Here is a 115,343-nt window from a genome sequence, read left to right as displayed (position 1 = left end):
GAGCCCCCGCAAAGGGCGTCGGCCACCGCCCGCAGGCGTCGGCCGATCAACTCGTCACGCCCCACGGCCGCGGCGAAGACGTGGACCGCCTCGCGGCGGTCCCGCGAAACGCACCCTTTCTGCTCCAGCCGCTCCAGGAGCTTCTGCACCGTGGCGTACGTCGAGGATCCCCCCTCGCCGTACACCCGCTCCGCCAGCCGCCGGATCGGCGCGGGACCGTGGTCCCAGAGCGCCGTCAGCAAGGCCAGCTCGGCCTCCGTCACGTCCACCTCGCTCCGTTTCATCTCACCGGCCTCCTCCCCTCAGACGTTTTGTCTGAAGGGGATGGTAAGACAACACGTCTGAGCCGTCAAGCTATTCTTCGACGGCGTTCTCGGAATATTCTGGTGGCTGCGATATTTTGCGACCGAGGAGGAGTGACGCGTGCCGAAGCCTCGATTGATCCTGGCGAGCGCCTCGCCCAGACGGCGGCAGCTTCTGGAGGAGGCCGGGTATGAGTTCGAGGTCGATCCCTCGGACGTGGAGGAGCCGGGGCCCGAGGCGGGCGTGAGCCCGTCCGAATACGCGGCGGGGTTGGCCTGGCGGAAGGCTCGCGCGGTGGCCTCGCGGCGAGGGAGTGGCCTGATCCTGGCGGCCGACACCGTCTGCGCCGTCGAGGGCGAGATCCTCAACAAGCCCGTCGACCGCGCCGACGCCGAGCGGATGATCCGGCTTCAGGAGGGGGGCGACGCCGACGTCATCACCGGGCTCTGCCTGCATCGGGGTGATCGCGAGGAGTGGATCGGCGCGGTCGAGATCAGCGTGGTTCGATTCCGCGCGCTCACCGACGCCGAACGCCTCGCCTATCTCGACTCTGAGCGGTGGGAAGGGAAGTCAGGCGCTTACGGCGTGCAGGACGAGGACCCGTTCGTCTCGGTGGCGCGGGGGAGTTTCTCCAACGTCGTCGGCCTCCCCATGGAGCGGCTGGCGGCCTTGCTGGCGGCGCATCCGTCGCTCCTCGACTGATGGAAGGGACCGCACCATTATGGTCCGACGACGGATGTCGGGCTAAAATGGAAGGACCCTCGAAGCCTTGCCTCTCCTCGCCTTGCATCGAAGGACGTTCGCGCCATGAAATGTCGTGGTATCCGATTCGCCGGGGCCGTCGCGCTGGGCTTTGGGCTCGCGTCGATCGCGCTCGCCGCCGAGCCCTCCCTGAAGCCCGCCGCGTTGGAGCCTCTGCCCGTGGGGGCGATCAAGCCCTCGGGATGGCTGAAGGTCCAGTTAGAGACCCAGGCGAAGGGGCTCGGCGGCAGCCTCGACGAATACTGGCCCGACATCAAGGACTCCGCCTGGATCGGCGGCAAGGCCGAAGGCTGGGAGCGCGTGCCGTACTGGCTCGACGGCATCATTCCGTTGGCCTACCTGCTGGACGACTTGGCGCTCAAGGCCAAGGCGAAGCGGTACGTCGACTACATCCTCGACCACCAGCAGCCCGACGGCTGGCTCGGCCCCATCGGCGACTCGCAGAAGCACGCCGCCTATGACGTCTGGCCTCTCTTCCCGCTCTACAAGGCGTTCCTCCAGTACGAGCAGGCGACCGGCGATCCCCGGATCATCCCCGCACTGGTGCGATGCTCGAAGAAGATCGACCAGGTGATTGACCGAACGCCCCTCTACGAGTGGGCGAAGGTCCGCGCCGCTGACTACGCACTGGCGCTCTACGCTCTGTATGACCGGACCCATGACCCTGAGTTGGTCGTCGCCGCTCGGAAGGTCTTCACGCAGGCCCATGATTGGCGGGCGCAGTTCGAGGACTACAAGCTGACCGATCGAGCCACGAACGGCTTTGGGATGCTCAGCCACGGGGTCAACACGGCGATGGGCTGGAAGTTCGGCCCCGTCCGGGCGAGGCTCTCGGGCGAGGCCGGCGACCGCGACGCGCTGGCCTCGATGCTCGGCGTGCTCGACCGCTGCCACGGCCAGGCGACGGGCATGTTCACCTGCGACGAGCACGTCGCCGGCCGGAGCCCCTCGCAGGGGACCGAGCTTTGCACGGTCGTCGAGGCGATGTACTCGCTCGAGGCCGCGATCGAGATCCTCGGCGACGCCCGCCTGGGCGACCGCCTGGAACGGATCTCTTACAACGCGCTGCCGGCCACGTTCAAGAAGGACATGACAGCGCACCAGTACGACCAGCAGGCCAACCAGGTCGTCTGCGTCCGCGAGGGGGAGCACCCTTACGCGACCAACGGACCGGACTCGAACCTCTTTGGACTGGAGCCGAACTTCGGCTGTTGCACGGCGAACTTCCACCAGGGCTGGCCCAAGCTGGCGACGAACCTCTGGATGAAGACCCCGAAGGGTGGACTGGCCGTCGCCGCCTACGCGCCCTGCGTCGTCGAGACCCAGCTTCAGGGCAAACCCGTGCGGCTGGAGGTGAAGACCGAGTACCCGTTCCGCGACGCCGTCGAGATCGTGGTCACGGTCCCCGAGCCGATGCGGTTCCCACTGGAGCTGCGGGTGCCGGAGTGGTCGCGGACGCCGTCGATCACGGCGTCGGACGTGCCGTTCTCGCTGGGCGAGCGTCGGCTGCGAGTCGGCGACGCGGCGGGGGTGGCCCGCGACGAGCGGACGGCCGCTTATCGGACCCTTGACGCCGAGTGGAGCGGGACGAAGTCGATCCGACTGGAACTGCCGGCCCTGGTTCAGGCGTACCGCGGATACAACGATTCGACGGCGATCGTCCGCGGCCCGCTGGTGTTCGCGCTGCCGATTGCCGCAAAATGGAAGAAACTTAATGATGGCCCAAGGTTCGCTGATTGGGAAGTCCGGCCGACGGCCCCTTGGAACTACGCGTTGGAGCTGTCGCCGGAGAGGATCGAGGACTTCGTGAACTTCCGAGAGGTGCAGCCGACGGCCGGGGCTCCGGCGTTTTCTGCGGAGGGAGTTAGGATCGCCGCCGAGGTCCGAGGGCGTCGCGTGGAAAGCTGGGAGATGGAACGGGGAGCCGCTGCCCCGCCGCCGCCGAGCCCAGCGAAGAGCGCCGCGCCGCTGGAGACCCTTAGGCTCGTTCCGTACGGCTGCACCGACCTGCGAGTGACCGAGTTCCCGACCTTGCTCGACTAACCGTCGAGACGGGCGGCGGGGAGGAGTTCCGGATGACCGCCATGACGATCGACGCCCCTCCGGGTCGAGACGACTCGCCGCAGCCGGCTGTGGCGGAGTCGGCTGCGTCCGCAGGCCCGAAACGATCGATCGTGGCGAAGCAGGCGTTGTTCGTCGGGTTCCTCTTGGCCTTGACCTCGACGGCCCTGACGACGGCCGGCTACCTGTACGTCGGCGACATGATCACGGAGCAGATCGACGCGCGGCTGTCGGCGATCGCCGACGACCGTCAGTCGCTCTTGCTGGCGGGCTTGCGTCGGGAAGGCGACCGGGTGGTTCAGGCGGCCAATCGGACTCGGTTGCGGATCCTGCTCGACTCGCGGTCGCGGGCCTCAGCGTACGGCGACGGCCCGGCGATCGACCTTCAAGGAGCGCTCGACGACGTCCGCGAGAGTTCGAGGGAATTCCAGGCCCTCCGTCTGGAGGCGCTCGACGGCGAGACCCTGGCGGTCAGCGGAGAGGAGCAGGACGTCGCCGCGATCCCCCAGGGCTTGCGCGAGCCGCGGACCGGCGGCACTCCTCGGACGGCGGTCCCGGTCGAGAACGGAGATTCACGCGCGGCCGTGTTTGCGGCCGACGTTCTCAGCCGGTCGGGGACGCTGATGGGTCGGCTCTTCGCGCTGGTCGACCTGAGTCGGATCGACGCCCAACTCGCCGATCCTCGTTGGTTGGGACAGACGGGGGAAGTGCTGATCGGCCGACGCGAAGGGGACGTCGTTCAGCTTCTCTTCCCGCCGCGTCAGAACCCCGAACTCAGGCAGTTCCCCGTCGAGAAAACGGCTGGAATTCGAGAAGCCGTCGCGGGTCACACCGGTCTGGTGCGGGCGCTCGACCGTTTCGGTCGCGAGGTTCTGGCCGCGTATCGGCCGTTGGGGTACGCCGACTGGGGCGTGGTGGTGAAGATCGACGCCGGCGAGGCCTACGCCCCGGTGCGTCGGCTGCGACGGCTGCTGACGGCCATCGGGAGCACGATCCTGCTGGCGGGTCTGGCCGCCGCCTACTTCCTGGCCCGCCAGCAGGCTCGACCCATCAAGCGGCTGGCGGAGGCGGCCGAGGCCGTCGCCGACGGTCGACTCAATACGCCGATCGCCGTGACTTCCAACGACGAGATCGGCGTCCTGGAGTCGAGCTTCGCCCGGATGACCGGCCAACTCGCGCGGTCGCACGCTGACCTCGAGGGGCGGATCCACGAGCGCACACGCGACCTGGAAGAGGTTCGCGACCTGCTCGACGCCTTCTTCCGGATCTCGACCTCGCAGGCCGATTCGCAGACGCTTGACCGTACGTTCGACTCGGTGCTGGCCTTCTGCTCGCGGTTGGGATATGAACTGGCGATGATCTCGCTGGTGGACCGCGAAGCCGGCGTGGTCCGGGGCGTCCGCGGCGGCGGAGCGATGGGCGAGATCGTCGCCGAGACCATCCGTCCTCTCAACGGCGACGACATCCTCGCCCGGGTCGTGCGAGATGGGAACGTCGAGATCGTTCCCGATTCCACCGTCGACCCAGCCTGCGATCACGAGGCGGTCGCCCGCGCCGAACTGCGAGGGCAGATCGTCCTGCCGCTGGCCAGCGGCGACGAGGTGCTGGGGACGCTTCAAGTCGCCGTTCGCGAGCCCCTCGACCCGGCTCAGGTCGACCTTCGGCCCCTGGAGACGCTGGCCAGCCACGCCGGCAGGACGCTCGGCCGGTTTCAGCAGATCGCCGAGGTCCGTCGGCTCAACGAATCGCTCGACCACCGCGCCGAGGAGCTGGCGCGATCGGAGGCGGCCTTCCGCGAACAGGCTCAGATCCTGCGGTCGGTCCTCGACTGCATGGGCGAAGGGGTCATCGTCTCCGACGGTGACTTTGAGCTCATGGTCATGAACCCGGCGGCGCGGCGGATCCTCGATCTGCCGGCGGACGCCGGCACAGAGGTGGTCTGGGCCACGGCTTCCCGCGTCTACCCGATCGGCGCCCGAGAGCCCTATCGCGTGGACGACCTGCCGTTGCGGCGAGCGATCCGAGGCGAGCCGGTCGACCAGGTCGAGATGATGCTCGGCCGACCGAGCATCCAGGAGGGCCGTTGCCTGAGCGTCGACGCCCGGCCACTGGTGGACGAACTGGGCGTGACCCGCGGCGGCCTGGTCGTCTTCCAGGAGATCACCGCCCGCAAGCGCGGCGAGTTGCGGCTGACCGTCGAGTACACCGCCGCTCGCGTCCTGGCGGAGTCCGAATCGGTCGCCGAGGCCGCTCCCCGAATCCTCCGCGCGATGGCCGAGCAACTGGAGTGGGAGCTGGCCGTCCTCTGGCGGATCGACTCGGCTTCCGGTCAGGCCCGCTGTCTGACCTTCTGGCGCGACCCCAAGGCGGTCGGCGACGGTCTTAACGACGCGATCCGCGACCGCACGTTCCGCTCCGGCGAGTCGATCGCCGGTCGAGTCTGGGCCGATCGCAAGGCCGCCTGGATCGCCGACCTCGCCTCGACCGACCAGGGCGAAGGCGGCTGCGAGCTCTGCCGCATGCTGGTCGACGGCGGGTTCCGTTCGGCCTTCGGCGCACCAGTGATGCTCCGAGGCGACTGTATCGGCGTCCTCGGCTTCTTCAGCGCAGCGGCGAGGGTCGAGGATCCCGACCTGCTCGACATGACGGGCATCCTCGGCGCCCAGATCGGCCAGTTCCAGGACCGCTGCCAGATGCATTCGCGCGTCGTTCAGTCGGAGAAGCTGGCCTCGCTGGGGATGCTCTCGGCCAGCGTCGCGCACGAGATCAACAATCCGCTGGCGTACGTTGCCAGCAACCTCGCCGTGCTTGACCGAGACGCCCGCGCCCTGCTCGAGGTCCTGGCCGATTTCGAGTCCTGTTCCGACGTGATTGAAGCCGAGCGGCCGGAGCTTGCCGCCGAGATCCGCCGACTCGACGAGGAGTATGACCTGACCTACGTCAAGGAGAACCTCGGCAAGGTCCTCGACAGCACCCGTCAAGGGGTCCGCCGGGTCGCCGACATCGTCCACAACCTCCGCGGTTTCGCCCGGGGCGATCGAGGCTCAGCGGGGCCCGGTTCCGTGGATCTCCACGAGTCCATCGCCGCCGCGCTTGAGATGATCCGGGGCCGACTTGATCGCCGGGGGATCAGGGTCGAGGACCACTCGGCATGCCTGCCGCCGGTCGCCGCCTCGGCCGCGCAGCTCAATCAGGTCTTCCTCAACCTGTTGGTCAACGCCATGCAGGCCATCGATGCCGCCCAGCGAGCCGACGGCGTCATCGCCATCGACGGAGTGGTCAAGGGAGACGACGTCCGGCTCGAGATCCGCGACAACGGTTGTGGGATGTCCCCGGACGTCCTCGCCCAGATCTTCGACCCCTTCTTCACCACGAAGTCCGCCGGCGAGGGGACCGGCCTGGGGCTCTCGATCAGCCACGGCATCGTCCTCGACCATGGCGGTCGCATCGAGGTCGAATCCACCCCCGGCGAGGGGACCTGCTTCCGCATCGTCCTCCCCATCAGCCGCAAGATCGAATCCTGAGGGGCTGTCCGCCATGGATCGTCGAAAACGCCGCCTGATCCTGGTCGCGACGATCGTGGCCATCGCGCCGGGGATCTTCCTCCTCCTGCGTCCCAGGCGGCCGAGCCTCGGCGAGACGCTCCCGCAGGCCGAACGGCTCGTTATCTACGAGGGGCTCCCGCACCAGATGTACGAGGAAGACGCTTATCGGGCCGAGGTCTCCTCCGCGAAGACGATCCAGTTGGCCGGATACCCGTTCTATCAGACGCCTCTCACCCTGAGCGGCGACGACCTCAAGTCGCTGCGTACCATGCTGGAGGACGGCGGCCTCTTCGACGAGTTCACGGGCGAGAAGAAGTGCGGCGGCTTCCATCCCGACTACGCCGTCGAGTGGTCGTCCGGCGGCGAGACCTTTCGCGTCCTCCTATGCTTCGGCTGCGGCGAAGCCCTTGTCGAAGGGCCTCGGGGCAAGGTCGAGCGATACGACCTGGTCCGGGGGAAGCGCGACGGGTTGATCGAACTCCTGAAGAAGCAGCGCAAGAATCGGCCGCCGCACGAGCGGTTCGGCCCGCTCGCCGCTCAGCCGACCCGCGCGATGAGGCACTTCAGGTAGTCGGTCTCGGGGCAGGGGGCCGAGACGGGGTGGTCGGGCCCCTGGCCGCGCTGTTCGAGGATCTGAACCGGCCGGCGCGAGTGCTCGGCGACGTTCGCCAGGACGTCGCGGAAGGTCGCCCGATCGACCAGGCCCGAGCATGAGCAGGTCGCCAGGATTCCGCCGGGGGACAGCACGTCGACGGCGGCGTGGTTGAGTCGGGCGTAGGCGCCCAGCGCGGGGGCGAGGTCGCGGGCGTGGCCGGCGTACTTGGGCGGGTCGCAGATCACCACGTCGAACCGCTCGCCGGCCGCCTTCAGCCGTTCGAGGATCTTGGGGACGTCCCCCTGCTCGAATTCAACGTTCGCGACTTCGTTGATGCGAGCGTTCTCCCGGGCCGTCGCCAGCGCGGGGGCCGAGGAGTCGACGGCCCGCACGGACGCCGCGCCGGCCTTCGCCGCGTTGAGTGCGAACCCTCCGGTGAAGCAGAAGAGGTCGAGCACCCGCTTGCCGAGACAGTAACGGGCGACGGCCTCGCGGTTCTCACGCTGGTCGCAGTAGAATCCCGTCTTCTGGCCCTGGAGAACGTCGACCTTGTAGGACAGCCCATTCTCGAAGACCGTCAGGTCCTCCGGGATCGTCCCGACGATCCGTACGTCGCCGACGTCGAGCCCTTCCTCCTTGGCCACCGCGCGGTCGGGCCGGGCGATGATCCCCTCGGCGCCGGTCAGTTCGCGGAGGGCGTCCAGGATCGCGTCCCGACGTCTGTGCAGGGCGAGGCTTGAGAAGAGGGCGACAAGGCAAGAACCGTAGCGGTCGACGGTCAGCCCGGAGAGGCCGTCGCCCTCGCTGAAGACGAGCCGGTAGGCCGAGTTCCGGGCGTCGAGCCCGAGGACGTCGCGGCGGAGCTGGACGGCGGTTTCAAGCCGGGCCTTCCAGAAGGCGTCGTCGAGCGGCCCGCCGTCCCAGCGATAGAGCCGGGCCCTGATGGCGCTCGACGGATTAAACAGGCCTCGGCCGACGGTCGCCCCTTCATGGCTGACGACCTCGACCTCGTCGCCGGGCTCCGGCGAGCCTTCGACGCGAGCGATGGACTGGGCGAAGACCCAGGGGTGGCCGGCGAACAGGGGGCGGGCGCGCTTCGGCTTCAGGACGACCCGAGCCGAGGGCGTGGTCATGACCCTTCGGTCGCCCGGCTGGCGGCCTCGAACTCGGAGAGATAGGCCAGCGTCCGTTCGAGCTGGTTCTCCAGATGGCGGACGCGCAGGAGGCTGCGGATCCGGCAGAGCAGCTCGACCTTGTTGACGGGCTTGGTCAGGAAGTCGTCGGTGCCGGCCTGCACCCCGCGCTCGAAGTCGGACGCCTCGTTGAGCGCCGTGACCATCAGGATGAGGATGTCCTTGGTCTCGGGGTTGGAGCGGAGCTTGCGGGAGACCTCGAAGCCGGAGAGCCGGGGCATCATGACGTCGAGCAGCAGGAGATCGGGCTTGAACTCCTGGACGACCTGGATGGCCTCCTCGCCGTCGCGGGCCGTGCGGAGGTCGCAGTCGACGTCCGACAGATACGCTTCCAGCAGCTCCACGTTCTGGGCGTTGTCGTCGGCGATCACGATTTTGGGGCGGGCTTTCTGATCTTCCAAGGCCGAACCTCGCAGGGATTCCCCAGACCGTCGCCGTGACTTGGCCGCCGAGCCGTACCGACCGGACGAGAGGCGCGCGGCGTTCCGCCCCCCTCGCGATATCTATCGGCCGGAGTGCACCCATCGGGCCACCCCCGCCGACGCTCTTCCTCGGCGTCCAGGCTCGGATTCCGTCCAATCCGGGAATTCTACCAGATCCCCCGCCATACTCGAAGGCCGATCGAACTCGGTGTCCTTGCATGCTTGATAAATCTCGAGTCCTTGAGTTTCTGGAACCGATCGACGGGCTCGCGCCATTATCTTGTGAGGAATCTGGCGAGTCGGCCGGGCGAAGGGTGGGGGAGGGGGCGTCATGGCAGTGGGAAGACGCAACGAAGGGCGAGCCCAGCCGTTTCAGACGCTTCACCTGTTGGGCGTTGTGGGCGACCTGACCGACGGCCAACTGCTGGAACGGTATTCGACCGGGTCGGACGAGGCGTCGGAGTTGGCTTTCGCGGTGCTGGTGGAGCGACACGGGGCGATGGTCCGCCGGGCTTGTTTCGCGGTCCTCCGGAACGAGCACGAGGCGGAGGACGCTTCGCAGGCGGCCTTCCTGGTCCTGGCCCGGAAGGCGGGGACGCTGCGGGTGAGGGGATCGATTGGGCCCTGGCTGCATCGCGTCGCCTGGCAAACCGCGTCCGGCCTCCGAGCGACAGCCATCCGACGCCGTCGTAACGAACTTCGGCTCGCTGGCCGCGATATGGAGCCGGCCGTCTCGGTGGACCTCGACCGCGACGCCGCGATTCACGAGGAACTGGCCCGACTGCCGGAGCGGTATCGCGCGGCGGTGGTCCTCTGCGACCTGGAGGGGCGCACCCACTCCGAGACGGCTCGGCTGCTGGGCTGGCCGGTGGGGACCGTCAAGAGCCGCCAGGCGCGTGGCCGGCGGATGGTCCGCGACCGCCTGACTCGCCGGGGCGTGGGGCTGGCCGTCGCCGCGGCGGCCGTCGACACGATGGGCCGGGCTGTCGCCTCGACCCTGCCAACCTCGGTCGGCCTGGCGACGGGGCTCGGGGTCTCGCCGCACGTTTTGTCGCTCGCTCAGGGAGTTCTTCGCACCATGTTCTGGATCAAGATTCGATCCCTCGCCGCCGCCGTGGTCCTCGTCGGTTTGGCCGCCGGAAGTGCCGGCTCGTACGTCCGGGGGAGCCAGGAAGCAGCCGGGGCTGGCGAGGGTCAGGTCAAGACGACCATCCGTCCCGAGCCTTCCCGTCAAACTCCGTCTTCCCGGAAAGACCTCGTCGCCCAACGTTTTGCCGTGCGCAAGGCCGAGGCCCGTTACGAGATCGCCCGGCAGAACCGGGTTCTCGCTGAGATCAGCCTGGAGGAATTCGGAGTCAGCACGGAGAACAAGCTCGATAGAGCCACCGTCGAAGGCGAGATCAAACTTGCCGAGGACGACCTCGCACGGACCGCTGATCGCGCCGAATGGGCCAAGAAGATGTTCGAGAAGAAGTACATCTCCCAGGACCAGAAGCTCTCCGCGGATCTGAACCTCCATAAAGCCCAGCTTGCGCGGGAGGTGGCCGAAAGTAAGCGAAAGATCCTGGAGATCTTCGTGATCGATGGGGGCGAATCGCTCAGGAGCAACCTCGCGAAGGCTCGCGATGAGGAGAACTCCAGGCGAGCCGAGTTGGACCGTGAGAAGGCCAAGCAGGACGAACTGGAGCGAGGTGTCCGCCAGCCCGAGTAGACAAGATGCACGCCCCCCCTTCCAATACTTGGCCCTTCCCGATCGAATACCCCGGGTGTTGATCGCGACGACCCCTCGGCTCACTTCGATCAGGATGGATGCCATGAACAGGCGGACGATTGCCCCGGTTCTCCTCGCTTTCGCGTTGGCTTCGGTCGTCTCGTCGGCGGGAGCCCAGACTCCTGCGCCATCCGTATCGGTCGTCGAGAGCGTCGACGCGTATATGCGCGAGGCGATGGCCAAGCGGCACGTGCCGGGGGCTTCGGTGGCGGTCGTGAAGGACGGCAAGGTGTTGCTGTCGAAGGGGTACGGGCTGGCGAACGTCGAGCTGGGCGTCCCGGCCACGGATCAGACGGTCTATCAGCTCGCCTCGGTGACCAAGACGTTCACGGCGACGGCCGTCATGCTGCTGGTCGGCGACGGCAAGCTGAAGCTCGACGACAAGATTTCGGACCGGCTTAAGGACCTTCCCGCAGCCTGGAAGGACGTCACCGTCCGTCAGCTTCTCACCCACACGTCGGGCATCAAGAGTTACACGTCCGTCAAGGATTTCGACAAGATGACGCGGAAGGATTTCGCCCCTCGCGAGATCCTCGACCTGGTGGCGAAGGAGCCTCTGGAGTTCCCCTCGGGCGAGAAGTGGCAATACAGCAACACGGGCTACTTCCTGCTGGGCATGATCGTGGAACAGGCGTCCGGCAAGCCATTCGGCGAATTCCTGGCCGAGCGGATCTTCCGGCCTCTGGGCATGACCAAAACTCGCGTCAACGACCTTCGCGCCGTGATTCCAGGCCGGGCGCAGGGGTACGAATGGGACGGTAAGGAGTTGAAGAACGGCGAGTACGTCAGCCCGACTCAGCCGTTCTCCGCCGGGGCGTTGGTTTCGACCGTCGCCGATCTCGTGAAATGGGACGCCGCCCTGGCCGGCGGCAAGATCCTCGACGGCCCGACCCTGGAGAAGATGTGGAAGCCGACCCCGCTCAAGGAGGGCGAAGCCTCCTACGGATTCGGCTGGGGGGTGACGAAGGTCGCCGGCCATCGCGAGGTCGCCCACGGCGGCGGCATCCCGGGCTTCTCCACCGAGATCGCCCGATTCCTCGACGACCGGCTGACCATCATCGTTCTGACCAACCTCGAAGGGGGCCACGCCGGCGAGATGGCCCGCAAGATCGCTGGCCTGGTCGTCCCGGCGCTCGTCGAGAAGCCGCTGGAACCGATCGCCGACGCCGATGAGGCCGCCACCAAGCGACTCCGCGGCGTCCTCGAGGCCGCCGTCAAAGGCGAGGCCGATCCCGATCTCTTCGCCGAAGCCGCCAAGACGGCTCTCGTCCCCCGCATCAAGGAGACCGCCGGCAAGCTCCCCGACTTCGGCGCCTTGAAGGCTTTCCAACTCGTCGAGCGCAAAGAGGTCGGCGAGACTCTCCGCCTGCGCTACCGAGCGGCCTTCGCGAACGAGACTGTCCGGGCGTCGTTCGTCCTCGACAAGGCGGGCAAGGTCGCCGGCCTGATGATTCAGCCGGGGGAGTGACCGATGCGGAGGCGTGTGTTCAATTGACACGATGAGAGGGAGAAGAGAGACGTGCGTCGGCCTCGCATCACAGACCCACGACAACCAGGGGGAGAACTTACGTCAGCGGAGCTTCGTTCGCTCTTCACCGGCCAATGCGAAATCGGGGCGGCTGCGGCCCAGCGGGATGAGAAAGGAATCTGAAAAACGCTTCCGATCGAACAGGGTTAGGGCCGGCTGGACGAGGGTTCGACGGCGCCGGCAAGTCGTTGATTCGCACGCCAGAGCCTGACCTCGCCGTTGTGGCTGCACGAGGCGAGGACGTTGCCGTTGGGCTCGAACGCCAGATCGTTGATCTGGGCGGCATGGCCTCGGAGAGTCAGAAGTTCCTGGCCGGTGAGGACGTCCCAGACGCGAATCGATCGGCCCATGCCCGCCGCGGCCAGGGTTTGTCCGTCGGGTGAATAGGCCAGGGTCATGAGCCGGGTCGACTCGCAGTGAATCACGCGTTGGCGGTCACCCGTGGCCACGTCCCAAACGGCGATGTCGCCCCCTTCGTCGGCCGCGGCGAGCGTCGAACCATCAGGGGCGAAGGCGACGGCCGCATACTTCTCGAGACCGTGGGACGTCCGCGTCTCCCGGGCTGAGGCGACGTTCCACAGACGCACGGTCCTGTCGTTGCAAGCCGAGGCGAGAGTTCGGCCGTCCGGGCTGAAGACCACCTTGCGAATGACGTTGGCGTGCCCTGAGAGCGAGGCCAGCGGACGACCGGTCGCGGCTTCCCAGAGCCGGATCGTACGGTCGGCCCCGGCCGACGCGAGGATGCGGCCGTCCGGTGAGAAGGCGACCGAGCGGACCTTATCGGTGTGGCCGATCAGGGCACGGCGCAGGAGGCCGTTCTCGACGTCCCAGAGGCGGAGGTTCTTCGAGGGGTCGAGGCTCGCAGAGGCGAGGACGCGGCCGTCTGGCGAGAAGGCGAGGGCCGAGACCGTGCCGGGATCGGCGCGCCAACTCTTGAGGAGCCGCCCTGTCGCCGGATCCCAGAGCTTGATCGTGTCGTCGTTCTCGGTATCGTCGCTGCCGGAAGCCAGGACGCGGCCCTGGGGCGAGAAAGCGAGCGCCCACGCTTCGTCCCGGTGACCGTCGAGCCGCTCCGGCGCGACGTACCGCGCCCGCCCGAACCACCATCGCCACACCACATCGTCGCACTTCAGGAACAGCGATTCTCCATCCGGGGAGAAAACTTCGGAGAGCACCCGCGCCTGGCCCGGGTACGTCGCCAAATGACGCCCCGTGGCCGATTCCCAGACCGTGACCGGCCCGGGCTCGTTTCTACCGTCGAGGGGCGTCACGGCGACCTTCGAGGCATCCGGCGAGAAAAAGGCCAGGGCTCTTTGATAGCGTTCGGGATTCTCCAGCGGGATCTCGCGCCGTGGTTGCGGCGGCTCGTCCTTCAGGTTGATCAAGGACAGGCTCAGGGGAGGCTCCGACCGGGCCAGGAGCATTCCTCCGTCGCGGCTGAGCGCGTAGATCTCGATGAGCCGCGACCCCTCGCCGCGCACCACTCGACTCTGCTCTTCACCCGTCGCGGTATCTCGGATCACGATATATTGGTCGTTCTCAAGGCCGATTCGCCGGCCGTCCTCCGAGAGTACGGGGCTGCCATGATCGCGGGCTTCAGCCGACAGGGTCCAGCGGCGTTGAAACGTCTCGGTGTCGAAGACTGTGAACGAGCTGTCGTAAGGCTGCGACCCGACTGTTGCGTGATCGAGGGCGATGCGACCTATGAACTGGAACCGAAGCTCGTTGAGAAGGACCGGCCGGGCAGGTCGCGACGCGAAGTCGAAAAGCGTTGCCGTAACCGGGCCCTCTTCGGTCGCTCGCGAGACCAGGGCCAGCCGACGGCCCGACGATGAGAACGCAGATGGCCACATCCACGTGACATCGTAAGGGCCGACGCTCCCGACGCGATTCCCGGTCGATATCTCCCAGATCACGGTCTCGACGCGATTCGGCGACTCGACGGTCTCGACGTCCGCGAGCAGATAGCGACTGTCAGGGGAGAACGACAGATCCCTCACGAAACCCGACTTGCCGTCGATCGTGTTGAGAACCCGTCCCGACGTCAGATCCGTCAAGCGGATCATCCCCCGCAGATCGCCCGATGCGAGAAGCCGTCCGTCGGGCGAGATCCTTATCGGGCCGATGTCGGCCGGATGTTTCACGAAAGTCTCGACCGCACGGGCGGCGAGCAGGTGGAGGTAACGCCACCCGAAGTCGCTCGTCTTTCGCTCGCCCAACTCGTCTCGCAAAGAAGCGAGTCTTTCCTGGGCCCTCTCGACCTCTCCCTGTTCAATGATCTCCTGGACCTGGCGCAGGTTGAACGCATAGAAGTGCCTCTCGGACCGCCGTTGGTGTTCCTGGGCGCTGCGCTCGGCTCTCGTCGCTCGGACCGCCTGCCAGGCGCTCCCGACGGTGCCGGCGACCAGCGCCAGTCCCACCAGAGCGGCTGTGATCAACGTCGGTCGGTTCCGGCGGGCGTACTTCGTGAACTGATACCACGCCGATGGCGGGCGCGCGTCGACAGGCTCGTCGTTCAGGAACTTCATGACGTCGCGGGCGAAGTCGTTGGCCGTCTGGTAGCGACGTCGGCGATCCTTCTCCAGCGCCTTCATCACCATCCAGTCGAGATCGCCGCGGATGGTCCGATCCAGGCGGCGGGCTTCGGTCCGGCGATCGGCTGAGACGGATGTGAGGGTCTCGCCCAGCGAGCCGAGGCGGGTGCTCGGCTTCGGCGGGTCGTCTTCGCGGATGAGGCGGCGGAGTTCGTCGAAGGCCGCTTCGCGGAAGGTCGTGGCGTCGAAGGGGGTCGTGCCGGTGAGCAGTTCGTACAGCACCACGCCCAGGGAATAGACGTCGCTCCGCGTATCGACGTCCACGCCCGAGAGCCCGGCCTGCTCGGGGCTCATGTACATCGGCGTGCCGACGAACTGCGCGGCGGTGGTGGTGTAGACCGTCCTGCCGGTGAGACTCGCCTCGACGGCCTTGGCGATCCCAAAGTCGATGACCTTGGGCGTCGCGACTCCGTCGTGCAGCTTCACCAAAATGTTGGAGGGTTTCAGGTCGCGGTGGATCACCCCCTTCTGGTGGGCATGCTGCACGGCCCGGCAGACCAGCACGAACAGCTCCAGCCGCTCTGGGATGGTGAGCCGCTCCCGGTCGCAGTATTCCGTGATCGGCGGGCCGGGGACCAACTCCATGACGAAGTAGGGCCGCCCCTGCGCCGTGGCGCCGGCGTCGAAGACTCGGGCGATGTTGGGGTGATCCATCATCGCCAGGGCCTGACGCTCGATCTCGAATCGGGCGATGACCTGGCGGGTGTCCATCCCCGGCTTGACCACCTTCAGGGCGACCAGGCGGCGGATCGGATCGGACTGCTCGGCCGAGTACACGACCCCCATCCCCCCCTCGCCGATCGGCTCGACCAGTCGATACGGGCCGATGAGGTCGCCGGGCCCCTCTCCCGCGGCCGAGCGTTCCAGGCGAGCTGCACAGACGGGTTCGGCCAGAAAGCTCCCGTCCTGCTCGTGGACCCGCAGCAACCTCCCGACCCGGCGTCGCAACGCCGCGTCGCCCGCGCAGGCGTCCGCGAGATATGCGGCCCGCGCCTCGGGGTCGCCGATCCCTCGGGCCGTATGAAAGATCCCCTCCTCGTCGGGATGGCTCGTGTTCATCGACCGGACTCCGACGGCAGCTTCGACACCCTCCGGGAAGACCATGCGAAATCGGCGGCGAAACGACCCAACCCGCTTCCAAAAAATCGCGAAGCTCAGTCCCCGAACTCCTCCCCCTCGTCGCCGAGCATCGTCATACCCTCCCCACAAGGCGACAATAATGAAACAAAATAATCCGAATGGCGATGCTAAGATATCCGCTCTGCAGGCATTTATGATTCTCAGTGATTCAGAAGCCGGTAAGGGTCTGTCGTCGCCGATTCGAAACGAAGAAACCGCCCGGGGGGGCGCGACTCGCCCCGGACGGTTCGCTCGTTCCGACGAATCAACATGTCCGATGTCAGCCGACGAGGCCGGCCCGCGGCTTCTTGCGAGTCGAGAGGACGTCCGCGACGGCGATCGTCTGCGGCTGGGCGTCGGCCCAGGTCCAGAAGGGCGTGGAGGAGCCGGCCAGGTCGTCCAGGACGGCATCGTGGATCGCTGCGGTCTTCGCGACGGGCGTGCCGCCGGCGGCCGGAGGCGGGTCGGCGATCCCCTGTGGGTTGGTGTTGCCGGCCGCCAGCACGAAGCTCGTCGAAGGCGCCTGCGACCCCGACGTCCGGCTCGCCGCGCCGTCGAACTGGTAGACGTGATCGGTGCCGGCGTCGACGATCCAGATGTTGCTCACGTTCGAGGGGTCGATGGTGATCCCGGTCGGACTGGAGCCCGCGCCGGCGATCGTCCAGCTTCCGAGGAGCGACCCGGCCACCGTGTATTTGAAAACCTTGTAGGTCGAGGAGTCGTCGACCACCCAGAGGTTCACGCCGTCGGTCGTGACGTCCTTGGCGTTCGAGTTGGCGCTGTTGAGGCTGAAGCTGCTCGCGGCGGTTTGGCTCCCCGAGAGGCGGCTCGCCGCTCCGGTGTAACGGAAGACCTTGTCCTGTTTGGCGTCGACGATCCAGACGTCGGTCCCGTTGGTGGCGATCCCCTCGACGGCCGCGTTCACTGCCAGCGTCCCCGCCGTCCAGGAGCCGAGCAATCCGCCGCTCGTGTTGTAGACGTAGACGATCTTGTTGGCGTCGACCACCCACACCTTGTCCCCGGCCGCCGTGCTCGCCGCGCCTCGGGGGGCCGTATTGCCGCTGTTGAGGGTGTAGTTCTCGATCGAGTTGCCGGGAACGCCGTACTCGTACGTCCGATTGGCGGAGCCGTCGTCGACGACGTAGAACTTGGTCGCGTCGTCGTCGAGAATGGTCCCGATCCCCAGCCCGTCGGCGATCGTCCCGCCGACGGCGTTCGACAGGTTCACCGTGAACGTCTCGGTCGACTCGGCGACGGCGTCGTTCACGATCGGGACGCGGACGATCTTCTTCGTCTCGCCGGGCGCGAAGGTCACCGAGCCGGAGGCGGCCGTGAAGTCGCCGCTGGCGCTGGCGGTCCCGCTGGCCGTGGCGTAGTTCACCGTCACGGGCGAGGCGCTGGCGTTGCTCAGGGTGATCGCGAACGTGGCCGGGAACGGGGCGCTGAAACGGAGGATCTCCTCGAAGCCCCCGACCAGCAGGCTCCCGCCTGAGTCGAGTAAGAGCCCGATCGGCAGATTGAGCCCGTCGGCGTCGGCCGAGACCGAGGCCTCGATGAACGCGCCGGTCCCGGCGTTGTAGCGCAAGACCTCGTGAGTGTTCTGACTCGCCACGTAGAGGCTGCCGTTGGCGAAGAGGAGATCGCCGGGCGCGTCCAGGCCGCCCGAGTTCGCGGCGATGAACGCGGCGACGAACGCCCCCGTCGTCCCGTTGTACTTCAGCACGGAATCGGTGTCGGCGGAGGCGACGTACAGACTTCCGTCGGGACCGAACGTGAGAGACCGGGGGTTCGTCAACCCACCGCTGCCGGCCGCGACGAACACGCCCATGAACGCCCCGGTCGTTCCGTTGTACCGAAGGACCTGGTTGGTCCCGCTGCTGATGTAGAGGCTTCCGTCTGGTCCGAAGGTCATTCCTTTCGGCACGGACAGGCCGCCGCTTTCTGTGGGGATGAAGGTGTCGAGAAACGCGCCGGTGGCGGCGTCGTACCGCTGGACGCTGCTGCCGTTGCGCGAGGCGACGTACAGCTTACCGTCGGGCCGGAAGATCAGGCCCTGGACGGCCGGGCCGTTCATCCCGCCGCTCCCGGCGGTCACGAACGCGCCCATGAAGGCCCCGGTGGCGGCGTTGTAGCGCAAGACCTCGTTCGTGTTCAGGCTCCCGACGTAGAGGTTGCCGTCCGGGCCGATGGCCATCCCCGTCGAGCGGTTGAGGCCGCCGTTGGCCGACGCCGGGACGAGCGCCCCCAGGCTGCCGAAGCGTGTGTCCCCCTCGACGACGGAGACGTCGGCGATGGTAATCGATGCGTCGTCGTTGAGGATCGTGGCGACGCCGCCGCCGGCCGAATAGCCGGGAGTGGATGTGGAAAGGACGAGCCAGAAGGTTTCATCGGCCTCGGTGGCAGTATCGCCGTTCACCGTCACCTGGACGGTCTTCTGCGACTCGCCGTCCGCGAACACGACCTGGCCGGACGCCGACGCGAAGTCCGTCCCAGCCGTCGCCGTGCCGTTGCCCGTCGTCCAGTCGACGACGGCCTGGCCCGCAAGGCTGCCGACGCGGCGGATCGTGAAGGTCACGGGCGACGTGGTCGCCGCCGGCCCTTCCACGACCGTCGGGTAATCGGCGGCGAAGTAGTTCGCCGCGCGGATCTTGCCATCGACCCCGGCGCTGGAGATCCCCAGGATCTCTCCGGGGGTGAGGGTCCGGTTGTAGACCGACAATTCATCGATCAGCCCGTCGAACGGAAAGTTGTGCGGCGTGCTGGGATAACCGCCGTGGTTGCCGATGCCGATGCTTGGATTGCTCGCCGGGTCGAGATCGCGGAACGGCCGGATCGTGGTCGTCATCTGCGCCGCCAGCGACCCGTTCATGTAGAGCTTCATCGAACCGGTCGCGTCGTCGAGCGTCGCGGCGACGTGGATGAACTGACCGAGGGCGATGGGAGACTTGAGGGTGACTCCGGCGTTCGAGGCGTTCGTCACGAGGAAGCACAAGGTGCCATCCGGCTCGACGCTGAGCGAATACGGGTCCAGCCCTCCCCGGTCGTCGCCGCGGAAGAAGATCTCGCCGTGGCCGCTCGTGGGGAACGTGTCGACCTTGATCCAGCCTTCGATCGACATCGAGCCCGTCAGTTTCAAACTGTCGGAGTCGGCGAGTTGGACGCGATCATTCACGCCGTCGAGGCTGAACGCCTTCCCGACCTTCCCCGCGGCGTAGGTGGCGCCGCTGATCAGGCTGGCGTTGTTTACTCCTTTCAGGTCGGCCGCCGTGCCGTCGCCCGTCCACCAGCTCACCAGCCCGTCGGGAACGCCGACGGCCGTGAGCAACTCACGCGCTTCAAGCCGTTCCAAGCTCGTGCGGCGAGAGCGGGCGGGTCGGGATCGCCGGTTCAGGGAGCGGGGCCTGCGGGAGTTCGGGCTGCGCATCGGTCGGCTCCTCGGTGAAATGAGGCGTGCGAACGCTTCGTCTCGGGAAGCGAGCGGAGCTTCGTTCGCTCTTCACCGGCCAATGCGCAATCGGCGCGGGACCGACCTAACGGGGTGACAAAGAAATAAAAAACTTCAGAATGTGCCTCTGATCGAACCAGACTTTGCGCATGCAAGGACCGTCGGCCGACGGTCCTTGGCGCCGGGACGAAGGAGAACCTGAGACGGATTCGGTTACTCGGTGCAGGCTGGGAGAAGCGACCTCAGCCTCGCCTCGTTCTCACGGATGAGGCGACTGAGATCCGGCTCGGCGGCACGCCAATCTCCCGGCGATCGATTGTTGAAGGCCCGACACGCCCATTCCTGAGCCTGCTGGCGGTCTCCTCGTTCCAGATGGATCAGTGCCAGGAGCAACCAGTCGTAGTTCGAAGCGTACCCCTTGCGCATCTGGAGAGACCTGGTTTCCGCCGTGAGAGCGGCGTCGAGGTCTCCGCAACGGTACTCGGCCAGGGCGAGCCCCATCCAGAAGCCGGCTGCACGCGAATCGACCTGGATGGCTTCGCGGGCCAGATCGCGGGCGCGGACGGCGTCGCCCGGTTCGCCCCCCTGGAATGTGGCGTAGTCGACCGCCGCCGTGTAACAGTTCGAGGCGAGGCAGCGTCGATAAAAAGCCGATTCCGGGTGATCCTTCACCAGGTTTCGCATGTTCTCGCACGACTGATCGAACGCCTCGCGGGCCTCGGCGTTCCGACCATGCTGAGCGAGCAGCCGCCCCAGTTTCGACGTACAGACCGCCAGATCGCTCCGGTACAGGGGGACGGTGGGAAACTCGGCGATGAGACTCTCGACGACTTCGACCGAGCGGCTCAGCAGCGGCTCCGCCTCGTCATACTGCTGGAGCCACATGAGCTGCTCCGCAAGGAAATGCAGCGTGCCGCCTAGACTTCGTCGGACGGCATGCAGATTCGGGTCGTCGGCCGCCAGACGCTCCCAGATCGGCAAGGCGAGACGCAGTTCCTCGACGGCCTCTCTGGGCCGATGCCTGAAGCGATAGGTGTTGGCGAGACATTGATAGGCGGATCCTAAATTCGCTTGATTCAACGGATCCGAAGGATCTTCATTCACCTGGCGTCGAAACAGATCGATCGCCCGCCGAGCTCTGACCTCCGCATCGGCCAACCGCTCCTCTCGGCGGCACATCTCCGAGGCCAGATCCATCTCCGCCAGGGCCAGGCCTCGAAGGTAGCTCGAGTCTTCAGGATGTTCGGCGACCAGGCGATTGAGCATGCTGATGCCTTGAAGGGCGACCTGCTCGCACTCGTCGTCCCTTCCCGTCAACCAGAGCAGTTGGCTCAACGAGCGCAGGCTCATCGCCAATTCCCAGTGGTCCTCGGGCAGGCCCGGCGCTTCGGCCAGGGGCCTTTGAAGTGCGACGGCTTCGCGAAAGGTTCGCTCGGCGTCGGCGATCTCATCGATGGCCATGTGCGCCGAACCCATCGAGCAAAGGCTGTGGGCGAGTCCTCGGCGATGCTCGGGTTGTTCCGGCTGTTCATCGACAAGGCGACGCCAGGTGTCCAACGTCTTGCGAATCGCTTCCTTGGCCGCCGCATGCAGGCCGAGCCGGTGTCGGATCTGGCCGACGCGCTCGGCGGCCTTCGCGGCCTCAACCCGCACCCGAGGGTCGCCGGACTGCTCACGAGCGAATTCCTCGTAGAACGCCAGGGCCTTTTCCAGAAACTCGCGCTGGATCGGAGACAGGCTGCCTTCGCGCGTGAGCCAGCGCTCGGCGACCTGCGTGTACATGTCGTCCACGACGCGGCGGGCCCGGTCGCGCTGGCGATCGACCTCGGCGAGGCTTTCACGCACGCGAGTCAGGGCGGCGGCGGTCTTCTGTTCGGCTTTGATCGCCCGGACCGTCGTCGCAACGCTGGCCGCGAGGCCCAGCACGAGGGCGGCGGCGACGAGGGATACGGTGGTCAGGGCGGCGCGGTTGCGGCGGGCGTACTTCGTGAACCGATACCATGTCGACGGCGGCGACGCGTCGACGGGCTGATCGTTCAGGAACCGCATGACGTCGGCGGCGAAGTCGTTGGCCGTCTGGTAGCGGCGCCCGCGGTCCTTCTCCATCGCCTTCATCACGATCCAGTCGAGATCGCCGCGGATGGTCCGATCCAGGCGACGCGGATCGACCTGGCGGTCGGCCGACACCACGGTGAGCATCTCGCCCAGCGAGCCGAGGCGGGTGCTCAGCTTCGGCGGTTCTTCCTCGCGGATGAGGCGGCGGAGGTCGTCGAAGGCCGCTTCGCGGAAGGTCGTGGAGTCGAAGGGGGTCGTGCCGGTGAGCAGTTCGTACAGCACCACGCCCAGGGAATAGACGTCGCTCCGCGTATCGACGTCCACGCCCGCGAGCCCGGCCTGCTCGGGGCTCATGTACATCGGCGTGCCGACGAATTGAGTCGCGGTGGTGAAGAGCGTTTTATCGGTGAGGCTTCCTGCAACGGCCTTGGCGATCCCAAAGTCGATGACCTTGGGCGTCGCGACTCCGTCCTGCAGCGTCACCAGGATGTTGGACGGCTTGATGTCGCGGTGGATCACCCCCTTCTGGTGGGCGTGCTGCACGGCCCGGCAGACGAGGACGAACAGCTCCAGCCGCTCGGGAACGGACAGCCGCTCGCGGTCGCAATATTCGGTGATCGGCAGGCCGTGCACCAGCTCCATGACGAAGTAGGGCCGCCCCTGCGCCGTGGCGCCGGCGTCGAAGACTCGGGCGATGTTGGGGTGATCCATCATCGCCAGGGCCTGACGCTCGATCTCGAATCGGGCGATGACCTGCTTCGTATCCATTCCCGGCTTGACGATTTTCAGGGCGACCTGGCGGCGGACCGGCGCGGACTGCTCGGCCATGTAGACGACGCCCATCCCCCCCTCGCCGATCACATTCACAAGGCGGTACGGGCCGATGACCTCGCCGGAAGCGACGCCCGCCGATTGGGCAGGAGTCAAGGCGCAGGGCGGCTCGGCCAGAAAGCTCTCGTCGCTCTCGTAGACCCGCAGCAACCGCACGATTCGCCGTCGAAGCGTCGCGTCGTCCGCACAGGCTTCCATCAGATACGCAACCCGCGCCTCGGGGTCGTCGATCCGCCGGGCTGCATGGAAGATCGCTTCCTCGTCGAGACGGCTCGGGTTCATCGGTTGGGCTCCGACGGCCTCTTTCTACACCCTCCGAAAGGATAATGCGAAATCGGCGGCGAAACGACCCAACTCGACCTTAAAAAAAGCGATGTTCAGCCCGAGTCGTTATCAATGTCGTCGGGGAGCATCCTCAGCCGGAGCCAACTGCGGGCGTAGGCCCAGTCGTTGTCGGCCGTCGAAGGTGAGACGCCCAGCGCTTCGGCGGCCTCGTCGAGCGTCATCCCGGCGAAGTAGCGGAGTTTGACGAGCTTCGCCTTGCGGGCGTCCTTGGCTTCCAGGGCCGTGAGAGCCTCGTCCAGGGCCAGCAGGTCGAGCGACGGCCCCTCGACGGCGGGCTCAACCGCGTCCAGGTCGACGCGGTGGAACTCGCCGCCGCGCTTGAGGCTGTCGTGCTTCCGCGCCTGCTCGACCATGATCCGACGCATGGCCTCGGCCGCGGCGGCGAAGAAGTGCCCACGCCCCTCCCAACCCGGATCGGCCGCGCCGATCAGCCGCAGATAGGCCTCATGCACCAGCGCCGTGGCCTGAAGCGTCTGTCCGGGCTTCTCGTGCGCGAACCTCTGCGCCGCGAGCCGGCGCAACTCGTCGTAAACCAGGGGCAGAAGGTCTCCGGCCGCTTGCGGATCACCCCGCTCAACGCCCGCGAGAATCTCCGTCACGTCGCCCATCTTCATCGGCCCCCGCCGTCGTCGGCTGTCGGCCTCTCCGGTCGCTTCGTCTCCATGGCGTCACGACTCCATGGCACGAGCGGCGATGTAGCAAAATACTCAAAAACAATCCGCGAAAGCACTGATTTCCTAAATATTTATAATTACTAATCTTATGACGGCCGATGAACATCGGAGAGATCGAAGTTCAGGGCCAAGCGTCAGGAGGAGACGGGTGCGACCACAACCTCTGATCTGCGTGAACGACGTGGAAGCGAGCAGCCTTTGGTACCAGCGGCTGCTCGGCTGCGAGAGCGCGCACGGCGGCCCGAACTACGAACGGCTCGTCACCGCCGACGGCCGGATGGTTCTGCAGCTTCACCGCTGGGACCGCGACGACCACCACGGCCCGATCGGCGACGTCGGAGTCGCCACTGGGAACGGCCTGCTGCTGTGGTTCGAGGTGGACGACTTCGACGAGGCCGTTGCGCGGGTGGAAGCGATGGGGGCCGAGGTGATTCTCTCACGCCACCGCAACCCGCCCGACGGCAACGGCGGCCCCAACCACTGGGAGATCTGGCTGCACGACCCCGATGGCTACAAGGTCGTTCTCGCCAGCCCCGACGGCACCGCCGACGGCGACTGGCGACCCTGACGTCATCGTCCGTGCGGCTTGAGTTGGGGAGAATTTGAGATGGAGCGGGCCGTCGAGTGGTTCCTGGCGATCACCTCGTTGGCCGTCGGCGTCTCGCACATCCTCCGAGCCGACGACTGGATCGAGGTTTACGCCCGACTCCATCGTGCGGGCCGACCGGGGGCGTTCGCCAACGCCGGTTTGAGCCTGGCGGCCGGGGCGGCGGTCGTGGCGGGGCATGGCGGCTGGGCGTGGCCCGGGGCGGTGCTCACGGCGTTGGGCTGGCTCATGATCCTGAAGGGCGCGATCGGCCTGCTGGCCCCGGATGCGGCCCTGCAATCCATGGCGCGCGGTCCGTCGCGGCCCGGATTCATCGTCGGAGGCTTGTTGCTGATGGCGATCGGGGCCTGGGCTGGATATTGCCTCTGGAGCGGGAGGACCGGCTGACTCGTATCTCTCAAATCCAGAGGCGACGGGACGGACGCGTCACAGGATGACGGCCCGTCGCACGTCGCATCGGCGCCTGCCGTGATTCGTCACTTCCCGCCGGAGAGCGGACGGACGGAGACTTCCTTGAAGAAAACCTTCGAGTTTTCGTCGTGGTTCTGGAGGCCGATGTAGCCCTTCTCGGCGCGGGGGCCGCGGCCCGGGTCGCCGGGGCCGGCCTTGGCCTTGGGTTCGGGCTTGAGGTCGCTGGAATCGAAGTCGGCGACGGGCGTGCCGTTGATCGCAGTGGAGACGCGGTTCCCCTTCAGCGTGATCTCCAGCGTGTTCCATTCCATGGGCTTGCCGGGCTGGGCGTGGGCCTCGGCGAAGGTGTAGACCGAGCCCGTGCCCCGGTTCGTCTTGCCGCCGTCGGCGATCTGGACCTCGAAGCCGTTGTGGACCGCGTACCAGGGCTCGGTTGGCTTCTCGGCGATCCGGACGTAGACGCCCGAGTTCGACTTCTCGGTCCCCGTTTTGTAGACGACGCGGATCACGCAGTCGCCCAGCTTCTCGCGCGAGTAGACCAGCAGGCCCATGCCGCCTTCGGTCTTCATCTCCCCGTTCTCGACCACGAACCGCCCCGGCCCGACGTGCTCCCAGCCGTCCAGATCCTTGCCGTCGAACAACGGCTTCCAGTCGGCCGACTGCGCGAAAGCCGTCGAACCCAGGGCCAGAGTCAGAGACACGATCGCGGCGACGTTCCATCCACGGCGAATCATTATGGGTGCTCCGCAAACATGAGGTCGGATTCAGATCGCTCCGAGCCTAACGCGCTCTCAGGAGACGATCAACGCACCGACTCTTCGCCGTTCGCTTCATCGGGCCCTCGAAGCGAATAACTCGTACTCCGGCCGCCGGCTGGGTCTTTCACCAGGACGCCTCCTCGGACGAGGTCGTTGATGTCGCGGTTGGCCGTGTCCTGCGAGCACTTGGCGAGGCTCGCCCATTTCGAGGAGGTGAGCTTGCCCTCGAAGCCGTCGAGGAGGCGATTCAGCACCTTGCGCTGGCGGTCGTTGAGTGACTCGCCGGCGAGAGCTTCCCAAAAGCGTGCCTTGGCCAGAACTTTCGCCAGGATCGTTTCGGAGGCCTCGATCGCCCTCCCCAGGCAGGCGAGGAACCAGGCGACCCAGGGGGTGACGTCGAGCCCTCCCTTCTGCGTCCGCTCCAGGATGCGGTAATACGCGTCGCGTTCCAGGCGGATCTGAGCAGACATGCTGTAGAAGCGCTGGGGACAGCCGTCTGATCGGGCGAGGGGCATGTCGGCCAGGGCGCGGGCGATCCGGCCGTTGCCGTCGTCGAAGGGATGGATCGTCACGAACCAGAGATGCGCCAGGGCCGCCTTCAGCACGAGATCCACGCCGGAGCGGCCGTTGAACCAATCGAGGAATCTCGACGTCTCCACCTCGAGTCGGTCCGCGGAGGGGGCCTCGTAATGGACGCGTTCCCGCCCGATCGGCCCCGACACCACCTGCATGGGCCCCGAAGCATCGTCTCGCCAGGCCCCGACCCGGATCGTATGCAAGCCGCTGCGTCCCGTGGGGAACATCGCTGCGTGCCAGCCGAAGAGTCGATCCCTGGTTAGCGGTCGGTCGGCGAACTGGACGGCGTCGAGCATCATCTCGACCACCCCTTCCACGTCCCGATCGGCGGGCGTCAGCGTCCCGACCTCGATCCCGAGACGGCGCGCCAGTGACGACCGGACCTGTTCGCGATCCAGGATCGCCCCCTCGATCTCGCTCGTCTTGACGACGTCCTCCGTCAACGTCGCGAGCGTCGCCTCCTCGCGCAGCCGAAAGCCGAGCGCCTCCATCCGGCCGATCAACCGCCCCTGACGATGCCGCACCTCGCCCAGGACGCCCGCTAGGGCCTCGCCGTCCCACCGAAAAGCAGGCCAGTCGGATTGTTCGTGAATATACACTTTAATCTCCGCACGACCTGCGGAGATTATACCTCCTATTCTCCGCAACGGCCAGGACGATCGTGGATCACATCGCCATCGACGGCCGTTGCGAGGCTCCGCCGCGGAGGTTTGGCGGGATGCGGAAGGGGTAGGAGCCGACGGGCGGGCGCGGCATCGGTTGCATGGTCGCGCCAGGGCGGTTGATCAGGGGGCCCCCCCCCATCCCAACCGGGGTCATGCCCGAGACTCCAAGAGGGCGTAACGAGCCGAGGCCGACGGGGGCGCCGAGGCTGGTCGCGCCGGGCATTGTGGACATGACAGGCGAGGACGGCGACATGGCTCTCGGTCCGGAAGGCATCACGCCGAGGCCGCCGCCGGGTCCGGATCGAAACGGGACGAACGCCCCCCCGCCCGAGGGGAGATAGCCCCCTTCGAGCCCCTGGCCTCGCGCGACAGTCGATCCGACGACGATCGCCATGACAAAAATGACGGATGCCACCCGATTCCACATTCCATCAGTTGCTTTCATGAAAACAACCTTGATCACTTAGGAGGCTCCTGGAACGGCCCCGGCGTCGACGGCGGCGGAGCCGGTGACAGAGCCTCTGGCGCGGGCGGCTCTTCGTTCAGGCGGCATCCCACGGCGCGTTCGAGACGGGCCAGGCTCTTGCCGAGTTCGGCCTCCACCTGGGCGACTTGCAACTCCACTTGCAGGCGTTCACGCCAGGCCGAAAGGAGGGTCAGATAGTCGACACCCGGCTTGTCGGCCTGGTATTCGGAGCGGGTCAGGTCGAAGACCTTCTGCGAGGCCGGCAAGTTCACCCGACGCAGTAGGCCCAGTACGTTCTGCTGGGCGCGGGCGGAGGCGAGGGCGTCCTTGACCTCGCGGTGGGCCTGGTCGCGCTCGGCCTCGTAGAGCATGGCGTCGGCCCCCGCGCGGGCGATCGCCTCGTTGACGCCGGCCTGGATCCGCTTGTGGTAGATCGGGATGTTGAAGCCCACGAACATGCCGATATTGGGCATCCCCATGGCGGTCGACACGGCCGCGTTGGTGCGCTCCATGTCCTGGTAGATCCCGCCCAGGGTGAAGTCCGGATAGAACTTCTTGCGGGCCAGTTCGACGGCTCTCTCGTCGCGGGCGACGGCGGCGAGTCGGCCGTGAAGCTCGGGGCGGCTGGCCGTGGCGATCTGCACCAGACGTTCCAACTCCGCCGGAACCGTCTGCGAAGGCGAGTCGGCGCCGGACTCCAAATTCGTCCCCGGATCGATGTGCAGCAGCCGAGCGACGTCGTTGCGGGCCTGCTGGAGCGTCGACGCGGTGATCGCGATCTCACGGTCGACGTCCGCCACGGCGACCTCGGCCCGCAGCACGTCGGCCTGGGCCGCGGAGGCCGTCTGGTAGCGGACCTTGGCCACTTCGAGGAAGTCTTCCGAGAGCTTGCGGTTCTCGCGCAAGAGCGTTAGCGCCCGCTCGTTGAACCGAACGTCGTGGTAGGCCGACTTCACCCCGGCGACGACATCCAGCTGAGCGGCGGCCAGCTCGAAGAGGGCGACCTTCACGTCCTCGGCCGCCGCCGCGCCGCGGAGCCGCAACGTGCCGAACCAGGGGAACTGCTGGGCCAGCAGTCCGGAGTACGGCATGTAGCCCATCAAGGTGTACTGAGGGGCGACCGACGGGATCGGGAAGATCGAGTTCGACGCCACCGGGTCGTCCAGCGACGTCACCTGCGGCAGCCGATGCTCCAGCGCCTGGACGTTGAACCGCGCCGCACGGACCGTCGGGTTGTTCTCCAGGGCGAGCACGATCCAGGCGTCGAGCACGGGGGTGGACGAGCCCGAAGGGATCGCCGTGGTCGCCTCGGCGGGGCTCGACGTGCGCTTGACGCTCGTATCCGCCAGCCTCCCCGCGCGGGCTCGCTCGCGATCGCGCTCCGGGGACGTCGCCACCGTCGCGCAGCCGCCGACGGCCATCATCGCCGCCGCAACCATCGCCCGCCTGGCCCGTCGCGCCATGCTTCCCGGCTCCCCGGTCGGGCCGCAGCCCTGGTCCCCAGCACCTCCCTGCGCCGGTCCTCCGGGTAGGGTTATCGACCGCGGACGGCCTGGTGCTTTGGGCGGAATGCGGGTGGCCGGTGAAACGGGCGTCAAGCCTTCCGAACAGCCGCGGCCCGGCGGGACCGCTCACGAATCCAGGCCGTCAGCGGCCACGGCAGGATCAAAAGGCCGGCGAGGAACTAAACGGATTAAGATGGCTTGCCGATTCCTCGTAGGCCATTCTCGCATGCAGCCCCAATGCTCAACTCCTCCCCCGCCAGTATCCCGGTCGTCGGCGCGTATGAGCCACGGCCACGAAGTAGATGCGATCGGGGAGAACCTGATAGACCAAGCTGAAAGGATATCGACGGACCATCGCGAGACGATGCAGGTCGTCGTAGAGGGGGAACAATGTGGGATTGGAGATGATGAGGTCGATCGTGCGATCAAACTCGACCTCAAAGCGATCCGCCGCCTGGCTGCTCCGCCCTTGATATCAAGCGAAGGCGGCTTCGTATTGGGCTTGGGCCTCCGGGTGGAACCAGACCTCACCCACCCGAAGACTCCCGAGCCCGCCGTTTGACTTCCGTCCATGAAACCGGCTTCACGGCACCTGTTGCCAATTCCGCCGATCGCCGCTGAATTTCCTCTCGCCAGGATTCGTCCAGGGATGGCTGGTCTGAAGAATCGACCGAATCAAGGAGAGCTTCGATTAGATCAGGGCGATCGACGTCCGACAGGGCGAGTGCGGCGGCCAGAATTTCCTCGACGGCCAGAGCCATGAAAGTTCCTCCATCGAGTCAATGGAGCAGCAGCCTACTCCCCACGGAAATAGCTCACCCCGCCCGGTTGGACTGGTTCGCCCGGCGCATCCGCTTGCGGGCCTTGGCGAGGATCGGGCCGACGGAGTTCTCGGAGATGCCGAGTTGCTTGCCGATCTGGCGGTAGTTCATGTACTTGAGGTGGTACAGGCGGACGACCTCGGCCTCCTTCTCGGGGAGGTCGTCGAGGATCCGCTCCACTTCCTCGGCGGTGGCGATGGCCTCGGCCTCGCCGGAGAGATCGCCGACGGTCTCGCGATGGGCATTGGCGTGACCGAGTTCCGCCTCGCGCTGGCGACGGATCATCTCGCGGACGCAAATCCGGCGGGCGATGACGGTCAGGTAGGTGGGGAGGGAGCTGAGCCCCTTGTAGCGGCGGAGGACGTCGTAATCGTCGTCGACGACCGCCAGCAGCACCTCGGCGGCGATGTCCTCGGTGTCGGCCTCGGTGAGCAGCCGGCTCCGCGAGTGCGCGACGTGGTGGATCACGTGGTAGATCAGGCCGAGGTAGCGATCGACGAAATCGTTCCAGGCGCCTGGCTCCTTCCCCAGGCACCGATCGATCAGCTTTCGGTCAAGGTCGCTCAGGGGCACGGGGAGACCTCCTCGGAAGGGAGAAGAAGGCCCTCGATGGGTGAGACCAGAGGCGCACGCCCAAAGTCAAAGCCGAGTTGGGAATTGGTACAATTGTACCACAACCGGCCCCGTCGGCAATCCGCCGACTGGCGGGTTTTGGCGACGACCTTGCCGGTCCCGACGGCTACGCCTCCAGTCGTTCCAACCATGCTTCCGTGGTGAGAACCTCGCTCAGGAACTGCTGTTGCGCGCAAAGGATGGAACGCTGCAACTCCTCGGCTGTGACGCGCCCCGCCGCGTTCTCCAGGTCGAGCGTCCCGGTGGCGTCGCTCAGGAACTCCGACTTGAACCCCAGGTGCGCGGCCTGTCTGGCTGTGGTGTCGCAACACATGTGGGTCATGTAGCCGGCGATCGTAACGGTGTCGACGCCCTTCCGTCTCAGCCATTCTTCCAACTCGGTGTTCGTGAAGCTTCCCGGGAGGGTCTTGGCGACCAGCAGGTCATGCGACCGGCCGGCGACTTCGGGATGCAGTTCCCATTCCGAAGTCCCCTTGCGGAAGATCGGCCCCGCCTCCATCTCATGCTGGATCACGACGACGGGCAGCTTTCCCTCGGCCGCGTCCATCACCTTCAGGATGCGTTCCAGATGCCCGACCGGGTGGGTAATGGGAAGCTTCCCGGTGAAATACTCGTTCTGGACGTCGATCACGAGGAGGGCGCGTGACATGGTCGTGACGGCTCCGGGACGGGAGAGAGTGCCAAACGTCGCGCCGGTCGCGACGACGACATTGTAACGCCCCTTCGGCCTTGGCCTCGTCCCCCGGACGAAACATCGTCGGTCGGGTCAAGCGAGACCGCGCGGCGAACGATGCTGACAGGAGACCGCCAGACGACGGCGAGACGAACCCGATTCCCGACGTCAGCGTTCGTAGGTGCGGGGGGTGATCAGGTCGGCCGCGCCGGCGGTTCGAGAGGTCGATCCCGGAGTGACGGCGCCGATTGGATCTTCCAGCACGGGGAGGAGCAGGGAGCCGCTCGACGTCGGGGCGACCGTCCGCGGGGCGTTGCGACGCGAGGCCGGACGGGTGTTGGATCGGGGGGCGGTTTCGATGTTCGGGTCGGCGTCGGGCGACTGGAGCCGGGCCCCCTTGATCTCAAGCCCAACCGGGGGGCCGAGGGTCACGTCGGCGTCGACCGGCTGCGAGCGTCGGCGCGACGGAGTCCGTTCGGGCGGCGGGATCGTCTCGCGGATCGTCGTTTCCCCGTCGCGGCCCGCGCCGGCGTCGCCTCGGGGACGCGTTCGGGCCATCTCGGCGATGTCCACCGCCTGATAGCCGCTGATCGTGGGAGGGACGAACGAGGCCATGACGGTCGGGTTGAACGGAGGGCTGTTGACCGCCACGGGATTCATCCGGCTGGCGTTCATGGTGATGTCCAGCTTCAATCCCTCGCGCTTCCAGTCCAGGCTGAAGCTGTCGGGGAGGTGGCAGGCGACCGGCGACGCCGGAGCGTTGGAGCCGGCCGCGGCTTCATCCTTGAGTTCCAGCTCCTGGTATTTCCCGATCCGAGCCTGGCCGATCAGGGTCTTGCCGTCGCGGTCGTAAACTCGGTACTCAACCAGCCGGTTGGACGCCTCGTCGACGACCATCTCGCGGAGGTAGGCCGAGGCCGGGTCGCTGGACGGGGGGAACTTCAGCAGGGTCGTACCCGGACGCTCGCCGGGGAGGATCCGCGCCGAGGCCGCCTCGTCTCGAGTGATCGGCTTCAAGCCCATCGCCGTCATGATCCAGTCAGGCTGGAAGGTCGCCGGCAGGTCGCTCTTGCCCAGATCGCTGTAGGCGCAGCGGAAGATCTGCTTTTCCGGGTTGTCCTTGAGCCAGAACCAGAACTCCTTCTCGTTCGAGCCGATGTCGGCCAGGTCGGTCGTCATCTTGCTCTCGACGAGGAGCTTGAAGTCGTAGGGCTGAACGACCAGCAGCCGGCCGCTGAGTCCGGCGGACTTCGGATCGCCGCCGTTAGGATCGGCGGCGGTCAGGTAGATCGACGGCCGGGCCTTGACGTTCTTGACGAGCCGGGCGTTCAGGTTGTGCTCGCGGACGAAATCGTCGATCCGGAATGAGGTCACGGGATCGGACGGGGGCGGGGCGGTGCGTTTGGAAGGCGCGGGGCCGGCCGTCCGGCAGCCGGCGGCCGCCAGGCAGGCCGAGATCGCGAGCAGCATCCGGAATGCGGCCTTGGCCTTCATGAAGCCCGACTTTCCTCGTCTGCCCGGCCGATCGCAAGCGCTCGACCGGGACGACCTCGGGGAACGAAGCGGAGAATTCCGTAAGAGGTGGAGTCGCGATGGGGGCCGCACCTTAACCCAGGCGAACGCCCCGTACAAGGGCGATCCAGGAGTTTGGGGCGACTCGATCGGCGATTCCGCAACCCTCCACTTCATCCCCTATCGGTCGTCGGCTCGCTCAACTTGCGAGGAAGCGTTCCAGGGCGTCGAACCCCTTCTCCAGGGTCGCCAGGTCGGTCGCGAACGACATCCGAGCGTAACCCTCGGCACCGAAGGCCGAGCCCATGACGAGCGCCACATTGGCCTGGCTCAGCGCGGCGAGGCAGAACGACGTCGAGTCGACGACCTTCTTGCCCCCAAGCGTGCGGCCGAAATGCGAGGCCACGTTCATGAACGCATAGAAGGCGCCCCCCGGCGGCAGGCACGAGACGCCTGGGAGCTTCTCGACCCGGCTCAGGACGTACTCGCGGCGTCGGGTGAACTGGGCCTTCATCTCGCGGACTGAGTCCTGCGGGCCGGTGATCGCCTCCAGAGCGGCGTACTGGCTGACGGAGCAGGGGTTGCTGGTCTCCTGGCTCTGAAGGTCGGCGATGAACTTGGAGACGGCCGCCGGCGCGACGCTCCAGCCGATCCGCCAGCCGGTCATGGCGTACGTCTTGCTGACCCCCGAGATCGTGATCGTCCGCGCCGGGAGGTCGGGATGGAGGCTGGCGAAACAGGTCGGCTGGGCGTCGCCGTAGGTGAGCTGCTCGTAGATCTCGTCGGAGAGGACGCCGACGTTCGTCGTGAGGACGGCCTTCGCCAGGGCGTCCAGCTCAGAACGTTCGTAGACCACGCCGGTCGGGTTGGACGGGCTGTTGATCATCAACAGCTTGGTCCGAGGCGTGACGGCCGAGAGAAACTGCTCCGGCGTCATCTTGAATCCGGCCGATTCGGGGGCCTGGACGACGACGGGCTTCGCGCCGGTCAACTTGACCAGGTCGGAATAGCTGACCCAGTAGGGCGAGGGAATCACCACCTCGTCGCCAGGGCCGCAGACGGCCATCAAGGCGTTGTGGATGGCGTGCTTGGCCCCATTGGAGACAACCACCTGCGCCGGGTCGGTCTTCACGCCGTGCTGGTCCGTGTAAACCTTGGCGACGGCCTCGCGCAGTTCGGGGACGCCGGCGGGAGGAGTGTAGTGGGTCTTGCCGTCGCGGATGGCGCGGAGGGCGGCCTCCTGGATGTTGGTCGGCGTGTCGAAGTCGGGCTCGCCCAGGGCGAAGTCCAGAACCTCGATCCCCTGGGCCTTGAGTTTCCGCGCCTCAGCGCCCATCGCCAGGGTCGCCGAAGGCTCGATCAGTCCCGCCCGTTCCGCCAAAGAGAGAGGCATTCTCAGACCTTTCGCATTCACAATAAAGAAAGAGGACGTCGACCACTCACTCCGCCGCGTGACCGTCGCAAGCGGGGCGACTCGAACCCGAGCCGCGACGCCCGCCCCGATCGCCTGTCCCGCACCCCGGGCGATGGTCGATCCCTTCAAGACGACTATGTCGTTCCACGGGTTCGTCGGCAAGTCGTCCCGTTTCGGTCTTCTCCCCTCCAAGCAATCGCCGGGGATGTCGCCTGGAACCGATTTCTCGGTGTATATTCTCCAGTCGCACGCATTTTCCCTAGATTGTTAAGGCGATTTGCAAGCCTTGGACGGACGTGATAAGATGATCTAGCAAGGCAAGCCGTGCCGACGGCGATCGTTTGGGATTGGGTTGAGACTGTCGGAGGTTCTGGTTTCGACGGTTGTCTTTTTTGATGTCGGCGCGTCAGTAGATGGGTTCGGCGTCGTATGTGTAAGGCAGGAGGGTCGGCTGGAGCCGGCGACTGCCGCGGCGAAAAAGGGTTTCGACGCGGCAAAAGAGGATGAAGGAGTCAGGACGGTCGGGGCGGGAATCCCACACTGCGAGTTCGTCGGGCACCGGGTGAGGGTGGGGACTATGCACCGCGTGGTGATCACTGGAATCGGCATCGTCGCGCCCAACGGAATCGGCTGTCGCGCCTTTGGCGAGGCGATCGCCGAGGGGCGTTCGGGCGTCGGCTACATCGAGAGTTTCGATACAACGGGACTGCCGATCAAAATCGCCGGCGAGGTCAAGAACTTCGATGTCTCGCCGTATCTTGGCCCGCACAAGAAGAACGGCAAGCTGATGAGCCGGGCCATGCGCTTCGCCGTGGGCGCGGCGGCGATGGCCGTGGAGGACTCGGGGATCGACGCGGGCAAGCTCGACCCCACGCGCTTCGGCGTCTGCATGGGGACGGGGATCACCCCCGTGGACGTCGGCGAGTTGGTGGGGCCGATCCGCGACGGCCTGGGCGAGGACGGCCGGTTCGACATGGGCCGGTTCGCGCAGTCTCGGTCGGAGTCGATCTTCCCGCTCTGGCTGCTGCAGCACCTGCCCAATATGGCGGCCGCCCACATTTCGATCCTCCATCACGCGATGGGGCCGAACAACACGATCGTCACCGCCTGCGCCGCCGGCACCCAGGCCGTGGGCGACGCCTTCCGGCTGATCTCTCGCGGCGACGCCGACGTGATGCTCGCCGGCGGTTGCGACAGCCGGCTCGACCCGCAGCTCCTCGTGGCCTACTCGGCGATGAAGGCCGTCAGCACGTCGGTCCGGCCGCCGATCGAGGTCTCGCGTCCGTTCGACGCCGACCGCGACGGCTTCGTGCTGGGCGAGGGCTCGGCCGTCCTCTTCCTGGAGAGCTACCGTCGGGCGAAGCGTCGCGGGGCGAGGATCTACGCTGAGATCACCGGCTACGGCTCCTCGTTCGACGCCTTCGGCATCACTCGGCCCGAGCCTGAAGGCAAGGGCGCGGCTCTGTCGATGTCCTCGGCGCTCCGCGAAGCGCGGCTCGACGCCAGCGAGGTCGACTACATCAACGCTCACGGCACGAGCACCCGGCTGAACGACCTGATGGAGACCGTGGCGGTCAAGCGGGTCTTCGGCCACCGGGCGCCGTCGATCCCGATGAGCAGCCAGAAGTCGATGATCGGCCACCTGATCGGAGCGTCGGGCGCCGTCGAGGCCGCTGCGACCGCGATGGCCCTGGAGCGCGGGGTCGTCCCGCCCACGATCAACCTGGCCACCCCCGACCCGGACTGCGACCTCGACTACGTCCCCAACACCGCCCGCGAGATGCCCCTCCGCACCGCCATATCCAACAGCTTCGGCTTCGGCGGCCAGAACGCCAGCCTGGTCCTGGAGCGGGTTTGACCCCCTAGGCTTCTTGCCTGTCGCCCCGCCGTGGAGGCTCGTGGTACGATTCGCCACGGTTTGGGCGGAAGGTCTCCCGGGAGCGCTCTCGCGAAAGCGGCTCGTTCCAACGAGCCGGGAGGCCCGGTGTCATGCTCCTGGGATTTATGGCTGCGGTCGGACCTATGGAGGTGTTGGTTTTACACCTCCTCATCCTTTGGCCGGTCTGTCGGATCTGCTCCCGAGCAGGATTCCACTGGGCCCTGGGCCTCATGGCCTTGGTCCCCGGGCTCCTTTTCGTCCTGCTGCTAGTGCTCGCCTTCGCCGAGTGGCCTGCGCTCCGTCGCGGCAAGAGCGAGACCGACGGGCTCGATTGACGTAGCTTCCCAGGAGCCGATCTCGGTCTTGTCGAGTCGGAGTATCTCCTAATGAAGATCGCCGAGTCCGTCACGTTTCCGGTGTCTGCAGTGGCGCCCGCCGGGACGTTGCTCCCTGAGGTCCCGTACAAGCAGGCCGTTGAGACGCTGCTGACGCCGGTCCCTCCAGAGGACGACGACTGGGACGATGAGGATGATCTGGAGGACGATGACCCCGAGGAGGAGGAGGCGGCGGTCGTCGAGGAAGTCGTCGAATCAAGGACTGCCAAGTGGTTCGAACGGATCGTCCCGCAGACGCCTCCGTCGAGGCCCGTCGAAGCCTGTGCGCGTTATCACGGCCGTTTGGTCGCCAACCTGGCGTTCCATCCGGTCGTCGCCGCCGTTCACTATGCCTTTCATGATCACCGCCCGCTCAGGATTGGGCCGGACGCCGTCTGGCTGATGGTGATCCAGGCGGTCGCAAATCACGTCAACGCCCACCCTGAGGAACTTCGCGGGCGATTCGTCCAACACGACGGCCGGGCCAGCATCGTCGTCCGACGCGATGACTTCGTGAAGGGGTCGCCGGAGAATCCCTGGCCCGAGGTCTTCGGTGCTTTCTCGACGGCGATCCGAGACCACGTCGGCCCCGTCGTCGACCAGTTCACGCCCTCGTTCTCGACCACGGGGCCGGTCGAGCGGGCCGCCGCCGAGGTCGTCTTGCTCGCCGCGATGCAGTCGTATTTCCAGTACAGCTTTGATTCCTTCTGCGGCATTCCCACGATCACCCTGGAAGGGACGACGGCGGATTGGGAAGCCCTCGCCGAACGGGTCGAGTCGTTCGAGGAATTCGGCCTTGCGAGATGGATTGCGCTGCTGCAGCCCATCCTCGGGCAGTTTGTGCGGGCCTCGCGAGGCGACGTCGACGCTCGCTTCTGGCGATCGATCTACAAACTCGAATCCGAGAGCGGCGGCCCTTACGTCACGGGTTGGATCACCGCCTTCTTCCCCTACCTCACGAACCCCGAGACAGGGCGTGCCGATGCACCGTTTGAGGAGCTGATTGACGGCGATGACCTGATCATGAGGGTGCTCAAGCTTCCCGGCCAGGCGGATGATGGGGACGAGTGGGTGGACGGCCCGACGTTCGACCAGCTTCCCGGCGGCCTGTCCATAGCCCCCTTCTTGTGGAAGTGTCTTGGCCGGGAATACTCGATGGAGTTTCTGGGCGGCTTCGTGGGCGTGTCGCAGGATGCGGAGACATTTGCCCTTCGCCCCGAGATCGGCTGGGCCGTGCGCGAGGCCGAGTAACCGGACGCCGGACGGCTCACGCCTTGAAGTCCCGCGCGAACTGTTCGCGGACGGCTCGGCTCGCATTCTTCAGCGATGCGGCCAGGCGGTCGACGAGCTTCGGGTCGTGCTTGTGGATCTTCAGGGCGTTGAGCGCGGCCTTGGCAGTGGGCTCGAAGTCGTCGGCGGCGAGTTCGAGCAGGGCGTCGAGCGCGGCCGAGGCTCGCAGCATGGCGACGGAGATCAGGATCGTCTCGCGAAGCGGCGTTGAGCCGCCGACGTGGAACCGCTCCAGCAGGGGGCCGAGCGCCTGGGGGAGCCGCGCGTTCCCCATCGCCAGTGCGGCGGCCTCGGCGGATGCCTCGACGGGGGAGTTGAGGAACCCCCGAACGAACGGCAGATACTCCTCGGCCGAGACCGTCAGCAGGGCGCGGAGGACTTCCGAGACCACCTCGGGCTCCTTGTCGCCCAGGTGGGCCTTGAGCCGAAGCGCCAGCGCGGCGGCCTCCGAGCCGATCGCGCCGAGGCAACTCGCCGCCGTGCAGCGGACGTCGCGGGCGGGGTCGACCAGCGCGTCGACGAGCAGGGTGGACAGGCCCGTCGGGTTGATCCGGGTCAGTGAGACCATCGCGGCCGAACGGAGCGGCGGGGCGGTGTCCTCGGTCCCTCCCCAGACGGGCTCGGGCTGGATGTGCCGCGCGGCCTTCTCGAAGACCTCCGCGCGTTCGTGCTCCAGCTTTTCCAGGGCCTGGACGGCGGCGATCTTGGCGCGACAGTTCTTGTCGTCCTTGACCGGATCGACCATGAAGCGGTCGAAGGCCTTCTCCAGGTCGGGCGCGGTCTCGGCGAGCCGCCATGCGCCGGCGACGTCGGCCGCGGCGGCGACGACGAAGTTGGAGCGGTCGCCGATCGCCTTGCGGACGCTCGCGGCGTCCCCCGGATTGGGTCCGTCCTGATCGCGGAGCTTCCGCAGCGCCGCCAGCTTGTCGTCGAACGTCGATCGTTTCGCCATCCGGTTCACCCCGCCTTGCGGCCCGATGTGCGGTCGCGAAACGCCTTGGGCGACTCGAACGGCGGCGGACCGACGCGGCGGGCCGCCGCGCGGACCTTGGCGGCCTCGGCGGGGAAGCCCTCGTCACGGAAGCGGTCGACCGTCGATTCGGCCATGTGGTTCTCCACCGAGAGCACCGAGAAGTTCCGGCCGTCCACGAAAAGGTATCCGAGCGTCCGGCCGTACTGGTCGGGTCTTGCGGCTCGCACAAGTTCCAGCCGGCCGGCGCCCAGGATGGTCCGGCGGGCGAACGCCTTGGATTCCTCGCCGTACTCCTGCTCCTTGTGGTCCGGATAACGGGCGTTGGCGACCTCAGGGGCGTCGATCCCCAGAATGCGGACGCGTTCGGCGGGGGCGTTCGCCCACTTGATCCGGATCGTGTCGCCGTCGTCGACCCAGACGGTGCGGGGGTCGACCTCCACTCGGACGAGAGCGGGTCGATGGTCGGGGCCCTTCCTCGGCGCGGCGGGTCGAGACCACTCGCGATAGGCCAGGCAAGCCAGAGCGACGAGCGCCAGGAGGAGCCGGAGCCGGAACCACCACCGCCGTCGCGAAGACCGGTGGTATCGGTACGGTGTCGGCTCGTCAGGCCACATCGGGAGTGCCCCCTGGGACGCGGTTCACATCCAGACGCTGCGGTCGAGGGAACGGTAGCCGACGGCCTCGGCAATGTGTTGAGGCTGGATCTCGTCGGCCCCTTCCAGGTCGGCGATCGTCCGCGAGACCCGCAGCACCTTGTCGTGGGCGCGGGCGGAGAGGCCGAGTTCCTCCATGGCTGCCTTGAGGATGCTCATCGCCTCGGCCTTCAGCTTGCAGTGCTTGCGAAGCTGCCGGGGCGTCATTCGGCCGTTGACCAGCGTCCCCTCGTCCTTGAAGCGATGCGCCTGGCGGTCGCGGGCCTCCAGGACCTTCTCGCGGATCTGGGCCGAGGTCTCCCCCGGCGGCATCTCGGCGAGCTGAGTGAACGGCACCGCGGGGACCTCGACGTGCAGGTCGATGCGGTCGAGCAGCGGACCGGAGATCCTCCCCAGGTATTTCTCCACCTGTGGCGGCGAACAGGAGCAGGCGCGGCGGGGGTCGCTTCGATATCCGCACGGACATGGATTCATGGCCGCGACCAGGATGAAGTCGGCCGGGAACATGGCCGAGTTCATCGCCCGGCTGATGGTCACGCGGCCCTCTTCCAGAGGTTGGCGGAGGACTTCCAGCGTCTTGCGGTTGAACTCCGGCATCTCGTCGAGGAACAAAACCCCTTTGTGGGCCATCGAGATCTGCCCCGGCTGCGGCGGGTTGCCGCCGCCGACGAGCCCGGCGTCGCTCACCGAGTGGTGGGGAGTACAGAACGGCCGGACCGCCATCAGCGCCTGGCCCGGCGCGAGCTTCCCCATGGCGCTGTAGATGCGGGTCGTCTCCAGGCTTTCGGACGGCGTCAGCGGCGGCAGGATCGTCGGCAGCCGCCGGGCGAGCAGCGTCTTGCCCGTTCCCGGCGGCCCGATCATCAGGCAATTATGATTGCCCGACGCCGAGATCAGGAGGGCTCGCTTGGCGTAGTCCTGCCCCTTGACGTCGACGAAGTCCTCGTCCATGTGCGAACAGCGGGAGAAGACCTCGTCGAGGTCCACCGACTCGGGGTCCATATCGAGCTGGCCCGACAGGAAGCCGACCGCCTCCGCCAGGCTGCCGACGGGGTAGACGTCGATCCCCTCAACGACCGCCGCCTCCGCCGCATTCGCCCGGGGGACCAGCACGCCCTCGCGACCCTCGGCGGCGGCCTTGAGGACCATCGAGAGGACCCCTTTGATCGGCCGCGTCTCGCCCGTCAGGGCCAACTCGCCGATCACCGCGAAGTTCCCCGGCCGATCCAGCGAGATCTGACCGCTCGCCGCCAGCATCCCCAGCGCGATCGGTAGGTCGAAGCCCCCCGCGTCCTTCTTCAAATCCGCCGGGGCGAGATTGATGACGATCCGATCCTGAGGGCGCTGATATCCCGAATTGACCAGCGCCCGCTCGACCCGGTGAGTGCTCTCCCGAACCGCCACCTCGGCCAGACCGACGAGGATCGTCTTCGGCATGTTCGTGAAGGCGGCGTCGACCTCCACCTCGACCGGGAAGGCGTCGATCCCAACAAGCGTATAGGAGAACAACTTGGCGAGCATGGCAGCAGCGGTCGCCTCCGGCCTCGGGTCGGCCGGCGACTCCGCTCGGCCAACTGTACACCTATCAGTATAGGACCATGACGCGATGTTTCGAAGGCGTGGATAAGAATCGAGATAGCATGGGCGAATTCCGGGAGAAACTGTTTTTTCTGTTTGGACTGTTGAATTGATAGGGCGGGACGGATACAAGTCGATTGACGCTCTCTGAAGTATTAGTCAAGATCATCAGCGAGAATGCGATTTCGCTTCTGAGCAGCATTCATTGCATCGAATCGTGCGAGTTTGGATTTTGACGAGGCGCTCTTGGCGAGTTGCACGCCGATTGTGCGCACGTCTTTGAAAGGTCATCTGATGTTGTTCGCCAAGGGATCATCACGTCGTCATTGGACGCTCGGGTTTCTGGTCGCCAGTGCAGTCGCGTTGAGCGGCGGTTGCGACAACACCGCTGAGGATCCGGAGAAGTTCCCGCCTGCCGATACATCGCAGGCAGTGAAGAGCAGCGACGCTCCGCTCGCCACGAACAAGGACGTCGACCCGGCCGTCGCGGGCGTCAAGGCTCAGAACAACAAGTCCGACGCCTTGCCCAAGAAGCGGGTCTTTTTGCCTTGAGAGAGGTCGGACGCCTTGCCTACCGTTCGCACCGGCCGAGCATGCTAGAGCAGCCGTCGGACGATTGATCGGGAATCGTTCTTATTCCCCGTATTTCCTGGTTAGGAGCTGATTTGTGAAGAGTCGTCGCGGATTCACCCTGATCGAACTGCTGGTGGTGATCGCCATCATCGCCGTCCTCATCGCCCTCCTCCTGCCGGCGGTCCAGGCCGCCCGCGAAGCCGCCCGACGCAGCCAGTGCGTCAACAATCTGAAGCAGATCGGGTTGGCGATCCATAATTACATCTCGGCCAACGATACGGCGCCGTTCATCGGCCTCCGGCCCTACGCCCCGCCGATGTCGTCGGACAAGGTCCGGATCCTGCCTTTCATCGAACAGCAGACGCTCGCGAACTCCTACAACTTCATGATCTACGACCGGGGCGGCCCCGCGGGGACCGACGCCATGAACGCCACGGTCTGGTCGACCAAGGTCAACGGGTACCTGTGCCCTTCAGATCCTTTCCCGGCCAACACCACATACACCACCGGCGACAACCGAGTGTGGCAGATCGGCGTCGGCAACTACATGATGTGCGCCGGGCCGAATCGCCAGAACAACCCGGGTGCGAAGGTGAACGGCTTCGGCGGTTACCTCAACGGCACGCCGCAGACGGGTGGCTCGCAGCCCTACGGCGATCCGATCACCCTGGCCTCGATCCTCGACGGCACCAGCAACACGATCGCTTACAGCGAGACCATCAAGGGTCGCGCCGGTGCGAACATCGCCGGACGCAACCTTTGCTACCAGCTCTCGACCGGGACCACGATCAACGGCGGGTTCCAGCAGGACTTCAACGCTTGCAACGCGTCTAACGCCGCCTTGTGGGATTACAAGGGCGAATACTGGGTCAACCAGACCGCCGGCCGCGGCGGCGCGTTCTACACCGTCATGCCCCCCAACGGCAAGTCGTGCATGCTCTCCGGCGGCAACGCCCAGGGCTACACCGAGAACTTCATCACCGCCAGCTCGTTCCACTCGGGCGGCGTGAACGTCTGCATGGCCGACGCCTCCGTCCGGTTCATCAAGGACAGCATCAGCCTTCCGACGTGGATCGCCCTGGGCTCGATCAGCCTGGGCGAAGTCATCAGCGCTGACAGCTATTGATTTCGGCCCCGCCGAACGAAGATCGCAGTCTCTTCAGCCTCGCCCACCTTCTTGCGTGGGCGAGGCTTTCTTTTTGCGCCTGAGAACCTCATCGCTCCAGCAGGACGATGAGTTCCTCCTGCATGGAGCCCTGGAAGTTCTTGATGTGCGGCAGGCACATGGACTTCGCCGTCCAGCCTTGTCGGGCGTAGTGGTTGATGGCGTCTTCAAGGCGGGTCAGGTCGAACTTCCCCTCGAAGATCTTGTCGCGCGACGTCAGCAGTTTGTATTCCCTCGTTCCGCCGGACGACGGCGCGGGGGCGACGGCGGCGGCGTGCGCCGGCTCGTGGTGCTCGGCGGCGGGGACGATCGACGATTGGTCCGGCGCGAGCGTCCAGGCGGCGGGGTCCAGGCCGTCGACGGCGATCCCGTCGTAGGTCTGGGTCGGCGCCGAGGCCGAAGCCGCGGCCGCAGCGGCCCCCGCGCCGACGGCGGCCGGGACCTTATCCGCGCCGGGCACCTGGAAGGCGGCGCCGCACTTCTTGCATTTGATTTTCGCCCCGACCAGGTGGGCCGGGATCTTGCCGCGTTCACCGCACGATGGGCAACTGATGTGGAGCATGGTGTTTGATCCTCCAGGCCCGACGGGCCCGGGACGGGCCCGGCACGCGCTCAACGTACCGCGCGCCGGCGGACGGTTCCACTGGGTGCTCCACGTCTCCCGACGGGTCGGCGGCGGAGAGCGGTTCTGGTAAGATAGTGGAAGACGCCGACGCGCTCGCTCTCCGGAACGCGACATGACCCGCCGAACCGAATCGACCTGGATCGCCGAATGACATCGATAGTGGCCCTCGTCCTGGGGATCCTGGCTCTGCTCGCGGTCGCCGGCCTGTTCGCCCTTCTGGGGTTCGCCCTGGCCTCGGCCAATCCGAGACGGCTGCGCGACCACGCCGCGCAGGGGGACTCGGGAGCGAGGGCGGCCCTGGAACTGACGAAGGATCCGGACGGGGCCGGGGCCTCGACTCGCCTGGCGTCGACGTTCGCGTCGACGGCGGCCGCCGCCCTGGCGGGGGCGATCCTGGGACGCGAAGACGATCAACTCGCCTGGCCGATGATCGTCTTCGCCACCCTGGCGATCGCCGCGGCGGCCACGGTCCTGACCGACGCCGTCCCCCGAGCCTTCGCGGCGGGCCGGCCCGAGTGGTACGCCTCAAAACTTGCCCGGGCCGTCGGCTTCTTCGCCCGGATCCTGGCCCCGGCCGCGAAGTTTTTGCGTCGCTCCGGGGCTGGAATGGCGCGGCGGCTCGGCGCGCGAGCTCCAGAACGCGCCGCCGGAGCCGAACAGAAGATCAAGGACTTGATGCGCGAGGGGGTCGAATCGGGCTCGTTCGATCCCTCGCGGCACGTCATCTTCCAGCGCGTCTTTCGGTTCTGCGACCGCCGAGCCCGGGCGTTGATGACGCCTCGCGACCGCGTCGTCTGGCTGGACGTCCGCGACACGCCCGAGGAGATCGCCCGCAAGATCACCCTCAGTCCTCACGCCAGCATCCCGGTCTGCGACGAGACGCTCGACAATCTGCTGGGCATGGTGCAGATGAAGGACCTCCTCGCCCGCGGCGCCGAGGGCCAGCCGACGCGGTTCAAGGGGCTTCTCACCCTCCCCGACTTCATCTACGAAGGGACGCGCGGGCCGCAGATCCTCGACGCACTCCGCAAGGCCCCCACCGGCGCAGCGGTGGTGCTCGACGAGTACGGCTCGGTCGTCGGCGTCATCACCCTGGCCGACGTCCGCGACGCCCTGCTCGGGACGATGGTCGAGACCGCCGAGGACGAGGCCCCCCGCGCCGTTCAGCGTCCCGACGGTTCCTGGCTGCTCGACGGCCGTTTCCCCGTCGACGAGTTCGTCGACCTCTTCCAGCTTTCCGACCCGCCCCAGGGCGAATTCGACACTCTCGGCGGCCTGGTCGTCACCAAGCTCGGCCGGATCCCCAGCGTCGGCGAGGGCTTCGAAGACCTGGGCCTGCGCTTCGAGGTCGTTGACATGGACGCGAACCGCGTCGACCATGTGCTCGTCCGACCACTCGAGTTCCTGTTCTGAGAGTTCGTCCCAAGAGGGCCGGGGACTGTCCCAATTTTGCGAAGTTCACGAAGCAAAATGGGACTGTCCCCCTCTCCCTGGGCCCTCTTGGGACGAACTCTGACTCCGATCCCTCCCCAATCGAGAGCGAACCGCCGATGATCCGCACGAAACTCGCCTGGGCCTTCGTCTGCTGCTTGACCTGCGCCGGGCCGTTCGCGGCGGCGGTCGTCGCCGAGGAGCCGAACTACACGCGCAAGGAGGACGTGGTCTACGGGCGGAAGCACGGCATGGCGCTGACGATGGACGTCCTGACGCCGAAGGAGAAACCCAACGGCGCGGCGATCGTCTGGATGATCAGCGGCGGCTGGTACTCGGCCCACGAGGCGATCAACCCGGGGTACGTCGCCGAATACCTGAAGCGGGGTTACACGGTCTTTGCCGTCGTCCACGGCAGCCAGCCGAAGTTCACGATCCCGGAAGCCGTCGACGACGTCAACCGCGCCGTGCGTTACATCCGCTATCATGCCGGCGACTACGGCATCGACCCGAACCGGATCGGCGTGACGGGGGCGTCGGCGGGGGGGCATCTCTCGCTGATGCTGGGGACGGCCGGAGGTTTGGGGAACCCGATCGCCAAGGACCCCGTCGACCGCGACTCCAGCCGGGTGCAGGCCGTCGCCTGCTACTTCCCGCCGACCGACTTCTTCAACTACGGCAAGCCCGGCGAGAGGGCCCTCGGCGAAGGCGTCCTCAAGGGCTTCAAGGCCCCGTTCGACTTCAACGCGCTCGATGCCAAGGACAAGATCTACCGCCCCGTCGACGAGGGGATGCGCGAGACCCTCGGCCACCAGATCAGCCCCATCACCCACGTCTCGCCCGACGACCCGCCGACCCTCATCATGCACGGCGACGCCGATCAACTCGTCCCCATCCAGCAGGCCGAAACCATCATCGCGAAGATGAAGGAGAAAGGCGTCGAGGCCAAGCTCGTCGTCAAGCCAGGCGAGTCTCACGGCTGGAAGGACCTCATCAACGACCAGGCGATCCTCGCCGACTGGTTCGACGAGCACCTGAAGGCGAAGCCGAAGACCCCCTGATTGAGCCATGGTAACTCGGTCGCCCTGGCCCGTATCCGTGGCAGGCGATTCCCTCTCGGAAGGCGAAGGCCGTCACGAGGGGTGTATCGCCGGAAATCGATGCAACCGGTTCCTGTGGCGTCGCCCGCTTCTGCGGTCGCTCCCGAGCCATTCCGCGCGCCGACCCATGGCGAGATCATGACGTGACGAGCCAGCAGCAGGAACGCACGTCTGGCTAAGCGGAAACCGGGGGGAGCAATCCCTCCGGTTGACACGGTCCGTTAGAGTCGCTGCCTCCGTCAGAGACCGCCCCCCCGACCTGTGCTGTGGCTGATAGGTGCCGGAAGGTAGAACTGACACCGATGGGGCCCTGGCACCGATGGGGCCCTTTCGTCACTACGGGACACACGCCCTTTCCCTAGGCCTCAAGAGACCGCGGTCATGACCAACGTAGAGAGGGGCAGGTTGCTGGCCGCGCTCAGGCGATTATCCAGGGCGGCGATGCCGATGGAGGCTGCGTTGGCAAAGCTGTCCGACGTGAATCCCGGGCGGGACGCTGAGCGCGAATACGGAGCCGCTAAGGATACTTTCGTGCTGGTTTGGAATAGGGTGCACGACAACGTGCCCGGTGGCCGCCTGGACGAACAGGTTGCCGTCGGGGCGGATTCGTTGCTGGCGACCGCAGCCTTTCTAGCCGAGGCCGTTTGCTCGGCGGCATGTCAAAAGGAACTCGGACACTTCAGGACGTTGGTCGACAAGCTGCGCAAGACCATCAGCCTCATCGTCTCTACGATCGGCGAAATCTCGGCGATTCCACCGCTGCCGAGAGATCGCGACTCCCTTCAAGCAATCATCGACGAGACCGGCCGATATGCGGACGCGGCCAAGCGATACCGGGCCGTTCGCATGACAATCCTCCAGTTGTCTCGGATGCCCGGTGCCCAGGAGGAGATCGGAGAAGCCTACAAATACCTGGATTCGATTCGTGGCGATCGGCCAAGGTCGGAAGTCTATCCTGAGATTGCAGGGCTCTACCCATCAGCCGACGTGTTGGTTTCGGCGTATGGGGAGCTGGACGAAGTCGAACCTCTCGTTAAGCAAGCTGTATCGACGCTGGACGCGTCCCGCGAGTATCTCTACGACGACGATTTACCGCAGTCTCCGCACGAACGCAAAGCCGCCCTCGAAGCTGGCGACGACGTGTTCATGAAGGTCATCAGTGCGACGGACAAGTTGAATCAGGACGCTCGAAAGGCTCTGGAACGGATAGTCCATCACGATCCCCACGAACCATTTGATCCGGCTGTCCCTGCCGCGAAACCCCTTCCCGTAGATCGCGAAATCCTGAGGCGGATGCTCGACGAACTGACCGCCTATCTGAGTCGGATTCGTCCCGTGCAAGAAGCCTACTCACTCAGGAAGAAGCTCTTAGCATCGCCGGAAGTACAGCACGCACTCGATCTGATGGCGTACGGCCTGCGATCCATAGTAAAGGGTGACGTTCCTCTCGTGAGTTTCGAAAGGATCGAGGCGAATTGCCCAGAGCTCAGCAGGATCAAAGGCCTGAGCGAGATCGTCGACGGTTACTTCAAAGACCACCAGGCCAGAATTCCGCTGATCCTATCGGCCGATTATCTCGAGATTCCCAGGACCCCGTCGCAACTCAGGGGGATGTTGACCGAGATGGGCCCCAGCGGCGATTTATTGACCAGCATGGTCACGCCCGTCGTCGCCCTCCATCGGAGGATTATGGACGAGCTGGCGAAGCCTGAACCTGTCGTGAAAGCTCCCCTCGCATCGGTTGATTACGCGGCCGTAGTTCTTGCAATGCAACGCCAGGGATCACCGCAAGTCGCGAAGCTGGTGGAATTCATGGCCGACAAGTCCAAGGCCTCGTTCGAGGAAGTTGCCATGGAAGTTCACGGCGACTCGAAAGCCACGTCGGAGGCGATCCAGGCGAACATCCGCCGTGCGAAGAGACTGCTAGCCCGGATCGAGAGCAGGATCGTCCTGGGGCACCGCGGAGGCTGGGTCTTCAGGGAACTCCACGACTGAAAAACCGTCCTGTCGGTTTCTAGTCGGTATCTGGTCGGATTCCTGTCGGCGCCCGGGTCTAAGATGTTCGCAGTCAGATGAGGAGGCGAACACGCGAGAGGGATCAGCAGCCATGAACGAGACCAGCAGCACCCAGGAACTGATCTCGCCGGCCCGCGTCGTCCGCGAGCGTATGGGCTTCCATCTCCGTCAAGCCCGGTTGCTCGGCAAGCTTCTCCGCGTCGCCGAGACGATCGAGCGCGAACAGATCGCCGATCGGAAGGCTCAGGCCGAACGTCAGGCGATACCCTCCTGAGCATCTGAAGTGGAAAAGGGCGGCCGGCTGTGACGAGCCGATCCGCCCTTGGAAATCCTTCGACCATCATCCAAGGACATCCTACGATGCCCAGCCTCCGCGTTCAAGCGCTAGGTTGTGAACACGATTTTAGACCAAGAACTTGTCACTGTCCGGCATGTGGACACCCCGCCAGATGCATCAAGTGCGGCAACCGACGCAGCGTATTCCGCTGCCGGTCTTCGGCGTGCCTCTGCGAGTTCGGCCGCACCCTCGGCTGCCGTCTGACGGCGGGGGTGGGACGTTGAAAAAACAAAACGCGAACAAACCCCCGCACGACTCGCGAACAGCCTGCCTCTGCCCCGCATGCGATGGGCCCACGAAGTTCATGTGCGTGGTGCGCGGCCGGGAACGTTGGTATTGCGAGTCCTGCGAGGTAGCCCATGAGCGGCAGGGCTCCAGGAAGGCGGTGCAGTCTTGAGTACCGCTCCTAAGATGAGCGGCGTGGGACCTCGGCCATGGACGGCCTGGGTCTTCGCTCTACTGCAAGCCGGCGCGGGGGGAGGGCGGGCGATGAGCAGCAAGGAAACGGGCGACGAACCCAAGGAGGGACAGGCGGTGTCAAGGGACAGGCGGTGTCAGTTCATTTTTCCGCTAGGAGGGACAGGCGGTGTCAGTTCATTTTTCCGCTAGGGACAGGCGGTGTCACAGGGACAGGCGGTGTCAGTTCATTTTTCCGCTGGCGAACAGGCAGGGCCAACGCACCTATGAGGCCGTCGGTGTCAGTTCCTTTTCCCTCCCGAGGAGGCCGTCAGTGTCACGAGGAGGCCGTCAGTGTCAGTTCCTTTTCCCTCCCGAGTGAGGTCATGGTTCCCGGCCATGAACGATGAAGCCCCCAGGGTTCCTCGCGTATGCGATGCCTTCCGACCCCCGCTTAGACGGCATGGTCCTTACTTCTGGAGTCGTTGCCTTGAGGCGGAGCAAGAGGCCCACGGATTCCGGCCTCGGTAGGCCATGCCGTGAGTACGTTAGTGATAGAGGCGCTCATTGGCAATCCGACGGTTGGTTCGCGGACAAGCGGGGGCGTCCGCGGCACGCGTTCGGCGAAATCCGGCCGATCGAACCCATTTCGCAGGATGTCTCTGAAGCTTGAACGCTCGATTTGACAAGAGGTTGCGGCGATCGTCTCGGTCTCGCGACGGAGCGAAGGAACCCAATCGAACCCAGGCGTCCGCGACCTTCGTTCGGGGATCGCCGCTCGATCCTTTGGCCCGTCGCGAGAGCCCGCCGATCGACGGAGGAAACGGGCGAACGGGATCAAGGTCTTCAAGAAGAACGCGACGAACGAAGCCGCCCGAGGGGTCGCGGTGGCGGATTCAAGGTCTTTTGCCGTTGGAGCTTGCGTCGGCCGCTTTGGCTGCGGTGGGCGACGATCGAAGCCAAGCGAACCCGCCGGGCTTCGGAGATGGTGACCGGCCCCGCCGAGCCTCGTCTCCAGAGCGCTGACCGTCTGGATTGCGCCTGTCGGAGGAGAATGAAGGTTTGTAGCGGAGCCTTTTGTGGGCACCCGACCGCCATTGGATGTCCACGGCGATCAGGGCACCCACAAGGGGCGCCCCTACGAATCGGGCGATCCAAACCGTCGTCGTTCCATGTCGCCGGTAGGGCGGCTTACCCCAAGGATGCCTCACGAGCCCACGTGCGAACTCGTTCGACCAGCCGCGCGGCCAGGTCGGGGCCGGGGGACAGGGTTTCGGTCGGCTGACCGGGGCGGACGAGGTGGAGGGTGTGGCGGCCGGCCTGGACGTCTTTGAGGTCGTTGGCGACTGTGAGATCGGCGCGGTTGAGCAGGCAGGCGTCGTGGGCTCGCTGGATGAGTTCCTCGGTCGGGACGCCGGAGAGGAGCTTGAAGCCGACGAGGTAGACCGACGGCGCCCAGTCGCGGACCGAGCGGATCACCTTGGGCGTGCGCCGGAGAGGGATCGAAAGGTCGTCGATCTTGGAGCTGATCTTGCCGGCTCGGGCCTCGGGCTCGTAGTCGGAGACGGCCATCGGCAGGAAGGCGACGTCGATCGCACCGTCAGAGAGCGCGGCGCGGAGGGCCTGGGAATACTCGGCCACCGTGCCGACCTTCAGTGGGAGCAGGTGGAGGCGGTCGCGCTCGGCCAGCCAGCGGCGGCGGAGGTCGTCCAGTCGGTCGCGCTCGGTTTGAGGGTCGGCGTTCAGGTCGCACCGGGCGAAGCGGAGCAGGGGGAGTTCGGCGAGGGGCGCGTGGATGTGCCAGACCTCGTCGCCGAGGCCGAGGCAGGCCTCGGTAATGGCGGCGGCGGTCCTCCCCGTCGAGACGTTGGTGATGACCCGCACGTCGTCGATGGGGGCCGACGTCCCGCCCCCTGTCACGACCACCTTCATAACGCCCCGGCTCCTCCCCGCTCGCGCCCCTTTACCCCTGACCCGGAACGGGCTACGCTCGGCGGAGCAAGCTAGCTCACCCCTCGCAGGCGGGCGGGCCGCCCGGCGCGTCCCGGCCGCCTCGGCATCCTCAGCCCAGCAGGCCGCCATGACCGCCGAGAGCCACGATCGACGCCCGTCCGACTCCGCCGCCCGCGAGCTTTACGATGAGATCCGCCGCTGGCCGATCTTCGACCCGCATTCGCACATCGATCCCCACAGCCCGGCGGCCCGGAACCTGGACGAGGTCCTAGGATACCATTATTACACCGAGCTGGCCCACTCGTCCGGCATGCCCGCCGCCGACGTCGACCCCAAGCTGGCCCCTCGCGAGCGGGCTGAGAACCTGGCCCGGCGGCTCTCCAACCTGGACAACACCGTCCAGTACTCCTGGCTGATCGAGATCGCCAAGACCTTCCACGACTTCCCCCACGACCGCATCGGCCCCGACAACATCGCCGGCCTCTACGACAAGGCCCTCCGCGAAGGCGACCGCGAAGGCAAGGCCTGGGACGACACCGTCTGGAAGAAGAGCAACCTGGAAGCCGTCTTCCTCACCAACGACTTCGACGATCCCCTCGAAGGTTGGGACACCAACAAGTATATCCCCTGCCTGCGGACCGACGACCTTGTCCTGAAGCTCCACGAGCCCAGGACCGTCGAGCGGCTGAAGAAGGCGACCGGCGTGGACGTCGGCGACGGCGAGGGTTTGCGTGAGGCCGTCGTGAAGCTCTTCGAGCGGTTCGTCGCCAAGGGCGCCCGAGCCTGCGCGATCAGCCTGCCGCCGGACTTCTCCCCTCGCAAGGCGGCGCCCAAGCGGTCCGTGACGCCCGTCCGCCGGGCGATCAAAGGGCTCGAACTTCGGCCCGACGAGCACGACGAGATCCGCACGACCGTCTTCTGGACCCTCGCCGAGTGCTGCGCCGACTTCAAGCTGCCGTTCGACCTGATGATCGGCCCGATCCGCAACGTCTACCCGGCCGGCGTGGCCGGCGGTCGCGACCTGTTCGACCGGCGGGTCAGCCTGTACGACTATCGCGAGCTGTTCAACCACTTCTCCGGCGTGACGTTCCCGGTCTCGACGCTTTCGCCCGACGCCGGCGCGGAGCTGGTGGCCTACTCGTGGATCTTCCCGAACGTCCTGCCGATGGGCCACTGGTGGTATTCGAACATCCCCGCGTTCATCGCGGCCGACCTGAAGGCGCGGGTTCAGGCGGTGCCGAAGGCGAAGCTGCTGGGCTACTACTCGGACGCCTACAAGCTGGAGTTCATCCTGCCGAAGGTCAACATGTACAAGCGAATTCTGGCCGAGACGCTGGCCGAGGAGGGCGTGAAGGGGCAGGGGTGGTCGACCGAGCGGGCGCTTGAGGTCGCTAAACTCGCCCTGGTCGACAATCCAAGACGCGTGTTCGTCCGGCGAGACGGCTGACGGCCTCGGGCGATTTGACCGGCCGTGGATCCGAGGGCATCCTTGAGGAAGTCGGCCGCGCGCCGACAGCGTCGAAGCTCCGCCGGACGACCCCCGACGGAAGGGCCGACCTTATCGTCGGCCTTCCCGCCGATCGGACTTGAGGATAGACCCCATGCGGCCCGCCCACCCGACAATCCGATATGCGGCGCTCCTGCTCGCCTCGACGGCGATCGGGGCCATTTCGCCCGCGAGGGCCCAGGATAACTCCGGGCTCTCGTCTGGAAGCGGAGCGGGGACGGGGACCGGTCGGTCCTCGATCCCCGACTACCGCCCTGAACCGAGCCAGGCTCCGGTTGGGAGCCCTCTGTCCGGCAATCAGCCGGGAGGCCCCCCGGACGTTCCGGTCGTCCCCGTGGTCCCGCTGGGCCCGGGCGTCAACGTCCACTTCCCGGACGACCCATCGATCGCCCCGTTCCTGCTCATGGAGAGCTCGGGCCGGTCGACCACCGGAGTCGGCGGTCTGAAGATCACCCCTGAGATGATCGACACCGCCAAGCTCATCTCCGAGCCCGGCGAGCGAGGGCGCATCCTGCTCCAGATCGCCCGCGGCGCCATTCTGAACAACCAGCTCGCGCTGGCTCACCGAGCCACCGAAGACGCCGCCTCCGCCGCGGTGGACGAGCAGAACGACCTGATCCACGATCAGCTCATCATCTCGATCGTAACCACGGCGGGGCTCCTGTCCGACGCCCTTCTGCGCGAGTCCAAGCCGCAGATCCGGCTCTTCCCGGACGAGGCCCCGGACGAGAAGTCGACGAGTAAGATGACCGGCGACGTCGCCATCCGCGTCGCCCGCCTGGAGTGGAGGCGAGCCGCCCACATGGCGGCCCAGATCCGTAACCCCACGTATCGCAGCGAATACCTCGATCGTGCGGTTGAGAACATGGCCGTGGGCAGCGCTGTGGTCGCCCTGGAATTCGCGGTCCCTCCCAGCGAACGCGGCCCCAAGATCTCCGAAGAAGAGCGAGCCGCCTACGCCGAGCAGGCCGACGACATCCTCGAAGAGGGGGCCGATATCGCCCAGCAGATCGAACGGCCGATCTGGAAGAATCGGGCGATGGAGCGGCTGGCGATCTCCGCCGGCGAATCGAGCCAGTACAGCCGGGCCACCGACCTGGCCGACCGGATCCGCAACGCCGAGGCCCGCGCCCGGGCCCTGGTGCTAGTCGCCGAGTTCCAGGCTCGCAAGGGCCGCAACGAGGACGCCACCCGCAGCTACAACCTGGCCGCGGAGGCCGTCGCCTCGGTCCAGCAGCGCGGGCTTCGCGGCGTGCTGGCGGGGATCCTGGTCGACAGCCTGATCTCCACCGGGCGGTTCGAGGACGCTCGCGCGAGCCTGGTGCTCTATCCTTCCGACGCCGAACGATTCGTCGCGATGGGTGCCATGGCCGAGTCGCTCGGCCTGCGCCGAATGGCCGACGACGCCCGAGCGTGGATCGATCGCGACGTGCCCGCCGTGTATCGGTCCACCCTGTATCGCCGGCTCAACAACGGCCTGCTCCGAGCCATCTCCGAGGCCCGCGCCCGTGAATTCCAGGGGCAGGGCCGCGACGCGGCGCCCGCTCGGCTCTGATCGCCTTCACGTAGTCGCTGAACTGAGAAGAGGAGGAGCCGCGCCCCTGGCGCGGCTCCTCCTCTCGCTTTTACGCCCCCTTCGTTTTCAGGCGTCGGCGTGAGACGGGGCTGGGGCGGGGATGGACTTGGGGGCGAAGCCAAGGATCACGCGGCAGGGAGCGTTCTCCAGCACATACCGCGTGTTGGAGGCGAACGCCGAGGTGTCGCCGCGACGGTACACGCCGCGGAGGCTCATGAAGATCGCGTCGAACTTGCCTTCGACGGCCTCGCGGACGATCTCCTCGCCGGCCTCGCCGTTGGCCTGCTTGAACTGGACGCGGCGACCCAGCTCACGCGCCCGTTCCACGCCGCGCTCGACGATCCGGCGGCCCTCGACCTCACCGTCGACCCCGTTCTCGTTCTCGGTCACGTAGAACAGCGTGACGTGGATCGCCGGGTCGATGAAGCTCATGACCGTGTCGAGGAAGTCGGAGCTGAGCGGACTGCCGTCGTAGGCCAGCAGAAGCCGCTCGACGCCGTGCCAGCTTCGCCGCAGGTCGGCCATGAGCTGGGCGACCTCGGGGGCGGCCGCGCCGGGCTTGGGAATCCGACTGCCGCCGGCGATGTCCAGGCGGACGTCCTTGTCGTGACCCAGGACGCGGATCGTCAAGGGCTCAGGCTTGGCTCCGCAGATGTTCAACCAGTACAGGGCGATCTGGTCGAGCTGGTCTTCCGGGTTGAACTTGTTCGACATCCCCATGATCAGCTCTTGCGCGCCAATCGTCTTGGCGGTCTGGGCCAGCGCGAAGAGGGGCTCGTTCGTGGGGACGATGAGCGGCTTGACCGACTTGCCGGCCGACTCGGCGAGATTCACGACGGCGGTCAGCAGTTGCCGGTCGTACTCGGTGATCCCGGGCTGATAGTCGTCGCTCCCCTTGGGGAGGACGTTGGCCGTCATGACGACGACGTCGGTGGTCTCCGGGTCGGTCTCGTCGAGGCACTTCTGGAGCATGCTCAGATTGTACGGCGATCGGATCGCCACCAGCTTGCGATAGGGGAGCGCCAGGCCAAGGGCGGCCGACGAGATCTTGTCGGCTTCCCCGCTGTTGAACTGCTCCAGGTGCTCGTGGCCGGCCTCGCCCTCGCGTTTTTTTCTCAGGTATTCGCTGACCTGGAAGACCGCGAAGAAGGCCGCCGTGAAGATCACGCCGGAAACCGTGGCGATCTCCTTCGTCACCAGGTTGGCCATCGCGGACATCGCCAGGATCAGGAAGATGATCGTCATGCCGATCGGGACGTGGACGTTCCCGACCTTGATGTTCAGCGGGACCTCGAAGTCGCGCGGGCCGGGCCGCTTGAAGCGGAGGATCAGCATCGAGAGCGACATGAAGACGAAGCTCCAGATCACGCCGAACGCATACGCCTCGCCGAGCGTCAGGACGTGGCCCTGGCTCAGAAGGATCGTGATGATCTGAAGGATCACGACCAGGTTGATGAGCCGCGACGTCGTGCCGAACTTCGGGTGCGGTTTGAGGAACCAGTCGGGGAGCACCCCGTCCTCGGAGACCCGGTTGAGAATGCCGTTGGAGCCGATAATCGCCGTGTTGACAGCCCCCGAAAGGATCAAGAAGCCGACCAGCACGACCAGCGCGTTGAGTCCCAGCCGGGCCCATTGCGGGCCGATGACGTTCATCGCCAGACCGCCGATCAGGTTGCCCGAATACTGCGACATCCGCACGTCGTCTGGAATGATCATCACGGCGAAGAAGCTGATCAGCGAGGTCAGCAGCAAGCTGTACAGGAAGACGATCAGCGCCGCCTTCTTGAAGTTCTTGAGCTTGGGGCTCTCGACCTCGCGGTAAACCTGGGCCAACGTCTCCTCGCCGCTCATGGCCAGGACCGAGTGGCCGAACGCGACCACGAGCCCGAAGACGCCGATAAGGCTCCACCAGTTCCCCTTGATGGCTTCCGGCCGCAACTCCTCGGCGACCTTCGTGTGACCGAGGAACCCAAGAGGGTCGACCTGGCGGCCGAAGGGATCGAGCACGGGCTTCCCCTCGAAGTCGACCTTCTTCGAGAAATCGGGCGCGGGCGAGGGGAGGGCGCGCTTGGACGGATCGACGGCGATCGTCGCCAGGCACCAGGTGATCAGCACGACGGCCATCACGGTCGTCGCGCCCATGATCTTCAACGCCTGGTCGCTGGACTCGTGGATCCCCTTGGTGTTCACGCGCCAGAAATAGACCGTGATGGCGATCGCGATCAGCGACGACCAAAGGTCCTGGTGGACGATGATCGGGCTCTCGGGTCCCAGGTTCAGCAGGTCGTTGAGCAGGCCCATGATGTACTGGCCGGCCGTCACGCCGCTGATCGGGCCGGTCAGGATGAAGTCGAAAAGGAGGGCGGAGACGGCCAGCCCGGCCATCTGCCGACCCATCGCCTCCTTGACGATCCGGTACACCCCGCCGCGCACGAACATCGCGCAGCTTTCGATGTACACGGTGCAGACCGCGTAGCTCATCACCATCACGGCCAGGATGAACCAGGGGGCGGCCTTGCCGATCTGGGATTCGACGATCCCGCCGATGTAATAGGCCGTACTCGCCAGGTCGCAGAGGACGATCGCCGCCGTGCGCCAGTACGAGATGAACGTGAACATCACGCTGGTGACGACCAGCACCTGGCTCGCGCTCGGCCGCGGGGAGGGCTTGGCGGAGGATTCACCGACGGGCATGTGTGCGATTCTCGGAGAAGACCGCTCGCGCGCCGGGGGATTCGTCCCCCTTTGTGGCCGCGGATTCGATTCGATAGTCGAGCCGCCGAGTGGTCCGACGGTCGACGATGACGAAGGAATCGATTACAAGACGCCGTGACGGAGCCGTCAAGGGGGCGGACGTCGGCCCGAGGCGCGTCGAGCGGTCTCTGGACCGCCGTTTGCGACCGGATCGACTTCGCGTTCAGCCGGCGGCCGGAGCGTCCGAAGGAGCCGGCGCGGCGTTCGCCTCAACGCGGCGGGCGACCTCCTTGGCGACGGCCTCGGTGAACGACCGGGTCGACTCCTTGCCGCCGAGATCGGGCGTGCGGACGCCCTCGCGGAGGAGGTCCAGGGTCGTGTTCTTCACCGCCTGGCCGAGGCTGATCTCGCCGAGCTGGTACAGCAAGAGCGAGAAGGCCAGGAAGATGGCCGTGGGGTTGGCCAGGTTCTTCCCGGCGATGTCCGGCGCGGTGCCGTGGGCTGCGTCGAACAGGGCGACGCGGACGACGGCCGAGGCGTCGAACGCCAGGTTGGCGCTGGCGCCGATACCCAGCGAGCCCGCCAGGCCGCAGGCCATGTCGGAGAGGAAGTCGCCGTACTCGTTGAGCACGAGGACGATCTGGAACTTCTCTGGCGCCATGATGACCTTGCCCAGAAGCGCGTCGAACAGCTCGATGTTGTGGGGGACCTCGGGGAACTGGCCGGCGACTTCCTTGGCCACCTTCTCGAACAGGCCGTCGGTCGCCTTCTGGATCGTGTACTTCGATGCGCTGGTGACTCGCTTGCTCGTCTTGCGAGCCAGGTTGAAGGCGTAGCGGGCGGCCTCGCGAACGGGCCGGCGCTCGACGATCCGGAGGCTCACGGCTCCGTCCTCGCCGATCATCCGACCGGGGTCGTCGTAGGTGCCGCCGGTGGCGATCCGGACGATGTCCAGGTCCAGCTCGCGGCGGAAGTTGGTCGGAACGCCGGGGATCGTGTAGACCGGCCGATGGATGACCGAGAGGTCCAGCCGTCGGCGAAGCACCGCGTTGGGGCTCTCCTCGGTGGTCGCCGTGGGATGCTTCAGCGCGACCTTCGTGTCGAGGATTTTCTCGACCGCCTCATCGTAGATCGCCTTCCCCTTGGCGCGACGATTCTCGACGCGGATGTCGACCGGGACGAACTCCAGGCGAATGGGTAAAGCGTCGGCCAGGCGGTGGACCGCCTCCGACAACTCGTCCCCGATGCCGTCGCCGAGCAGCTCCGTGACGCGATAGGACGGGCGGTTCATCGACTTCCTCTCTCGATCGACGCGATGCAACGTTCCCGGCTGGCTGTTCCGGACGTGGACGTCTCCATTCTATGCCCCGGCGGCCGCTCCGCGAAGGAGCGACCGCCGATTCCCATGCTTCGACCGACTCCTCGCCCTCAGCGAGGGAGTTCCAGGACCTCCAGCCGCGAGGGCGTCGTCGGCCCGTGGAAAACGCGCTGGACGGCCTTCTGGAAATCCTCGGGAGCGGCCGTGGCGAGGTCGACGAACTTCTGGGGGTTGCGATCGACCAGCGGGAACCAGGTGCTCTGGATCTGCACCATCAGTCGGTGGCCCGATCGGAACGTGTGGGCAACGTCCTGGAGCGTCATGCTCACGGGAGTCGGCTGGTTCGGAGTGAACGGCTGAGGCGAGGCCAGGCCGTCGCGGTAGCGACCGCGCATTACGTCGCCGCGGACCAGGCCCTGGAAGCTCGCCAGCGGCTTGCCGTCGGTCGTCTCGCCGGCGTGGTCGTCGGGGAAGACGTCCACCAGCTTCACGACCCAGTCGGAGTCCGTCCCCGACGTCGAGACGTGGAGCTTCACCTGCATCGGGCCGACGATGGTCAGGTCTTCGGTCAGGGGTTCGGTCTGGTAGACCAGGACGTCAGGCCGACGGCCGGCGAAGCGCTGGTCCTGGATCATGTAGTCGGCCGTCATCCGGTTGGAGACGGCGTCGATGAACGGCACAGGCTTGGCCGGGTCGCTGACGTACTCATCGAACATCGGGGCGCTGGAGGAGTCCGGCGAGAAGGAGACGCGGCCGCCTGAGGTCAGGTAGAGCGTCTTGGGTTTGGCCTCTTTCGGCGGCCAGACCTGGAACGTTCGCCACTGGTTCGTGCCGGTCTCGAACACGCGGGCTTCGGGGACCGTTGCGCCTTCGGGGTCCTTCAGGAGCGTTCGGAAGAAGGGGAACTCGATCTGCTCGCGGTAGTATTCGCCGGTGTTCGAGTTGAACGGGATCGGGCCGAGCGAACCGCCGGGGCCGCCGGCCCAGGAGCCGTGCGACCAGGGGCCCATGACAAGTACGTTCGTCGCCCGGGGGGTAGAGGCCTCGACGGACTTGTAGGTCTCCAGGACGCCGTAGAGGTTCTCAGCGTCATACCAGCCGCCGACGTTGAGGACGGCCGGCTTGATGTTCTTCAGGTGGGGGCGGATGTTGCGGGCCTTCCACCAGTCGTCGTAGTTGGCGTGCCGCATCATCTCGTTCCAGAACGGGACGTCGCCCTTGTAGTAACGGGCGTCGGCGTTCGAGAGCGGGCCGAGGTTGAGGAAGAAGGCGTAGCCGTCGGGCTGGTCGTTGTACATGTAGCGGTCGGCCGCGTTCCGCTTCACGGGGGTCGGCCGAGGGTGGCCGAAGTTCGACATGAAGTTGAACGCGTGGGCTAGGAAGAGAGCCCCGTTGTGGTGCCAGTCGTCGCCGGCGAACCAGTCAGCGATGGGCGCCTGCGGCGACGACGCCTTCAGCGCGGGGTGGGCGTCGATCATTCCCATCGACGTATAGAAGCCCGGATACGAGATTCCCCACTGGCCGACCTTGCCGTTGTGTCCGCCGACGTTCTTCAGCAGCCACTCGATCGTATCGAACGTGTCCGAGCTTTCGTCGATCTCGGAGGCGTCGGTCTTGATCGGCCGGTAGGGCCGCATGTTGACGTATTCGCCCTCGGACATGTAACGCCCTCGCACGTCCTGATAGGCGAAGATGAAGCCGTCGCGGCGGAAGAGGGCGGAGGGGCCGAGCGACTGGCGGTACGAGTCAGCCCCGTACGGGCCGACGCTGTAAGGCGTCCGGGTGAGCATGATCGGATAGAGGCGCGAGCGGTCCTTGGGGACGTAAACCGCCGTGAACAGGCGGACGCCGTCGCGCATCGGGATCAGGAACTCGTACTTGGTGTAGTTCGCCTTGACCTCCTCGGCCTCATCGCCGAGGGCCGACGCGGCGGGCAGCAGGAGGATCGCCGCGGCGCAGGCCGCGAGCCGGGCTTGAGGACGGAACGACCGCATGCGACTCTCTCCGCCCGAAGGCGGCTCCGATTCGTCTCGCGCGTCTGGCGGGACCGACCGGGGAGAGGGGCCCGCCGTAGGTAGGAACGACGAACCAGGGTACGGTAATCGCGCTCCTGCGTCAGCGCCCCAGTCCCAGCCGGGCCCTGTGATAGGCCAGACGATCGGTGGGGCTCATCCGCGTGAAGTCAGGTCGACCGTCAGGCTTCTCGGCGAACGTGGGCACGCCGTTCTCGTTCTCGCGAGACGGTCGCGACTCCGTCACCAGCGGCCGAGAGCCAACGAGCCGACCGTTGCCGTTCGCGCTCCCATTCACGCCGTGGTAGCCGTTGGTCGAGGGCTTCGCCCCGACGATTGACGGGGCGGGGACGGGGGACGGCGACGGCATCGGCGGGACGGTGACCGTCTTACCGCCGGCGTAGCTCATTGACTGCTCGGTGATCTGCAGGTCGGTCTCCAGCGGGCGGATCGGCGCGACGCCCAACTTGCCCAGGACGGCGTGATACGCCTTCACCGCGTCGACGGGGCTGATGACGCCCTCGACGATCAGGCGGAGGAACTGCACGAAGGCGAGTTGGTTCTCCGCGTGGTTGATCTTCCGCCCGAAGAGGGCGACCTTCGCGCCGTACTTCTGGGCGTCGTGCAGGAGTTGGAAGGCGTCGCGAGTCGTCCCCGACGAGCCGCCGAGGATGCCCACGACCAGGTGGCGGTCGAAGCGGACCAACTCCTCCATCGCCTTCGGACCGTGGTAAACGATCTTCAGGAAGACGGGCCGGCCGGCCGGCGCAACGCCCGCCAGCATCCGGGTAATCATATCGTTGAGGTAGTGCGGCAGGACGTCGGGCGCGATCCCCGTGGCGACGTTGGGGTCGAAGACTTCCAGGAAGTAGCGGAAGCCCTTGCGCTCGGCCTCTTCGCGGAAGGCGTGGAACCGCTCCAGGGTTTCCAGGTCGCGGCGGAGGTCGTTGTTGAACGTCACGCTGTAGAGGCCCAGGTTCGCGCCCAGTGAGCGCTCCTCGGGCTTGCAGTCGAGGTGCCCGCACATCGCGTGGTCGAGGCTCGCGGTGCGGAAGGGGCGGGCGGCCTCTGCGGCGTACGAGGCCCCCCGCGCCAGGTGGATGTCCGTGGTGTCGTTGGCGCGGATGGCCGGGGTGACGGCCGAATCGTCGAACAGCCGTTCGCCGAACGTCAAAGCATAATTGGAGCTGGCCGACATCAGCATGATGTCCACGAGCGCCTGCTTCGTGATGAGCCGCATCTGGTTGCGGTACTCTTCCAGCGTCTTGAAGCGGACCTCGCCGGCGTGAAGTTCGGGCGATTGGCCGGGCGCGCCGAGGCCCAACGCCATGTCGGCGTCCTTGGCGTCGGCGAGGATGAACTCGCGGCAGTTGGGATCGGCGTGGATCGCGGCCAGTTTACGGTCGAGCGACTTCTGCATCTCAGCGGACCCCCCGGCCGTAACCACGGCCGTTGCCGTTTCCATCACCGAGGCCCGAGACCGTCACGCGCGACGTCGCGCCGACGATCGGGCCGCCGCCCCCGCCCCCCATCGTCACCCGGACGGGCCGAGGGCCTGTCGCTACAGGCTGGCTCGGAGCGGCCGATGATTTGCCGGCAGCCTTCGGGTTGGACTTCAAAACCTGATCGATCGTCTCGCGGAGGACCTGGGCCGAGCGCTGCAGCGACGAGGTCTCCTTGGACCAAAGCTCGATCTCGCGCTGGGCGACCACCCCCGCACGGCCGACGACCGTGGGGATCGAGGTGCAAACGTCGCGGATGCCGTACGGGCCGTTCACCAGCGACGACACCGGCAGGATGCGTCGCGAGTCGAGCGCGACGGCGTGGACGACTTCGCGGATGGCGATGCCCACCGCGAACCCCGCGCCCCCCTTGAGCTTGATGACCTCCGCGCCGCTGGCCTTCGTGCGGGCGAAAAGGGATTCGCCCAGCGAGGCCGACCAACCGGGGAACTTCTCCAGCGGCAGACCGGCGGCCTGGGCGGCCGACCAGATCGGGACCATGCTGTCGCCGTGTTCGCCGAGGATCGTGGCCGTCACCTGCGTCGGCGGAAGCTTGAGAGCCTCGGCGATCAGGCTGCGAAACCGCGCGGTGTCGAGCTGCGTCCCCAGACCGATGACTTGCGAGGCCGGCAGCCCCAGCCGGCCGACGGCCAGGTACGTCAGCACGTCGACCGGATTCGAGACGACCACGACGACGGCGTCGCGCTTCAGGCCGGCGGCCTTCACGTCGTCGAGGATCGTCAGGAAGAGGTCGACGTTGCGGTTGATGAGATCGAGTCGGCTCTCGTCGGGCTTGCGACGGAGGCCGGCCGTGATCATGACGAGATCGTGCTCGGGGATCGCTTCATACCCGACGGCGCGGATCGTCTGGTCGGCCGTCAGCGAGGCCCCGTGGAGCAGGTCGAGCGCCTGCCCCTTGCAGAGGTCGCCGTTGACGTCGATCAGGTCGATCCCGGCGACGACCCCGCCGCACTGAAGGGCGAAGGCCGCACACGAGCCTACCAGCCCGCCGCCGCCGATGATGCCGACTTTCATGGAGAGAATCCCCGGATACGATTCGCTTGAGTTACTTCGCCGCGCCGTTGAGGGCGCTCATGACCTGGTCCGTGATCGACTGCACCAGCGAGTCGATGTTGGGGCCGCCAGGTTGTCCGTTGGAGGCCTTCCCGTGGGCTGACGAGCCGTTGCCGAACTCGGCGGCGCCCGTGGAGCAGCCGCACGCCGAGGTCTCGCCCCCCTGCGCCATCTGGTCGATCAGCTTGGGATGGACGAACACCTTGGGCTCGGGGCTGAAGTCGCCGTAGCCCTCGCGGAACAGGCTGTTGCCGCAGAGGTCGCAATTCTCAAGGCCGCGCGTGAGGCGGGCGTCGGGGATGCCCAGGCCCGGCTTGAGCTTGATCAGTTCAGCGGCCTTCTCATCGCCGTAGTAGTTCACCCGGCCGAGCTGCTTGGCCAGCAGCAGGATGCGGCAGTAGGCGTCGATGATCTCGGTCTTGAAGTAGGCGTCTTCCAGGTCCGTCCCCAGGGTGATCGTGCCGTGGTTGGCCAGCAGGATCGTCTCGGTGTCCTTGACGTATGGGAGGATGGTGTCGGCGAACTTCTGGCCGCCGGGGGTCTCATAGGGGGAGATGGCGACCTCGCCCAGGAAGACCTCGATCTCCGGCAGCACGCACTTCGGGATCGGCTCCTTGGCCACGGCGAAGGCCGTCGCGTGGGGCGGGTGGCAATGGACGCACGACTTCATGTCGGGCCGGGCCTTCAGCGCGGTGAGGTGCAGGAGCATCTCGCTGGACCGCTTGCGCTTGCCGGAGATCTGTTTGCCGTCCATGTCGATGATGCAGAGGTCGTCGGGCTTCATGAAGCCCTTGGAGACCCGCGTCGGCGTGCAGAGGACGCGGTCCTCGCTCAGGCGGTAGCTGATGTTGCCGTCGTTGGCGGCAGCGAAGCCCTTGGCGTAGATCCGCCGGCCGATCTCGCACATCATCTCCCGCAGCTTCCACTCGTTCTGGACGCTCATGGCCGCTCTCCTCGCTCCGCCGTGGTCAGGAATTCTCGTGAAGATCCGTTTGTATGCTTAGAAGGAGATGGAATCGATCAGGCACGCGCAATAGGCGTCGACCGGCGTTAACGTCTTACCGAAGGGGTTGGCCGCCTCGCCCCCTTCGCTGAGGCCGATCAGGTCGCCGCGGCCGACTCCGAGCTTGTCGTAGGCGACGAGTTCCTCGCCGCGGTCGGGGGCGCCGTCGCGGAGGGCTACCAAAGGCATGGGGACGACGATCGGGAACCGGGCCCCGGAGAGGCTCGGATGCACTCGCGACAGCGTCACGCGTCCAATGACCTCGGCGATTCTCACGGCGTCCCTCCGATCCCGCCCGCGAATGGATCCTTCGGGGCGCCGGCCCTTCGGAACGCGGTCGCGAGCTGCTTGATCCAGGCGATCGACTTCCCCGCCGGGTCGACGACGATCAGGTTGGCCCCCAGTGTTCCGGTCGCCCGCTGGACGTCGGCCGGCTCGTTGGCGAACGCCGCCCGGACGCCCGACGATTGGCAGGCCCGCCAGACGGCCGTCGCGCCGTCGGTGGTGACGAGCAAGACGCCTCGGCCCTCGCCCGAGCCCAGCCAGGCGACTGCGTCATCGACCGAAGGGGCCAGTTCTCGCCAGGGGCCGGCGCCGTCGAGCATCGACCGCCGCAGGGCAACGAGCCAGCCGGGGCCGTCTTCAATCGCGAAGGCCCACTCGCCGCGAGCCGAAGCGGCGACTTCGGCCGACCCGATGAGCCGAATCTCGACGTTCTTCTTCTTCAGGAGGTCGCGAGCCAGGGGAGTGACGACAGTTCCGACGGCGACGCGGATCGTCGCACCGTCCGCCAGCGTCTCGGCCTGCCGGAGACCGAATAGGCGGTCGGCGAAAACCGGCTCCACGGCCGCCGAGGGACGTACGATTCTCGGAGCGGGCGACGTCGATGACCGAAACCCGCCGAACATCTCCGCCAGGACCGAACGAACGGCCTCGTCGACGGCGCGAATCGGGTCGAGCGCGCGAGCGGGGGCGAAGCCGGCCGGGAAGAGCCCCGGGGTCGTCGTCCTTCGCATCGTCTCGTATCCGTTCCACGTTTGGGTCATCGCGATCGTTCCGCCGTTCCTCTCAAAGATCGTCGGGGAGTCCCATCACGCTCCAGCGTCCCGGGGTGTCGCGGCCGAGGAGGCTTCGCAGGATGGCCCCGTCGCTGGTCAGCAGGACGAGGTCTCCCTTGCGGGCGCCCAGCCGGTCGAAGGCCAGGACGGGCTCGCCGTCGGGCTTGCCCCCCGTTCCTTCGAGCTGGACGACCAGGAGCCGTTCCTTCTCGAAGGTCGGGTGCTTGACGGTGGAGGTCGCCACAGCGACCACTCGGCCGAGCTGCATCGGGGCGCCTCCCTCCCGTTCGGGTCAAGCGAACCGGAAGCCGCCGGCGATGGCCGTCCGGCGCTGGCGGGTGAAGGTCAGGGGGGTGGTCACACCCTCGCCGGTCGGCCCGGCGATGGAGAACGACGGCACCGCCGGCCCGCCCAGGCCCGCCAGGCTCGAACCGTTGACGACGAAGATGGTGCAGTCCATCAGCTTGCCCATGCGGTTCATCACGTCCACGTCTCGCGAGTGCAGGACCGCCGTGTGGCCGTAGCCGTGCTCGCTCTCGCGGGCCATGGCGAGAGCCGTGTTGACGTCCGGCACCTTCACGAAGGGGACGAACGGCATCATCTGCTCTTCCTGAACGAACGGGTGGTCGAACCCGGTCTCGCCGTAGAGAAGCTGCGTGTTCGCGGGGATCTTCACCCCCGCGTGCGCCGCCAGGATGGCCGGGTCCTTGCCCACCAGCTCCTTGCGGACGTGCGGCTTGCCGTCCGACCCGTTCTCGAACGCCGCACGCGTGAGCGACTCGATCTGCGGGGCCGTCAGGCGGAAGGCCTGGTACTTGGACATCGTCTCCATGAGCTTGTCGAAGATGGGGGCGACGCCGAAGACCTGCTTTTCGCCGATGCAGAGCAGGTTGTTGTCGAAGGCAGCGCCCTCGACGATCGACTTCGCCGCGAGGTCCAGGCAGGCCGTGGGGTCGACGACGACCGGCGGATTGCCGGGGCCGGCGACGATCGCCCGTCGCTTGCTGGCCAGCGCCGCACGAGCCACCGCCGGGCCGCCGGTGACGACCAGCAGCTTGACCTTCGGGCTCTGGAAGAGGCCGTTGGCCGATTCGATCGTCGGCGGGTCGATGATCGTCAACAGGTTCTCGAGGCCTGTCGCCTCGGCGATGGCCTTGTTGAACTTCTTCACGCCGAGCGCCGCGATGGCCCGTCCCGAGGGGTGGGCGTTGAAGACCACCGTGTTGCCGGCGGCGAGCATGTTGATCGCGTTCGCGGCCAGCGTGGGGAGGCTGTGAGTGACCGGCGTAATCGCGCCGATGACGCCGAACGGCGTGTAGTCCGTGAAGGTCACGCCGGCGTCGCCGCTGGCGTTGTCCGTCCGCAGGTACTCGACGCCCGGGATCGCCGGGATCGAGTCGCGCAGCTTGGCGATCTTGTGGTCGAGCCGGCCGATCTGGGTCTCTTCCAGCTCCAGCCGGCCCAACTCTTCGGCCTGCTTCACGCAGATCTCGCGGATGCAGTCGATCGCCTTCTTGCGGTCGCCCAACGGCCGGTTGCGGAAGACGTTGAAGGCGGCCTCCGCGGCGGCCGTGGCCGACTCGACGGTCGGGAAGACGCCGAGGTCGCCCGAGGGCCCCTTCGCCGCTCCGTTGCCGTTGGCGCCATTGGCCGGGCCGGTCCCTATCTGCGAGAGGACCTGCTGGACCACGTTGCGGATCAGATCTTCTGTGGCTGTCGTTTGCATGACGGACACCGGGGTTCCTGGTCTGGGTCGAGGTCCATGCGTCGAGGCGCGGGGCGGCGTCGATCAGTCGCTTGTGAACACGTTTATGATTCGGCCCGGGTGGAGAAGACGACCTTCCCCCGGACGTCCACCGTGTCGACCAGGCCGATCACGACGGCGTCGATGGGGAGCTTCTCGGTCTCGGGAGTCAGGCGGGCGCTGGAGCCCTGGCAGATGAGGACCATCTCGCCGAGGCCGGCGCCCAGGGCGTCGACCACGACGAAGGTCCGGCCGGTGGGGACCAGACGGTCGCCCCCCTTCTCGTCGACCCGGAAAGGCTCGACGATGAGGAGCTTGTGTCCGGTCATCGAAGCGACCTTCTGAGTCGCCACCAGGCTTCCGGTCACGCGGGCCAGGAACATCGTCGAGTCGTCCGTTGGGCTGAGGGTTGGTTGCGTCGGTCGCCGGCGAGGGTCAGTCGGACGACTTGCGGCCCGATTGAAGCAACGCCTGCGACTGTCGGGCGACCACCAACTCTTCGTTGGCGGGCACGGTCCAGACCTGCACTCGCGAGCCTTCCCTGGAGACCCGGCGCTCGACCGGGCCGGAGGCGTTGAGGGCCGGATCCAGCTCGATCCCAAACCAACTGAGGTCGCGGAGGGTCTGCTCGCGGATGAGCGACGAGTTCTCGCCGATCCCGCCGGTGAAGACGATGGCGTCGGCCCCGCCCAGCTCCAGGAGGAAGGCCCCCAGGTAGTGGCGGATCGAGGCGACGAAGTAATCGAGGGCCAGCTTGGCCCGAGGGTCGCCGGCCTGTGCGGCGGTCTCGATGTCGCGGAGGTCGTTGGCGCCGCAGAGGCCTTTCAGGCCCGAGTGGTTGGCCAGGACGTCCAGGACTTCCTCCAGGCTCTTGCCCGTCTCGCGGAGCAGGACGGGAAGGGCGAAGACGTCGAAGTCGCCGACGCGGTTGTTGTGCGGCAGGCCGGTCTGCGGGCTCATCCCCAGGCTGCAGGCGATCGACGCCCCGTCGCGGATCGCGGCGAGCGACGAACTCCCCCCAAGGTGACAGGAGACGACCTTGAGATCCTTCCGGCCCATCAGCTCGGCGATCCGCCACGAGATGTAGCGGTGGCTCGCGCCGTGGAACCCCCATTTGCGGACGCCCAGTTTGGTCGCCCACTCTTCGGGGATGCCGTAGCGCTGGGACGCTTCGGGGATGGTCCGGTGGAAGCCGGTCTCGAACGCGGCGACCAGCGGCAGGCCCGGGAACCGTTCGCGGAGGCCGCGCATGGCCTTCACGTAGGGCGGGTTATGGGCAGGGGCGACGTCGTTGAACGCCTCCATCGCCTCGAGCACCTCGTCGTCGACGATCTGGACGCCGGTCAGGTTGCGGGCGTGGACCGCCTTGAACCCGATCGCCGAGACCTCGGAGGGGTCGGCCAGGACGCCGATCTCCGGGTCGGTGAGCTGGTCCAGGCAGATCTGCACCGCATCGCCGTGGTCGGCGACCGTCTTCGACGTCTCGGATTCGCCGCGGGCCGTTTTGACGACGACCTTGGACGAGGGCGAGCCGATGCGATCGATCGCCCCCCTGGCCAGGACCGGCTCGGCCGGGTCGCCCAGGTCGAAGAGGCGGTACTTGAAGCTGGTGCTGCCCAGGTTGGCGACGAGGATCTTCAACGCGAGGCCCCCAGGTAGGCTCGAACAACCGCGGCGCCGGGCCGCGGGATAACGTGGGCGGCCCGAAGGTCGCCGGCCTTCGACGCGGCCTCCGCGCCCGCCTCGACGGCGGCGCGGACGCTGCTGACGTCGCCGCGGATCATCACGCTGACGACGCCGCCGTCCAGCTTGATGATCGGGCTCGCCAGCTCGACCGACGCCGCCTTGAGCATGGCGTCGACCGCGTTGATGAGGCAGACCAGGCCCATCGTCTCGATGAGGCCCAGCGCGTTGCCGTTCATAATTCTCGGCTCCGTGTCGGTGTGGGTGGGGTGGGCTCAGCCGAGGAACGTGCGGAGGACCGCCGCGTCGGGCCGGGGGATCACGTGGGCGCTGACCAGCTCGCCGACGCGGCTGGCGGCTTCCGCCCCCGCCTCGACGGCGGCGCGGACGCTGCCGACGTCGCCGCGGACCAGCGTCGTGATGAACGAGCCGCCGACCGACACCTTGCCGGCCAGGGTCACGTTCGCCGCCTTGAGCATCGCGTCAGTGGCCTCAACCACGCCCACGAGCCCCTTGGTTTCAATCAGCCCCAGGGCCTCGCCGTTCATCGTCGGACTCCCGTTGTTCCCGCGGGTCGCGGGCTTCTGCGCCGTCGCCATGTCAGGGCTCCTGTTCGCTCAGGCCTTGGCGGCCGCGGCCTTGGTGAACGAAAGGATCCCGCCGAGGTCTTCATGGGGGCGGGGGATGACCTGGACGCTGACGACCTCGCCGATCCGGCTGGCCGCCGCCGCGCCGGCGTCGACCGCCGCCTTGACCGCGGCGACGTCGCCGGCGACGAAGGCCGTCACCAGGCCGCTGCCGACCTTGTCCCAGCCGACCAGCTCAACGTTGGCCGCCTTGAGCATCGCGTCGCTCGCTTCGACGAGCGCCACGAACCCCTTGGTTTCGATCATTCCGAGAGCTTCGAGTGATGCAGAGGCCACGGGTGGCCCTCCTTCCGCAGGGGCTTAGAGAACTATCGTCGTCCGATCCGTTCGCTTCGATCCGGTCAGGTCAGGCTTTGACCAGCGTCACGTTGGTCGCGTGCGTCAGGTCGCAGGAGTTGGCTTCGTCGGTGTCGATGTGAACCTCGAGCTTCCAGTCCGGATGGGTCCGCACCAGCAGGCCTTCCAGTAAACCGGGGCAGGGGCTCTCGACCCTCATGTTCATCCGGTCCAGGTGCTTCACGCCGTAGTATTCGGCGTCGCGTGGGCCCATGTGGACGTGGCGCTCGGCCCGGATCACGCCCTTGGGCATCACCAGCGATCCCTTGGGGCCGATCAACAGGCAGCCCGGCGTATCCTCAATGTCGCCCGAGAGCCGGACGGGGATGTCGATCCCCAGGCTGATGGCGTCAGTGAACGCCAACTCGACCTGGCTGAACTTGCGGCAGGGGCCAAGGATCCGAACCCCCGGGATCATCCGCTGCCGGGGGCCGACGACCGCGACGGTCTCCTCGGCGGCGAAGTCCGTATCCTGATACAGCCGTTTCATCGGCGTGAGTTGGTGCCCCTTGCCGAAGAGGATGTCGACGTCCTCCTGGGTAAGGTGGCAGTGCCGGGCCGAGATGTTGACGATCACCTTCGGCGGGCCCGGTTTGCCGTTCCCGTTGGCCGGGGCCGGTGCGCCGCCCATGCTCTTGAGGATGATCGACCGCACCAGGCTCTCGATCTGGTCGCGGGTCGCCGCCGTCGCCGTTGCGCTCATGCCTCGGTCCTCTCGTCGGTCGTCTCGCTCTTGGTTCCCGTCATTCCAGCGTGGCCGTTGCGGTCTACCGGTCCGGCCTCGTGGACGACCACGCCGGCCGCCTCGATCGTCCGCCGGAGGTCGGCGGGGGCCTGAGAGTCGCACACCAGCCGCGTCACTTCGTCCCAGCCGCAGAGTTTCGCCAGGGCCGGTCGGCCGAACTTCGTCCGGTCGGCGACGATGACGACCTCCTGGCCGCAGGTCATCATCCGGCGCTCGGTCTCCACCAGCAGGAGGTTGGAGTTGGAGACGCCGTCGGCCATGATCCCGCCCGCGCCCAGGACCGCCGTTCGCACCCGGATCTCGCCCATCTCAGCGATGGCCAGCGGACCCAGGGCGACGCCCGTCCGGGGGTAGACGTAACCCCCGATCAGAATCAAATCGGCCCGTGGAGCCGTCGCCACCAGTTGGGCGATCGGCAGGCTGTTGGTCACCACCTGGACGTGGATGTTCCGCTCCAGAATCGCGCGGGCCACCTCCAGGGTCGTCGTGCCGCCGTCCAGCAGGACTGAATCGCCGTCCTCGATCAGAGCGGCGGTCGCCGCGCCGATCGCCCGTTTCTCGGCGATCGCGGTGTGCGTCCGCTCGTCGAAGGCCGGCAAGGCAGACGTCCGCGCCTCTCCCGCCGAGACCGCTCCGCCGTGAGTTCTGCGAACCACCCCGGAAAGGTCCAGGGCTTCCAGATCGCGACGGACCGTGCTCTCCGAGACGTTCAGAGCCCGCACAAGCTCGTCGAGCGTCGCGTAGCCCCGCTCGGCGATGAGCTCGCGGAGCCGCTGGCGTCGGGTCTCAGGGAGCATGAGTGAGCGGTCCTGATGGATTTCTGGCACGACTACGGAATCGAGTTTCCAGTCAAGACGGCGGTCTGTCAAGAACTTTCGCCGATCGTGAAGCGTTTTGGCGGATTGTTGGTAGAATCCGTCAAGACGGTGGTGGATTTCTTGCGGCTTTATGTGATTGCTAAGATGAACCGAGGTGGTAGCGTCGTGTCTGTTCGCAGCCAGATTCATCCGGTGTCCGCCGATGCCTGAACTTCCCGAGGTCGAGACGATGGTGCGCGGCCTGAGGCCCGCCCTGGAGGGCCGCAGGCTTCTCGGCCTGGAACTTCACGACCCGTCCATGCTGCTGGGGTGTACGGCGGAGGAGTTCAAGGCGCGGGGCGTCGGGGTGCGGGTCGCGGAGGTGAAGCGCCGGGGCAAGTGGGTCGTGATCGGGCTGGCCGACGACAGGGGGATGATCGTCATTCAGCCCCGGATGACTGGAGGCTTTCGCCTGATCGAGCCCGATCGTCCGGAGCACGTGCGACTGACGTTCCGACTGGCGAGCCCGGAGGCGTCGGTCTGGTTCTGTGACACGCGACGTCTGGGACGGATCCTCTGGTTCGACGGCCCTGATGAAGCGGATGTCGCCTTCGGCCGCTCGCATGGGCCGGACGCTCTGGAGATCACCCGAGTCGAGCTGGCCGCGAGGCTGCGGCGGACGCGGCGGGCGATCAAACCGACGCTCATGGATCAGAAGGTGCTGGCGGGGATCGGCAACATCTACGCCGACGAGATCCTCTTCGAGGCTCGGTTGCATCCGTTGCGGGTCTCGGCCGAGCTGACCTCTCGCGAGGTCGACCGCCTGCACGCGGCGATCGCCCCGGTGCTGTCGAAGGCGATCGCCGCCGAGGGCGCGAGCTTCGACGCCGGTTATCGAACAGTCCTGGGGTTGGAGGGGGGCTTTCTCGCGGTCAACTCGATGTACGGCCGGGCCGGCGAGCCCTGCAAGGGATGCGGGGCTCCGATCGAGAAAACCCGCATCGCCGGTCTGATCGGCAGGCCGACTTACCTTTGTCCGCGATGTCAGCCGCAGAGGCGGCCGCGGCGTGGCGCGTCGGACAGGGACGGTTAAGGGGCTTGTCCGTCAACGACCGAAGCTTCGCGAGCCGTGGAGCCGGAAGCGGCCACGACCCCCGAAGCTTCGGTGGGCGTCGACTTTACGCGGAACGGTTGCGTCAATGCTTCTTGGCTGGGGCCTTCCCCTTGGCGTCGAGGCCCGGCAGGTAGTCCGGGTCTTCGCCGACGATCTTCTTGGCCTCTTCGGGGGAGATGGGGGTCGGAGTGGATTGACCTCCGCACCCCAATGGGATCGTCCCCAGGACCAGGCCGGCGAGGATCGGGAGAAGAGTCGCTTTGCGAATCATCGAGTCTATGTCCTCTCAGTCTCGTTCATGGATTCGGCGGGGGGACGATCAATAGGAGTCGGAGCTGATGACCTCGCCGCCGGCGCGGGTGCCGAGGGCCCACCAGGTCTGAGGGCTGATCGAGTCCTTGATGAACCGGACCGAGCCGTCAGCAAGGGCCATGTTCACGCCGCCGGAATGGAAGCTGTTCGGCGGGGCGCTGCCGGCCAGGCCGACGTAGGCGATCGTGCTGCCGTTCTGACCAGGGTCGCTCGGGTTGGCGCAGGAGACCTGGTTGGGCGTGCCGTGGTGGTTGTAGTTGGTGATGACGATCCACTGCGGATAGGTGGCGATCCAGAGCTGGCCCGGGGTCCAGTAGCGGCCGCCGGGCGAGTCCGGGATGGTCTGGCAGAGCTGATAGAACTTCAGGTTGTCGGCCGCCGGGTTTCCCGAGGACGCAACGCCTGTGGGAGACTCGAAGACGCCCGTCTTCGCCATGTTGCTGCTGCGGGCCACTCGGGTTCCCATCGTGCCGGACTGCCGTCCCGTCAGGTGTTCGCTCATCAGGCCCGTGTTGGAAGTGCCGTCCGCGATCGCGCCGATCGTCACGATGCCGTAGTTGGCGCTGGCGTAGTTGCTGTTCTGGGGGGCGCCCGGCGCGGGGATGATGGTCCCCGTCGCGACCGGCCCGCCGATCCCAGGCCCGCCGATGTTGCCCACGTAGTTCGTCGCCCCGTAGGACAGCGACGTGTTGCCGGCCCAGGTCCGAACGACGCCTGGGCCCGGATCGGAGGGGCACGTGAGGATGTTCAAACGGGCGAGGGAGGCCGTCGTGTTCGCGTAGCCGCCAGGACCCGAGTGCATCGGCTCAACCAGAAAGTTGATCGCGTTGAACATCGGCATCTGCTCCGTGAACTGGAGCAGGCTCGGGATCCAGCTGAACGGGAGCTGGGCGATCGCCGGAGGGTTCTGGTTAGGGTACATCATCGACTGGGGCGGGAAACAGCCGTTGGAGCTCTCATAGTTCATGCAGGCCAGCGCGAGCTGCTTCAGGTTGTTGACGCATTGGCTGCGCCGGGCGGCCTCGCGGGCCGACTGCACGGCGGGGAGCAGCAGCGCGATCAGGACGGCGATGATGGCGATCACCACCAACAGCTCGATCAGCGTGAAGCCACGTGCGGGGCGTCGGTTCGGCATGCGATCGTGTCCTCGAGAGATAATGAACAATCTTGGATAAAAGCGCTTCGCTGTTATGCGGAGCACCTTCCAGCGCTGGCGGTCCGGCTCGATTCCGAGCGAAGACCAGGCGCGGCCTTATGCGACGCCGATCGTGACAGGGCCCGCCTCACGCGACGACTTACCGGAAGTCGACGGCGACGCGTCCTGTCGTCCTGCAAGAGGACCTGAACGGCGTGAATGGAACTCACTAGCAAGGGTTATGCGAGGAGTGATGCAGATATTGTGCCAGGAGTGCTGGGTCGACCTAAATCGCGTTCACGTATAAACGTTTGAGCAAATAAAAGGTCTCTCAGAAATCGACGCGCCCGTCGGCGTGCCTGGTTTGTCGGCTCGGGAGCCTGAGATGTGGCTGGCTCAGCGGTAGTCCATGCCCAGGCGTTCGCCGTCGCCCATGACGTAGGCTCGCTGGCCGTGGAGGGCGACGTCGAGACCCAGTTCCTCGGCTTCGGGCGGGACGCGGAGGCCCATCGTGCGGTCGACCGCGAAGAGGATCGCCCAGGTGACGAGCACCGAGTAGGCGACGACCGCCCCGACGGCTGCGAGCTGAGCGAGGATCAGTTCGACGCGGCCGTTGAAGAGGCCCACAGCGGACGGTTCCAGGTCCGAGCCTGCCAGCAGGCCCAGGCCGATCGCGGCGGTGATCCCACCGATTCCGTGGACGCCGAAGACGTCGAGCGAGTCGTCGTAGTCCAGCCGACTCTTGATGAGGATCGCGGCGTGGCTGAAGAGAGCGGCGCCGGCTCCCAGGACGATGGCGACCCCGGGCCCGACCATTCCCGCGCCCGCCGACGATCCGACCAGGCCGGCGACGACTCCGGTGCAGCCTCCCAGGAAGGTCGCCTTGCCGGTCGTCGCCCGTTCCACGAGGATCCAGGCGAGCATCCCCGCCGCCCCCGCGACGAGCGTCGAGAGAAAGGCCGCGGCGGCGATCGTCGAGACGCCCCAGGCTCGCCCCGCGTTGAACCCCAGCCAGGCGAACCAGAGCAGGGCGGTCCCGATCGCGGTCAGAGGCAGGTTGTGGGGGCGAAGGCTGTCGACGTCGGCGCCTCGGCGTTTGCCCACGGCGACGGCCACGCAGAGAGCCGCCGCGCCGGCCGACGCGTGGACGACCAGGCCGCCGCCGAAGTCGCGGGCCCCGAGCCGTCGCAGCCAGCCGTCGGGCGACCACATCCAGTGGGCCAGGGGGTCGTAGACCAGAGTCGTCCACAAGATGACGACCACGGCCATGGACCAGGACTTCGCCCGTTCCGCCCCCGCGCTGGAGACCAGGGCCGCCGCGAAGGCCGCCGCCAGCATCTCGAACGCCAGCGCGAGCGGCCCCGGCACGGTCGCCGTCAGGTCGGGCCTCGGCTCGAACCGGCCCCGGAGCATCGACCAATCGGGCGCCCCGATCAGCCCGCCGAAGAGGTCCCCGCCGAACGCCAGGCCCTGGCCCAGAACCAGCCACTGGAGCGTGACGACCCCCAGCGGCACCAGGCAGCCCAGGAACGTGGAAAGCACGTTCTTGCGCCGGACCATCCCCGCGAAGAAGAGGCCCATCGCTGGGGTCATCAGCAGCGCCATCGTCGCGCAGCACATCACGAACAGCGTATCGGTCCGGTCGATCATCGACGACGCCCCCGCCTCCAGTTCCCTCCCGGCTGGCCCTCATCTTAGCCGTCCGCGTGATCTTGAGAAGACGCACCCGACTGCGCAGGTTGGATTCGCCGCCGTCGAGAAACGCTGAGGATGCCGGCGCGGGCTCGATCAAGAGGGTCAGTTCGCGGATGCGGAAGCGGCAGGGGCCGTTGTCGGGCTGGATGCGGAGCTGGGCGACGGGGCCGTCGATCCAGACCGTGACGGAGCGGTCGTCGCCGGTGGGGAGGTTCCAGTCGCCGTATTGCTGTTCGGGAGCGCGATACTGGTCGTCGGGCCGCCAGGCGAGGCGGAAGTGGGCGGGGGCGCCTTCGTCGTTGTGATGGTTGTAGCGGATCTTTACCCCGGCGACTCGCACCGGCGCGGGGAGGTCGAAGCGGATCCACGGGTCGGGGCCCAGGGCTTCGATCTCGCCGTCTCGCCAGCGGGCCAGGCGGACGTCGGTTGGGCGGAGTTCGACGGGGACTTCGCGGAAAGCCGGGTCGGGCTGGATGCGGGCGAACTTGCCGAGCTTCGCCTCACGAAGCGCGTCCAGGTGTTCGTGCAGCTTCTGTTTCGAGGGATGCAGGAAGGGCGAGTGCCGGGTCGCCAGGCGGAAGGTTGGGGTCCCGGCGTCACGGTCGAGGTCGAAGGCCGTCGCCTGCTCGGCGGCGTTCCGGCCGGCGTCGAGCGCCTCGCGTGCGTTCGGCCAGAGCAGGGCGAGGCCGATGACCAGCAGCGCGCTCGTCACCAACGGTCGGAGCAGCCGACCGCCGCAGAATGCGAAGGCCAGGTACGCCAGCACCAGCACCGGAACGGCGAGGGTCGCGTACCGAGGTTGCAATCCGGCCGTGGGACCTTCGCCGGATCGTCCCCAGCCGGTCGCCAGTGCGAGCAATCCGGCCGAAGCCAGCAGCGCCAGCAGGCCCTCGATCCGGGGGCGGTCGCCGGGATTTCGCACCCAGGCCGTCAGCAGGACGGCTGCCGCTCCCAGTGCAACGGCCGCCGCGGCGAGGCCCGACCACGGCCAGAAGTCGATCCCCGCCGTCCCGAAACCCGTCGCCAGGAACTGAAGCGTCGATCGCAGGGCCGCTGCCACGCCGCCCGGAGGGGCGTGGTGGGCCGGCGGCTGGTATCCCCGGAGGTAGAACGCTCCCAGCAAGACGGCCGGCGTCGCACACAGGATGTCCCAGAGCGCGCGGCGTCGGTTCCCCGACCGCCATTCGGCGGCGGCCATGGCCAGCAGCCAGAGGATCGGCGCGGGGATCAATAACAGGCCGCCGGCGTTGCAGAGCGGCAAGACGGCCAGGCAGGCCCCCAGCCCCGCGGCGCGGAGCGGGTTCGGCTTCTCCGGACGGGTCGTCGCCAGGGCTGCCAGGCAGAACAGGGCGACCGGCAGGACGAAGCTGATCTGAATCGCCCAGGTCAGGTTCTCGTAATGGCCCAAGCTCAAGAGGGCGATCGGCAGGTAGGCGTCGGAGTATCTCCGGCCTCCCGGCGCACGGGCCGAGACGGCCATCAGGGCGGCGGCGGCGACCGCCATCACCGCGACGTTCAGGACCATCGCCGGTCGAGGATCCGCGCCGCTGCAGCCGAAGACCCCCAGCAGCACGAGCCTCGCCAGGAAGAACCGATGCTCGTTGTGCTGCGACCAGAGCCACGAGGCGGTGATCGGCGCCCGGCCGCAGAGCTGGGGGATCACCGCATAGTCGTCCCACCGCGGGGCGTCGGCCCCGAACTGGACCACGTACCAGAGCGCCACGATCACCAACGCCCCCCAGACCGACCAGACGAAGAGTCGGGGGCCGGCGGCGGGGCGAGCGGTGCCTGGGATGTCGGATTCGGCCGTCATGCGGGTGGTCGCGAGAAGGTCGTGGGAGGGTTCGGGGTCATCGTATCACGCCGGTTGCCCGCCTCCGTCGGAGACATGGCTTCGATTGGCTCTGTTTGCGCTGGAGTGGTGGTGGAGCCGATGTCTTAAAATTCAATGGTGTATGGGGTTGCGTCGTGGATTTTGGTCTCGAAAGCGGGTTCGTTCGACGATTTCGGGGGGACGGTTCGCAATGCGTGGGTAGGGGGCAGTGGGAGATGCCGGCTCGGCTGCGTTCGTTCGTCGAGGGCCTGGGGATTGGCTCCGAAGTGGGTTCGATCGCTGGCGCTTATGAGTGGCTTTGGGGGTTGCAAGGCATTGCTTGCAAAGAGGTTGTGTCGCTGGTTCTCGGTGGCTTCGTTCGGTGGAAATGAAACTTGCTTCGCTCGACGCTTGCGTGGCCATGAACCGCCGTCGGCGACTGCGAGACCGTCGCGTATCGCATGGCCACGCAAGCGTGGCCATGGCACCCAGGGCCGTCGTTTTTCGGTGGGAATGACTTTGGTGACACTCGCATTCGAGACTCCCTTACCACAATGAGCGGCTTCGATATCGGGCATCACTCGCGGCCGGAACCATCGGTCTGTCTGAAGATATGGGGGTCTCCAAACACGGCTTTTGGTGGCGGGTAGCCGACTTTGGGAGTTTCTTACAATCCGCGAAATCCGCCTTGGCGAAATCCTGGGAATGATCAGACTCTCCGAGGATGGACCGGGAGGCGGCGGTGCGCGCCGGGGCTCGCGGTCCTGGTCTGGTCGGCGGTGGGCGAGGGAGCCATGGCACGATCGCGGTCGCGACGATTGTGGATTGCGGCAGGGCTTGCGGCGGCGCTGGCGGCGGTCGACGGCTGTGCGACTCCCCAGTCCTACTGGCCGGCGTCGGCGACCCGGACCTCGCCCGGCAACGGTCCTTCGCTCCAACGCGTCGAGCAGATGATCGACGACCTGGACCGGAGCATGAACCAGCAGGGGACGATCGGCGTCAAGTCGCCCGACGTCTGGGGGCAGGACCGGCTGGCGAAGTTCCGCTCCGAGTACGAACTTCAGATGGCCCAGTGGCTGAAGGTCGGTTTCAAGGGGGTCATCAACGCCTCCATCAACCGCAGCGAGGCCAAGGCCCAGCGGCTGCAACTCGCCACCGGGATGGGCGACGCCACCGCTTCGGGCTCGACGACCACGACGTCCGAGGACGATCAGACCAAGTCGTTGCTGGCGATGATCTCCGGCCAGAACGCGACGACCTCGGCCACCGCCGCGCAGGCGGCGATCCCCGCGCAGGCTGGCAAGGTCGGCTCGATCACGGCGGATCCCTCGGCCGGCGGGATGCTGGAGCCGACGGTCGTCCTGGACGAGCATTCGCACTACCTGAACCACCTGAACCAACTGCGGCGGATCAACGCCGGCGACGACCTGACGGACCGCCCCGGCTACGGGCTGTACCTCGTCCGGATCCCGGTGACGCTCTCGCCGGGGCCGAAGAACCGCAGGGGGCGCGGGGCGATCATCACGGTTTCGGCCAAGTCGCTGATGGACCGCGACACGATGCGCTACACGCTTCGCAACGCAGTGATCAACGAGGCGGTCGGCAGCCTGTCGCAGGTGCTCTGCAACCAGACGGGCAAGGACGACGACCCCAGCCCAGGACCGGGCATGGGCCCGCTCGCTCTCGTCGCGTCAGCCGACTCGGAGGTCTTCTACGGCGCCGAGAACATCAAATTCCTGCGCACGGAGGCCGAGCGTCAACTCGCCCGCGAACTGGCCGACGAGCCCTACCATCGCACGGCGCGGGTCGCCGAATGGCTCCGAGGCGAGTTCGAGGCTTCGTACAGCATCCTGGAGCAGACCGCCTCGCCCAAGCTCGCCGCCCGAGCCGCGGCATCGGGGCAGGCGGTGGCGACGCCCGTCGTCCCCGTCGACAGCGATCCGCTTGAGGATCTGGGGGCGCTGATCGCCCGCCGCGACTTCCCCAAACTGGCCGCGATGCGTCCCAAAGCCGAGGACTCGGGCGTGATGCTGGCCTCCACGACTGGCGGGACGATCGATCAGGCCGCCGCCAATCGTCGCCGCTCGCTGGACGCCTTCGCCTTCGTCCTGAAGATCCAGGCCGCCGCGCTCAACACCCGGCTCAAGCAGGACATCATCGACCAGATCCCCGAGTATCGGAGCGACCTCCTCCGCGAGGAGCTGCGCCGGACCAACTTCTTCGACCCCGAGGGCTCCGAACACGCCTTCGAGGTTTTCCAGCGTTACACCACCACCAAGTGGCCGCTGCGGGTTTACGCCATCGAGCCGGTCATCGCCCAGCAGAACGTGGCCGACTCGGTCGCGCGGCGGTCGTCGTCCGGGCTGGACCTGATCGGCGGCGTTCCTGCCTTCGGGCCGTTTCGCGCCGGCGGGGTCTTCTCGAACGACGCGGCGAACGCCGAAGACGAGGCGGCCATCCGGCTCAACCCGACGATGGTGGGTTTCGGCGCCGGCGAGAACACCTTTGGGTGGATCTTCTATCCTCGGCTTCAGACCAGCCGCACCGGCCGCGCCGGCCTGGCCGCCGTCTCCGATATGGTTCGACAGGGTTTGGGTCGCGACGACAAGGAGCAGAGTCTGGAGCCCGGTCAGCGCGAATGCACGGCGCTGATCGTGATGCCCAACTTCATTCCCAAGATCGAGTTCGTCACCGTCGCCAACTGGTTCCGCACCGGCGATCTGGACGGTCGGACCTCGGTCATCGAGAAAGCGTCCGACCTGGCCGGCCGGCTCGCCGAGACCGAGACCGAGCTGAACAAGTTCAACGCCCCGGACCATCCGGGGGGCGTCCCGGTGGGGCGGCTGGAGGAGTTGCAGATCGCCGTCGAGCGAATCAACCAGCTCAAGAGCCTGATGCCCACCCAGCGCCTGGTGGTCCGCGTCCCGTTCTCGGCGGACAGCAACGACTCGCGGGTCTTCTGCTCGCGCGGGGGCCAGCTCAAACCGTCGCTGCTGGCCTGGCACGGCAAGCCGCCGGAGCCCGGCGAAGAGTCGGTGATCTTCCTGGAGGGGAAGAACTTCAGCGTCCACGACACCCACGTCATCGCCGGCGGCAAGGCGGCCGAGTCGGTGCTCGTCAGCCGCAACCTGATGCAGGTGACGATCTCCAAGGACGCCCGGACCACTCCCGACGCCGGAGGCCGGCCCTTGCTGGATATCAGCGTCGGCACCCCCAACGGCGCCTCCAACCACCTGCTCATCCGGATGCGGGCGAAGTCCGAACACGACGACGAGCCGGCCAAGGCGGTCCCGCCTCCTCCCGCCCCCCAGACGGCCGCCTTGGAAACTCCCCCCAAGGCGACCTCCCAGCCGCCCGCCCCGCAGACGGCGGCCGTTGAGCACTCCCCCATGCTCGCTCCCCCCCGACTCGAACATCCCAACGCGCCGACGGGCGCCGACCCCGAGGTCCACCGCGTCTCGGACCCCAAGCTGCCGAACGCCCCGCGTTAGACGAAGACCGACGCTCCGGCATGCTGGCTTCGAACTTGCCCACGGGTGGCAACTTCTGCCCGGAACGTCGGTGTTCCGGGGCGATCCCTGAGCCAGCCGCTCGGCCGCAGGGTCATAAAACGGTGTGATTGCGGCAGCTTCATGAAGAATTGGAAATCTGGCATCATGGTTGCTAAGCCTTCGGGGGACAATCCGGGATCATCGGAGTGATCCGATAAATCTCGCGAATGGTGCTGCCCAAGTCGAGGCTTTGTTCAGTTGGGTTCGCGGCCGACTCTCGGGGCCACCGGTTACCACCCTCTCTGTGTTTGATTGCGCCGCACATCTAAGTTGTACTTTCTTTCAGGAGGCGTCGAATGATGAGGATTCGTCTGAAAAGAACTCGCCGGAGAACCAGAGTTTCTCGAGCCTTCCAAAGTGACTGGATTTCGAATGCCAGTGGCAATGGAGATCGCCAGCTCGAGGAACGTAAACTTGCTTCTATCACTCGTAATGACAATGTCGGAAATCCTGGGGTGTGGGCAGGAGCCTGGAATTTAATCGAGCCGTGGGTGCCAAACGCCGACCACTCCTTCGGGACCCAAACGGCCCAGGACGATGGATATGACACGCAGGACTACACCCAACTGAGCCCCACTAATGTTGAAACAATTGCAAATGTGCATACAGGTGTCGCTAGCACAATCAGCGATAACTCGGGTGTGGGGGCGACCAGCATTTCGGCCACTGTAGATATTTTATCGCAGATGAATGCTCATGGAGATCCCAACGCGACTGCAAATCTGGCTACGCTGGCTACCGTCGTCTCAAATGCCGGTGGATTCCAGGCTTACACTGTGGGCGATGGCGTAAACCCAGAAACAGTTTCTGGCAGCCTGTCGATCGTCTATCAAGGTCCTGTGTCACAAGGAATCGCGAATATTGCTCCAGGTCAATTCTTTACGAGTGCGTTCGCGGCGGCAGGGCTCGATCAAAATGGGCTCTGGGTCAGCGGTCTTGACGTTTCCGGAAACTGGGTGACTATCCATGCCACGGTTGATCCGCTAACAGGTTCACAAGCCGCCACGATCAATTTTACGGGAGTGACAACGACGGAGCTTATCAATTACAACATCTGGTTTCGGGCGGACGCCGGAGGATTCAACGCTGACCCGAATGTAACCTACTCCTCTTATACAGATGGAGCTAGATTCGATCTCAACTTTGAAGAGCATACCGTAACTTGATGCCTGTTAAGTTCATCTATGCCGAATTGTAAATCCGTCGTTGCGCGAGGCCGGCTTACTGCCAATGCTTGACTGCCGTTGATTTTTCGTGTCATCGGCCGTTTTCGCGGTAGGATAGTGTCGGCCAATAACGACATGATGCATCCGTCGTCCAACTGCTATTACTGCGGCGCAGCCTGGGGCCCGGTGACGATCGGCGGGATCACCGACGGCACTTCCAACACCGGCCTCGTGAGCGAGCGGCTGGTCGGCGTGAACAACTCCAACTTCACCCGCAGCAGCAACCTGGCGCGGCGGGGAACGTTCCGCTCGCCGACGGGCGTCGCCGCCGGGACCGGGCAGGTGGGAGCGCTGACCTTCGTGCAGGCCTGCCAGAACATTCCGGGCTCGCAGGGGACGCGATACGGCGGCGGTTCAGGCCAGATGTGGATCGCGACGTTCCCCGTGTGGCTGGTCATCAACGCCTACAACCACTTCGGCACGCCGAACCAGATGAACTGCACCAACCCCAGCGAGCCGGCCGGCATCGACGGCAACAGCACGTGGGCCGGTTACTACGTGGCCCCTCTCGGCAGCGCCCCGCCGAGCAGCAACCACTCCGGCGGCGTCAACGTCGCCTTCGCCGATGGTTCGGTCCACTTCATCAAGGACTCGGTGAGTCCGCCGACCTGGTGGGCGCTCGGCTCGCGCAACGGCGGCGAGGTCCTCAGCTCCGACAGCTACTGACGAACGATCGACGGCGACGGCCCGCACTCGAGGTCGTCGCCGGCCCCGCCCCCTTGCGATACGGAGACCGAACACCTTGATGAAGCGCCACCAGATCGCCTTGATCGGCATGCTCGCCGTCACGCTCGCGTCCGCCGTCGCCGGTTGCAGCGGCGATTCGCTGCCGCCGCCGCCGTCGACCGGCGACACGAAGGACGCCTGGCCCGACGAGGTCAAGCAGGCTGAGGCCAAGTTCGCGGAGAAGGCCGCCGCCAAGGCCGCTGGCAGGAAACACTAAGCCTCGTCGCGTCGACGCGACGAGGAGTTCTCGCCGAAACCGAGATTCCCACCCCACCATACGCTCGGCCCGGCTTTCGTCCTTGCTACCAGGGGCGAAAGCCGGGCTGTTTTATGTTGCTTGAGTGCAGCACTGATGTCGAGCAATCTTCATCTCAGTGGTGTGGGCGGCTTGAAAGAGGGTTGCCAAGGTGCTACTATGTAATTCCCGGACTAGATCGCGAAGGCCTTGCCTCCTTCCGTCAGCCGTCTCTCTTTCAACGCACTCGCGCTCTGTGGGTGTGTTCTCGCCAGTCAGTCTTTTATTACCACTCTGAAGGACCTGTGCGTATGTTTAAGCGCTCGCCACGACGCGCGTTTACGCTGATTGAATTGCTCGTCGTCATCGCCATCATTGCGGTTCTTATCGCTCTGCTGCTGCCGGCCGTGCAGTCGGCCCGCGAAGCCGCCCGTCGCGCCCAGTGCGTCAACAATCTGAAGCAGATGGGCCTGGCCCTGGCCAACGCGGAGTCGGCCACCGGGGCGTACATCCCTGGTTGGGGTCCGTATTACAACGAGGCCGTGATCAACGCGGGCACTTGCGGCTCGCGGCCGAACGTCCTGGCCCAGATCCTGCCGTACATCGAGTCGGCCAGCACCTACGGCGCGTTCAACCTGGAGCAGTGCATCAACCTGTACGGGGCGGGCACGGCGAACTACACGGCCCAGATGCAGATCGTCGCGGCCTTCCAGTGCCCCTCGGAGAACTCGAACACCAAGTTCGCGGGCGTGGGCTACGCCAACTACGTGGCGAGCCTGGGCGCCACCGCCGGACAGCGGCTGGGCACCGCCGCGGCTCAGGAATCGAACACGTCGCGGGCGGGCATCTTCAACATCACGGTCGACACCTCGCAGCCCAAGGTTTACCCGCAGTACCTGCGGGCCGTTCCCGTCACCGTCGCGGCGGTTTCGGACGGAACGAGCAACACCGTTGTGTTCTCGGAAACGCTGCACAGCAGCGCGGCGATCTCCGGCTCTGACTCCAGCGGCATCCTGGGCGGCGTTCCTGAGCGGTCCAAGCTCAACGTTTACATCACCAGCAGCACGATGGATTATCAGAACGCCCCGATCTGCACCTACGGCGGCTCTGGCTACTCCACGCGAATCTACTACCGGCACCAGCAGTACTACCGCGGCCTGATCATGACGGGCTATTTCACGGAGACGCTGACGCCGAACTCGAAGTTGTGGGACTGCGGCGACACCAGCTATCAGGTCGCCCACCAGGCGGCCCGCAGCAACCACTCCGGCGGCGTGAACGTCGGCTTCGCCGACGGCTCGGTCCGGTTCGTCAAGGACTCGATCAGCCTGCCCACCTGGATGGCCCTCGGCACCAAGGCCGGCGGCGAAATCGTCAGCGCCGACGCTTACTGAGTCGGCCCCGGCCGCCAGGCCGGACCTCGTCCCCTGGGGCGGCCGCCCGGTCGCTCCATCACGGGCCTCGTCAGATGCACGGGGGTCGGCCGATCCGCTCGGCTCCGGCCCCCGCTTCGCTTTTCTGCTTTCTCTTCACCTGGACGAACACGCGCATGCGCTTTTCATTCGTGGCGGCTCTTGGACTCTCTCTCGGCACGGCGGCGATCACCGGCTGCGGCGGCGTCAGCGCGCCCCCGAGCGTCGCAACCACTGAGGAGGAGTCTCGGGCCGAACGCCAACTCATCGACATCGGCGAGTTGTTCCGCCAATACACCTTCGACAAGAAGAAGCCGCCGACCGCCGTCTCCGATTTCGCTTACCTCGACGCGGTCGCCCCGGTCGGTTTGATGGCCCTCCGCGCCGGCGACGTGATCGCGCGATCGGGCGTGGTGATTCAAGACACCATGGAAGGTCCGGCGACGACCGACCCGGCCGACGAAGTTCTCGCCTACGGCAAGGACGTCCCCGCGTCTGGCGGCCCGGTGCTCATGCACAACCGGAAGATCGTCCGCATGACGGCCGACGAATTCAAGGCCGCCAAGATGGCCGGCACCGGCGAGATGGCTGCCGGAGCCGCCAAGAAGGGTTCTTGAATCGACGACCAAGAACGGGCGTTGAGCCGATCCTCGACGGTTCAACGCCCGGGTCGGTCGAAGAAATCGGCGATGGCGTCGCGGGAGGCGTCGCCCAGAGCCAGATCGACGAGCTTCGCGATGGTTTCTTCGCGGGCGGCCTCGGGTCCTTCGGCCAGGTCGGTTTCGAGGATCTGAAGGATCGCGGCCTGGGTTTCGGGGAAGTCGATGGAGTGGCGTTCGAGCTTGGCCCGTGCGAAGGCCAACTCGTCTCGCACCCCGCCAGCCTGGGTATAATCCAGGCCGCGAGCCAGAGCCAGGCGCTGTCGGCCCTGTTCTGGGCCTATAAAATACAAATGCAAGATGACGCGGCCATGCCGTTCATGATGCGATCCTGCGCTGCGACTTCAGCCGAGGAGGTCGGGGTATGGAACAGATCACCATCGAAGGAACATGGGAAGAGGTCGCCCGCCGTTCTCAAGAACTGGCCGGGCGTCGCGTTCGCGTGACCGTGCTCGATGACGCAGCCATTCCTCAACCCACCAGCGGCAGTCATGCTGACGAGGATGTGCCCTCGCCCCTTGAAAACCCCATCATGGGTATGTTTCGTGACGCTCCGGATCTCCTCGACGAAGTGGTCGAAGAGGCTATGAAAATTCGAGAGGAACGCCCCTGGAGGCTTCCGGCCGGTGAATAAGGCCCTGCTCGACACAGACACTTTCTCGGAACTCGGTAAGGCCGTCGATCCAACCGTCGTACGGAATGGAGCCGCGTATCTTGCCGCTTTTGGACGGTACACGGTATCCGTCGTTACAGTTCTGGAAATCGTTCGTGGGCTCACCAAGAAGCAGGCGTTGAAGCAGCTTCAAGCGTTCTTCGCGGGTATCTCATCTCAAGAGGTTCTCGTCTTTGATCACGCGGCTGCGGCGCTGGCGGGGCGCATTGAGGGAGAGCTTGAGAGGGTAGGTCGTCCCATCGGGAGGGCAGACCCGATGATCGCCGCCATCGCTCTCGTGAATGGCTTGGAGTTGGTCACGGGAAATACAGCCCACTACCAGCGCATTCAGCAAATCGGTCATCCGCTGATACTTCACGATTGGCGGACCTGAACTTCGTCCGTGGTATGGAGCGGACCCTGACGGAAACAGGCCGACAAAGGCAAGCGACAGAGATCCGTGTGGGAACGGGCGTTCCCGCGCGGGTCACCCGGCTCGCGGAGGCTCATCACCGAGAGCGGTCGAAGAAATCGGCGATGGCGTCGCGGGAGGCGTCGCCCAGGGCCAGGTCGACGAGCTTCGCGATGGTTTCCTCGCGGGCGGCCTCGGGTCCTTCGGCCAGGTCGGTTTCGAGGATCTGAAGGATCGCGGCCTGGGTTTCGGGGAAGTCGATGGAGTGGCGTTCGAGCTTGGCCCGTGCGAAGGCCAGCTCGTCGATCCAGTCGTCGGCCAGGAACGGCCGTTCGGCGGGGGCGTCGGACGACAGGGTCTCGACCAATCGCTCCGGCTCCTCGGCCGAAAGGAGTCGGCTCACCACCCCCTGCGACTTCGCCTGGAGGAACCCGATCGGGTTGCCGAACAGGAGCATCTCAAGCGCGTCCCTCGGCGCTAGCAGCCTCGGCAGGTGTTCGATCGACCCCCACCCCGGGATCAGCCCCAGGCGGACCTCCGGCGTCCCCACCTGAAGCGGCACGCTCGAGGCCAGTGCGACGCGGTGGCGACAGGCCAGGGCCAATTCCAACCCCGCTCCCAGGCAGACCCCGTGGAGCACGGCGGTCGTCGCCGGTCCCAGCCGCATCAGACGGTCGAGAACGTCCAGGCCGCGTCGGAGGAAGGCTTCGATCTCGTCTCCGTCTTTCGACTCGGCGAAGATATGCAGATCGGCCCCCGCGCAGAAGCCCGACGGCTTGGCGCTGCGGATCAGAACGCCCTGGACGGACGGGTCTTCCTCGACCTCTTCCAGGCAGTCGTCCAGGCCGTCGAGCGCCGCGCGGTCGAGGATATTGAGAGGCCTTCCCGGCTGGTCGAACCAGAGGGTCCAGACTCCGTCGTCGCCGCGATCCCATCGCCAGGCCCTTCCGCGCGCCTCGTCCGACATGGTTTTCGCCTCCCCGGAGGGTTAGGATCGTTCCAATATGCGTCTTTATTGAGAGTGAGAGGGGCCGCTGCCGTTTCCGGAGTCTCCACGATGCCCGCGCCGGATTGGATCGTCGAAGACCTGAAGAGTGCGCTGGGGGCCGTGATCGGCGCGACCCTGGGATATTACTTGTTCCAGCTCATTTATCAGCAAGGATTCTACGGGATGATGATCCCCGGGGCCTTGCTGGGACTGGGCTGCGGCTGGCTTTCCAGTCGGTCGTCGCAGGCGCGGGGCGTCGTTTGCGGAGTTGCGGCGCTGGCCCTGGGCCTGTTCACCGAGTGGAAGTTTCGTCCCTTCATCGCCGACGAGAGCTTCGATTACTTCGTCCGTCATCTCGGCGACCTGACGGGGATCTCCATGGTGATGATCGCCGCCGGCGCGGGGTTCGCCTACTGGTTCGGCCGCGATGGCCAAAGGGGACGGCTCGGCCCGATCGGGCCCCGCACCGAATAATCCCCCACTCCTCGTTTCGGCCGCACGGCGGACCAGCCTCGATCGAAAAGGGAGCGCCCTGATGGCGAATGGACCGGTCGGCGCGAACGCGGAATCCCAACCGGATGCAACGCCTTGCGCGACGGTTGCGGACACCCCCGGCGCGGAGGACGCCACGGACGCGACTCTCCTCGTACAGGGTTCCGCTTCGTCCGCTTCTCCATGAAAACAGACGTCGCGTCGAGCGAAGTTTCGATGTCGACCGGAGCCTCCTCCATCCACGCCCGACCTCGTGAAAGGAACGAATGACTCCATGATCATGAAACGACATTCGCGCCTCGCCGCGATCGCCCTGGCCCTGGGAGCCGCAGGAAGCCCGATGAGAGCCGATGAGCCCGCCAAGCCTTTCAAGTATCCCGACGCGCCAAGGTCGGAGACGGTCGACGACTACCACGGGACGAAGGTCCCCGATCCATACCGGCCCCTGGAAGACCCAGACTCCGACGCCACCCGCGCGTGGGTCGAGGCCGAGAACAAGGTCACCAACGCCTTCCTGAACTCCATCCCCCAGCGCGACGCCATCCGGTCCCGCGTCACCGAGCTTTGGGATTACGAGAAGTTCAGCCCCCCCGGCAAGAAGGCCGGCAAGTACTTCTTCACCCACAACACGGGCCTGCAGAACCAGTCGGTCCTGTTCGTCCTCGACACGTTCGACGCCGCGCCCCGGATGGTGCTGGATCCGAACAAACTATCGGCCGACGGCACGGTCGCCCTGGCCGGCACGGTCCCCAGCGACGACGGCGCCCGGCTGGCCTACGGCGTCGCCGAGGCGGGCTCGGACTGGAACGTCTGGAAGGTCCGCGACGTCGCCACCGGTCAGGATCTGGCCGACGAGATCCAGTGGGTCAAGTTCTCCTCCGCCGAGTGGACGCCCGACGGCAAGGGTTTCTTCTACGGCCGATTCCCCACGCCCGAGCCGGGGCAGGACCTCAAGGGGGCGAACTACTTCCAGAAGGTCTACTATCACATCCTGGGCACGCCCCAGGAGCAGGACGAGCTGGTCTGGCAGGACCCCGAGCACAAGGAATGGGAGGCCACGCCGACCGTCACCGACGACGGCAAGTACCTGATCTTCACCCTGCACAAGGGGACCGACGACAAGTACCGCGTCCTGTACCGCCCACTCGACGCTCCCAAGGCCGCGCCCGTCCACCTCGTCGGCGAGTTCGAGGCCGAATACTCGTTCATCGACAACGACGGCCCGATCTTCTGGTTCAAGACCAACAAGAACGCCGAGCGCGGCAAGGTCGTGGCGATCGACACGCGCGACCCGAAGCCCGAGAAGTGGGTCGAGGTGATCCCCGAGGCGGCCGAGACCCTGGACAACGTCGACGTCGTCGGCGACCACTTCCTGGTCAACTACCTGAAGGACGCCCACACTGTCGTCCGGGTCTTCGACCTGGCCGGCAAGCACGTCCGTGACGTGGAACTTCCCGGCCTGGGGACGGCCTCGGGCTTCGGCGGCAAGCGCAAGGACAAGGAGACGTTCTACTCGTTCACCTCGTACAACAGCCCGGCCACGATCTACCGTTACGACGTGTCGACCGGCGCCAGCACCGTCTGGCGCAAGCCGGCCTTGAAGTTCGACCCGTCGAAGTATGAGACCGTCCAGGTCTTCTACACGAGCAAGGACGGGACCAAGATCCCGATGTTCATCACCGGCCGGAAGGGCTTCCCGAAGGACGGCAAGAACCCGACGCTGCTCTACGGTTACGGCGGCTTCAACATTCCGCTGACGCCGGGCTTCTCCCCCTCGACCCTGACCTGGATGGAGATGGGGGGCCTCTACGCCGTGGCCAACCTTCGCGGCGGCGGCGAGTACGGCGAGAGCTGGCACCAGGGGGGCACCCGCCAGCGCAAGCAGAACGTCTTCGACGACTTCATCGCCGCGGCCGAATGGCTGATCGCCGAGAAGTACACGACCAAGTCCAAGCTGGCGATCTCCGGCCGGTCGAACGGCGGCCTGCTCGTCGGCGCCTGCATGACCCAGCGGCCCGACCTCTATGGCGCCTGCCTGCCGGGCGTGGGCGTGCAGGACATGCTGCGGTTCCACAAGTTCACCATCGGCTGGGCCTGGATCGACGACTACGGCTCGTCCGACAACCCCGAAGAGTTCAAAGCGCTTCACGCCTACAGCCCGCTCCACAACGTGAAGCCCGGCACCTGCTTCCCCCCCACGATGGTGACGACGGCCGACCACGACGACCGCGTCGTCCCCGCGCACAGCTTCAAGTTCGCCGCGACCCTCCAGGCCGCGCAGGCGTGCGACAACCCGGTCCTCATCCGGATCGAAACCAAGGCCGGCCACGGCGCCGGCAAGCCGACCGCCAAGGTCATCGAGGAAGCCGCCGACCAGTGGGCGTTCCTGGTGAAGGTCCTCAATGTCGAGGCTTCTCGGTGATCCCAGAAGAGATCGAAGTCGCGCCGACCCCGAGGCCCGGGGTCGGCCGCGACCTGATGCGCGGGGCCGAACTCGGCGCCTGGCTGGCGATGTTGATCGCGTTCCCGATCGCCGCGTTCGTGATGGGGGCCGCGCTCGGACTGCTACCCTTCGTCGGCAAGGCATCCTTGGACCTGGGCTTGCTGAAGTTACTGGGCCGCGGCCTGGGGTGGTGCGCCTCGGAGGTATTCCTCTTCGCTCTTCTTGGGGCGTTGTTTCGGGCTGGCTTCGGCCTGATCGCCCGCCGCGTCAGGCGTCCGACCGGCGAGCCCTTAAGATCGCCGAGACGATTTCGGGCCTGGGTGTGGGTGGCCGGCCTGGTTGTCTTCGGTTTGGCGACGGGCTGTGCGACCGCCGTCTGGATCATGCGGCGTGCTGAGGCTGAACTGGCGTCGGCAACGGCCGAGACCGACAGAATCGACCCCGACTGGCGTCTCGACGACCTCCTGGCCGCCCGGGAGGTCATCCCCGAAGACGAGGACGGTGCGATCGCCGTCGCCAAGGTCGCTGCGGAACTGCCCGGCGGCTGGCCGCCACCTCCTGACCCCGACGGCCCGGACGTCCGTGTCGCATACGACCGGGCCGTGGCGACAGATCCGGCGCGGCGACTCGATGATGAAACGGTCGACGCGCTCTTTGCCGACCTCGATGCTCGCGGCGAGACGCTCGAGGCGGCGTGGTGGATCGCCGACTACGACCGCGGACGCCATGAATTCACACTGGGCCGGGCGCTGATCGACACGCAACTCGAAGAGACCTACCGGGCGCTCGACGTCGCCCGTCTCCTTCGAGCCGACGTCCTGATCGCGGCCCACGACGGCCACCTCGACGATGCGCTCGGTTCGTGCGCCGCCGTCCTCGGGGTCGCCCAGTCGATTGGAGACGAGCCCTTCGCGAATGGCCAGTTCGTAAGAATAGCCATCGACCACATGGCAGTCGACGCCGTTGTCCGCATCCTGGCGCAGGGAGAGCCTTCCGACGAGGCGCTGGGTTCGCTTCAGGATCTTCTGGACGACGAGCGCGGCCGTCCTCGTATCTTGTACGCCCTTCGGGGTGAGCGTGCCATGTTCGTCGAACTGGTCCGCAGGGTGGCCTCTCGGGAACTACCGGTTTCCGCCATAACCGACTCGAACGGACGGGAGATGGTTTTCCCTTCACTTCACCAGATCGTGGGGACGGCGACCGTTGTGAGCGGCCGTTACCAGATGGCCGTGGCCTTGAAATGGATGAACGAGTCGATCGCCATTCTCGATCGCCCCCAGTCCGAATGGGTCGTCTCCGCGAGGGATTGGCGGGCGAGGCTTCGCGCTGCGGTGAATTCGCGCGTCGCCCCTTTTACGTCGGCTCTTCCACTGCTGCTTGCTCCTCCTCTGGATATGTACCTGACGACGGAGCTTCGCGGCCGCGCTGAGATGGCCGCCGCGACGATCCTGATCGCCGCCGAACGCCACCGCCGCGCGATGGGATTCTGGCCGGCGGCGATCGGCGAGATCTCCTCCGACATCCTCCCCACCCCTGCGCCGAGCGATCCGTTCAGCGGCGAACGTTTCCGCATGGAGCACGTCGATGGACGCCTACGCGTCTACTCCGTCGGCCCGAACCTCAAGGACGAGCATGGGACGTTCGACGCGAAGACCTGGCGCGATGGGGCTGCCGATGATCTCGGCGTCTTCGCTCTCGACCCCGACCTTCGCGGTGGGCCGCGCGAGGATGCTGAGGGTCGCAAGGTTGAATGAGTCGACGAAGGTCGCGGGTTCGTCTTGAGTGCTGCGCCCGGGGGGATCTGTAACGACGCCAAGACCGATGACGGCTAGGGTGAGGCGAAGATCAAGGAGACCGCCGAGCAGTGGACGTCCCTGGTGAAGGTTCTCAACGTCGAGGATCACCGATGAGCGAAGGCGAGACGACGCCTTCCGCCGTCCGCGTGCCGTCTCCGTTGGGCGACGGCATGCGGATCTCGCTACTGATCATTGCCGCCGTCGCCTCGCTGGAGGTGATCACGGCGGTCGTGTTATTGGTTCTGGTAGTCCTCTTCGCCGTGGCTCTCGCGCCGCTGGAGAGCCCCGGCGATCGGCTTGCCCGACTGACGGACATGCTCCTGACTGCGTTTAGGCGTCAGCCCAGCTTCCTGCTTATTCCCCCTGTGCTCATGGGGGTGGTCTTCTGGCTCATGCACCCTCTGATCGTATTGCTGGAGCGATACGAACAGGACGCTCAGCGGAAGCGGCGGGCGCCGCCGAGGCCGCCGAACTGGAAACGGTTCCTCCTTGCTGTCCTGGGGCTTCTTCCTTTCCTCTTCCTGGCGATCTTCATCCCGGCCTGGATGCTCGCCGCTCGGATCGAGGCCGTGTCCGCGAGGCTCGATCGGCTCGCGCCTGGGTGGCGGTTGGAGCAACAGGTTGCGAACCTCGAAGCCGTCCCTGAAGCCGAGGACGCGACCCGCGTTCTCACGGACGCGGTTGCGAAACTGCCGATCGGCTGGAAGGGCGTCGACCTCATGAAGGAAGGAGACTGGTCGCTTTCGCTCGACCAGGCGACGGCCGCCAAAGTCCGCGTTTCGATCGATGCCGCTCCCGAAGCCCTCGCCGTCGCCCGCAGGCTCGCGGACTATGAACGTGGGCGCGGCTTCGTGACGATGGGGAGGGCCTTGTGGGAAGGCGAGGACGCCCAAATTCTCCAGGCGAAAGCGGTCCGATGTCTCCTGGACGGCGATGCAGCGCTTGCGGTCGAGGCCGGCGACCTTGATCGAGTGGTGGAGGACGGCCTTGCGCTGCTGGGTGCCGCGCGAGCGTTCGGAGATTCGCCGTCGGGCCTGTCTCAGGCCTTGCGCAGGTTGCTGGCGCTTCGCGCGGGGGGCTGGATCGAGCGGGCACTGGTTCGGGGAGAGCCGTCGAGCGACCTCCTGACGCGGGCGCAGGCTGCGATCCTTCACGAACACCGGTATGCCCAGGCGCTGACGACCATTAAGGCTAACCTGGGGCGAAACTTCGAGATGTTCCGTCGTGTCGGCTCTGATGAATACTCGTTCGACGCGGATGTAGGAATGTATGAGTCCGGCAGGGGGATGGATCATGCGAGGTTTCTGCTGCCGCCTTTGACCCTGTGGTTCGGCTGGCACAGAGCGCTTCTCCTGGAGTGGTCGAGCGATCTGCTGGCGATCCTGGAGCGGCCCGAGTCCGATTGGAGCGAAGCGGCGAAGGCGTGGGAAGTCCGCGCGAGCCAGGTTAGAGGTCAGTGGATTCGGCCTCTACTGGCTGAGACATTTCCCTCGTTGCAACGAAAGATCGTCGACGGGGAACTTCGTCGACGGGCCGGGTTGGGCGTGGTCGCCGTCCTGCTGGCGGCCGAGCGTCACCGTCGCGCTGCGGGCACCTGGCCGAAATCGGTGGCCGAGATCGGGGCGGAGTTCCTTCCGGATCAGCCCCTTGATCCCTACAACGGCGAGGCGTTTCACGTCGAGCACGTCGACGGCCGTTTTCGCGTGTATTCCGTCGGCCCGAATCGGCGTGACGAACACGGATCGTACGACAAGGTGAAGTGGGACCGGGAGTCAACCGACGACGATGTCGGCGCGTCCGCCCACGATCCCGCACTCCGCGGTCGGTCCGCCGAGGGCGGGCCGTGAGCCCAGGCGAAGGTCAAAGGGCGGGAGAGCGTCTGGAGCGTTGGCTCGTCTCCTGGGGATGGGCCGCGCTGATCGCGATTACGGCGTTGATTCTCTTCGCCGGTGCGATGGGATACGTCGTCCACCTGACGCTGGGGCGGCTCGATCGCGCGGCGGCCGCGGCCGAGCGCGACGACCCCTACTGGCGGTTGACCAATCCGAACGACGGTCGCGAGGTCGTGCCGGACGACGCCAATGCGGCGATCGTCGTCGCTGAGGCGTCGGCGATGCTGCCCAAGACTTGGCCTCCCGACGCCAGCCGCTCGAGCAGCATTCCGGTGTCCGAGGCGGATTGGGACGTCGAACGAGCCTTCGATCGCCTCTCGATCCACGACTTCACCGGCACTCCTCGCCGTCTTGATGAACCTACGGCCCAGATCCTTCGCGACGAGTTGTCGCGGCGTTCTTCGGCTCTCGCAAAGGCTCGCAAACTCGTCGCTCTTCCTCGCGGTCATTTCGGACTGACCCCGGGAAAGCTCGTGTATGAGTACGAAGATGACGTGTGGGAACGGAACTGCGAGTGGCGGATACTGAGGCTTCTGCAAGCGGACGCCGCGGTCGCGGTGTTCGACGGTCGGTTCGACGACGCGATCTCATCCTGTCGGGCGATGCTCGGCGTGGTGCGGGCGATCGGCGACGAGCCGTTCGCCTGGTCGCAGGAGCGTCGGATGCGCTTCGCGGAGACCGCGGCGCATCTGGCCGTGCGGATCCTCGCCCTGGGCGAACCTTCGCTCGACGCGATGGCCGCTCTTCAGCGCGACCTTCTCGCAGAGCGGGATTGGCCCTGGGCGCGACACTTGCTGCGCGGCGAACGTGCATCGCTGTTCGAATCGCTCCGATATCGGGACGCCCGGGCCAGAGGGCTCGTCGCGTTCCCCACGCGGTTGCTGAGTTCCGGCCACTGCGCCGAGTCGCTGGAATGGATGGCCGAGCTTCGCGCTCTCGCCGATCGGCCTGAGCCCGATCAACTCGCCGGGCTGGAAGCTTTGCGGGAACGCATCGCGGAGTTCCCGAATTCACGGCTCGTCGGTTTCGCGCAAACCGCCGCGTACGCGTTGATGGCCGATCGCGTGGCGAGGGCCTTTGCAGAAGCGATTCGCAGCAGGGCCCGCCTTGGCGCGACAGTCATCCTGATCGCCGCCGAACGCCATCGCCGCGCGACGGGCGCCTGGCCGACGACTGTCGCCGAGATCTCCAAGGCGATCCTCCCCAATCCGCCGCTCGACCCTTATACCGGCCGACCCTATCACATCCTCCGCGTCGACGACGGTCTGCGCGTCTATTCGGTCGGGCCGAACCGGCTCGACGAGAACGGCGCGGCTTCTGTGGAGAACGTGGACGACGTCGCCGCGATCGGTTTCGACGTCGACCAGCGGAATCAAGCGCCGGTGGATCAGCCGACGCCCGAGTCTGAGGAACCCTGATCCGATCGCTGCCCGCTCGACCTGGCCTTGCGGCTCTGTTAGCCTCCAGAGGATGTGCGAGGGCGGGCCCGCGAGGGGCTCGCCGGGGCCGTTTTGACGGCCGGCGGAGGCGACGGCGATGGACAGGGTGTTGGCCGTCGGCGAGGTCCTCTGGGATCTCTTGCCGGGCGGGAAGCAACTCGGCGGCGCGCCGGGGAATTTCGCCTACCAGTGCCGATCGCTGGGGGCGGACGCTCGGCTGGTCACGAGAGTCGGCGACGACGACCTCGGGCGCGAGGTTCTTGACCGCTTCCGCGCGCTGGGCTTGCCCACTGACGGCGTCGAGATCGACCCCATCGCCCCCACGGGAACGGTCTCCGTCGAGCTGGACGCCGACGGCCAGCCGCGTTACACGATCCACGAGAACGTCGCCTGGGATCGGATCGCCGCCGATGCGACGGCCCTCCGCCACGCCGCTGAGGCGGACGCGATCTGTTTCGGCAGCCTCGCCCAGCGCGGGCCGGTCTCGCGCGAGGCGATCGCCCGGCTGGTCGACGCCGCGAAGCCCGGGGCGCTTCGGATCTTCGACGTCAATCTCCGGCCTCCCTTCATCGACCGCGAGGTGATCGAGCGGTCCCTGGAGCGGGCGAACGTCGTGAAGCTGAACGACCACGAACTGGCCACGCTGGCCGAGATGTTCGGCCTGATCGGCGAGCCTCGCGAACTCGTCGCGGCGCTCGTCGATGGGTTTGACCTCCGAGTCGCGGCCGTGACGCGGGGGACGGCCGGCAGCCTCCTGTTCCGCGACGGCGAGTGGTCCGACCATCCGGGGATCCCCGTCGAGGTCGTCGACACGATCGGCGCGGGCGACTCCTTCACCGCGGCGATGACGGTCGGCCTGCTGGCGGGGCGGCCGCTCGACGAGATCAACGGGCGGGCCAACGCCGTGGCCGCTTTCGTCTGCACCCAACCGGGGGGGACGCCCGCGCTCCCGGCGTCGCTCCTCGCCGGGCTTTGATTCACCTCCGGAGGTTCGCTTGGACGTCTCCTTCGACCGCTCGACGCCCGCCGGCTCGGCCGGCGACCGCTCGCTCTCTGGGCCTTTGCTGTTCGCCACGTTCGTCGCCAGCCTGGGCGGCCTGCTGTTCGGCCTGGACGTGGCGATCATGTCGGGGACGACCGACGCGCTCACGACGGTCTTCGGCCTCACCGGCATCACACTTGGCTTCACCATCGCCAGCGCCCCGCTGGGGACGGTGCTGGGCTCGTTGATGGCGAGCAAGCCGGCCGACGACTGGGGGCGCCGTCCGCTCCTGGCCGTGCTGGCGATCTTCTACCTCGTCTCGGCCGGCGGCTGCGCGCTGGCCTGGGATTGGTGGTCGCTGCTGGCGTTTCGGATTCTGGGCGGCCTGGCGGTCGGCGCGGCCTCGGTGATCGCCCCGCTCTACATCACCGAGATCGCACCCGCCAAGTATCGAGGGCGGTTGGTGGCCGCGGTGCAATTCAACATCGTGCTGGGCATTCTGCTGGCCTTCCTGTCGAACTTCCTCATCGCGCGGTTGGATCTGGGGGCGAACGACTGGCGCTGGATGCTGGGCATCCAGGTCGTGCCTTCGGCGGTCTTCTTTGTGCTCGCCTTCATGATCCCGGAGAGCCCCCGATGGCTGGTGGCGCGGGGGAGGGATGAAGAGGCCCGCCGCGTGCTGTTGAAGATCGGCGCCGACGAGGCCGTGGACGCCGAGATCGCCGACATCCGCGAGTCGCTCAAGACGGCCGGCGAAGGGGACCAGGACGCGCTCTTCCAGCGGGCCTACCTCAAGCCGATCCTGCTGGCCACGGCCATCGCGGCGTTCAACCAGCTTTCGGGGATCAACGCGGTCCTCTACTACGCCCCCGCGGTCTTCAAGATGGCCGGTTCCGGAGGAGACGCGGCGCTCTTGCAGTCGGTGGTGGTCGGCGGGACGAACCTGGTCTTCACGATGCTGGCGATGACGATCATCGACCGCTTCGGCCGTCGCTTCCTGATGCTCGTCGGCTCGATCGGCTACATCCTGAGTCTCTCGGCGACGGCCTGGGCCTTCTACACGTACGGGACGAACTTCACGGGCGTCGGCGCCTGGGTGGTGCTGGGGGGGATCCTGGTCTTCATCGCCTCGCACGCGTTTGGTCAGGGGGCTGTGATCTGGGTCTACATCAGCGAGGTCTTCCCGAACCGCGTCCGCGCCAAGGGCCAGGCGTTGGGGAGCGTGGTCCACTGGATCGGGGCGCTGGCGATCACCCAGACCTTCCCGATGATCGCCGAGAAGTCGGGCGGCCACGCCTTCGCCTTCTACGCGGCGATGATGGTCTTGCAGCTTCTCTGGGTCCTCTTCGTCATGCCCGAGACCAAGGGCGTGCCGCTGGAAGAGCTTCAGAAGGAGTTGGGCCTGTCGCACACGACCAAGGAAGCGAGCCTCTCATGATCAATCGTCGAGACTTTCTGGGAGCCGCCGGCGCGCTGGGCGTGGGCGCGGCGGGGATGTCGCGGGCCGCCGGCGCGAGGACGTCGGCCGCCGTCGGGGCGACGGTGGACGTCCTGCTGAACGAGCCGATCGGGACGATCAAGCCGGAGATCTACAGCCACTTCACCGAGCACATCGGCGGCGTGATCTACGACGGCATCTGGGTCGGCGAGGATTCCAAGGTCGAGAACATCGGCGGGATCCGCAAGAAGCTGGTCGACCACATGCATCGGCTGGGCAAGGTGGTGATCCGCTGGCCCGGAGGCTGCTTCGCCGATTCCTACCACTGGCGCGACGGCATCGGTCCGAGGGACAAACGCCCCCGACGCTTCGGCCGCTGGCGCGAGGTGACTGAGTCGAACGCCTTTGGCACCCACGAGTTCATGAAGTTCTGCCGGCTCTGCGGGGATACGCCCTACTTCGCGGCGAACGTCGGGGCCGGCTCGCCGACCGAGTTCCAGAACTGGGTCGAGTATTGCAACGGCCCCGCCGGGTCCACCACGCTGGCCGACGAGCGCGTCGCCAACGGAGACCCGGACCCGTTCAAGATCGCCTATTGGGGCGTCGGCAATGAGAGCTGGGGCTGCGGCGGCAAGTACACGCCCGAAGACTACTGCAAGGAGTACCGCAAGTTCACCGAGTGGGTTCCTGAGTACGGTGTGAAGCTCTACCTGACCGCCGCCGGCCCCAACAGCAACGACCTCGACTGGACCCGTCGCTTCTTCGCCAAGTGGCGCGACGGGGCCATCGCCCCGCTGCACGGCTTCGCCGCCCACTACTACTGCGGCACGACGGGCCACGCCTTGAAGTTCGACGTCGACCAGTGGTACGAGATGCTCCACAAGGCGAACTACATGGAGACCCTCGTCCGCGAGCAGTGGGCCGTGATGGGCGAGTTCGACCGCGAGCATAAGGTGAAGCTCGTCATCGACGAATGGGGCGCCTGGCACCCGGCGGGGACCGAGATCAACAAGGCGCACCTCTTCGAGCAGATGGGCTGCCTCCGCGACGCCCTCGTCGCCGGGCTGACGCTCGACGTCTTCAACCGCCACGCCGATAAGATCGACATGGCGAACGTCGCGCAGCTCATCAACAACATCCACTCGCTCTTCCTGGCCGACGGCGACAAGTTCGTCTGCACGCCGAACTTCCACGTCTTCGAGATGTATCGCGCTCACCATGGGGCCAGGAGCCTGAAGGTCGTCGCCGAGGCCCCGGACGTCCCCTTCAAGATCAAGGGGCGCGACGAGAAGCTCTTCCGCGTGGCCGGCTCGGCCTCGTCGTCGGACTCGAAGAAGGTCACGATCACCCTGGTCCACACCCACGCCTCGGAGCCCGTCGAGGTCGACGTTCGGCTCAAGGGGGGCGAGGCCGCTTCGGTGGGCAAGGTTGTTCTGACGCACAAGGAGTTGAACGCCCACAACACGTTCGAGGCCCCCGACGTCGTGACGCCGAAGTCCGCCGAGACGGACCTCAAGGGGGGCTCGTTCCGCGTCGTCCTCGACCCGGCCTCGATCACGCGGCTGGACGTGACGTTGGCCTGAGTGCAGCCTTTCGCGCCGGGCGTCTCGCGAATGCGGGGCGGCCGGCTCGCATGCGCGGAGTCGAGACGTTAGGCTGGAGGCGATCGGACGTCGTACGGTTGTCCGTTGATCGCCCTCGGCCTGCGAGACCCGTCCATGTTTTGGCTCAACAACAACCCCGTGCTCAACCGCGAGCTGTTGACCACGCTGCGGTCTCCGCGGTCGTTCTTGCTCCAGTTCGCCTACGTCTCGCTGCTCGGGGCGTTGGTCTATTTCTACTGGCCGGCGGGGGTGGACGAAGGGTCGCGGATGGTCGGCCCGGGCGTGGCCAAGCGGCTGTATGACATCTTCTTCCTCGGCCAGTTCTGCCTCGTCGCACTGATGGCGCCGACGTTCGCGGCGGGGAGCATCTCGGGCGAGAGGGAGCGGAAGACGTATGAGATGCTCCTGGTCAGCCCGCTGCGGCCGAGCACCATCCTCGTCGGCAAGCTGCTCAGCTCGCTCTCGTACCTGGTGATCCTGATCCTCTCCAGCCTGCCGTTGATGATCCTCTGCTACCTGCTGGGGGGGCTTCTGCTGTCGGAGATCGCGCGGAGCTACATCGTGCTGATCCTGGCGGCGGGGACGTTCGGGCTCCTCAGCCTGGCCTGTTCCAGCAGCTTCAGCCGGACCAGTTCCGCGCTGCTGGTGAGCTACCTGGTCGTTCTGCCGCTGGCGGGGCTCTGCTTGATGCTGACGCGCGCCGAGGACCCCACCACGCGCGACTTCGCCTCCGTGGCCGTTTTGCCGCCGGTCTGCCTGATGATCTGGACGACGGTCGGCATCGTGGTGGTCAACCGCCTGCTACGGCCGAGCGACGTGGGCGGGCAGGGGGGAGGCGTGGTCGACGAGGAGGAGGAGATGAAGGGCGCCATCGGCGTCGTCATCGACCGCGACGCCTTCCCGGACAAGCTCTTCGCCCCCGCGAAGCGGACCGACCTGATGCCCGACGGAACCAACCCGGTCCTCGACAAGGAGCTTCGCAGCGAGATCTTCAGCCAGGGGACGTTGATGCTCCGGGTGGTGATCCAGGTGAGCATGCTGCTGTCCATCCCGCTGATGGCCGGTCTGCTGTTCCTGCGGTCGGAACTCGCGGGGTACTACGTGGCGTATGTCGTGACGTTCAACCTCCTGGTCGGCCCGGTCTTCTCCGCCGGGAGCATCACCCAGGAGCGCGAACGCCAGACGCTGGCGCTCCTGCTGACCACGCTGCTGACGCCCGGCCGGATCGTGCTGGCGAAGCTCCTGGCCGCGCTTCGGGTCTCGACCGTGCTGACGTTCCTGCTGACCGAGCAGATCCTGCTGGCCTACGTCATGCTGCCGGAACTGCGGAACCGATTCTGGACGCTGGTCGTCTTCCTGCTGATCATCGCCGTGACGTGCCTGACGACCACGGCGGCCGGCCTGATGTGCTCGTCGCTGGCGCGGCGAACCTCGACGGCGATGGTCATGTCGTACCTGCTGCTGATGGCCCTGTTCGTTCTGCCGATCGGCGTGCGGTGGTATGTGCAGGGCGTCGCACAGGAGCGAGGGGTGACTCCCGAGCAGTTGGCGACCCTGACCATCACCAGCCCTTACGCCGCCGCGGCGAGCGTTCCCATGCACACGTATGACTCCAGCGGCCGCTGGGCGGGAGGGAAGATCGACGTTGTCACCCCACCGCTGGCCGTCTTCCCCGGCGATTGGGTCGCGCCGGTCTGGCTCGTCTACCTCGTCGTCTGCCCGATTCTGGGCCTTGTCTTCTCGATCGTCGCCTGGGTGGCCTTCCGCTGGCGATGGTGGCGTGCTGGGGCGGGGCTGTAGAATCGAAGGACGCCGTCTGACCTTGCCAAGGAGTCGACCGCCATGTCCGCCAAAGAACGCTTCTGCGTCCTGATTGAAGAACTCGTCAGCCGGTTCGAGGCAGGGCTCCAGGGGACGGAGTGGGTCACCCGACGCTATCCCAAGCGGCTTCGTGACGACGACCGCCAGCTCTTTGAAGTGCCAGCCCTCTATCTTCAGAAAGGAACGATCAAGCTGCTGCTCGACCCGATCGGCTACGACGTTCCGGGGGCGGAGGCTGCGGCGGACATCTACCAGATGCCCGGCTACGACCCGACGGCCAGCCTCTTTTTCGAGGACGGTCGTTGGACCGTCGACCTCACCCTGCCGTCGAGCGAGGAGTTCCCGAACCCCCCGGAGATGTCGGCTCTACCTCTCAATCCGACCACGATCAACCAGGTGCTCGACACGATTGCCGAATATGCCGTACCGTCGTTTTGACTGGCACGACTACATCACCCAGGTTTGGCGCGAATACAGGTCGGTTCGCGTGGCGGCAGACTATTACATCAACGCCGTCGTCGCAGCCCCCGATCTCCTCACTCGCGACGGCGAAGCCAGGAAAAGCCTACGCCGCGCCGAAGCGAACCTCGAAGGCACATACATCGTGCGACTATTCGCGTCGTTCGAGGCGGCCCTGCGCTCCTACGATCGAGCAAGACACAAGGATCCCGACAGGATCACCGATGCAAGCGCGATGATCGATGAGATCGGCGGTAGGAAGGGCCGAGGCATCGAAGCGAAGATCCGCGACGGCGCGCACGACGTGCGTCGAGTCCGTAACTACTGGGCGCACGACGCCGACGGCGATCCCGCGCCCATGCCCATCGATGAGGCTCGTTCGCGGCTCCAGGCCTTCCTCTCGGCGTTGCCTGACGAGTGGGAGTGAACGTCCTTGCCGGTGTCCGCTCACCCGACAAGGTTTTCGCCAGTTCCGTATTTGCCCTTGCCTTCCGGGCTGGGTTCTGGAATAAGGCGGGCGTGGGGCGCGAGGGTTGCGCCTGGAGGATGCACCGGGACGGATTCTCGAAAGGGCCTGCAATGATGCTCTCGCTTGTGGTGGCGGCGGCGGGGATCGGGTGGTTTCAGGCGGACGTTCGGCCGACGGAGACCGAGCTGCGGCGGGCCCGGCAGATCCTCATGGGGCCCTGGACGATCGCCTCGGCGATCGACGACGGCGAGGAGATCGGTCTTCGCCTCATCCGCGACCGCCTCGTCAAGGGCGGTCGGGTGTTGATCAACGAGCGGACCATCACCTACACCGTTCCGGACACCGGCGTGAAGCGGGTGGTCGGCTTCAAGATCAACCCCGCGAAGCTCCCGCGTGAGATCGACCTGGTCACCTCGGATGAGCGGGTCATGCCCGGCGTTTACAAGATCGAGGGCGACGAACTCGTCGTCTGCTTCAGCGAAGGCCACACCCCGGTTCGTCCCACTGACTTCGAGTCCCTGGCCGGCTCGTCGCGGATGCTGCTGCGGTTCGCCCACGCCAGCGGAGACGCCGCCACCGTCGCGCCCGAGGAACTGGTCGAGGCCGTCGAAATCAAGAACGACGTCCCCGTCCCGGCCGAGCCGGTCGCGCTGGGGAGGATTCGAGCGACGGCCGAGGAGATCGCCCGCGACCGCAACCTGATGGCCGGTTCGTGGGACATCGTCTCGATCCGCGACGACGGCGAACTGCTGGGCGCGGAGCTGATCCGCCGCAAGATCGCCGAAGACGGCCGGGTCCGCATCGGCTCGCGGGGCGTCTCGGTCACGTCGCCGATCAGCGAGACCCGGCGGCTCTGGGCCTACCGCATCGATCCGGCGACGACGCCCAAGGAGATCGACCTCATCACCGAACACGACTCGATCCTCAAGGGGATCTACATGTTCGACCAGGACCGGCTGATCGTCTGCTCCGCCAAGGAAGAGGAACAGGCCCGGCCGTCCACCTTTGAGGCTCCGACCGGATCCCGCCACGTTCTGTACACGTTCAGGCTTGCCAGGACCGAAGCCGTTCCAGTCGCGACTTCGACCCCGGCCCCGGCCCCGGCCCCGGCCCCGGAGCCCAAGCCCGTACGCGAGCCCGAGCCCACGCCCGCCGAGCTGAAGGCGATGCGCGAGGAGCAGATCCGCGAGATGCTCGTCGGCTCGTGGACGATCACCGACTCCAAGGGGACGCTCGTGATGGTTGTCCGCTCGGACGGCAGCTTCAGCTCCACGAGGACCGTCGCCCGCCCGCGTCTCTTCCAGCCGGCGTCCGTCTCCAGCGGCGGTTCGTGGTCATACGCCGCCGGCGTCTTCAGCGCACGGATCTCCAGCACGACCGACCCGAACATGCTGGGCTACTCGTACGTCAACCGGCTCCAGTCGATCAGCCCGACCTCCCTGGTCATGGGCGGCGGCGTCGGGCCGTTGAAGACCTACCGGAAGCTCTGATCCGAGCCGGCCGGGCGGCGGATTACTCCGCGTCCGCCGCCCGCGTCGATCTCCGCTCGGCCAGCGTGCCGTCGTCGATGTACCACATGTTGTCCGGGCCCTTGACGAGCGTCCCCTCCGTTGGGAACGACCAGATGGGACCCGCGTCGCGCTGGCCCCGGACGAAGACCTGGACGGTCCACTTGCCCTGGATCTCCGTTTTGCCGCCGCTCTTCTCCGACTTGAATCCCTCGACGACGAAGACGAGCGGCGTGGAACCCTTGGCCTTGCCCTCGCGCAACTGCTTCAGTTTGGCTTTCCAGTAGCCCTTGAAGCCTTCGAGCGAGGCGAAGCGGGACGACGTCCGTCCTGCGTTGCTCAACAGCAGCCACATCCGCCGGTAGTGGGGGAAGTGGTGCGAGAGCGCCTGGTAGTAGTCGCGGAGCGCCTGCTCGGGCGTCATGCGGACGGGACGTTCCAGGGTGATCAGGATCGGATAGAGGAGCGCCAGCCCGACCAGGCCGCCGATCGCCAGGGTCGCCATCGCCGTGCTGTACATTTCCCACGCGAGCAGGAAGTAGAGAAGCGTCAGGGCGACGACACCCCAGACGATCAGGGCGACGATCGTCGGCCCCCACTCGGCGCCTCGGGTCCAGACGTGGTCGACGGCCGTTCCGGAGTCGAGCCGCCGGGGCGCGGGGCGTTCGCGGCGGGGCTCGTCGATCGACTCCCTCTCGCGCGGCCTGATCCGCTCGGCGGGTCTGGCTGGTTCGGGGGCGACCTCTCGCTCGTCGGAGGCGGGCGGGGGGATGTAGGCCCGGCGCGTCGGGGCGGGCTCGTCGGTGTCGGCCAGGTCGAAGGAATCCCCGCTCGGGGCGACGATCGGCTGCTGCGGCTTCTTCGCCGAGGCCTGGTCGTCCTGAAGCAGCCACTCGGCCGCGGCTTGATCGTCGCGTTGATCGGGCTCGGGACCTGTCGAGGAATCGGCCATGCGCTGCAACCCCGTGCGGGGCCTCCGTTCCGTTCGTCGTCGAAGCTTCGCGCCCCATCGTCGCAGCCGACGCCGGCCCGCGACAAGACCCGAGCGTCGGCGTCAGCGGGCGTCGAACTCGACGAAGACCGCCGCGTGGTCCGAGGGCCAGACGCCGTCCGCCTGGTCGAGCCGTCGCGCGGCGGTCGGGCGGAGGACGGCCCCCTTGAAGAAGACGTAGTCGATGCGGTCCTGGATCTGCTCCGGGAACCGAGGCGACCATGTACGGTCCCGCGCCCGATCGATGGTCGGAAGGACTTCGCGATAGGCGTCGCGGAAACCGGCGGCCTCCACGGCCCGGGTCACCGGCCAGGAAACGACCATCCCATACTGGTCGCGGGCCGCCGGGACGTAGTCCAGGTGGGAGTTGCTGTTGAAGTCGCCGGCCACGATCAGCGGCAGCCCCGCCGCCTGTTCCTCTGCGCCGGCGAGGATCGCGCGGACCTCTTCCACCCGGCTCGCCCCGTCGTCGGCGACCAGCTTCTCGGCCGACCGACCGTTGCGTGATTTGGGGTCGGTCCAGACGTCGTCGACGTAGTGGATCCAGACCGAATAGACGGCGATCGGCGGCCGGCCCGGGGGCTCGACCACCGCCCCGACGCAGTGGAAGGGCTTGTAGACCGAGAGGTCGCGGCCGATCGGCCACCGACTGAGGATCGAGACGTTCGTCCCCCGCGGACGGAAGTGGAATCCCAACTCCCGAGCGATCGACTCTCCCGAGCCATAAGTCTCGACCATCGCCACGACGTCGGCCCCGCTGGCGCGGATCACGTCGGCGACTCGCCGCTGCTTGGCAAGCTTCGCCGCCGGGTCCTTCTCGTCCATCGCTCGATCGCCCCCGCGCCAGATGTTCCAGGTCAGCACCCGGACGGGCTGCGACGGCTCCTCGCCTCGGCCGGAGGTCGTGGCGAGGGTCGCGAGCAAGACAAGGAGGAAACGAGGCGGCTTCATGGGTCAGCCTTAGTTGCTTGGCCGGTTGAAGTTGAACGACCGGCCCTTGTGGATCGGCAGCTTGACGGGCTTGCCGTCGTCGACGGTGATCCGGCGGGTCGTGCCGTCCCACGAGGCGTCCCATGAGCCGGCGGGGAGTTGGACGGCCATCTCGGAGTCAGGGCCGTCCTCAACGACCAGCCCGATGGAATTACGGCCGGCGGAGATCGTCAGGACGCGGTCCTGGGCCTGGACGCGTGAGATCGACGCCGATTCCCACGCCGACGGCAGCCGAGGGGCGATCTTCAGGCCGTCGGGACGAGGTTCGACGCCGAGAAAGCCGTAGAGCATGAACGGGGGGACGAGGACGCTCTCCAGGAACTCCTGGTCGAGCCCCAGACCGCCCGCCGGCCCGCCGCCTTGCAGGGTGCCCCGGCCGGGCTTGGCGTAATAAGCGCGATAGCCCCCCTCGGACTGGACCTCCCCGAACCAGTCGAGGATGGTCTTCAGGCGGGCCCAGGCGTCGTCAGGGCCGTTGGTGCGGAGCCTTGCGAGCAGGTCGAAGTAGGAGAAGCCCATCACCGCGCCGCCGTCCTGGACCTGCCCGCCCCAGGGGATGTTCTCGGGGCCCGACCAGACCCAGGTATAGGTCTCGACGTTGCGCCGGGTGGTGGAACGGGGGGCGAACCGCCAGTGATAGATGTCAGCGCCCTGGGAGGTGTCGCCGGCGATGATCCGGCGGCCGTCGAGCCAGTCGTAGACGGCCTTCGCCCGCTCGTCGGTCGCGATTCCATAGGCGATCGCCTCCGTGTTGACGAAAGCGAAGCCGTAGTCGGGGGCCTTGCCGTCGCGGTCGCGCCAGCCGGCGAAGCGGCCGGTCTCGGGGAGCCAGAACGTGGCGTCGAACTTCGTTTTGACCTTCGCCGCCAGGGCGCGGAGGTCGTCGGGTCGGAAAGGCTGCGGCTCGGCCGGGATCGCCCAATCAGGATGGGCGGCGATCGCCGCTTCGAGGTCGGCCAGCTTGAGGAGCGCGTCATACAGGTAGATGGTCGCCAGGCCGTCGTCGCCGCCGAAGGGGAGGAGGTCCCAGTAGTTGTTGCCGACCCCTTCGCCGTGCAGCAGCGTCTTCTTGCCGTCCGGCCCGAACGACAGGCCCGTCCGGCCGTCGTGCCCCACCCAGGGGACGCGGACGAGGTGATGCTCCTCGACGCCGAACTCGCGAAGGGCGTAGCGCATCGCTCCACGAATCCGGCCGATGTTAGCCCGCAGGAACGGCAGGTCGGCCGTCCAGTTGAAGTACTCGGCGGAGCCCCGGACGAAGTTGAAGTTGGTGATCGGGTGCCGGGTGTCGATCGCCGTGATGATCGACTTGAGCGTGACCGAAGCCCCCTTCGCGCCGTCGAGGTGGAACCGGATCTGCGTCAGCGTGCCGTCGTTGTAACCCGGCTGGCGGTGCAGGGGGACGTTCGAGAACGCCTGGGCGCCCGTCGCGGGGGGGAGGGCCATGGGCGACCGGCGGTCGGGATGGTCCCCGGCCTCGCCCTGGAGGCTCCACGAGAGCGAGGCCCTGGCGTCGGGCTTCAGCTCCTTCGCCCCCCATTCGAGCCGAATGAACGGGGCGACGATCGTCTTGCAGGCGAAGGCCGGCGTGGCGATGGAAGCTGCGTCGTCGTCGATGCGGAGCTTCAAACCGAGAACGGGGTCGAACCCCTCGACCGTCGCGCCGCGGATCTCCCAGCCGTCGACGTTCGTCAACGCCTGGGTGGGGAAGTAGTCCATCAGGTAATGTTCACCCGACGTCGAGAAGTACCAGCCGCGGCCGCCGGCCTGCTGGAGAGTCGGGAAGGGCCAACCGTCGCTGTGCGCCAGGCCGCGGTGCTGCTGCATGGCGACGTACCCCTCGTCGTCGATCCGCCGCGAGAGAAAGACGTCTCGGTAGTAGTCGCGGGCGGCCTTCGCGCCGTCGCGAGGGTCGACGGCGGCCCAGAGCGTCCCGTGCGGGAGCCAGGCGTCCCAGAGCGTGCAGTTGGTCTTCGCCCTGTCGTGGTGCAGCCGGTACAGCTCGCCGAGCCGTCCCATCGCGGCTTCCTGGCCGGGGACGTTGAAGACTGGGAAGCCGTCCGCCGGGGAGGCAGGCTGGCCGAGGGCCGTCGCGGCGAGGTTGGAGAGCAGGACGATCGCGAGCAGGCGAGGGCGGTTCATGCGGTTCGTCTCGGGCGGGTGGAAGAGGGGGGACGCGCCGGGGGTTTCGGTATAACACGCCTCGCCGGCCTTCGCCAGCGGGCGACGGGCAGGCGCTTGCGTCGCGAGGGCCGTCCTGCCACCATGTTCGCGGATGTCAACCCGATGCAGGGGCTGACGACCTGACACATGTTCGGCCGCGGCGATCAAGACATCTTCCCCCCTGGAGGGGGAAGACGGACCGCAAAGCGGTCAGATGAGGGGGACGACCGCCGCGGGATCGAGAGTGACCCGTCGGCTCCACGTCCGACGCCGGTCGTCCCCCTCATCCGGCCCTACGGGCCACCTTCCCCCTCCAGGGGGGAAGGCCGTTATGGTCGCTACTCCTGAAATAGTGTCGGCTCGTCAGATGCAGGGGAGAGGGCTCATGCGACGATCGACGACGATCCGGATCATGCTCGGCGCGGCGTTGGGGCTCGTCTTCGCCGGGGTCGCCTCGGCCGGAGACCTGCGAATCGAGCGGATCTTCGGGCCCGAGATCAAGACGGGGCCGTACAAGCACCCCGCAGCTCTTGAGGAACTGTCCAACGGCGACTTCTACCTCGTCTATTACGGCGGTGAGGGGGAGTACGCCACCGACACGGGCGTCTTCGGCTCGCGGCTGCGGAAAGGGGAGACTGAGTGGAGCGCGCCGACACGGATCGCGCACGACCCGTTTCACTCGGTCGGCAACGCGGTCGTCTGGCAGGCTCCGGACGGTCTGGTCTGGCTCTTCTACGTGGTCCGCTACGGCGACGTCTGGTCGACCTCGCGAGTCGCGGCCAAGGTCTCGAAGGACGCCTGCGAGACGTGGTCGGACGCTTCGCTGCTGGTGCTGGAGGAAGGCACCCTCGTCCGCAACCGGCCGATCGTGCTGAGCGACGGCGCGTACCTGTTGCCGCTCTATCGCGAGACGGGCGCCGATACTGAGGCCACCGGGCCGGACTCCCAATCGTTCTTCCTCCGATACGACCCGAAGGCGAAGGCCTGGTCGACCACGGGGCCGATCGTCTCGCCCCGGGGGAACATCCAGCCCGCGCCGGTGGAACTCTCGCCGGGGAAGCTCGTCGCTTATTGCCGTCGCGGCGGCGACTACCGGCCGGAGACCATCGGCCACATCGTCCGGGCGGAGTCGTCCGACGGCGGTCGGACGTGGACCGAGGGACGCGATTCGGCCTTTCCGAACCCCAACGCGGCCGTCGACCTGCTGAAGACTCGCAAGGGGAACCTGCTGCTGGTCTTCAACGACAGCATGAACCGCCGCACGCCTTTGACCGTCGCCCTCTCCCCGGACCTCGACCGATCCTGGCCGGTCAAGCGGGACATCGTCGCGGGTGACGGCGACTTCGGCTACCCGATGGCCCTTCAGGCCCGCGACGGCTCGATCCACGTCGTCTTCACCTCGGAACGCCGGTCGGTGGTCAATCGAGCCGTATTCGACGAGGACTGGATCCAGGCCGGCCGATAGCCGAAATCGGATCGTTGCATGCGCCGGTGGGCACGGCTATGATCCCGGGTATTCCCCCTTCCTGGAGTTCGCATCAAGCGAGTGAACGCCATGTCCGCCGCGGATCTCAAACACCTCAACCTGCGGGACGTCGGCGACGTCGCGGTCGTCGGCTTCGTCAATTCGGGCCTGATGTACGCCACCGACCTCGTCCTCGACATCGGAGCCGAGTTGCGGGCGGTCGTGAAGGACCTGCACAAGACCAAGATCCTGCTGGACTTCGACAAGGTCCAGTACCTCTCCAGCACGATGCTGGCTCAGCTTGCGCACCTGGAGAAGGAGGTCCGCGCGGCGAAGGGGCAACTCAAGATGTGCGGCCTGGGCCCCGTTCTCCAGGACACCTTCCACATCGGCCGGTTCGACTCCCTCTTCGATATCCACCCCGACCAGGCCTCGGCGCTGAAGAGCTTCCGCTGAGACGCCCTGGCGTCCTCCTCTTACCGGAAGGCCCGGCGAATCGTTATGATTCGTGGGACCGATTCGTAGACGGACCGCCCTGATCGAGGACGATGGCCCTCGCGCGAGGGCCTGGGCGTTCCGGCGGGGTGAGACATGCTTTTTGCGATCATCATGGCGGGCGGCAGCGGGACGAGGTTCTGGCCCAAGAGCCGCCGCAATCGGCCGAAACAGCTCCTGAACCTCCACGGCGACGCCACGATGCTCCAGCAGACCGTGGCCCGGATCGCCCCGCTGGTCCCTCCCGAACGGATCCTGATCATCACCGGCGCCGACCAGGCCGAAGCCACCCGCGAGCAACTCCCGGAACTGCCGGCGTCCAACGTCATCGCCGAGCCCTGCCCGCGCGACACGGCGCCCTGCGTCGGGCTGGCGGCTGAGATCGTCGCCGCCCAGGATCCGGAAGGCACCATGATCGTCATGCCGGCCGACCACGTCATCCAGCCGGAGGCGGTCTTCCTCAAGGCCGTCAAGGCGGCCGTGGCCGTCGTCGACGCCGATCCCGCCTCGCTGGTCACCTTCGGCGTCAAGCCGACCCGGCCCGAGACCGGCTACGGCTACATCCAGCGCGGCGAGGCGCTGGAGTCTCGCGACGGCGTGGCCGTGAACAAGGTCGTCCAGTTCCGCGAGAAGCCCGACCTTGAGACCGCACAGCAGTTCCTGGCCGCCGGGAACTTCGCCTGGAACGCGGGCATCTTCGTCTGGCGGGCCCGGACGATCCTCCACGAGATCAACCGCCACAAGCCCCTGCTGGGGGCGGCGCTCGACCGCGTCGGCAACGCCTGGGGAACCTCCGCCGGCCCCGAGGTCCTCGCCGCCGAGTTCCCCAACATGGAACGCACCCCGATCGACAAGGCCGTCATGGAGAAGGCCGACTCCGTCAAGGTGCTGGAGGTCGTCTACGACTGGAACGACGTCGGCGACTGGCGGGCCCTTCGGCCGCTTCTCCCCGTCGACGACCATGGAAACGCCGTTCAGGGCGAGGTCGTCGCCGTCGACACCAAGGACTCGATCCTGATCTCCGACGACGGCGGCCTGATCGCGACCATCGGCCTCGACGACGTGGTCGTCATTCAATCCGGCGGCGCAACCCTCGTCGCCCGTCGCGACCAGCTCGACAAGCTCAAGGGGCTCGTCGAGAGCCTCAAGGACGGGCGGCACGCGTCGTATCTGTGATCCAAAGCGGGAGTGCCGTCGCCAATGGGCCGGGTGCTGGGGATTGATTTCGGCGTGAGGCGCGTGGGGGCGGCGGTCAGCGACCCGGGGAGGTCGATCGCGACCCCGCTGGAGGTCTACGAACGCCGAGACCCGGCCCAGGACGCCCGGCATTACAAGAAGCTGGTCGAGGAGGACGAGATCGATCGGATCGTCATCGGGCTCCCCGTTCACACCACCGGCCGCGAGGGTGAATCGGCCGCCAAGGCCCGCGCCTGGGGCTCGTGGCTGGCCGAAGTCACCGGCCTCCCCGTGTTCTACTACGACGAGCGTTACACGACCGTCCTGGCCGAGGACGTCCTGATCGAGGTCGGCTTCTCGCGGCAGAAGCGCAAGGGGATGCGCGACATGCTCGCCGCCCGGATCCTGCTGCAGAACTACCTCGACGCCGGCTGCCCGGAGACGCTGGCGAAGCCGGAGTCGCTCACCGACGACGAGGGAGGCGGCTCGTGAGCCTGCTTGTCGTCGGCTGCGGCTACCTGGGCCGCCGGGTCGCCCGGATGTACGTCGATCGCGGCGAGACCGTCTTCGGGACGACGCGATCGGCCGAGGGGGCCTCTTCGCTGGAGGCGATCGGCGTCCGGCCGGTGGTCGGGGATGTGCTCGATCCATCGCTCGTCCTCCCCTCCGTCGACCGCGTCCTCTACTGCGTGGGCTACGACCGTGACGCCGGCCCGTCCAAGCGGTCAGTGTACGTCGACGGCCTGCGAAACGTGCTGGAGCGGCTTCCGCAGGGCGTCTCGCGGCTGGTCTACATCAGCTCGACGAGCGTCTACGGCAACGACGACGGCGGCTGGGTCGACGAGGAGACCCCCGCCGTTCCCATCACCGAGGCCGGCCGCATCTGCCTGGACGCCGAACACGCCCTGACTGAGTGGGCCGGGCGCTCGGGCGTGTCGACGGTCGTCGTGCGATGCTCGGGGCTGTATGGGCCGGGCCGGATCATCCGCCGGACTCTGATCGCCCGCGGCGAGCCGATCCCCGGCGACCCGGAGCGGACCCTCAGCCTGATCCACATCGACGACGCCGCTCGCGCCTCGGCCGCGGCGCTCGACGCCCCCTCGCCAGGCCCGTTGTATCTGGCCAGCGACGACCGCCCGCTTCCCCGCCGGGAATACTACCGCGTCGTCGCCGACTGCCTGAACGCCCCCGTGCCGACGTACGTTCCGCCCGTCCCCGGCTCCCCCGAAGCGGCCCGCGACGTCGTCGACCGCCGAATCAGCAACCATCGCATCAAGGACGAACTGGGGCTGGCTTTGCGGTATCCGGACGTGACCATGGGGGTGCCCGCGGCGCTCATGGAGTCCTGATCGAAAATGCCCGGACTGGGGGATGGGTCTGGACGCCTGTCCTCGTATTGCTCACGATTAAGTCGGGCCTTGGCATGCGATTTGGATCTCTTTCATCTCCAGGACCGCTGTTAAGTCCTTGAGAGTCTTCTATGGGTATTCCCGCGACTGACCTAACGAACTGCGAAGACGAGCCGATTCGTATCCCCGGAGCGATCCAGCCGCACGGCGTGCTGGCGGCGGTATCGGCCCGGGATGGGGTCGTCTCGCACGCGAGCGCGAACCTGGCCGACTTCTTCGGGATCTCGGCGACGGAGGCGATCGGCCGTCGGCTGGCGGATTTGATCCCTGCGCCCGATTCGGAGCGGGTGGCAAAGGGGATGGCCCGACTGGAGGACGGCTCGGGCTCCGCTCTGTTCACGGTCCGTCTGAACGGCCGCGTCTGCGAGGCCATCGCCCATCGCGCGGGCGATCGGGTCATTGTGGAGTTCGAGCCCGCGTTGAATTCCGAGGATGCGTCGTCCGCCGATCTCGCCCGCGCCACGCGCGACGCCGTCTCGGAGCTTCGCAAGGCTCCCTCGCTGGATCAGATGTACGACGTCTGCGCTGATCGCGTCCGCCAGATCGCGGGGTTTGACCGCGTGATGGTCTACCGGTTTGACGCCGACTGGAACGGGCAGGTCGTCGCCGAGGCCCGACGCGACGACCTGGAGCCGTTCCTCGGCCTGCATTATCCGGCCTCCGACATCCCCGCCCAGGCGCGCGAGTTGTACGTGCGCAACTGGCTCCGGTTCATCGCCGACCGCGACTACACCCCCCAGCCGATCGTCCCCGAATGCGGGCCGGCCTCGGCGGCGCCCCTGGATCTGAGTCAGGCGGTGCTGCGCAGCGTTTCGCCCATCCACCTGCAATACCTGCGGAACATGGGGGTCGGCGCGTCGATGTCGATCTCGCTCCTGAAGGACGATCAACTCTGGGGGTTGGTGGCCTGCCACCACTACTCGCCCCGGTTCGTGCCGTATGACGTCCGCGCCGCCTGTGAGCTGCTGGGGCAGATCATGTCGATGCAGTTGGCCTCGCGCGAGGAGCAAGAGCAGGCGCGGTATGGGGCCCGGATGCAGTCCGTCCGCGCGGCGTTGGCGACTCGGCTGCGGCAGATCGAGGACGTGGGCCTGGCCTTGACCGAGGTCGAGCCCTCGCTGCTGGAGTTCATGGAGGCGACCGGCGCGGCGGTCGTGATTGGCGGCGAGGTCGTTCGAATCGGCCTGACTCCCAACCCTGAAGACCTGGTGGAGATCGCGGATCGAATCGCGGCTCGCGGCCCGGCCGACGTCTTTGCGACTGAGCGTCTCGGGGCTGAGTTGAACCTGGACGCGGTCGGCGCTGTGGCTGCTGGACTGCTCTCGGTCCCGATCGCCGGCGACGGCCGTGACCGCCTGATGTGGTTCCGCCCCGAGGAGGTCCGCGAGGTCGACTGGGCGGGCGACCCGTCGAAGTCGATCCAGAAAGGGGACGGCGCGGCGCGATTGAGTCCCCGGGGATCGTTCGCATTGTGGAAGCAGGTCGTCCGGGGGCGTTCCCGTCCGTGGCATCCGGCGGAGATCGGCGCGGCGCTCGACCTGCGTCAGGATCTGGCCGAGATCCTCGCCGGCCGCGCGGGGGAACTCGCCCATCAGAACCGCGCGAAAGAGGAGATGCTGGCCAGCGAGCGCGCCGCTCGCGGCGAGGCCGAGCGACTCAGCCGGATGAAGGACGAGTTCGTGGCGACGCTCTCGCACGAGCTGCGGACGCCTCTGGCCGCGATCCTGGGGTGGACTCACATCATCCGCCGCGGCGCTGACGAGGCGACTCTCAAAGCCGCCTGCGAGGTCATCGACCGCAACGCTCGGGCGCAGGTGACGATGATCGACGACCTGCTGGACGTCAGCCGTATCACCTCGGGCAAGCTGCGGATGGACATGCAACCGACCGACGTGGCCACTGCCGTGGCTGCGGCCGTCGACTCCATCGCTCCCACAGCCCAGGCGAAGGGGGTGAAGCTCGTTCGGGTCATCAACGCACAGGAGGACGCTTATGTCACAGGCGACCCGACCCGGCTGCAGCAGATCTTCTGGAATCTGCTCTCCAACGCCGTGAAGTTCACCCCTCGCGGCGGGCGTGTGCAGGTGGTTCTGGAGCGGGTGGACTCGCACGTGGAGGTCGTCGTGTCCGACAGCGGCCAGGGCATCGACCCGGCCTTCCTGCCGCACGTCTTCGATCGCTTCCGCCAGCAGGACGCCGACGCCAACCGCCAGCACGGCGGCCTGGGCCTGGGGCTCTCCATCGTCCGGCATCTGGTGGAGCTGCATGGCGGGGCCATCTACGCCCGCAGCGAGGGGGAGGGGACCGGCGCCGAGTTCGTCGTCTCGCTGCCGCTCCGCGCGGTGGCCTCGCGCGGCCGCCGCCGCAACGTGCGGGAGGTCGATGAAGCCGAGGCGGTCGAAGAGACCTCGCTCGACCTGGGCGGCGCCCGCATCCTCGTCCTCGACGACGAGCAGGACGCCCGCGACCTGGTCCGACGCCTGCTGGAAGACCGCGGCGCGGTCGTAACGGCTGCTGGATCGGCCGAGGAGGCGCTGGAGCACTACCGCGGCGGGGGCTTCGACGCGATCATCAGCGACGTCGGCATGCCCACCGTCGACGGTCACGAGTTCATCCGCCGGCTCCGTGCGCTGGAGACCTCCACGGGCCTCCCGCGTCGCCCGGCCGTCGCCCTGACCGCCTACGCCCGTCCGGAGGACCGTCGCAAGGCTCTCATGGCCGGCTATCAGTCGCACGTCGCCAAGCCCGTCGAGCCGGGGGAGATCATCGCGGTGATCGCCAGCCTGGTCGGAAAAACCTGATAGGATCGTTGTCAGTTCTCGGTTGACGGTTGTCAGGAGCGATCGCGACTGCGGTCTCTGCTGCTGAGAACCGACAACAAGCCACTGAGAACCCCACATCAGCCCTCGGCCGGCTCGATGTAGCATCCCAGAGGTCCCTTGGATTCCTTCATGCGAGGGTCGGCGCCGTAGGAGACGACCTGCTCGCGCTTGAGCTCGGCCTTCTCCTTGTGGGTGGTGTAGACCACGGCGCGGCCCCGGTTGTGGATTTGCCAGGTGAGGGACTCGGCGACCGGCAGGGAGTGGGCGAACAGCTTCGTGAGCAGCTCGATCACGTACTCGAACGTGTGCTCCTCGTCGTTGAGGATGATCACGTTGTAGGGAGGGAGCTTCTTCGTCCGCGTCTCCTGCTCCTCGGCGACGGCGACGGAAGTTTCCGGCTCGGCGGCCACGCTGGCCGCTCCCTGCTCGTCCGACATCGTGATGGGCTCCTGAAGGCTTTCGCGCACCGTTTTCAGAGATTTGGTTATACTCTTTGTTCGCGAGTTTGAAACCGAGAAAATGCGCGAGACTTCTCACACGACACGACTGGATGACGGCCCGGCCTGGGTCCCATAGCCACGCAAGTGTGGCCGTGCGATCGGCGACGATCGAGCAACCCTCCCATGCCGGTTCCTGGCCACGCAACCGTGGCCAGGGCGCCGATCCAACCCCTCGTCTGGAAATGAGTTTGGTTATGGCGGAGATGACCCCGGGCGCAGCGCTCAGGCAACTTAAGCAGGCGCACGCGACCCTCAAAAAAGCCCGACAAGCCCTGCGGATGGCGCGGGAGAATCCGGCGTTCGGTCCCAAGGCGCTCGACGCCGGCTGGGACGCCCTGATGCAGGCCCACGCCCTGATGGCCGCCGTGCCGCGGTCGGCCGTGGACGAGGACGTGCTGACGCAGCAGCTTTCCGTCCAACGATACGCGACCTCGCTCCTGGTCCGGCTCCGTCGGCTCCTCCGCAAGGGTGAAGTCGGCGACGACGTTGACGACGAAGGGGACGACGACGAATGAGCCAGCCGCGCCCTCGGCCGAAGTCGAAGCCCGCCGCACGGCCGGTCGAGCCCCCCGCGCCAGTGCCTGACCGCGCGCTGGAGCCTGAGGTCCCGCTGCCGACCGTCGCCATCCGATCGCCGGGGAACCACCCGTTCATCTTCCGCAAGATGATCGAAGGGGTGAAAGGTCCGCTCATGGCCCGCCCCGGCGACCTCGTCCAGGTCCTCGACCGCGACGGCAACCCGCTCGGCTACGGGCTGTGGAACCCCCGGTCGCAGATCAGCCTGCGAATGCTCTCGCGCGAGCCCCAGGCGCCGGGCGTCGACTTCTGGACCCGGAAGGTCGACGAGGCCGCTGCGCTCCGGCTGGACATGCTGGGCGTCGAGCGCGAGTCCAACGCCTACCGCCTGATTCACGCCGAGGGGGACGGCCTCTCCGGCCTGATCGTCGACCGCTTCGACGACGTCCTCTCCGTCGAGATCTTCAGCCTGGGGATGTACCAGCGGATCGGCCCGATCCTGGACGTCCTGGCGAAGCGGATGGGGACGAAGCACTTCCGCGTCCGGGTCGACGAGCGGGTGGCCCTGCAGGAGGACTTCGCCGGCCGGCCTCTCGCCAGCCCCGGGCTGCCGCCTCGGGTGACGATCCAGGAGCACGGAGTCCGCTACCGGATCCACTTCGCCGAGGGCCACAAGACGGGCTTCTTCTGTGACCAGCGGGACAACCGCCGGGAACTGGCGAAGTTCTGCAAGGGTCGCGCCGTGCTGGACGCCTGCTGCTACACGGGCGGTTTCGGCCTGAACGCGCTGCTTCGCGGCGAGGCTCGCGAGGTCACTTGCGTCGACCTGGACGAGAAGGCCGTTGCGCTCGCCAAGGAGAACGGCAACGCCAACAACGTCCGGCTGGACGCGGTCCACGCCGACGCCTTCGGCTACATGCGGCAGATGGGGGTCAACGGCCGCGAATACGGGGTGGTCGTGCTGGATCCCCCCAAGCTGATCCCCGACCGCGAGGAGGTCTCGGCCGGCAAGCGGAAGTACTTCGACCTGAACGTCCTGGGGATGGGCCTGGTGGAGCCCGGCGGCCTGCTGCTGACCTGCTCGTGCTCCGGCCTGCTGGACCCGGCCGAGTTCCAGGGGCTGCTCAAGGCGGCCTCGCGCAAGGCCAACCGGAGCGTGCAGCTTCTGGCCATGACCGGGGCCTCGGCCGACCATCCCGTGGCCCTTGACGCTCCCGAAG

Annotated in this window: 97 protein-coding genes and 2 pseudogenes (2 of these 99 cut by a window edge); 52 read left to right on the top strand and 47 right to left on the bottom strand. The window is 66.7% G+C overall.

Translation table 11 applies throughout. The features are described 5' to 3' along the window. On the bottom strand, positions 1-284 hold the 5' portion of the coding sequence (locus tag G5C50_RS08555; protein WP_165067768.1) for a BlaI/MecI/CopY family transcriptional regulator. The gene continues 121 nt to the left of window position 1, outside the view; 284 of the gene's 405 nt are visible here — the first part of the coding sequence; it begins with the start codon at positions 282-284; the stop codon falls past the left edge of the window. Positions 285-423: 139 nt separating this feature from the next. Here G5C50_RS08555 and G5C50_RS08550 point away from each other — a divergent pair, with 139 nt between their 5' ends. From G5C50_RS08550 to G5C50_RS08535, 4 genes are all read left to right on the top strand, one after another. Further along, a complete protein-coding gene (locus G5C50_RS08550) occupies positions 424-1,005 on the top strand; it encodes a Maf family protein (RefSeq protein WP_240907017.1) in 582 nt (193 codons plus the stop codon). A 105-nt stretch (positions 1,006-1,110) separates the two neighbouring features. Continuing rightward, positions 1,111-3,108, top strand: a complete 1,998-nt coding sequence (locus G5C50_RS08545) for a beta-L-arabinofuranosidase domain-containing protein (RefSeq protein ID WP_165067765.1) — start codon at positions 1,111-1,113, stop codon at positions 3,106-3,108. A gap of 32 nt (positions 3,109-3,140) precedes the next feature. Continuing rightward, positions 3,141-6,650: an ATP-binding protein gene (locus G5C50_RS08540; RefSeq protein WP_165067762.1), complete on the top strand. Its 3,510-nt coding sequence runs from the start codon at positions 3,141-3,143 to the stop codon at positions 6,648-6,650. A 13-nt stretch (positions 6,651-6,663) separates the two neighbouring features. After that, on the top strand, positions 6,664-7,242 hold the full coding sequence (locus tag G5C50_RS08535) for a hypothetical protein (protein WP_165067760.1): 579 nt from the start codon (positions 6,664-6,666) through the stop codon (positions 7,240-7,242). On the opposite strand, the gene G5C50_RS08530 is transcribed toward G5C50_RS08535, so the two are convergent. Then, positions 7,209-8,399, bottom strand: a complete 1,191-nt coding sequence (locus G5C50_RS08530) for a class I SAM-dependent rRNA methyltransferase (protein WP_165067757.1) — start codon at positions 8,397-8,399, stop codon at positions 7,209-7,211. The genes G5C50_RS08535 and G5C50_RS08530 overlap by 34 nt on opposite strands. After that, on the bottom strand, positions 8,396-8,860 hold the full coding sequence (locus tag G5C50_RS08525) for a response regulator (protein WP_165067755.1): 465 nt from the start codon (positions 8,858-8,860) through the stop codon (positions 8,396-8,398). Before G5C50_RS08525 ends, G5C50_RS08530 begins: the two co-directional genes overlap by 4 nt. Before the next feature lie 352 nt (positions 8,861-9,212). On the opposite strand from G5C50_RS08525, the gene G5C50_RS32560 reads away from it, so the two are divergent. Together G5C50_RS32560 and G5C50_RS08515 are read left to right on the top strand one after the other, a co-directional pair. Beyond that, complete coding sequence (locus G5C50_RS32560) at positions 9,213-10,592, top strand: RNA polymerase sigma factor (RefSeq protein ID WP_165067753.1); 1,380 nt, start codon at positions 9,213-9,215, stop codon at positions 10,590-10,592. A gap of 103 nt (positions 10,593-10,695) precedes the next feature. Continuing rightward, positions 10,696-12,120 (top strand): serine hydrolase domain-containing protein, encoded by a 1,425-nt coding sequence (locus G5C50_RS08515; RefSeq protein WP_240907016.1) that lies wholly within the window; start codon positions 10,696-10,698, stop codon positions 12,118-12,120. Between the two features lie 206 nt (positions 12,121-12,326). On the opposite strand, the gene G5C50_RS08510 is transcribed toward G5C50_RS08515, so the two are convergent. From G5C50_RS08510 to G5C50_RS08495, 4 genes are all read right to left on the bottom strand, one after another. Continuing rightward, positions 12,327-15,833 (bottom strand): protein kinase domain-containing protein, encoded by a 3,507-nt coding sequence (locus G5C50_RS08510; protein WP_165067749.1) that lies wholly within the window; start codon positions 15,831-15,833, stop codon positions 12,327-12,329. 340 nt (positions 15,834-16,173) lie between these two features. Then, entirely contained in the window at positions 16,174-19,317 is a 3,144-nt protein-coding gene (locus tag G5C50_RS08505) for a Calx-beta domain-containing protein (protein WP_165067747.1), read from the bottom strand. A 234-nt stretch (positions 19,318-19,551) separates the two neighbouring features. Beyond that, positions 19,552-22,506 carry a serine/threonine-protein kinase gene (locus G5C50_RS08500; protein WP_165067745.1) on the bottom strand — a complete coding sequence of 985 codons (2,955 nt, stop codon included), beginning with the start codon at positions 22,504-22,506 and terminating at the stop codon, positions 19,552-19,554. A gap of 95 nt (positions 22,507-22,601) precedes the next feature. Beyond that, entirely contained in the window at positions 22,602-23,177 is a 576-nt protein-coding gene (locus tag G5C50_RS08495; protein ID WP_165067991.1) for a sigma-70 family RNA polymerase sigma factor, read from the bottom strand. A 214-nt stretch (positions 23,178-23,391) separates the two neighbouring features. On the opposite strand from G5C50_RS08495, the gene G5C50_RS08490 reads away from it, so the two are divergent. Together G5C50_RS08490 and G5C50_RS08485 are read left to right on the top strand one after the other, a co-directional pair. Continuing rightward, complete coding sequence (locus G5C50_RS08490) at positions 23,392-23,811, top strand: VOC family protein (protein ID WP_206107620.1); 420 nt, start codon at positions 23,392-23,394, stop codon at positions 23,809-23,811. A gap of 39 nt (positions 23,812-23,850) precedes the next feature. Further along, on the top strand, positions 23,851-24,237 hold the full coding sequence (locus G5C50_RS08485; RefSeq protein ID WP_165067741.1) for a hypothetical protein: 387 nt from the start codon (positions 23,851-23,853) through the stop codon (positions 24,235-24,237). Between the two features lie 89 nt (positions 24,238-24,326). Here G5C50_RS08485 and G5C50_RS08480 read toward each other — a convergent pair whose 3' ends face one another. The 9 genes and pseudogenes from G5C50_RS08480 to G5C50_RS08440 all read right to left on the bottom strand — a co-directional run bounded on the left by G5C50_RS08480 (position 24,327) and on the right by G5C50_RS08440 (position 33,263). Continuing rightward, positions 24,327-24,995, bottom strand: a complete 669-nt coding sequence (locus G5C50_RS08480; protein WP_165067740.1) for a 3-keto-disaccharide hydrolase — start codon at positions 24,993-24,995, stop codon at positions 24,327-24,329. 68 nt (positions 24,996-25,063) lie between these two features. After that, positions 25,064-26,194 carry a Fic family protein gene (locus G5C50_RS08475; RefSeq protein WP_165067738.1) on the bottom strand — a complete coding sequence of 377 codons (1,131 nt, stop codon included), beginning with the start codon at positions 26,192-26,194 and terminating at the stop codon, positions 25,064-25,066. Between the two features lie 525 nt (positions 26,195-26,719). Beyond that, on the bottom strand, positions 26,720-28,189 hold the full coding sequence (locus tag G5C50_RS08470) for a TolC family protein (protein WP_165067735.1): 1,470 nt from the start codon (positions 28,187-28,189) through the stop codon (positions 26,720-26,722). A gap of 283 nt (positions 28,190-28,472) precedes the next feature. Beyond that, positions 28,473-28,685: pseudogene (locus G5C50_RS33175) on the bottom strand (type II toxin-antitoxin system RelE/ParE family toxin); the annotation flags it as partial. 73 nt (positions 28,686-28,758) lie between these two features. Next, positions 28,759-28,992 (bottom strand): addiction module protein, encoded by a 234-nt coding sequence (locus G5C50_RS08460; RefSeq protein WP_165067733.1) that lies wholly within the window; start codon positions 28,990-28,992, stop codon positions 28,759-28,761. A gap of 54 nt (positions 28,993-29,046) precedes the next feature. Further along, the gene (locus G5C50_RS08455) at positions 29,047-29,625 is read right to left on the bottom strand and encodes an RNA polymerase sigma factor (RefSeq protein ID WP_165067730.1); all 579 of its coding nucleotides are present in this window, start codon (positions 29,623-29,625) and stop codon (positions 29,047-29,049) included. 166 nt (positions 29,626-29,791) lie between these two features. Then, a complete protein-coding gene (locus G5C50_RS08450) occupies positions 29,792-30,334 on the bottom strand; it encodes a cysteine hydrolase family protein (protein WP_165067728.1) in 543 nt (180 codons plus the stop codon). A 192-nt stretch (positions 30,335-30,526) separates the two neighbouring features. Next, on the bottom strand, positions 30,527-31,852 hold the full coding sequence (locus G5C50_RS08445) for a hypothetical protein (protein WP_165067726.1): 1,326 nt from the start codon (positions 31,850-31,852) through the stop codon (positions 30,527-30,529). Between the two features lie 217 nt (positions 31,853-32,069). Further along, entirely contained in the window at positions 32,070-33,263 is a 1,194-nt protein-coding gene (locus G5C50_RS08440; RefSeq protein ID WP_165067723.1) for a pyridoxal phosphate-dependent aminotransferase, read from the bottom strand. A 598-nt stretch (positions 33,264-33,861) separates the two neighbouring features. Here G5C50_RS08440 and G5C50_RS08435 point away from each other — a divergent pair. From G5C50_RS08435 to G5C50_RS08425, 3 genes are all read left to right on the top strand, one after another. After that, positions 33,862-35,142 (top strand): beta-ketoacyl-[acyl-carrier-protein] synthase family protein, encoded by a 1,281-nt coding sequence (locus tag G5C50_RS08435; RefSeq protein ID WP_165067722.1) that lies wholly within the window; start codon positions 33,862-33,864, stop codon positions 35,140-35,142. Positions 35,143-35,273: 131 nt separating this feature from the next. After that, a complete protein-coding gene (locus G5C50_RS08430; protein WP_165067719.1) occupies positions 35,274-35,498 on the top strand; it encodes a hypothetical protein in 225 nt (74 codons plus the stop codon). 51 nt (positions 35,499-35,549) lie between these two features. After that, entirely contained in the window at positions 35,550-36,788 is a 1,239-nt protein-coding gene (locus G5C50_RS08425; protein ID WP_165067717.1) for a DUF4419 domain-containing protein, read from the top strand. 16 nt (positions 36,789-36,804) lie between these two features. Here the strand turns inward: G5C50_RS08425 and G5C50_RS08420 are convergent, their stop codons facing one another. The 3 genes from G5C50_RS08420 to G5C50_RS08410 are packed head-to-tail and all read right to left on the bottom strand — an operon-like array spanning position 36,805 to position 39,974. Further along, positions 36,805-37,779: a HEAT repeat domain-containing protein gene (locus tag G5C50_RS08420; RefSeq protein WP_165067715.1), complete on the bottom strand. Its 975-nt coding sequence runs from the start codon at positions 37,777-37,779 to the stop codon at positions 36,805-36,807. Between the two features lie 5 nt (positions 37,780-37,784). After that, a complete protein-coding gene (locus tag G5C50_RS08415; protein ID WP_165067712.1) occupies positions 37,785-38,414 on the bottom strand; it encodes a thermonuclease family protein in 630 nt (209 codons plus the stop codon). Between the two features lie 24 nt (positions 38,415-38,438). Continuing rightward, a complete protein-coding gene (locus G5C50_RS08410; RefSeq protein WP_165067710.1) occupies positions 38,439-39,974 on the bottom strand; it encodes a YifB family Mg chelatase-like AAA ATPase in 1,536 nt (511 codons plus the stop codon). 282 nt (positions 39,975-40,256) lie between these two features. Between G5C50_RS08410 and G5C50_RS08405 the strand changes: the two genes are divergently transcribed. Together G5C50_RS08405 and G5C50_RS08400 are read left to right on the top strand one after the other, a co-directional pair. After that, entirely contained in the window at positions 40,257-40,583 is a 327-nt protein-coding gene (locus G5C50_RS08405; protein ID WP_165067708.1) for a hypothetical protein, read from the top strand. A 115-nt stretch (positions 40,584-40,698) separates the two neighbouring features. Then, a complete protein-coding gene (locus tag G5C50_RS08400; protein ID WP_165067705.1) occupies positions 40,699-41,730 on the top strand; it encodes a DUF1559 domain-containing protein in 1,032 nt (343 codons plus the stop codon). Positions 41,731-41,818: 88 nt separating this feature from the next. Here G5C50_RS08400 and G5C50_RS08395 read toward each other — a convergent pair whose 3' ends face one another. Beyond that, positions 41,819-42,331 (bottom strand): DUF4177 domain-containing protein, encoded by a 513-nt coding sequence (locus tag G5C50_RS08395; protein WP_165067703.1) that lies wholly within the window; start codon positions 42,329-42,331, stop codon positions 41,819-41,821. 210 nt (positions 42,332-42,541) lie between these two features. On the opposite strand from G5C50_RS08395, the gene G5C50_RS08390 reads away from it, so the two are divergent. The 4 genes from G5C50_RS08390 (at position 42,542) to G5C50_RS08375 (ending at position 47,215) form a co-directional block, all read left to right on the top strand. After that, positions 42,542-43,807 (top strand): hemolysin family protein, encoded by a 1,266-nt coding sequence (locus G5C50_RS08390; RefSeq protein WP_165067701.1) that lies wholly within the window; start codon positions 42,542-42,544, stop codon positions 43,805-43,807. Between the two features lie 137 nt (positions 43,808-43,944). Continuing rightward, on the top strand, positions 43,945-44,886 hold the full coding sequence (locus G5C50_RS08385) for an alpha/beta hydrolase (protein WP_165067698.1): 942 nt from the start codon (positions 43,945-43,947) through the stop codon (positions 44,884-44,886). 420 nt (positions 44,887-45,306) lie between these two features. Continuing rightward, positions 45,307-46,920 carry a hypothetical protein gene (locus G5C50_RS08380; protein ID WP_165067696.1) on the top strand — a complete coding sequence of 538 codons (1,614 nt, stop codon included), beginning with the start codon at positions 45,307-45,309 and terminating at the stop codon, positions 46,918-46,920. Between the two features lie 112 nt (positions 46,921-47,032). Continuing rightward, a complete protein-coding gene (locus G5C50_RS08375; protein ID WP_165067694.1) occupies positions 47,033-47,215 on the top strand; it encodes a hypothetical protein in 183 nt (60 codons plus the stop codon). A gap of 1,650 nt (positions 47,216-48,865) precedes the next feature. On the opposite strand, the gene G5C50_RS08370 is transcribed toward G5C50_RS08375, so the two are convergent. Continuing rightward, positions 48,866-49,606, bottom strand: a complete 741-nt coding sequence (locus tag G5C50_RS08370) for a phosphopantothenoylcysteine decarboxylase domain-containing protein (RefSeq protein ID WP_165067692.1) — start codon at positions 49,604-49,606, stop codon at positions 48,866-48,868. Between the two features lie 148 nt (positions 49,607-49,754). On the opposite strand from G5C50_RS08370, the gene G5C50_RS08365 reads away from it, so the two are divergent. Continuing rightward, entirely contained in the window at positions 49,755-51,074 is a 1,320-nt protein-coding gene (locus G5C50_RS08365; protein WP_165067690.1) for a glucuronate isomerase, read from the top strand. A gap of 154 nt (positions 51,075-51,228) precedes the next feature. Next, entirely contained in the window at positions 51,229-52,689 is a 1,461-nt protein-coding gene (locus G5C50_RS08360) for a hypothetical protein (protein ID WP_165067688.1), read from the top strand. A gap of 87 nt (positions 52,690-52,776) precedes the next feature. Here the strand turns inward: G5C50_RS08360 and G5C50_RS08355 are convergent, their stop codons facing one another. From G5C50_RS08355 to G5C50_RS08275, 17 genes and pseudogenes are all read right to left on the bottom strand, one after another. Next, positions 52,777-55,404: an amino acid permease gene (locus tag G5C50_RS08355; protein ID WP_165067686.1), complete on the bottom strand. Its 2,628-nt coding sequence runs from the start codon at positions 55,402-55,404 to the stop codon at positions 52,777-52,779. 223 nt (positions 55,405-55,627) lie between these two features. Then, entirely contained in the window at positions 55,628-56,695 is a 1,068-nt protein-coding gene (locus G5C50_RS08350) for an isocitrate/isopropylmalate family dehydrogenase (protein WP_165067684.1), read from the bottom strand. Positions 56,696-56,832: 137 nt separating this feature from the next. After that, on the bottom strand, positions 56,833-58,716 hold the full coding sequence (locus tag G5C50_RS08345; RefSeq protein WP_165067682.1) for a CocE/NonD family hydrolase: 1,884 nt from the start codon (positions 58,714-58,716) through the stop codon (positions 56,833-56,835). A gap of 121 nt (positions 58,717-58,837) precedes the next feature. After that, positions 58,838-60,154, bottom strand: coding sequence for a hypothetical protein (locus tag G5C50_RS08340; RefSeq protein WP_165067680.1), 1,317 nt, complete (start codon positions 60,152-60,154; stop codon positions 58,838-58,840). Positions 60,155-60,350: 196 nt separating this feature from the next. After that, positions 60,351-61,271, bottom strand: a pseudogene (locus G5C50_RS08335) (lactate/malate dehydrogenase family protein); the annotation flags it as partial. 31 nt (positions 61,272-61,302) lie between these two features. Further along, the gene (locus G5C50_RS08330) at positions 61,303-62,253 is read right to left on the bottom strand and encodes a class II aldolase/adducin family protein (protein ID WP_165067675.1); all 951 of its coding nucleotides are present in this window, start codon (positions 62,251-62,253) and stop codon (positions 61,303-61,305) included. A gap of 57 nt (positions 62,254-62,310) precedes the next feature. After that, the gene (locus tag G5C50_RS08325; protein WP_165067672.1) at positions 62,311-62,589 is read right to left on the bottom strand and encodes a EutN/CcmL family microcompartment protein; all 279 of its coding nucleotides are present in this window, start codon (positions 62,587-62,589) and stop codon (positions 62,311-62,313) included. Beyond that, positions 62,586-63,329 (bottom strand): hypothetical protein, encoded by a 744-nt coding sequence (locus G5C50_RS08320; protein WP_165067671.1) that lies wholly within the window; start codon positions 63,327-63,329, stop codon positions 62,586-62,588. The genes G5C50_RS08325 and G5C50_RS08320 overlap by 4 nt, the downstream gene beginning before the upstream one ends. A gap of 52 nt (positions 63,330-63,381) precedes the next feature. Beyond that, complete coding sequence (locus G5C50_RS08315; protein WP_165067669.1) at positions 63,382-63,639, bottom strand: EutN/CcmL family microcompartment protein; 258 nt, start codon at positions 63,637-63,639, stop codon at positions 63,382-63,384. Between the two features lie 24 nt (positions 63,640-63,663). Continuing rightward, positions 63,664-65,097 carry an aldehyde dehydrogenase gene (locus G5C50_RS08310; RefSeq protein ID WP_165067667.1) on the bottom strand — a complete coding sequence of 478 codons (1,434 nt, stop codon included), beginning with the start codon at positions 65,095-65,097 and terminating at the stop codon, positions 63,664-63,666. Between the two features lie 83 nt (positions 65,098-65,180). Continuing rightward, positions 65,181-65,498: a EutN/CcmL family microcompartment protein gene (locus tag G5C50_RS08305; protein WP_165067665.1), complete on the bottom strand. Its 318-nt coding sequence runs from the start codon at positions 65,496-65,498 to the stop codon at positions 65,181-65,183. 52 nt (positions 65,499-65,550) lie between these two features. Further along, a complete protein-coding gene (locus G5C50_RS08300; protein ID WP_165067663.1) occupies positions 65,551-66,756 on the bottom strand; it encodes an acetate/propionate family kinase in 1,206 nt (401 codons plus the stop codon). Continuing rightward, positions 66,753-67,037: a BMC domain-containing protein gene (locus G5C50_RS08295; protein WP_165067661.1), complete on the bottom strand. Its 285-nt coding sequence runs from the start codon at positions 67,035-67,037 to the stop codon at positions 66,753-66,755. The genes G5C50_RS08300 and G5C50_RS08295 overlap by 4 nt, the downstream gene beginning before the upstream one ends. Before the next feature lie 36 nt (positions 67,038-67,073). Further along, entirely contained in the window at positions 67,074-67,397 is a 324-nt protein-coding gene (locus G5C50_RS08290; RefSeq protein WP_315852305.1) for a BMC domain-containing protein, read from the bottom strand. 18 nt (positions 67,398-67,415) lie between these two features. Further along, on the bottom strand, positions 67,416-67,691 hold the full coding sequence (locus tag G5C50_RS08285; protein ID WP_165067983.1) for a BMC domain-containing protein: 276 nt from the start codon (positions 67,689-67,691) through the stop codon (positions 67,416-67,418). Positions 67,692-67,791: 100 nt separating this feature from the next. Then, complete coding sequence (gene pduL, locus G5C50_RS08280) at positions 67,792-68,484, bottom strand: phosphate propanoyltransferase (protein WP_165067659.1); 693 nt, start codon at positions 68,482-68,484, stop codon at positions 67,792-67,794. Further along, positions 68,481-69,323, bottom strand: coding sequence for a DeoR/GlpR family DNA-binding transcription regulator (locus G5C50_RS08275; RefSeq protein ID WP_165067657.1), 843 nt, complete (start codon positions 69,321-69,323; stop codon positions 68,481-68,483). The genes pduL and G5C50_RS08275 overlap by 4 nt, the downstream gene beginning before the upstream one ends. 15 nt (positions 69,324-69,338) lie before the next feature. On the opposite strand from G5C50_RS08275, the gene G5C50_RS08270 reads away from it, so the two are divergent. Both G5C50_RS08270 and mutM read left to right on the top strand, forming a co-directional pair. Continuing rightward, entirely contained in the window at positions 69,339-69,554 is a 216-nt protein-coding gene (locus tag G5C50_RS08270) for a hypothetical protein (protein WP_165067655.1), read from the top strand. Beyond that, positions 69,547-70,416, top strand: a complete 870-nt coding sequence (gene mutM, locus G5C50_RS08265; protein WP_165067654.1) for a DNA-formamidopyrimidine glycosylase — start codon at positions 69,547-69,549, stop codon at positions 70,414-70,416. The genes G5C50_RS08270 and mutM overlap by 8 nt, the downstream gene beginning before the upstream one ends. A 103-nt stretch (positions 70,417-70,519) precedes the next feature. On the opposite strand, the gene G5C50_RS08260 is transcribed toward mutM, so the two are convergent. The 3 genes from G5C50_RS08260 to G5C50_RS08250 form a co-directional block, all read right to left on the bottom strand. Next, positions 70,520-70,708 carry a hypothetical protein gene (locus G5C50_RS08260; protein WP_165067651.1) on the bottom strand — a complete coding sequence of 63 codons (189 nt, stop codon included), beginning with the start codon at positions 70,706-70,708 and terminating at the stop codon, positions 70,520-70,522. 48 nt (positions 70,709-70,756) lie between these two features. Further along, a complete protein-coding gene (locus G5C50_RS08255; RefSeq protein WP_165067649.1) occupies positions 70,757-71,884 on the bottom strand; it encodes a DUF1559 family PulG-like putative transporter in 1,128 nt (375 codons plus the stop codon). 396 nt (positions 71,885-72,280) lie between these two features. Then, positions 72,281-73,534, bottom strand: coding sequence for an ammonium transporter (locus G5C50_RS08250; protein ID WP_165067647.1), 1,254 nt, complete (start codon positions 73,532-73,534; stop codon positions 72,281-72,283). A 158-nt stretch (positions 73,535-73,692) separates the two neighbouring features. Between G5C50_RS08250 and G5C50_RS32235 the strand changes: the two genes are divergently transcribed. The 9 genes from G5C50_RS32235 (at position 73,693) to G5C50_RS08210 (ending at position 83,159) form a co-directional block, all read left to right on the top strand. After that, positions 73,693-73,884, top strand: a complete 192-nt coding sequence (locus G5C50_RS32235) for a hypothetical protein (RefSeq protein ID WP_206107619.1) — start codon at positions 73,693-73,695, stop codon at positions 73,882-73,884. Between the two features lie 384 nt (positions 73,885-74,268). Then, positions 74,269-74,613: a hypothetical protein gene (locus G5C50_RS08245; RefSeq protein ID WP_165067646.1), complete on the top strand. Its 345-nt coding sequence runs from the start codon at positions 74,269-74,271 to the stop codon at positions 74,611-74,613. Between the two features lie 111 nt (positions 74,614-74,724). Beyond that, complete coding sequence (locus tag G5C50_RS08240) at positions 74,725-74,955, top strand: hypothetical protein (RefSeq protein WP_165067644.1); 231 nt, start codon at positions 74,725-74,727, stop codon at positions 74,953-74,955. A gap of 1,231 nt (positions 74,956-76,186) precedes the next feature. Continuing rightward, positions 76,187-78,883, top strand: a complete 2,697-nt coding sequence (locus G5C50_RS08235; RefSeq protein WP_165067642.1) for a hypothetical protein — start codon at positions 76,187-76,189, stop codon at positions 78,881-78,883. Positions 78,884-79,242: 359 nt separating this feature from the next. Next, positions 79,243-80,109: a hypothetical protein gene (locus tag G5C50_RS08230; RefSeq protein WP_206107618.1), complete on the top strand. Its 867-nt coding sequence runs from the start codon at positions 79,243-79,245 to the stop codon at positions 80,107-80,109. Positions 80,110-80,244: 135 nt separating this feature from the next. Beyond that, positions 80,245-80,835 (top strand): DUF1559 family PulG-like putative transporter, encoded by a 591-nt coding sequence (locus tag G5C50_RS08225; protein ID WP_165067638.1) that lies wholly within the window; start codon positions 80,245-80,247, stop codon positions 80,833-80,835. A gap of 79 nt (positions 80,836-80,914) precedes the next feature. Beyond that, positions 80,915-81,112, top strand: coding sequence for a hypothetical protein (locus tag G5C50_RS08220; RefSeq protein ID WP_165067637.1), 198 nt, complete (start codon positions 80,915-80,917; stop codon positions 81,110-81,112). Between the two features lie 329 nt (positions 81,113-81,441). Continuing rightward, complete coding sequence (locus tag G5C50_RS08215; protein WP_165067635.1) at positions 81,442-82,524, top strand: DUF1559 family PulG-like putative transporter; 1,083 nt, start codon at positions 81,442-81,444, stop codon at positions 82,522-82,524. Between the two features lie 155 nt (positions 82,525-82,679). After that, positions 82,680-83,159, top strand: coding sequence for a hypothetical protein (locus tag G5C50_RS08210; RefSeq protein ID WP_165067633.1), 480 nt, complete (start codon positions 82,680-82,682; stop codon positions 83,157-83,159). 41 nt (positions 83,160-83,200) lie between these two features. On the opposite strand, the gene G5C50_RS08205 is transcribed toward G5C50_RS08210, so the two are convergent. Next, on the bottom strand, positions 83,201-83,404 hold the full coding sequence (locus tag G5C50_RS08205; protein WP_206107617.1) for a hypothetical protein: 204 nt from the start codon (positions 83,402-83,404) through the stop codon (positions 83,201-83,203). A gap of 161 nt (positions 83,405-83,565) precedes the next feature. Here G5C50_RS08205 and G5C50_RS08200 point away from each other — a divergent pair, with 161 nt between their 5' ends. Both G5C50_RS08200 and G5C50_RS08195 read left to right on the top strand, forming a co-directional pair. Then, positions 83,566-83,835 (top strand): hypothetical protein, encoded by a 270-nt coding sequence (locus G5C50_RS08200; protein ID WP_165067629.1) that lies wholly within the window; start codon positions 83,566-83,568, stop codon positions 83,833-83,835. Further along, entirely contained in the window at positions 83,828-84,247 is a 420-nt protein-coding gene (locus G5C50_RS08195; RefSeq protein ID WP_165067626.1) for a type II toxin-antitoxin system VapC family toxin, read from the top strand. The genes G5C50_RS08200 and G5C50_RS08195 overlap by 8 nt, the downstream gene beginning before the upstream one ends. A 115-nt stretch (positions 84,248-84,362) precedes the next feature. Here the strand turns inward: G5C50_RS08195 and G5C50_RS08190 are convergent, their stop codons facing one another. Beyond that, complete coding sequence (locus G5C50_RS08190) at positions 84,363-85,232, bottom strand: enoyl-CoA hydratase/isomerase family protein (protein ID WP_165067624.1); 870 nt, start codon at positions 85,230-85,232, stop codon at positions 84,363-84,365. 90 nt (positions 85,233-85,322) lie between these two features. On the opposite strand from G5C50_RS08190, the gene G5C50_RS08185 reads away from it, so the two are divergent. From G5C50_RS08185 to G5C50_RS08130, 12 genes are all read left to right on the top strand, one after another. After that, a complete protein-coding gene (locus tag G5C50_RS08185) occupies positions 85,323-85,727 on the top strand; it encodes a hypothetical protein (RefSeq protein WP_165067621.1) in 405 nt (134 codons plus the stop codon). Positions 85,728-86,025: 298 nt separating this feature from the next. Beyond that, entirely contained in the window at positions 86,026-88,167 is a 2,142-nt protein-coding gene (locus tag G5C50_RS08180) for a prolyl oligopeptidase family serine peptidase (RefSeq protein ID WP_240907014.1), read from the top strand. Then, entirely contained in the window at positions 88,164-89,942 is a 1,779-nt protein-coding gene (locus G5C50_RS08175; RefSeq protein ID WP_165067617.1) for a hypothetical protein, read from the top strand. The genes G5C50_RS08180 and G5C50_RS08175 overlap by 4 nt, the downstream gene beginning before the upstream one ends. Before the next feature lie 152 nt (positions 89,943-90,094). Further along, positions 90,095-91,831: a hypothetical protein gene (locus G5C50_RS08170; protein ID WP_165067613.1), complete on the top strand. Its 1,737-nt coding sequence runs from the start codon at positions 90,095-90,097 to the stop codon at positions 91,829-91,831. Further along, entirely contained in the window at positions 91,828-93,294 is a 1,467-nt protein-coding gene (locus tag G5C50_RS08165; RefSeq protein ID WP_165067611.1) for a hypothetical protein, read from the top strand. Before G5C50_RS08170 ends, G5C50_RS08165 begins: the two co-directional genes overlap by 4 nt. Before the next feature lie 118 nt (positions 93,295-93,412). Continuing rightward, a complete protein-coding gene (locus tag G5C50_RS08160) occupies positions 93,413-94,291 on the top strand; it encodes a carbohydrate kinase family protein (protein WP_165067609.1) in 879 nt (292 codons plus the stop codon). 19 nt (positions 94,292-94,310) lie between these two features. Then, positions 94,311-95,735: a sugar porter family MFS transporter gene (locus G5C50_RS08155; RefSeq protein ID WP_165067607.1), complete on the top strand. Its 1,425-nt coding sequence runs from the start codon at positions 94,311-94,313 to the stop codon at positions 95,733-95,735. After that, on the top strand, positions 95,732-97,318 hold the full coding sequence (locus tag G5C50_RS08150; protein ID WP_165067605.1) for an alpha-N-arabinofuranosidase: 1,587 nt from the start codon (positions 95,732-95,734) through the stop codon (positions 97,316-97,318). Before G5C50_RS08155 ends, G5C50_RS08150 begins: the two co-directional genes overlap by 4 nt. Positions 97,319-97,453: 135 nt before the next feature. Further along, the gene (locus G5C50_RS08145) at positions 97,454-99,139 is read left to right on the top strand and encodes an ABC transporter permease (protein WP_165067602.1); all 1,686 of its coding nucleotides are present in this window, start codon (positions 97,454-97,456) and stop codon (positions 99,137-99,139) included. A 42-nt stretch (positions 99,140-99,181) separates the two neighbouring features. Next, entirely contained in the window at positions 99,182-99,598 is a 417-nt protein-coding gene (locus G5C50_RS08140; RefSeq protein WP_165067599.1) for a hypothetical protein, read from the top strand. Further along, positions 99,579-100,046: a hypothetical protein gene (locus tag G5C50_RS08135; RefSeq protein WP_165067596.1), complete on the top strand. Its 468-nt coding sequence runs from the start codon at positions 99,579-99,581 to the stop codon at positions 100,044-100,046. The genes G5C50_RS08140 and G5C50_RS08135 overlap by 20 nt, the downstream gene beginning before the upstream one ends. Before the next feature lie 152 nt (positions 100,047-100,198). Beyond that, positions 100,199-101,578: a TIGR03067 domain-containing protein gene (locus tag G5C50_RS08130; protein WP_165067593.1), complete on the top strand. Its 1,380-nt coding sequence runs from the start codon at positions 100,199-100,201 to the stop codon at positions 101,576-101,578. Between the two features lie 22 nt (positions 101,579-101,600). Here G5C50_RS08130 and G5C50_RS08125 read toward each other — a convergent pair whose 3' ends face one another. From G5C50_RS08125 to G5C50_RS08115, 3 genes are all read right to left on the bottom strand, one after another. After that, entirely contained in the window at positions 101,601-102,548 is a 948-nt protein-coding gene (locus G5C50_RS08125; RefSeq protein WP_165067590.1) for a hypothetical protein, read from the bottom strand. 102 nt (positions 102,549-102,650) lie between these two features. Then, positions 102,651-103,538 (bottom strand): endonuclease/exonuclease/phosphatase family protein, encoded by an 888-nt coding sequence (locus G5C50_RS08120; protein ID WP_165067587.1) that lies wholly within the window; start codon positions 103,536-103,538, stop codon positions 102,651-102,653. A 9-nt stretch (positions 103,539-103,547) separates the two neighbouring features. Beyond that, positions 103,548-105,719 (bottom strand): glycosyl hydrolase family 65 protein, encoded by a 2,172-nt coding sequence (locus G5C50_RS08115; protein WP_165067584.1) that lies wholly within the window; start codon positions 105,717-105,719, stop codon positions 103,548-103,550. Positions 105,720-106,125: 406 nt separating this feature from the next. Between G5C50_RS08115 and G5C50_RS08110 the strand changes: the two genes are divergently transcribed. From G5C50_RS08110 to G5C50_RS08085, 6 genes are all read left to right on the top strand, one after another. Continuing rightward, complete coding sequence (locus G5C50_RS08110; RefSeq protein WP_206107616.1) at positions 106,126-107,205, top strand: sialidase family protein; 1,080 nt, start codon at positions 106,126-106,128, stop codon at positions 107,203-107,205. 90 nt (positions 107,206-107,295) lie between these two features. Further along, positions 107,296-107,661 (top strand): STAS domain-containing protein, encoded by a 366-nt coding sequence (locus G5C50_RS08105; RefSeq protein ID WP_165067581.1) that lies wholly within the window; start codon positions 107,296-107,298, stop codon positions 107,659-107,661. A 135-nt stretch (positions 107,662-107,796) separates the two neighbouring features. Next, positions 107,797-108,876 carry a mannose-1-phosphate guanylyltransferase gene (locus G5C50_RS08100; RefSeq protein WP_165067578.1) on the top strand — a complete coding sequence of 360 codons (1,080 nt, stop codon included), beginning with the start codon at positions 107,797-107,799 and terminating at the stop codon, positions 108,874-108,876. 24 nt (positions 108,877-108,900) lie between these two features. Then, a complete protein-coding gene (ruvX, locus tag G5C50_RS08095) occupies positions 108,901-109,368 on the top strand; it encodes a Holliday junction resolvase RuvX (RefSeq protein ID WP_165067575.1) in 468 nt (155 codons plus the stop codon). Beyond that, positions 109,365-110,225 carry an NAD-dependent epimerase/dehydratase family protein gene (locus G5C50_RS08090; protein ID WP_165067573.1) on the top strand — a complete coding sequence of 287 codons (861 nt, stop codon included), beginning with the start codon at positions 109,365-109,367 and terminating at the stop codon, positions 110,223-110,225. Before ruvX ends, G5C50_RS08090 begins: the two co-directional genes overlap by 4 nt. Positions 110,226-110,356: 131 nt before the next feature. Then, positions 110,357-113,086 carry an ATP-binding protein gene (locus G5C50_RS08085; protein ID WP_165067570.1) on the top strand — a complete coding sequence of 910 codons (2,730 nt, stop codon included), beginning with the start codon at positions 110,357-110,359 and terminating at the stop codon, positions 113,084-113,086. A 98-nt stretch (positions 113,087-113,184) separates the two neighbouring features. Here G5C50_RS08085 and G5C50_RS08080 read toward each other — a convergent pair whose 3' ends face one another. Then, positions 113,185-113,544, bottom strand: a complete 360-nt coding sequence (locus G5C50_RS08080; RefSeq protein WP_165067567.1) for an ATP-dependent Clp protease adaptor ClpS — start codon at positions 113,542-113,544, stop codon at positions 113,185-113,187. Positions 113,545-113,801: 257 nt separating this feature from the next. Here G5C50_RS08080 and G5C50_RS08075 point away from each other — a divergent pair, with 257 nt between their 5' ends. Both G5C50_RS08075 and G5C50_RS08070 read left to right on the top strand, forming a co-directional pair. Next, positions 113,802-114,122, top strand: a complete 321-nt coding sequence (locus G5C50_RS08075) for a hypothetical protein (protein WP_165067564.1) — start codon at positions 113,802-113,804, stop codon at positions 114,120-114,122. Further along, a protein-coding gene (locus G5C50_RS08070; protein ID WP_165067562.1) for a class I SAM-dependent rRNA methyltransferase crosses the window boundary here: on the top strand, positions 114,119-115,343 show its 5' portion. Its footprint extends 83 nt past the window's final position; 1,225 of the gene's 1,308 nt are visible here — the first part of the coding sequence; it begins with the start codon at positions 114,119-114,121; its stop codon lies off the right edge, out of view. Before G5C50_RS08075 ends, G5C50_RS08070 begins: the two co-directional genes overlap by 4 nt.

This window comes from Paludisphaera rhizosphaerae (assembly GCF_011065895.1).
GTDB lineage: Bacteria > Planctomycetota > Planctomycetia > Isosphaerales > Isosphaeraceae > Paludisphaera > Paludisphaera rhizosphaerae.
This window is presented reverse-complemented; position numbering and strand designations above follow the sequence as displayed.

Coding starts and splice junctions, on each gene's coding strand:
- G5C50_RS08545 (WP_165067765.1), top strand. CDS start 1,111: ATGAAATGTCGTGGTATCCGATTCGCCGGGGCCGTCGCGCTGGGCTTT.
- G5C50_RS08540 (WP_165067762.1), top strand. CDS start 3,141: ATGACCGCCATGACGATCGACGCCCCTCCGGGTCGAGACGACTCGCCG.
- G5C50_RS08535 (WP_165067760.1), top strand. CDS start 6,664: ATGGATCGTCGAAAACGCCGCCTGATCCTGGTCGCGACGATCGTGGCC.
- G5C50_RS08530 (WP_165067757.1), bottom strand. CDS start 8,399: ATGACCACGCCCTCGGCTCGGGTCGTCCTGAAGCCGAAGCGCGCCCGC.
- G5C50_RS32560 (WP_165067753.1), top strand. CDS start 9,213: ATGGCAGTGGGAAGACGCAACGAAGGGCGAGCCCAGCCGTTTCAGACG.
- G5C50_RS08515 (WP_240907016.1), top strand. CDS start 10,696: ATGAACAGGCGGACGATTGCCCCGGTTCTCCTCGCTTTCGCGTTGGCT.
- G5C50_RS08510 (WP_165067749.1), bottom strand. CDS start 15,833: ATGAACACGAGCCATCCCGACGAGGAGGGGATCTTTCATACGGCCCGA.
- G5C50_RS08505 (WP_165067747.1), bottom strand. CDS start 19,317: ATGCGCAGCCCGAACTCCCGCAGGCCCCGCTCCCTGAACCGGCGATCC.
- G5C50_RS08500 (WP_165067745.1), bottom strand. CDS start 22,506: ATGAACCCGAGCCGTCTCGACGAGGAAGCGATCTTCCATGCAGCCCGG.
- G5C50_RS08495 (WP_165067991.1), bottom strand. CDS start 23,177: ATGGGCGACGTGACGGAGATTCTCGCGGGCGTTGAGCGGGGTGATCCG.
- G5C50_RS08485 (WP_165067741.1), top strand. CDS start 23,851: ATGGAGCGGGCCGTCGAGTGGTTCCTGGCGATCACCTCGTTGGCCGTC.
- G5C50_RS08480 (WP_165067740.1), bottom strand. CDS start 24,995: ATGATTCGCCGTGGATGGAACGTCGCCGCGATCGTGTCTCTGACTCTG.
- G5C50_RS08470 (WP_165067735.1), bottom strand. CDS start 28,189: ATGGCGCGACGGGCCAGGCGGGCGATGGTTGCGGCGGCGATGATGGCC.
- G5C50_RS08460 (WP_165067733.1), bottom strand. CDS start 28,992: ATGGCTCTGGCCGTCGAGGAAATTCTGGCCGCCGCACTCGCCCTGTCG.
- G5C50_RS08450 (WP_165067728.1), bottom strand. CDS start 30,334: ATGTCACGCGCCCTCCTCGTGATCGACGTCCAGAACGAGTATTTCACC.
- G5C50_RS08445 (WP_165067726.1), bottom strand. CDS start 31,852: ATGAAGGCCAAGGCCGCATTCCGGATGCTGCTCGCGATCTCGGCCTGC.
- G5C50_RS08440 (WP_165067723.1), bottom strand. CDS start 33,263: ATGCCTCTCTCTTTGGCGGAACGGGCGGGACTGATCGAGCCTTCGGCG.
- G5C50_RS08435 (WP_165067722.1), top strand. CDS start 33,862: ATGCACCGCGTGGTGATCACTGGAATCGGCATCGTCGCGCCCAACGGA.
- G5C50_RS08430 (WP_165067719.1), top strand. CDS start 35,274: ATGCTCCTGGGATTTATGGCTGCGGTCGGACCTATGGAGGTGTTGGTT.
- G5C50_RS08425 (WP_165067717.1), top strand. CDS start 35,550: ATGAAGATCGCCGAGTCCGTCACGTTTCCGGTGTCTGCAGTGGCGCCC.
- G5C50_RS08420 (WP_165067715.1), bottom strand. CDS start 37,779: ATGGCGAAACGATCGACGTTCGACGACAAGCTGGCGGCGCTGCGGAAG.
- G5C50_RS08415 (WP_165067712.1), bottom strand. CDS start 38,414: ATGTGGCCTGACGAGCCGACACCGTACCGATACCACCGGTCTTCGCGA.
- G5C50_RS08410 (WP_165067710.1), bottom strand. CDS start 39,974: ATGCTCGCCAAGTTGTTCTCCTATACGCTTGTTGGGATCGACGCCTTC.
- G5C50_RS08395 (WP_165067703.1), bottom strand. CDS start 42,331: ATGCTCCACATCAGTTGCCCATCGTGCGGTGAACGCGGCAAGATCCCG.
- G5C50_RS08390 (WP_165067701.1), top strand. CDS start 42,542: ATGACATCGATAGTGGCCCTCGTCCTGGGGATCCTGGCTCTGCTCGCG.
- G5C50_RS08385 (WP_165067698.1), top strand. CDS start 43,945: ATGATCCGCACGAAACTCGCCTGGGCCTTCGTCTGCTGCTTGACCTGC.
- G5C50_RS08380 (WP_165067696.1), top strand. CDS start 45,307: ATGACCAACGTAGAGAGGGGCAGGTTGCTGGCCGCGCTCAGGCGATTA.
- G5C50_RS08375 (WP_165067694.1), top strand. CDS start 47,033: ATGAACGAGACCAGCAGCACCCAGGAACTGATCTCGCCGGCCCGCGTC.
- G5C50_RS08370 (WP_165067692.1), bottom strand. CDS start 49,606: ATGAAGGTGGTCGTGACAGGGGGCGGGACGTCGGCCCCCATCGACGAC.
- G5C50_RS08365 (WP_165067690.1), top strand. CDS start 49,755: ATGACCGCCGAGAGCCACGATCGACGCCCGTCCGACTCCGCCGCCCGC.
- G5C50_RS08360 (WP_165067688.1), top strand. CDS start 51,229: ATGCGGCCCGCCCACCCGACAATCCGATATGCGGCGCTCCTGCTCGCC.
- G5C50_RS08355 (WP_165067686.1), bottom strand. CDS start 55,404: ATGCCCGTCGGTGAATCCTCCGCCAAGCCCTCCCCGCGGCCGAGCGCG.
- G5C50_RS08350 (WP_165067684.1), bottom strand. CDS start 56,695: ATGAACCGCCCGTCCTATCGCGTCACGGAGCTGCTCGGCGACGGCATC.
- G5C50_RS08345 (WP_165067682.1), bottom strand. CDS start 58,716: ATGCGGTCGTTCCGTCCTCAAGCCCGGCTCGCGGCCTGCGCCGCGGCG.
- G5C50_RS08340 (WP_165067680.1), bottom strand. CDS start 60,154: ATGCAGAAGTCGCTCGACCGTAAACTGGCCGCGATCCACGCCGATCCC.
- G5C50_RS08330 (WP_165067675.1), bottom strand. CDS start 62,253: ATGAGCGTCCAGAACGAGTGGAAGCTGCGGGAGATGATGTGCGAGATC.
- G5C50_RS08320 (WP_165067671.1), bottom strand. CDS start 63,329: ATGCGAAGGACGACGACCCCGGGGCTCTTCCCGGCCGGCTTCGCCCCC.
- G5C50_RS08315 (WP_165067669.1), bottom strand. CDS start 63,639: ATGCAGCTCGGCCGAGTGGTCGCTGTGGCGACCTCCACCGTCAAGCAC.
- G5C50_RS08310 (WP_165067667.1), bottom strand. CDS start 65,097: ATGCAAACGACAGCCACAGAAGATCTGATCCGCAACGTGGTCCAGCAG.
- G5C50_RS08305 (WP_165067665.1), bottom strand. CDS start 65,498: ATGTTCCTGGCCCGCGTGACCGGAAGCCTGGTGGCGACTCAGAAGGTC.
- G5C50_RS08295 (WP_165067661.1), bottom strand. CDS start 67,037: ATGAACGGCAACGCGCTGGGCCTCATCGAGACGATGGGCCTGGTCTGC.
- G5C50_RS08290 (WP_315852305.1), bottom strand. CDS start 67,397: ATGGCGACGGCGCAGAAGCCCGCGACCCGCGGGAACAACGGGAGTCCG.
- G5C50_RS08285 (WP_165067983.1), bottom strand. CDS start 67,691: ATGATCGAAACCAAGGGGTTCGTGGCGCTCGTCGAAGCGAGCGACGCG.
- pduL (WP_165067659.1), bottom strand. CDS start 68,484: ATGAGCGCAACGGCGACGGCGGCGACCCGCGACCAGATCGAGAGCCTG.
- G5C50_RS08275 (WP_165067657.1), bottom strand. CDS start 69,323: ATGCTCCCTGAGACCCGACGCCAGCGGCTCCGCGAGCTCATCGCCGAG.
- G5C50_RS08270 (WP_165067655.1), top strand. CDS start 69,339: ATGGATTTCTGGCACGACTACGGAATCGAGTTTCCAGTCAAGACGGCG.
- mutM (WP_165067654.1), top strand. CDS start 69,547: ATGCCTGAACTTCCCGAGGTCGAGACGATGGTGCGCGGCCTGAGGCCC.
- G5C50_RS08260 (WP_165067651.1), bottom strand. CDS start 70,708: ATGATTCGCAAAGCGACTCTTCTCCCGATCCTCGCCGGCCTGGTCCTG.
- G5C50_RS08255 (WP_165067649.1), bottom strand. CDS start 71,884: ATGCCGAACCGACGCCCCGCACGTGGCTTCACGCTGATCGAGCTGTTG.
- G5C50_RS08250 (WP_165067647.1), bottom strand. CDS start 73,534: ATGATCGACCGGACCGATACGCTGTTCGTGATGTGCTGCGCGACGATG.
- G5C50_RS32235 (WP_206107619.1), top strand. CDS start 73,693: ATGCGGAAGCGGCAGGGGCCGTTGTCGGGCTGGATGCGGAGCTGGGCG.
- G5C50_RS08245 (WP_165067646.1), top strand. CDS start 74,269: ATGACCAGCAGCGCGCTCGTCACCAACGGTCGGAGCAGCCGACCGCCG.
- G5C50_RS08240 (WP_165067644.1), top strand. CDS start 74,725: ATGTCCCAGAGCGCGCGGCGTCGGTTCCCCGACCGCCATTCGGCGGCG.
- G5C50_RS08235 (WP_165067642.1), top strand. CDS start 76,187: ATGGCACGATCGCGGTCGCGACGATTGTGGATTGCGGCAGGGCTTGCG.
- G5C50_RS08230 (WP_206107618.1), top strand. CDS start 79,243: ATGAGGATTCGTCTGAAAAGAACTCGCCGGAGAACCAGAGTTTCTCGA.
- G5C50_RS08225 (WP_165067638.1), top strand. CDS start 80,245: ATGATGCATCCGTCGTCCAACTGCTATTACTGCGGCGCAGCCTGGGGC.
- G5C50_RS08220 (WP_165067637.1), top strand. CDS start 80,915: ATGAAGCGCCACCAGATCGCCTTGATCGGCATGCTCGCCGTCACGCTC.
- G5C50_RS08215 (WP_165067635.1), top strand. CDS start 81,442: ATGTTTAAGCGCTCGCCACGACGCGCGTTTACGCTGATTGAATTGCTC.
- G5C50_RS08210 (WP_165067633.1), top strand. CDS start 82,680: ATGCGCTTTTCATTCGTGGCGGCTCTTGGACTCTCTCTCGGCACGGCG.
- G5C50_RS08200 (WP_165067629.1), top strand. CDS start 83,566: ATGGAACAGATCACCATCGAAGGAACATGGGAAGAGGTCGCCCGCCGT.
- G5C50_RS08190 (WP_165067624.1), bottom strand. CDS start 85,232: ATGTCGGACGAGGCGCGCGGAAGGGCCTGGCGATGGGATCGCGGCGAC.
- G5C50_RS08185 (WP_165067621.1), top strand. CDS start 85,323: ATGCCCGCGCCGGATTGGATCGTCGAAGACCTGAAGAGTGCGCTGGGG.
- G5C50_RS08180 (WP_240907014.1), top strand. CDS start 86,026: ATGAAACGACATTCGCGCCTCGCCGCGATCGCCCTGGCCCTGGGAGCC.
- G5C50_RS08170 (WP_165067613.1), top strand. CDS start 90,095: ATGAGCGAAGGCGAGACGACGCCTTCCGCCGTCCGCGTGCCGTCTCCG.
- G5C50_RS08160 (WP_165067609.1), top strand. CDS start 93,413: ATGGACAGGGTGTTGGCCGTCGGCGAGGTCCTCTGGGATCTCTTGCCG.
- G5C50_RS08150 (WP_165067605.1), top strand. CDS start 95,732: ATGATCAATCGTCGAGACTTTCTGGGAGCCGCCGGCGCGCTGGGCGTG.
- G5C50_RS08145 (WP_165067602.1), top strand. CDS start 97,454: ATGTTTTGGCTCAACAACAACCCCGTGCTCAACCGCGAGCTGTTGACC.
- G5C50_RS08140 (WP_165067599.1), top strand. CDS start 99,182: ATGTCCGCCAAAGAACGCTTCTGCGTCCTGATTGAAGAACTCGTCAGC.
- G5C50_RS08135 (WP_165067596.1), top strand. CDS start 99,579: ATGCCGTACCGTCGTTTTGACTGGCACGACTACATCACCCAGGTTTGG.
- G5C50_RS08130 (WP_165067593.1), top strand. CDS start 100,199: ATGATGCTCTCGCTTGTGGTGGCGGCGGCGGGGATCGGGTGGTTTCAG.
- G5C50_RS08125 (WP_165067590.1), bottom strand. CDS start 102,548: ATGGCCGATTCCTCGACAGGTCCCGAGCCCGATCAACGCGACGATCAA.
- G5C50_RS08120 (WP_165067587.1), bottom strand. CDS start 103,538: ATGAAGCCGCCTCGTTTCCTCCTTGTCTTGCTCGCGACCCTCGCCACG.
- G5C50_RS08115 (WP_165067584.1), bottom strand. CDS start 105,719: ATGAACCGCCCTCGCCTGCTCGCGATCGTCCTGCTCTCCAACCTCGCC.
- G5C50_RS08110 (WP_206107616.1), top strand. CDS start 106,126: ATGCGACGATCGACGACGATCCGGATCATGCTCGGCGCGGCGTTGGGG.
- G5C50_RS08105 (WP_165067581.1), top strand. CDS start 107,296: ATGTCCGCCGCGGATCTCAAACACCTCAACCTGCGGGACGTCGGCGAC.
- G5C50_RS08100 (WP_165067578.1), top strand. CDS start 107,797: ATGCTTTTTGCGATCATCATGGCGGGCGGCAGCGGGACGAGGTTCTGG.
- ruvX (WP_165067575.1), top strand. CDS start 108,901: ATGGGCCGGGTGCTGGGGATTGATTTCGGCGTGAGGCGCGTGGGGGCG.
- G5C50_RS08085 (WP_165067570.1), top strand. CDS start 110,357: ATGGGTATTCCCGCGACTGACCTAACGAACTGCGAAGACGAGCCGATT.
- G5C50_RS08080 (WP_165067567.1), bottom strand. CDS start 113,544: ATGTCGGACGAGCAGGGAGCGGCCAGCGTGGCCGCCGAGCCGGAAACT.
- G5C50_RS08075 (WP_165067564.1), top strand. CDS start 113,802: ATGGCGGAGATGACCCCGGGCGCAGCGCTCAGGCAACTTAAGCAGGCG.